The organism is Rhodococcus sp. IEGM 1370, from assembly GCF_033142325.1.
Lineage (GTDB): Bacteria > Actinomycetota > Actinomycetes > Mycobacteriales > Mycobacteriaceae > Rhodococcoides.
The window spans coordinates 115344-230241 of record NZ_JAWLRY010000005.1; the positions used below are offsets into that span (position 1 = coordinate 115344).

Annotated in this window: 78 protein-coding genes, 1 tRNA gene and 1 riboswitch (1 of these 80 running past the window's edge); of the genes, 46 read left to right on the forward strand and 33 right to left on the reverse strand. The window is 65.3% G+C overall.

Annotated features, from left to right (window positions below; translation table 11 throughout):
• The 3 genes from R4P47_RS10205 to R4P47_RS10215 form a co-directional block, all read right to left on the reverse strand.
• Positions 1–917 carry the 5' portion of a glutamate-cysteine ligase family protein gene (locus R4P47_RS10205; RefSeq protein ID WP_317784703.1) on the reverse strand. It extends 580 nt beyond the left edge of the window, so the window shows 917 of its 1497 coding nt (coding positions 1–917); the start codon lies at positions 915–917; the stop codon falls past the left edge of the window.
• 105 nt (positions 918–1022) lie between these two features.
• Positions 1023–2483 (reverse strand): SDR family NAD(P)-dependent oxidoreductase, encoded by a 1461-nt coding sequence (locus R4P47_RS10210; RefSeq protein WP_149405804.1) that lies wholly within the window; start codon positions 2481–2483, stop codon positions 1023–1025.
• Positions 2484–2629: 146 nt separating this feature from the next.
• Positions 2630–2715: transfer RNA gene (locus tag R4P47_RS10215), tRNA-Leu, on the reverse strand.
• 204 nt (positions 2716–2919) lie between these two features.
• Here R4P47_RS10215 and R4P47_RS10220 point away from each other — a divergent pair.
• Together R4P47_RS10220 and R4P47_RS10225 are read left to right on the forward strand one after the other, a co-directional pair.
• Positions 2920–4251, forward strand: a complete 1332-nt coding sequence (locus tag R4P47_RS10220) for a M20/M25/M40 family metallo-hydrolase (RefSeq protein WP_082898618.1) — start codon at positions 2920–2922, stop codon at positions 4249–4251.
• 16 nt (positions 4252–4267) lie between these two features.
• The gene (locus R4P47_RS10225) at positions 4268–4795 is read left to right on the forward strand and encodes a YbhB/YbcL family Raf kinase inhibitor-like protein (protein ID WP_068050809.1); all 528 of its coding nucleotides are present in this window, start codon (positions 4268–4270) and stop codon (positions 4793–4795) included.
• Positions 4796–4840: 45 nt separating this feature from the next.
• Here R4P47_RS10225 and R4P47_RS10230 read toward each other — a convergent pair whose 3' ends face one another.
• From R4P47_RS10230 to R4P47_RS10240, 3 genes are all read right to left on the reverse strand, one after another.
• Complete coding sequence (locus R4P47_RS10230) at positions 4841–5911, reverse strand: quinone-dependent dihydroorotate dehydrogenase (RefSeq protein WP_317784743.1); 1071 nt, start codon at positions 5909–5911, stop codon at positions 4841–4843.
• Between the two features lie 95 nt (positions 5912–6006).
• Positions 6007–6267, reverse strand: a complete 261-nt coding sequence (locus R4P47_RS10235; RefSeq protein WP_149405803.1) for a DUF5703 family protein — start codon at positions 6265–6267, stop codon at positions 6007–6009.
• Between the two features lie 22 nt (positions 6268–6289).
• Positions 6290–7315, reverse strand: coding sequence for a YncE family protein (locus R4P47_RS10240; protein WP_269594125.1), 1026 nt, complete (start codon positions 7313–7315; stop codon positions 6290–6292).
• 160 nt (positions 7316–7475) lie between these two features.
• Between R4P47_RS10240 and R4P47_RS10245 the strand changes: the two genes are divergently transcribed.
• On the forward strand, positions 7476–7841 hold the full coding sequence (locus R4P47_RS10245; protein WP_300521895.1) for a hypothetical protein: 366 nt from the start codon (positions 7476–7478) through the stop codon (positions 7839–7841).
• Here the strand turns inward: R4P47_RS10245 and R4P47_RS10250 are convergent.
• From R4P47_RS10250 to R4P47_RS10265, 4 genes are read right to left on the reverse strand one after another with little or no spacing between them, the layout of a single operon-like run.
• Positions 7816–8670 carry a heme ABC transporter ATP-binding protein gene (locus tag R4P47_RS10250; protein ID WP_411567321.1) on the reverse strand — a complete coding sequence of 285 codons (855 nt, stop codon included), beginning with the start codon at positions 8668–8670 and terminating at the stop codon, positions 7816–7818. The two genes, R4P47_RS10245 and R4P47_RS10250, sit on opposite strands and share 26 nt — an antisense overlap.
• Positions 8661–9728, reverse strand: a complete 1068-nt coding sequence (locus tag R4P47_RS10255; protein WP_317784705.1) for an iron ABC transporter permease — start codon at positions 9726–9728, stop codon at positions 8661–8663. Before R4P47_RS10255 ends, R4P47_RS10250 begins: the two co-directional genes overlap by 10 nt.
• The gene (locus R4P47_RS10260) at positions 9725–10732 is read right to left on the reverse strand and encodes a hemin ABC transporter substrate-binding protein (RefSeq protein WP_317784706.1); all 1008 of its coding nucleotides are present in this window, start codon (positions 10730–10732) and stop codon (positions 9725–9727) included. The genes R4P47_RS10255 and R4P47_RS10260 overlap by 4 nt, the downstream gene beginning before the upstream one ends.
• A gap of 35 nt (positions 10733–10767) precedes the next feature.
• Positions 10768–11700, reverse strand: a complete 933-nt coding sequence (locus tag R4P47_RS10265) for an aldo/keto reductase (protein ID WP_094641830.1) — start codon at positions 11698–11700, stop codon at positions 10768–10770.
• A 211-nt stretch (positions 11701–11911) separates the two neighbouring features.
• Between R4P47_RS10265 and R4P47_RS10270 the strand changes: the two genes are divergently transcribed.
• The 5 genes from R4P47_RS10270 to mshC all read left to right on the forward strand — a co-directional run bounded on the left by R4P47_RS10270 (position 11912) and on the right by mshC (position 16276).
• The gene (locus tag R4P47_RS10270; protein ID WP_094669321.1) at positions 11912–12742 is read left to right on the forward strand and encodes an undecaprenyl-diphosphate phosphatase; all 831 of its coding nucleotides are present in this window, start codon (positions 11912–11914) and stop codon (positions 12740–12742) included.
• Between the two features lie 25 nt (positions 12743–12767).
• Positions 12768–13475: a histidine phosphatase family protein gene (locus tag R4P47_RS10275; protein ID WP_149405798.1), complete on the forward strand. Its 708-nt coding sequence runs from the start codon at positions 12768–12770 to the stop codon at positions 13473–13475.
• Between the two features lie 135 nt (positions 13476–13610).
• Positions 13611–14201, forward strand: a complete 591-nt coding sequence (locus R4P47_RS10280; RefSeq protein WP_068050796.1) for a DUF3090 domain-containing protein — start codon at positions 13611–13613, stop codon at positions 14199–14201.
• 35 nt (positions 14202–14236) lie between these two features.
• The gene (locus R4P47_RS10285; protein ID WP_269594231.1) at positions 14237–15010 is read left to right on the forward strand and encodes an SCO1664 family protein; all 774 of its coding nucleotides are present in this window, start codon (positions 14237–14239) and stop codon (positions 15008–15010) included.
• A 24-nt stretch (positions 15011–15034) separates the two neighbouring features.
• A complete protein-coding gene (gene mshC, locus R4P47_RS10290) occupies positions 15035–16276 on the forward strand; it encodes a cysteine--1-D-myo-inosityl 2-amino-2-deoxy-alpha-D-glucopyranoside ligase (RefSeq protein ID WP_317784707.1) in 1242 nt (413 codons plus the stop codon).
• Here mshC and R4P47_RS10295 read toward each other — a convergent pair.
• The 8 genes from R4P47_RS10295 to R4P47_RS10330 form a co-directional block, all read right to left on the reverse strand.
• Positions 16273–17505 carry a DUF2399 domain-containing protein gene (locus R4P47_RS10295; RefSeq protein ID WP_317784708.1) on the reverse strand — a complete coding sequence of 411 codons (1233 nt, stop codon included), beginning with the start codon at positions 17503–17505 and terminating at the stop codon, positions 16273–16275. The genes mshC and R4P47_RS10295 overlap by 4 nt on opposite strands.
• The gene (locus R4P47_RS10300) at positions 17495–21679 is read right to left on the reverse strand and encodes a TIGR02680 family protein (RefSeq protein ID WP_317784709.1); all 4185 of its coding nucleotides are present in this window, start codon (positions 21677–21679) and stop codon (positions 17495–17497) included. The genes R4P47_RS10295 and R4P47_RS10300 overlap by 11 nt, the downstream gene beginning before the upstream one ends.
• 4 nt (positions 21680–21683) lie before the next feature.
• Positions 21684–23117: a DUF2398 family protein gene (locus R4P47_RS10305; protein ID WP_317784710.1), complete on the reverse strand. Its 1434-nt coding sequence runs from the start codon at positions 23115–23117 to the stop codon at positions 21684–21686.
• Positions 23114–24601 (reverse strand): TIGR02677 family protein, encoded by a 1488-nt coding sequence (locus R4P47_RS10310; RefSeq protein ID WP_411567322.1) that lies wholly within the window; start codon positions 24599–24601, stop codon positions 23114–23116. The genes R4P47_RS10305 and R4P47_RS10310 overlap by 4 nt, the downstream gene beginning before the upstream one ends.
• 82 nt (positions 24602–24683) lie before the next feature.
• Complete coding sequence (locus R4P47_RS10315; protein WP_149405790.1) at positions 24684–24983, reverse strand: Rieske (2Fe-2S) protein; 300 nt, start codon at positions 24981–24983, stop codon at positions 24684–24686.
• Positions 24980–27469, reverse strand: a complete 2490-nt coding sequence (gene nirB / locus R4P47_RS10320) for a nitrite reductase large subunit NirB (protein ID WP_317784712.1) — start codon at positions 27467–27469, stop codon at positions 24980–24982. Before nirB ends, R4P47_RS10315 begins: the two co-directional genes overlap by 4 nt.
• A complete protein-coding gene (locus R4P47_RS10325) occupies positions 27469–27816 on the reverse strand; it encodes a molybdopterin oxidoreductase (RefSeq protein WP_068050787.1) in 348 nt (115 codons plus the stop codon). Before R4P47_RS10325 ends, nirB begins: the two co-directional genes overlap by 1 nt.
• A gap of 100 nt (positions 27817–27916) precedes the next feature.
• On the reverse strand, positions 27917–28819 hold the full coding sequence (locus R4P47_RS10330; RefSeq protein WP_068050790.1) for a PAC2 family protein: 903 nt from the start codon (positions 28817–28819) through the stop codon (positions 27917–27919).
• 173 nt (positions 28820–28992) lie between these two features.
• Between R4P47_RS10330 and metH the strand changes: the two genes are divergently transcribed.
• The 4 genes from metH to hisG are packed head-to-tail and all read left to right on the forward strand — an operon-like array spanning position 28993 to position 34435.
• Positions 28993–32562 (forward strand): methionine synthase, encoded by a 3570-nt coding sequence (gene metH, locus R4P47_RS10335; RefSeq protein WP_317784713.1) that lies wholly within the window; start codon positions 28993–28995, stop codon positions 32560–32562.
• Positions 32555–33223, forward strand: a complete 669-nt coding sequence (locus R4P47_RS10340; protein ID WP_149405786.1) for an HAD family hydrolase — start codon at positions 32555–32557, stop codon at positions 33221–33223. Before metH ends, R4P47_RS10340 begins: the two co-directional genes overlap by 8 nt.
• 49 nt (positions 33224–33272) lie before the next feature.
• Positions 33273–33536: a phosphoribosyl-ATP diphosphatase gene (locus R4P47_RS10345; protein WP_032398466.1), complete on the forward strand. Its 264-nt coding sequence runs from the start codon at positions 33273–33275 to the stop codon at positions 33534–33536.
• Positions 33537–33583: 47 nt separating this feature from the next.
• Positions 33584–34435, forward strand: a complete 852-nt coding sequence (gene hisG / locus R4P47_RS10350; RefSeq protein WP_037190018.1) for an ATP phosphoribosyltransferase — start codon at positions 33584–33586, stop codon at positions 34433–34435.
• Positions 34436–34483: 48 nt separating this feature from the next.
• Here the strand turns inward: hisG and R4P47_RS10355 are convergent, their stop codons facing one another.
• Positions 34484–35296 (reverse strand): thioesterase family protein, encoded by an 813-nt coding sequence (locus R4P47_RS10355; protein WP_317784714.1) that lies wholly within the window; start codon positions 35294–35296, stop codon positions 34484–34486.
• Positions 35293–36195, reverse strand: a complete 903-nt coding sequence (locus R4P47_RS10360; protein WP_411567323.1) for a RecB family exonuclease — start codon at positions 36193–36195, stop codon at positions 35293–35295. Before R4P47_RS10360 ends, R4P47_RS10355 begins: the two co-directional genes overlap by 4 nt.
• A 297-nt stretch (positions 36196–36492) precedes the next feature.
• Between R4P47_RS10360 and R4P47_RS10365 the strand changes: the two genes are divergently transcribed.
• Positions 36493–37359: a tRNA (adenine-N1)-methyltransferase gene (locus R4P47_RS10365; protein ID WP_269594228.1), complete on the forward strand. Its 867-nt coding sequence runs from the start codon at positions 36493–36495 to the stop codon at positions 37357–37359.
• A 34-nt stretch (positions 37360–37393) separates the two neighbouring features.
• Here the strand turns inward: R4P47_RS10365 and R4P47_RS10370 are convergent, their stop codons facing one another.
• The gene (locus R4P47_RS10370) at positions 37394–37879 is read right to left on the reverse strand and encodes a hypothetical protein (protein ID WP_317784745.1); all 486 of its coding nucleotides are present in this window, start codon (positions 37877–37879) and stop codon (positions 37394–37396) included.
• Between the two features lie 185 nt (positions 37880–38064).
• Between R4P47_RS10370 and arc the strand changes: the two genes are divergently transcribed.
• The 5 genes from arc to prcA all read left to right on the forward strand — a co-directional run bounded on the left by arc (position 38065) and on the right by prcA (position 43507).
• On the forward strand, positions 38065–39828 hold the full coding sequence (gene arc / locus R4P47_RS10375) for a proteasome ATPase (protein ID WP_068050781.1): 1764 nt from the start codon (positions 38065–38067) through the stop codon (positions 39826–39828).
• 82 nt (positions 39829–39910) lie between these two features.
• A complete protein-coding gene (gene dop / locus R4P47_RS10380) occupies positions 39911–41410 on the forward strand; it encodes a depupylase/deamidase Dop (RefSeq protein WP_068050780.1) in 1500 nt (499 codons plus the stop codon).
• Between the two features lie 194 nt (positions 41411–41604).
• Positions 41605–41799, forward strand: coding sequence for a ubiquitin-like protein Pup (locus tag R4P47_RS10385; protein WP_008716348.1), 195 nt, complete (start codon positions 41605–41607; stop codon positions 41797–41799).
• Positions 41796–42737: a proteasome subunit beta gene (gene prcB / locus R4P47_RS10390; protein ID WP_068050779.1), complete on the forward strand. Its 942-nt coding sequence runs from the start codon at positions 41796–41798 to the stop codon at positions 42735–42737. The genes R4P47_RS10385 and prcB overlap by 4 nt, the downstream gene beginning before the upstream one ends.
• The gene (gene prcA, locus R4P47_RS10395) at positions 42734–43507 is read left to right on the forward strand and encodes a proteasome subunit alpha (protein WP_068050778.1); all 774 of its coding nucleotides are present in this window, start codon (positions 42734–42736) and stop codon (positions 43505–43507) included. Before prcB ends, prcA begins: the two co-directional genes overlap by 4 nt.
• A 33-nt stretch (positions 43508–43540) precedes the next feature.
• On the opposite strand, the gene R4P47_RS10400 is transcribed toward prcA, so the two are convergent.
• Complete coding sequence (locus tag R4P47_RS10400) at positions 43541–45010, reverse strand: bifunctional phosphatase PAP2/diacylglycerol kinase family protein (protein WP_317784715.1); 1470 nt, start codon at positions 45008–45010, stop codon at positions 43541–43543.
• 98 nt (positions 45011–45108) lie between these two features.
• Between R4P47_RS10400 and pafA the strand changes: the two genes are divergently transcribed.
• The 7 genes from pafA (at position 45109) to R4P47_RS10435 (ending at position 53795) form a co-directional block, all read left to right on the forward strand.
• Positions 45109–46467 (forward strand): Pup--protein ligase, encoded by a 1359-nt coding sequence (gene pafA, locus R4P47_RS10405; RefSeq protein ID WP_170944814.1) that lies wholly within the window; start codon positions 45109–45111, stop codon positions 46465–46467.
• 69 nt (positions 46468–46536) lie between these two features.
• Positions 46537–47529: a YafY family protein gene (locus tag R4P47_RS10410; protein WP_317784716.1), complete on the forward strand. Its 993-nt coding sequence runs from the start codon at positions 46537–46539 to the stop codon at positions 47527–47529.
• Entirely contained in the window at positions 47526–48521 is a 996-nt protein-coding gene (locus R4P47_RS10415) for a helix-turn-helix transcriptional regulator (RefSeq protein WP_269594109.1), read from the forward strand. Before R4P47_RS10410 ends, R4P47_RS10415 begins: the two co-directional genes overlap by 4 nt.
• A gap of 86 nt (positions 48522–48607) precedes the next feature.
• Positions 48608–48874, forward strand: coding sequence for a Sec-independent protein translocase subunit TatA (gene tatA / locus R4P47_RS10420; protein WP_149405778.1), 267 nt, complete (start codon positions 48608–48610; stop codon positions 48872–48874).
• A gap of 111 nt (positions 48875–48985) precedes the next feature.
• Positions 48986–49957 carry a twin-arginine translocase subunit TatC gene (tatC, locus tag R4P47_RS10425; RefSeq protein WP_317784717.1) on the forward strand — a complete coding sequence of 324 codons (972 nt, stop codon included), beginning with the start codon at positions 48986–48988 and terminating at the stop codon, positions 49955–49957.
• Between the two features lie 27 nt (positions 49958–49984).
• Positions 49985–52759 carry a DEAD/DEAH box helicase gene (locus R4P47_RS10430; protein WP_317547291.1) on the forward strand — a complete coding sequence of 925 codons (2775 nt, stop codon included), beginning with the start codon at positions 49985–49987 and terminating at the stop codon, positions 52757–52759.
• Positions 52760–52853: 94 nt separating this feature from the next.
• Complete coding sequence (locus tag R4P47_RS10435) at positions 52854–53795, forward strand: DUF4333 domain-containing protein (RefSeq protein WP_317784718.1); 942 nt, start codon at positions 52854–52856, stop codon at positions 53793–53795.
• A gap of 19 nt (positions 53796–53814) precedes the next feature.
• Here the strand turns inward: R4P47_RS10435 and R4P47_RS10440 are convergent, their stop codons facing one another.
• Positions 53815–54792, reverse strand: coding sequence for a 5'-3' exonuclease (locus R4P47_RS10440; RefSeq protein WP_317784719.1), 978 nt, complete (start codon positions 54790–54792; stop codon positions 53815–53817).
• 27 nt (positions 54793–54819) lie between these two features.
• On the opposite strand from R4P47_RS10440, the gene R4P47_RS10445 reads away from it, so the two are divergent.
• Positions 54820–55962, forward strand: a complete 1143-nt coding sequence (locus tag R4P47_RS10445) for a Xaa-Pro peptidase family protein (RefSeq protein ID WP_317784720.1) — start codon at positions 54820–54822, stop codon at positions 55960–55962.
• A 99-nt stretch (positions 55963–56061) separates the two neighbouring features.
• The gene (locus R4P47_RS10450; RefSeq protein ID WP_317784721.1) at positions 56062–56553 is read left to right on the forward strand and encodes a nucleotidyltransferase family protein; all 492 of its coding nucleotides are present in this window, start codon (positions 56062–56064) and stop codon (positions 56551–56553) included.
• Here the strand turns inward: R4P47_RS10450 and R4P47_RS10455 are convergent.
• Positions 56550–56963 carry a TIGR03618 family F420-dependent PPOX class oxidoreductase gene (locus tag R4P47_RS10455; RefSeq protein ID WP_317533137.1) on the reverse strand — a complete coding sequence of 138 codons (414 nt, stop codon included), beginning with the start codon at positions 56961–56963 and terminating at the stop codon, positions 56550–56552. The genes R4P47_RS10450 and R4P47_RS10455 overlap by 4 nt on opposite strands.
• Before the next feature lie 45 nt (positions 56964–57008).
• Between R4P47_RS10455 and R4P47_RS10460 the strand changes: the two genes are divergently transcribed.
• From R4P47_RS10460 to R4P47_RS10470, 3 genes are read left to right on the forward strand one after another with little or no spacing between them, the layout of a single operon-like run.
• Positions 57009–57767: an SDR family NAD(P)-dependent oxidoreductase gene (locus tag R4P47_RS10460; RefSeq protein ID WP_149405773.1), complete on the forward strand. Its 759-nt coding sequence runs from the start codon at positions 57009–57011 to the stop codon at positions 57765–57767.
• Positions 57767–58996, forward strand: a complete 1230-nt coding sequence (gene cbiE, locus R4P47_RS10465; protein WP_317784746.1) for a precorrin-6y C5,15-methyltransferase (decarboxylating) subunit CbiE — start codon at positions 57767–57769, stop codon at positions 58994–58996. The genes R4P47_RS10460 and cbiE overlap by 1 nt, the downstream gene beginning before the upstream one ends.
• Positions 58975–59724, forward strand: coding sequence for a cobalt-precorrin-6A reductase (locus R4P47_RS10470; RefSeq protein ID WP_411567317.1), 750 nt, complete (start codon positions 58975–58977; stop codon positions 59722–59724). The genes cbiE and R4P47_RS10470 overlap by 22 nt, the downstream gene beginning before the upstream one ends.
• On the opposite strand, the gene cobJ is transcribed toward R4P47_RS10470, so the two are convergent.
• Genes cobJ through cobG form a run of 3 tightly spaced genes read right to left on the reverse strand, consistent with a single transcriptional unit; the run spans position 59721 to position 63022 of the window.
• Entirely contained in the window at positions 59721–61214 is a 1494-nt protein-coding gene (gene cobJ, locus R4P47_RS10475) for a precorrin-3B C(17)-methyltransferase (RefSeq protein WP_317784723.1), read from the reverse strand. The genes R4P47_RS10470 and cobJ overlap by 4 nt on opposite strands.
• Entirely contained in the window at positions 61211–61837 is a 627-nt protein-coding gene (locus R4P47_RS10480; RefSeq protein ID WP_068050694.1) for a precorrin-8X methylmutase, read from the reverse strand. Before R4P47_RS10480 ends, cobJ begins: the two co-directional genes overlap by 4 nt.
• 54 nt (positions 61838–61891) lie before the next feature.
• On the reverse strand, positions 61892–63022 hold the full coding sequence (cobG, locus tag R4P47_RS10485; protein ID WP_317784724.1) for a precorrin-3B synthase: 1131 nt from the start codon (positions 63020–63022) through the stop codon (positions 61892–61894).
• Between the two features lie 82 nt (positions 63023–63104).
• Positions 63105–63180: riboswitch (cobalamin riboswitch) on the forward strand.
• Positions 63181–63269: 89 nt separating this feature from the next.
• On the opposite strand from cobG, the gene cobN reads away from it, so the two are divergent.
• From cobN to R4P47_RS10500, 3 genes are all read left to right on the forward strand, one after another.
• Positions 63270–66875 carry a cobaltochelatase subunit CobN gene (gene cobN / locus R4P47_RS10490; protein WP_317784725.1) on the forward strand — a complete coding sequence of 1202 codons (3606 nt, stop codon included), beginning with the start codon at positions 63270–63272 and terminating at the stop codon, positions 66873–66875.
• 18 nt (positions 66876–66893) lie between these two features.
• A complete protein-coding gene (locus R4P47_RS10495; protein ID WP_149405768.1) occupies positions 66894–67277 on the forward strand; it encodes a PPOX class F420-dependent oxidoreductase in 384 nt (127 codons plus the stop codon).
• 82 nt (positions 67278–67359) lie between these two features.
• Complete coding sequence (locus tag R4P47_RS10500; protein WP_149405767.1) at positions 67360–67785, forward strand: VOC family protein; 426 nt, start codon at positions 67360–67362, stop codon at positions 67783–67785.
• A 12-nt stretch (positions 67786–67797) separates the two neighbouring features.
• Here R4P47_RS10500 and R4P47_RS10505 read toward each other — a convergent pair whose 3' ends face one another.
• The 3 genes from R4P47_RS10505 to R4P47_RS10515 are packed head-to-tail and all read right to left on the reverse strand — an operon-like array spanning position 67798 to position 71467.
• Positions 67798–69165, reverse strand: a complete 1368-nt coding sequence (locus R4P47_RS10505; RefSeq protein ID WP_317784726.1) for a metallopeptidase TldD-related protein — start codon at positions 69163–69165, stop codon at positions 67798–67800.
• Positions 69162–70688, reverse strand: a complete 1527-nt coding sequence (locus tag R4P47_RS10510; RefSeq protein ID WP_317784727.1) for a TldD/PmbA family protein — start codon at positions 70686–70688, stop codon at positions 69162–69164. Before R4P47_RS10510 ends, R4P47_RS10505 begins: the two co-directional genes overlap by 4 nt.
• An 11-nt stretch (positions 70689–70699) precedes the next feature.
• The gene (locus R4P47_RS10515; RefSeq protein ID WP_317784728.1) at positions 70700–71467 is read right to left on the reverse strand and encodes a TSUP family transporter; all 768 of its coding nucleotides are present in this window, start codon (positions 71465–71467) and stop codon (positions 70700–70702) included.
• A gap of 17 nt (positions 71468–71484) precedes the next feature.
• On the opposite strand from R4P47_RS10515, the gene R4P47_RS10520 reads away from it, so the two are divergent.
• From R4P47_RS10520 to R4P47_RS10550, 7 genes are all read left to right on the forward strand, one after another.
• On the forward strand, positions 71485–72642 hold the full coding sequence (locus tag R4P47_RS10520) for a sensor histidine kinase (protein WP_094641788.1): 1158 nt from the start codon (positions 71485–71487) through the stop codon (positions 72640–72642).
• Positions 72643–72658: 16 nt separating this feature from the next.
• The gene (locus R4P47_RS10525) at positions 72659–73315 is read left to right on the forward strand and encodes a response regulator (protein WP_094641786.1); all 657 of its coding nucleotides are present in this window, start codon (positions 72659–72661) and stop codon (positions 73313–73315) included.
• 81 nt (positions 73316–73396) lie between these two features.
• Positions 73397–73921, forward strand: a complete 525-nt coding sequence (locus R4P47_RS10530; RefSeq protein ID WP_094641784.1) for an FxsA family protein — start codon at positions 73397–73399, stop codon at positions 73919–73921.
• Between the two features lie 59 nt (positions 73922–73980).
• Positions 73981–75534: an amidohydrolase gene (locus R4P47_RS10535; protein ID WP_411567324.1), complete on the forward strand. Its 1554-nt coding sequence runs from the start codon at positions 73981–73983 to the stop codon at positions 75532–75534.
• A 58-nt stretch (positions 75535–75592) separates the two neighbouring features.
• Positions 75593–77116, forward strand: a complete 1524-nt coding sequence (lnt, locus tag R4P47_RS10540) for an apolipoprotein N-acyltransferase (RefSeq protein WP_149405761.1) — start codon at positions 75593–75595, stop codon at positions 77114–77116.
• Positions 77117–77774: 658 nt separating this feature from the next.
• Positions 77775–104546, forward strand: a complete 26772-nt coding sequence (locus R4P47_RS10545; RefSeq protein WP_317784730.1) for a non-ribosomal peptide synthase/polyketide synthase — start codon at positions 77775–77777, stop codon at positions 104544–104546.
• 100 nt (positions 104547–104646) lie between these two features.
• The gene (locus tag R4P47_RS10550) at positions 104647–105243 is read left to right on the forward strand and encodes a hypothetical protein (RefSeq protein ID WP_317784731.1); all 597 of its coding nucleotides are present in this window, start codon (positions 104647–104649) and stop codon (positions 105241–105243) included.
• A 55-nt stretch (positions 105244–105298) separates the two neighbouring features.
• Here the strand turns inward: R4P47_RS10550 and pabB are convergent, their stop codons facing one another.
• The 3 genes from pabB to R4P47_RS10565 all read right to left on the reverse strand — a co-directional run bounded on the left by pabB (position 105299) and on the right by R4P47_RS10565 (position 108397).
• Positions 105299–107371 (reverse strand): aminodeoxychorismate synthase component I, encoded by a 2073-nt coding sequence (pabB, locus tag R4P47_RS10555; RefSeq protein WP_317784732.1) that lies wholly within the window; start codon positions 107369–107371, stop codon positions 105299–105301.
• A gap of 10 nt (positions 107372–107381) precedes the next feature.
• On the reverse strand, positions 107382–107777 hold the full coding sequence (locus tag R4P47_RS10560) for a chorismate mutase family protein (RefSeq protein ID WP_082898863.1): 396 nt from the start codon (positions 107775–107777) through the stop codon (positions 107382–107384).
• A gap of 281 nt (positions 107778–108058) precedes the next feature.
• Positions 108059–108397 (reverse strand): RNA polymerase-binding protein RbpA, encoded by a 339-nt coding sequence (locus R4P47_RS10565; protein ID WP_027497120.1) that lies wholly within the window; start codon positions 108395–108397, stop codon positions 108059–108061.
• 192 nt (positions 108398–108589) lie between these two features.
• On the opposite strand from R4P47_RS10565, the gene R4P47_RS10570 reads away from it, so the two are divergent.
• The 6 genes from R4P47_RS10570 (at position 108590) to R4P47_RS10595 (ending at position 114859) form a co-directional block, all read left to right on the forward strand.
• The gene (locus R4P47_RS10570) at positions 108590–108922 is read left to right on the forward strand and encodes a hypothetical protein (RefSeq protein WP_068051195.1); all 333 of its coding nucleotides are present in this window, start codon (positions 108590–108592) and stop codon (positions 108920–108922) included.
• 91 nt (positions 108923–109013) lie between these two features.
• Entirely contained in the window at positions 109014–109469 is a 456-nt protein-coding gene (locus R4P47_RS10575) for a tellurite resistance TerB family protein (RefSeq protein ID WP_032398482.1), read from the forward strand.
• A 212-nt stretch (positions 109470–109681) separates the two neighbouring features.
• Positions 109682–111355, forward strand: a complete 1674-nt coding sequence (locus R4P47_RS10580; protein ID WP_317784733.1) for a cation:proton antiporter family protein — start codon at positions 109682–109684, stop codon at positions 111353–111355.
• Positions 111356–111992: 637 nt separating this feature from the next.
• Entirely contained in the window at positions 111993–113123 is a 1131-nt protein-coding gene (locus tag R4P47_RS10585; RefSeq protein WP_317784734.1) for a site-specific integrase, read from the forward strand.
• Positions 113089–113454 carry a helix-turn-helix domain-containing protein gene (locus R4P47_RS10590; RefSeq protein WP_317784747.1) on the forward strand — a complete coding sequence of 122 codons (366 nt, stop codon included), beginning with the start codon at positions 113089–113091 and terminating at the stop codon, positions 113452–113454. Before R4P47_RS10585 ends, R4P47_RS10590 begins: the two co-directional genes overlap by 35 nt.
• Positions 113455–114163: 709 nt before the next feature.
• A complete protein-coding gene (locus tag R4P47_RS10595) occupies positions 114164–114859 on the forward strand; it encodes a hypothetical protein (RefSeq protein ID WP_317784735.1) in 696 nt (231 codons plus the stop codon).
• Positions 114860–114898 lie beyond the last annotated feature (39 nt).

Sequence of the window (114898 nt, forward strand, 5' to 3'; positions counted from 1 at the left end):
TCGGCCAGCGCAGCCTTGGGATCCTCCTCGCTGCAGACGGGCAGCAACGCAGGGAAGTAGCGCGAATTCTCCTCGAACAGATCGAAGATCGACGTGATCCACCGTTCGCCGAACCACACCCGCGGTCGGACTCCCTGATTCTTGAGCTCCTGTGGCCTGGTGTCGGTGGCCTGCTCGAACAGCGGAATACGGGTCTCGTGCCACAGTGCGCGACCGGCGAAGAACGGCGAGTTGGCGGCGAGTGCCACCTGTACGCCCGAAAGAGCTTGCGCGGCATTCCAATACGACGCGAACTCGTCCGGGGCCACCTGCAGGTGCAGCTGAACCGAGGTGCAGGCCGCCTCGGGGAGGATCGTGTCGGTCACGATGTCGAGGTCCTCGGCGGTAGCGGCACCGGGCAGCCGAACTCCGCCGATCTTCAATTCGATGTCCTCGCCGCGCGCGGCGAAGATCTGTTGATTGAGGAGGTCGTAGCGCGGATTCGCCGAGAGCCACCGATGCTCGAAGTGCTCCTCGTCCAGAGTCGGGAGCATGCCGATCATGGCGAGACGACTACCCGAGGTGCGGGCGCGTTCGTCCGCTGCATTCAGCGATCTGCGCAGGTCCGTCTCCAACTCGGCGATCGAGGCACCGCGCAGTGGCCGAGGGTCGACGTTGATCTCGATGTTGAACTGGCCGAGCTCGGTTTGATAGTCGGGATCGGCGATGGCGTCGAGCACCGCCGCGTTGGCCATCGACGGCTCCATGTCGTCGTCGACGAGATTGAGCTCGATCTCCATGCCGATCTGCGGTTCACCGACGTGGAAGGTCTCGTCGGCCAACATGATCGCCAGGGCATCGAGACAGTCCTGTACCTTCTGGCGAAACTCGTGCCGGTCCTGCCTGGTGAACTTACGGCGCTCGACGTCCTCGCCCATGGTGCCCGCCTATCGGTGCGTGAAGAAGGGCCGTTCGCTCGCGCGCAACGACTTCGGCTTACGAGTATCGCAGCCCACGTTCGCCGACGGGCACGCACGCGAAAATCACCAGGGTGACGGCTGGTAGTCCTTGAGGAACGAGCCGTACAGATCGACTCCGAGTTCGCCCTGCACGATCGGGTCGTACACCCGGGCGGCACCGTCGACCAGGTCGAGTGGAGCGTGGAAACCTTCGTCGGCGAGCCGCATCTTGGTGGGGTGTGGCCGTTCGTCGGTGATCCAGCCGGTGTCGACGGCCGTCATCAGGATTCCGCTCTCGAGCATCTCCTTCGCGCTGGTGCGCGTCAGCATGTTCAGCGCGGCCTTGGCCATGTTGGTGTGGGGGTGGCCCGGCCCCTTGTACGCGCGGCCGAACTGGCCTTCCATGGCCGAGACGTTCACCACGTACTTGCGCCGCGCGTCCGAGGCCTCCATCGCGGTGCGTAGCCGCGAGACCAGGATGAACGGTGCGACGGAGTTGCAGAGCTGCACCTCGAGCAGTTCCACCGGGTCGACCTGCTCGACGGTGTGGATCCAGCTGTTGGTCTCGGCGAGATCGGGTACCAGGCCGCCGGCATCGATGGCGAGTCCGCTCTCGATCCTCTCGGCCGTGACCGAGCCGGCGACCATGGCGAGCGAGGCCACGTCGTCCGCGCTCAGGGCAGCAGTCGATCGGCCGCCGATCGCGGTGGCGGGCAACGAGCTCGCCAGTGACGCGGGGTGCGCATCACTGGTCTTGCCGAACGTGATCCGCTCCGGTCCTGCGCCCTCGGTCAGGGCTGCGGGCAGTGGTTCGGCCTCCGCATCGGCCAGTGCGCTGTAGGAACCGGGGGAGCGTTTGACGGTCTGTGCGGCGTTGTTGATCAGGATGTCCAGAGGTCCCTCGGCCGCGACCGAATCGGCAAGCGCCACAACCTGAGCCGGATCGCGAAGATCGATGCCGACGACGCGCAGACGGTGCAGCCACTGGTCACTGTCGTCCATCGCGGCGAAGCGACGCACGGCGTCGTTGGGAAAGCGAGTGGTGATCGTGGTGTGTGCACCGTCGCGCAGCAGTCGAAGTGCGATGTACATCCCGATCTTCGCCCGACCACCGGTCAGCAACGCCCGCCGGCCGGACAGATCGGTTCGCGCGTTGCGCTTGCCTCGATTGAGCGTCGCGCACTCCGGGCACAGCTGGTGATAGAACGAGTCGACGTGGGTGTAGCGCTGCTTGCAGATGTAGCAGGGACGAGCCTTGATCAACGTGCCTGCGATGTCTCCCTCGGCGCGGGAGGTCAGGGACAGTCCTGCGGTCTCGTCGTCGATTCGGTCCGGGGATCCGGTTGCGGTGGCGGCGACGACGGCACGGTCGGCCGCGTTGACGGCGTTGCGCGCCGCGACGCGTCGAGCACGCTTGAGATCTTTGAACATGGCACCGGATGCGCGCTGCACAGCGATCGAATCCGGATGGTTCTTGTCCAGCTCTGCGGCCTGCTTCAGCACGCGCAGGCACGTCTCGAGATCGGTCGGGTCGATCGCGTCCATCGTCGGTCTCCTAGCATCGGCCCCTTCGAGCCGAACGAAAGCGAGTGCAGAACGAAAAAGACCCCGATTCCGAAGAATCAGGGTCAGTTTCGTCTGTCTCAACTCAGATCTGTGAAAATCTTTGTCTGACTACATCTTTCAGACGGTGTCCGAGGGGGGACTTGAACCCCCACGTCCGTTAATAGGACACTAGCACCTCAAGCTAGCGCGTCTGCCATTCCGCCACTCGGACAAGTGCGACCTCTGCCGCATATTCTTTTGTTGCTTTCACAGCCGGCCGCTGTGTGCTGCGTAAGATTATCCGACGGGTTCCCGATAACCCAAATCCCCACGTCAGTTCATGCTCGAGGCCGTTTCTCATGGTGCCCGGAGCGGATTCTGGTGGTAGGAACGACGTGTGCCCAACGATGTGAGCAATCCCGGAAACACAACCGATATCGACGCCACCGTTGCCCTCGACGAAGTCGTGGATCTCGTCAGTTCCCTCATCCGGTTCGATACCTCGAACACGGGGGAGCTCGACACGACCGTCGGCGAGAAGGAATGCGCCGAGTGGGTGGCGAGCAAGCTCGAAGAGGTGGGCTACGAGACGGAGTACGTCGAGTCCGGTGCCCCAGGTCGAGGCAACGTGTTCGCGTGGCTGCGCGGAGCGGACTCCTCTCGCGGCGCGCTGCTGGTCCACGGACACCTGGATGTCGTACCGGCCGAACCCGCCGACTGGAGCGTGCATCCGTTCTCCGGGGCCGTCGAGGACGGTTACGTGTGGGGCCGAGGCGCGGTGGACATGAAGGACATGGTCGGCATGGCTCTCGCGCTGGCCCGCCAGTTCAAGTCCAACGGAACCGTCCCACCCCGCGACATCCTGTTCGCGTTCCTGGCGGACGAGGAGGCGGGCGGTAAGTACGGATCGCACTGGTTGGTCGACAACCGACCCGATCTGTTCGAGGGCGTCACCGAGGCGGTCGGCGAGGTCGGCGGGTTCTCGCTCACCGTCGCTCGTCCGGACGGCACCGAGAAGCGGCTCTACATGGTCGAGACGGCGGAGAAGAGCCTGGCGTGGATGCGGCTGACGGCCAAGGCCCGCGCCGGACACGGATCCTTCCTGCACGACGACAACGCCGTGACGTACCTCGCCGAGGCAGTGGCCAAACTGGGCAATCACACGTTTCCGCTGGTGCTCACCGAATCGGTCTCGCAATTTCTGCAGGCTGTCTCGGAGGAATCGGGTCTCGATTTCGACCCGACGTCACCGGACATCGACGGCACCCTGCTCAAACTCGGCAGCATCGCCCGCATCGTCGGAGCGACCCTTCGCGACACCGCGAACCCGACGATGCTCTCGGCCGGCTACAAGGCGAACGTGATTCCGCAGACGGCGACGGCAGTGGTGGACTGCCGAGTGCTGCCGGGGCGGCAGGCGGCCTTCGAGAAGGAGGTCGACGAGTTGATCGGCCCGAACGTCGAACGCGAATGGATCACGAAACTCGAACCGTACGAGACCACGTTCGACGGCGATCTCGTCGACGCGATGAACGACGCAGTCCTGGCACACGACCCGAACGGTCGAACCGTTCCCTACATGCTGTCCGGCGGAACCGACGCAAAAGCGTTCGCGCGCATCGGAATTCGCTGCTTCGGCTTCGCTCCGCTGAAGTTGCCACCGGAACTGGATTTCGCGGCGTTGTTTCACGGCATCGACGAACGAGTACCCGTGGAATCGTTGGAGTTCGGTACACAGGTACTCGAACACTTCTTGTTGCACAGCTGATACGAAAGGAACCATCGTGGCGTACAACCCATACGACTCGCTTCCGGACCTACCATCCTTCGAGTTGACGTCCGAGGACGTCGAGGACGGCCAGACATTGGCCGCTCAGCAGGTCAGTGGAATCATGGGAGCCGGTGGGCACGACAACTCTCCGCAGCTGTCCTGGTCCGGATTCCCCGAGGGCACCAAGAGCTTCGCCGTCACCGTCTACGACCCCGACGCGCCGACGGCATCCGGCTTCTGGCACTGGGCAGTGGCGAACATCCCCGTCGAGACGACATCGCTTGTCTCGGGCGCGGGCGACGACGGCGGGACCGGGGTACCGAGCACCGCGGTGACGCTGAAGAACGACGCCGGCCTGTTCCGCTACATCGGTGCTGCTCCACCCGCAGGCCACGGCCCGCACCGCTACTTCATCGTGGTTCACGCGGTGGACGTCGAACGGCTCGAAGTGGACGAGACGGCCACCCCGGCGTACCTCGGCTTCAATCTGTTCTCGCACGCCATCGGTCGTGCGGTCCTCACCGGCATCTACGAGGCCTGAGCTCGAACGTCGGGTGTCGGAACACCGGTTCCGACACCCGACGGTTCAGGGCTTGTTCGCCGAGCCCACCGCATCGGTGATCGTGGCGAAGCCGTGTTCCTCGAGCCGAGTGGCCAGTCCCCGGTGAATGTTCTTGATCCACAGCGGGCCACCGTAGATGAACCCGGTGTAACCCTGCACCAGTGACGCGCCCGCGGTGATGCGTTCCCACGCCTGCGCCTCGGTCTCGATTCCGCCGACGGAAATCAGCGTCAGCCGGGTGCCCACTCGGCGGTAGAGACGTCGCAGCACCTCGAGCGAGCGGTCTGCCAGCGGAGCACCGGACAGGCCACCTGCTCCTGCTGTGGCGACCACGTCGGCGTCGGTGCGCAGCCCGGCGCGGGAGATCGTCGTGTTGGTGGCCACGATTCCGTCGAGACCGAGTTCGACGGCCAGATCGGCCACGGCGTCGATGTCCTCGTCGGACAGGTCCGGGGCGATCTTGACCAATACCGGCACCGTCACCACGGACTGAACCGCCTCGAGGATCGGCCGCAGCGATTCGACGGCCTGAAGGTCACGTAGCCCAGGGGTGTTGGGGGAGCTGACGTTGACGACCACGAAGTCCGCCAACGGGCCCAGAAGCCGGGCGCTGGCCGTGTAGTCCGCGGCGGCATCCACCGGCTCCACGATCTTGGTCTTGCCGATGTTGGCACCGATCGGGATACCCGTGCGCCTGGCGCGGACACGCTGGGCGGCGTGCTCGGCACCGTGGTTGTTGAAGCCCATGCGGTTGACGATGGCGCGGTCCTGAGGCAATCGGAACAGGCGCGGCGTCGGATTGCCCGGCTGGCTCTGCGCTGTCACGGTGCCGATCTCGGCGAAACCGAATCCGATCGGCCCCCACGCGTCGATTCCGTCGGCATTCTTGTCGAAGCCGGCCGCGAGGCCGAGCGGAGCCGGGAAGTCGACGCCGAACACCGTCGAGCGCAGTCGTGGATCGTCGACCACGAACGCCTTCTCGGCCAGGTAGCGGAGCGGCGGCACGACGGCGACGACGCGGAGCACCCGAAACGCCAGGTGATGGATCCTCTCCGGTGGCACGAGGAACATCAGGCGCAACAGAACTCGGTACAGGCGGTCTCCCACGGTCTTCTCTCCGGTCGATCTGGCTCGGTCGAACTCATGCGGTGGTGTCAACGATCGTGCGGTCGAACAGTACTGCGACGGGCTCAGATTCCGGGCTCGGGGATGTGATGCGCGGTCTTCTTGCGTTTGAGCAACACACGCCTGCTGCCATCGGTGTACAGCCGAACCCGCGACAGTTCCCAGCCGCCGAACTCCGCCTGAATCGCCAGCCGCATCGAGGCCGTCACCCGGGTCACGTCCGGCGGCAGCCGCAACGGCACGTACTCCCAATCGTCGGACGCAGACACTTCCCATCCGACGGGCATCTTCGCGCGACCGGGTACCGAACTGTCATGCGCGTTCATATGCCTCCTCCGTCTATACGGTTCAACGACCGGCAGCGGGAATGCGCTGCAGTCCGTCGCCGGTGGCCGATCCCACGTACAGGTCGCCGGTGTCGGCGTCGACAGCAACCGAATTCGGCTGCCGCACAGTGGCCAACCGCCCGGCCTCGACCGGAATTCCGGTATCGAGTGTGTACCCGACCACCTCGTTGGAAGCGGGAAGCGTCACCCACACGACACCGGACTGCTCATCGTAGGCGATCGCCCACGGCTGCGACCCGACCGGAAAGCGTTGCCGCATCAGCAGATCGTGCGAGGTGAAGACGAGCAACTCGGTCCCCGTCGAATCGGTGACCAGCAAGCGGCCGAACTCGTCGCTGGTCATCTCCGCGGCACCTTCGCCTGCGCGCAAGGCCACTCCGAGGGTGCCGTCGTCCAGATTCAGGTCGGTCACCGACGTCTGGCGACGATCGAGAACCGAGACCCCGTTCGGTGTACTGGCCAGAGCATCGGCAGAGGTCACGCTGCCGCCGGAGACCGTGGTGGTGACGTCACCGTTCGTGTCGAGCACGCGGACCGCTCCGGTGTCGTCTCCGACAGCTGTCGTGCCGTCGGGTAGGTCTGCTGCGGACAGCGCGTCGCCGTCGACAGGCAGGGCAGTCCGCTGTCCGTCCACCACGGAGATCCTTGCGACGGAACCGTCCATGGGCACCAACACTGTCGAGTCCCGTCCGGCGACGAGTGCTGCTCCCGTGGCGCCCAGATCGACCACCTGGGTCTGCGCTGCGGCACCGTCGCGGGCCAGGGTCACGGTTGTCGATGCGTCGGTCAGCGCCACGAGGGTGCGGGTGACGGGGTCGAACGTGAGGGCGTCCACGGGCGCGAACGCGCTGACGGTTCCGGCGGGGGTGACAGTGGCTTCGGGGGACTCGGCCGGCGGTCGGGGGTCGACGGAGATGTCGTCGGCGTTCTCGTCGTCGCTGGAACACCCGCCGACCGACAGGACTGTGACGACGGCGAGCGCGGACGCGACTGCCGCTCGAACGGACCGAGCCGACGGTGTTCGCATGAGGCCGAACCTACTTCCTCGAGAAGACGCTGCCTGTGGAGGCGTTGCCACATCTGTACCAGCGTGCAGCGACCTCGGCGAAATCGACCGCGCCGGATCGGTTGTCGTTCGGTCCCGCCCGAACAGGCGGTAGCGTGATCGGGCGAGGTGAGTACACGACATGGGAGTGGACGTGGGAACCGAGGAAACACACTTCGTCGTCGAGGAAGTGAACGCGGGAACGCACCCGAACGGCTTCGGACGCACCGACGACGGTCGGGCGTTCGCGTTTCGTGTGCATCGAAGCACCCTGTACGTGGAGATATACCGCAAAGATGTGCAATCTCCGGTACCGGATCGGTCCGAGGTCGAAGCGGTTGCCGAGCATTCGGTCACCGAGGTCGATCTGACGGACGAGCGCAGCATCGTCGGTGTGGTGCGTGACGCGGTCGCCCATGCGCAGCAGCTGTCCGATGCGTCACAGCGAGACACCACCGCAGTTCGAGCCTTCTTCAACCGGGTCAATTCCGTGCTGGAGGGTTTCTGACACGGTGCGGAACCACCAGTTGTTCGCCCGTCACGGGATGGTCGAACACGTCGACGGGATGTCGGTAGACCCGGGCCAGTCGCTCGGCGGTGAGCACCTCCCGCGGCGGACCGGTTGCGACCAGCTCACCCGAGTCCAGGATCGCGACGCGGTCGGCGTAGGCCGCCGCGAGGCCGAGATCGTGCAGCACGACGACTACGGCGCGGCCGGCGGCAGCGAGTGAGCGCACCACGGCCATGACCGACTCCTGATGTCCCAGGTCGAGTGCGGCAGTGGGCTCGTCCAGCATGATCGTCGCGGTGTCCTGGGCTATGACGCGCGCCAGCGCAACTCTGGCCTGCTCGCCACCGGAGAGCGACGCGAACGGTCGATGAGAGAAGTCCGCTACGTCGCATGCGGACATGGCTGCGGCGACGCGGTCGTCGTCGTTGCGCGCCGCCGACGTAGCGACCCAGGGGGCTCGACCCATTCGAACGATCTGTCCGGCCGTGAACGCGAACCCGACGCTGTGTTGTTGAGGAAGCACCGCTCGCCGCCTGGCCACGTCGACCGTGCGGAGGCGGTTCAGCGGTTTCTCGTCCAGTAGAACCGACCCGGCGCTGGGCTCGGTGTCTCCCGCCATGACCGACAGCAGCGTCGATTTGCCCGCGCCGTTGGGGCCCACCAGCGCCAGTATCTCGCCGGCGACCACCTCGAGGTGGACGTCGGACAACACCGTCGCGTTCCCGCGCCGTGCGGAGACTCCGCGGGCGACGAGGGTCTTCGAACCCGGTTTCGGGATGACCGGGATGTCGTTGCGTGCCGTTCCGATTCGCTTCGTCACGCCCAGCCGCCCTGGCGAGCACGGGTACGGCGGAGCAGCCAGAAGAAGAACGGGGCACCCGCCAGTGAGGTCACCATGCCGAGCGGCAGGTCGACGTTCGCGACGAGGGTGCGGGTGACGAGATCGGCAGCGAGCAGCACGACGGAGCCGGCGAGGGCGCTGGCCGGGATCAGGAGTCGATGGGCGGGACCGAGCACCATCCGCATGGCGTGCGGAACCACCAGCCCCACGAACAGAATGATTCCGGTGAAGGCGACGCCGGACGCGACGAGCAGGGCGACGACGACGATGGCGAACTGTCTGAGGCGTTCGACGTTCACTCCCAGATGGCGTGCGACGTTCTCTCCGAGCGCAAGCAGGTCGAGTCGGCGCGCGATCGCCAGGGATGCTCCGATTCCGAGCAGTGCGAGCGGGCCGACGACGGCCACCGACTGCCAGGTCGCGCCCGCGAGTGACCCCAGTTGCCAGAACACGATCTGATCGCGGGCTGCGGGACTGGCGACGAACGTGAAGAACGCGATGGCACCGCCGGCGAATGCATTGACTGCAACGCCGGTGAGGATGAGCGTCACCACCTCGGTGCGTCCTGCGTTGCGGGCCAGGAAATACACGGCGATCGTGGTGACGAGCCCGCCGACGAATGCTGCGAACGCCACACTCCAGACTCCGGCGAAGCTGCCGCCGAGCACGATGACCGAGCTGGCACCGACGGCAGCGCCCGAGGAGACCCCGACGACACCCGGCTCGGCCAACGGATTGGCGAACACCCCCTGGAGCAGCGCACCCGCGCACCCCAGACACGCGCCGACGACGATTGCCAGAGTCAGGCGCGGGAATCGGACCTGCCACAACGTCACCTCGCCGCTGGGGTGTGCGGGCATTGGGCCGATGTCGAGTCCCACCCGATGCGCGAGGCTGCCCAACACTTCCAGCGGTGTCGTCGGCACCTGCCCCACGACGGCCGAGATCAGGGCCAGACACACCAGTGCCGCGACCAGGGCTCCGAATGTTGCAAGGACCCGCCCTCGGCCCGTGCGCGTTTCGGCGAGTGCGCGGTCGGTCATGACGCCGGGTCGTACACGGCCTTCGACAGTGCGCCCAACACCTTTCCCGTGTTCGGGCCGAAACTCAGGATGGTGCCGTCGTCCATGTCCACCACCCGGCGCTCTCGGCCTGCCGGGGTCTGCGCGATTCCGGGGATCTGCTCGAGCCCCTCGATTCCGCCGATCGATTCCAGGCCCTTGGTCATCATCAGAATGACGTCGGGTGCCGCGGCGATCAACGCCTCGCTGGTGACCGGCACGAATTGTTCGGTCAGACCCGATTCGACACCGGCGTCCCTTGCACCGAGAGCCTCGATCAGTGCATCCGCTCCCGAGCCGGGTCCGGCGAGCATCTTGATCGCCGGACCGCGCATGTACAGGAACGCGATCTTCGGCGGTTCCGAGGACTCGGGTGCGGCGTTCTCCGCTGCCGAGATCTCGGTGTGCGTTCGTTCGGCGAGTGCGGCACCGGCGTCGGGCACACCCAGGGCAGCTGCGACGGCCTCGATCTGAGGGGCGACGCCGGCCAGAGTGCGCGTGGGATCGAAGTACACGAGCGGAATGCCCGCGGCTCGGATCTGATCCTGCACGGCACGTGGACCGATGCTGGTATCGGTCAGTACGACGGTCGGCGACAGCGCCAGAATTCCCTCGGCGCTCAGCGAATGGCCGGTCGGGGTGACGTCGGGCACGTTCTCGGCCGCGGGAAATGCAGCCGAGGTGTCACGACCGACGAGGTTGTCGCCGAGTCCGAGCGCGAAGACGGTCTCGGCCAGCGTGCCGTACTGGTCCGCAGCGACGATGCGGCTGTTGTCCGTCACCGTGACGGGGACGCCGTCGAATCCGGTCACGGTCACGGGTAGTACCTCCGCCGGATCGTCGACGACGGGTTCCGGATTCGGATCGTCGACGACGGCAGTGCGGGGGCCGATGGAGTCCGAGGATGCGGTGCCGGGGGTGTTCGCCGAGCAGGCGACCAGGACTCCGGCGACGAGGAGCACGGCGGCGAGACGGTTGACGGTCACCACGGAAGGTTAGCCTGTCCGATGTTGGTGCGTGATCAGGCGCTGACGTCGTCCAGGGCCGACGCGATCGCTGGCGGCAGCTCGAGTTCCTCGGCCATCAGTGCGCCCATCAACTGCGCGAGGTCCCGCGCTCCCACGATCGCACTGCTCACTCCCGGTCGGTCCCGCGCCCACGCGAGTGCGACCACCAGGGGAGAGGTGGCCAAACCGTCGGCAGCGGTGACGGCCGCGTCGACGACGCCCACGGCGGAATCGGTCAGGTACGCGTGCACGGCCTCGGCGTGCAGCTCGTCGGCCCCGCGGGAGTCCGCGGGTACTCCGCTGCGGTACTTGCCCGTCAGGACGCCGCCTGCCAGGGGTACCGCCGCGAGGATGCCGATGCCGTGGTGGTGCGCGGCGGGAACCAGTTCGTCCTCGATTCCGCGCGCGAGCAGTGAGTACTCGGCCTGAGTGGCCACGATGCGCCCGGTACCGGCTGCGCCCGCTGCCGTCGCCAGTTGCCAACCGAGGTATCCGCGGGCTCCGGTATAGCGAACCCGTCCGCTGGTCACGGCGTAGTCGAGCGTTGCGGCGACCTCGTCGACCGGAGTCATCGGGTCCCAGGTCGCGACCTGCCACAGGTCCAGGTAGTCGGTTCCCAGTTCGCGCAGCGTGGCGTCGAGTTGGCCGAGCAGTCCGCGCCGCGAGCAATCCACGTGATAGCGGCCGTAGCGTGAGCTGAGGCCCGCTGCGCTGCTGATCACCAATTCGTGCCGCGGGACGACGTCGTCGAGCAACTCGGCGAGTACTCGTTGTGCCCGTCCGTCGCCGTACGCCGGAGACGTGTCGACGAGCGTGCCGCCGGCCTCGGCGAACGCCGACAACTGTGCTGCGGCGTCGTCACCGTCGGTTCCGCTACCCCATCCGAGGGTGCCGAGGCCGAGTCTCGAGACTCGAAGTCCGCTGGTGCCGACCGATCTCTGCTTCATATGTGCCGAATGTCCTTTTACGTGTGATCGTCGGTGTCGAACTGCACTGCCGCCAGTGCACAGTAGTGCGCCGCGCCGCTCGGTGCGTACGTGCCGCGCCGGGTACGGTCGTGCCCGTGAATCGCGAATTCAGGGGGCAGGCCGGCGGCCGCGCATCGACAGTGGACAGTCCATCGACGCTCGTCTCGGAGGGTGGCCCCGCATGATCGACATGACGTGGCTGCAGGCGATCATCCTCGGCGCAGTGCAGGGCCTCACCGAATTCCTGCCGATCTCCTCGTCCGGGCACCTGCGCATCGTGTCCAGCGTGTTCTGGAACGAGGACGCGGGCGCGTCCTTCACCGCGGTGACCCAGCTCGGCACCGAAGCCGCTGTGCTGCTGTTCTTCTGGCGCGACATCGTCAGAATCGTCAAGGCCTGGTTCGTCGGACTGAAGCACAAGAACGAACGCGGACTCGACTACCGAATGGGGTGGTACGTGATCATCGCCACCATCCCCATCGGCGTTCTCGGCCTGCTGTTCAAGGATCAGATCCGAACCGGTGCCCGGAACCTCTACCTCATCGCGTTCATGTTGATCGCGTTCGCCGTCGTCATCGCGATCGCGGAGAAGGTCGGCCGCAAGGAACGTCCCATCGAGAAGCTGACCACCCGCGACGGCATCGTCATGGGTCTGGCGCAGTGCCTCGCGTTGATCCCCGGAGTGTCCCGTTCCGGGGCGACGACCAGCGCAGGCCTGTTTCTCGGACTCGAACGAGAAGCGGCTGTGCGTTTCTCGTTCCTGCTCGCCATCCCGGCGGTCACCGCCTCCGGTCTCTTCTCGCTGCCGGACGCCTTCGAGCCGGTCGGCACGGGGCTGGCCGCGTCGGGCCCGCAGCTGCTGGTCGCCACGATCGTCGCCTTCGGTCTCGGCTACGCCTCGATCGCCTGGTTGTTGAAGTTCGTCGCGAACCACTCGCTGTACTGGTTCGTCGGATACCGCATCGTGCTGGGTGTCGTCGTGCTCGGGCTGCTGGCCGGCGGGGTCGTGTCGGCAACGTAGGTTCACCCTCATTAGGCTCGATGCAATGACAGTCATCTTGCTTCGGCACGGCCGCTCGACTTCGAACACCGCAGGCACGCTCGCGGGTCGAAGCGCGGGAGTCGAGCTCGATGATCGGGGGCGTGAGCAGGCGCAGGCGGTGGCGGATCGTCTCGGCGAGCTTCCCGTGGCCGAGATCGTGCGCTCGCCGCTGCTGCGGTGCGAGCAGACAGTGGAGCCGTTGGCCGCCAAGCTCGGGCTCTCGCCGGTGGTCGAGGATCGGTTGGTCGAGGTCGATTACGGACAGTGGACCGGCCGGACGATCAAGGAGTTGCTGGCCGAACCGCTGTGGAAGGTGGTGCAGCAGCACCCGTCGGCTGCGGTGTTCCCGGAGGGCGAGGGCTTGGCGACGGTGCAGCAACGCGCGGTGCAAGCCGTGCGCGAACATGACGCCCGGTTGGCCGCGCAGCACGGCCGCGACGTGCTGTGGGTGGCGTGCTCGCACGGTGACGTCATCAAGTCGGTGCTCTCGGACGCCATGGGGGCCCACCTCGATTCCTTCCAGCGGATAGTCGCCGACCCGGCCTCGATCAGCGTCGTCCGCTACACCTCGACGCGGCCGTTCGTACTACGGACCAACGACACCGGGTCCGATCTGAGTGCGTTCGTGCCGAAGGCCGAGGAGCCCGCCACGCCGGAATCGGTCGATGCGGACTCTTCCGACGCGGTCGTCGGTGGTGGGGCAGGCAGCTAGAGCGCCCTTTCGGCGCTGACACCCCTATCGGTGGCAGGCTGGAGGGCAAGCAATACCGTCCACGGTCGATCCGTGGCCGATAATGAAAGTTCCGAGAATCACTTCGCGGAGCTGTTCGAGTCGTTAGGAGGTGCAATGCCGCGCGCCATACACGTTTTTCGCACCCCTGATCGTTTCGTTGCCGGGACCGTTGGGGAACCGGGCGACCGAACGTTCTTCCTCCAGGCGGTGCACGACGCCCGCGTGGTGTCCGTTGCGCTGGAGAAGCAGCAGGTCCAGGTACTCGCAGACAGGATGGGGCTGCTACTCGAAGAAGTGCACCGCCGGTTCGGAGCGGACGTTCCCGCCGAGGAGGCCGATTCGGTCGACACCAGTCCGTTGCTGACCCCGATCGACACCGAGTTCCGCGTCGGAACGATGGGACTCGGCTGGGATGCCGACGCCAACGCCGTCGTGGTGGAACTTCTCGCCGTCAGCGAAGTCGAGGTGGACGAATCGGTCGTTCTCGACGACACCGACGAGGGCCCGGATGCCGTCCGGGTGTTCCTCACTCCGGTGCAGGCCCGCGAGTTCGCGGTGCGGTCCGAGCGCGTCATCGCGGCCGGCCGTGCGCCGTGCCCGCTGTGCGGACAGCCTTTGGCCCCCGAGGGACACGTCTGCATCAGAACCAACGGCTACCGCCGCGGTGCGACGTTCGGACCGGTGACCGAGGTCGACGAGTCTTGACCGTCGAACTGCCGCCGTTCGAGGGCCGCGAAACCATGGAGACCGGCGACCTGACGATCGTCGGTCGAGTGGTGTCGGCCAGCAACGCCACGCTGGTGTGCGAGGCGGGCGAGGGCGACTCGGCCGTGCGGTGCGTGTACAAACCCGTTCGCGGGGAGGTTCCGCTGTGGGATTTTCCGGACGGCACTCTCGCGGGCCGCGAAGTGGCGTCCTACGAAATCTCCGAGGCCCTGGGTTGGGGAGTCATCCCGCCGACGGTTCTGCGCGACGGGCCGTTCGGTCCCGGCATGGTGCAGAAGTGGATCGACACGCCCGACGATCACGCCGAGGGACGCGTCGACCTCGTCGATATCTGCCGTCCCGATCTCGTACCGGCGGGATGGATTCCGGTACTGCAGGCGTACGACGGCGAGGGCGAGGAAATCGCGCTGATCCACGCCGACGATCCGCGACTGCAGCGGATGGCGGTCCTCGACGTGATCCTCAACAACGCCGATCGCAAGGGCGGGCACGCCCTCGAAGGTCTGGACGGCTACGTGTACGGAGTCGATCACGGTATCTGCCTGCACGCCGAGAACAAGCTGCGCACTGTGCTGTGGGGGTGGGCAGGCCAGGCGGTGGACGACGCGTTGATGACCGACGTCGTGCGGTTCGTCGAGACGTTCGACGCGGTCATCGCACCACGATTGGTCGACAAGATCACCCTGACCGAAACGGTCGCGGTTCTCGATCGGGCGCAGGCGCTGATCGCGCGGCCGGTCATGCCGGAGCCGCGCTCGAGCAGACCCATACCCTGGCCCGCCTTCTGATCGGGCTCGGATAGGCTCGGTTGCATGCATTCTTGGTCGAGCCCGGAGATCCCGACAATTCCAGGACAGGGTCCAGCGCTTCGATTGTTCGATACCGCAGACCGTCAGGTTCGACCCGTCACCCCGGGTTCGACGGCTCGGATGTACGTCTGTGGAATTACCCCGTACGACGCCACCCACCTCGGACACGCAGCGACGTATCTGACGTTCGACCTGATCAACCGACTGTGGCGAGACGCGGGCATGGACGTGCATTACGTCCAGAACGTCACCGATGTCGACGACCCACTGTTCGAGCGCGCCGACCGCGACGGTGAGGACTGGCGCGATCTGGGAGCGCGTGAGATCGAGCTCTTCCGTGCCGACATGGAAGCGCTGCGCGTGCTCCCTCCGCGCGACTACATCGGCGCCGTCGAGTCCGTCGACGAGGTCGTCGAACTGGTGGGCAAGCTCGTCGCGTCCGGTGCCGCGTACGTCGTCGACGATGCCGAGTACCCGGATGTGTACTTCCGTGCCGATGCCACCGAGCAGTTCGGTTACGAGTCCGGCTACGACCGCGCCACGATGGACACGTTCTTCGCCGAACGCGGCGGTGACCCCGATCGGGTCGGTAAGGGGGATCCGCTCGATGCGTTGCTCTGGCGCGCGGTGCGGCCGGGCGAGCCGTCGTGGCCGTCGCCGTGGGGTCCCGGCAGGCCCGGGTGGCACATCGAATGCGCGGCCATCGCCCTCAACCGCATCGGTACCGGCTTCGACATCCAGGGCGGCGGAAGCGATCTCATCTTCCCGCACCACGAATTCTCCGCGGCACACGCCGAGGCGGCCACCGGTGATTCCCGCTTCGCACGCCACTACGTGCACACGGGAATGATCGGCCTCGACGGCGAGAAGATGTCCAAGAGCCGGGGCAATCTGGTGTTCGTCTCCAAGCTCCGCGCCGAGAACGTCGATCCGGCCGCCGTACGACTCGGCCTGCTCGCCGGCCATTACCGGCAGGATCGACCGTGGTCCGACGAGGTCCTCGAACGGGCCCACACGCGGCTCGCACTGTGGCGTCGGGCAGCGGCGCTCGAGAGCGCAGCATCGGCGGACGACGTGATCAACCGGCTCCGACAGCACCTGGCCGACGATCTGGATACGCCGAAGGCACTCGACGCTCTCGACGCGTGGGCGAGCTTCGCAGTCGAACGCGGTGGATCCGATGCCGGCGCACCCGGTGCCTTCGCCGACGCCGTCGACGCGTTGCTCGGAGTTCCGCTGCGTTAGAGCGACGGCCGCAGATCCGTCAACAGATCCGGGATCAGTCGTTCTTCCATGACTGCCCGGCCCGAGTCACGCAGGGCTGCAGCCAGTTCCGGGTCCCACGAACTGTCCGTCGGATGGCCCTTCAGCGGTTCGGAATTTCGTGCGTCGAGCGCATGTCGATAGGAGTCGACGTCCATACGCCACGGCGCCGCGTCGTACCGGGAGAGTGCTCGTTTCACCATGTGCAGTCCGGCCCAGTCGAAGTCGGCACGCCAGCGAATCGTGGTGCCGGGTGCGCGGGAGGCCAGCAGTCGGTGTACCGCTGCGGAGGGTTGGCCGTCCGTGCAGATCAGGCTCGCGCAGTTCGACCCGAGAGTGCGGGCTGCCGCGGCGAGAACCGCCACGTTCTCGCAGACGAACACCGTGGCCGAACTGTTGGTGAGCGTCCCGCGCATGAGCATGTCCACGGTGACGGGGAAGGGGATGCCCTCGTCGGCAGCCTGGTTCAGCCACCCCGCCACGGTATGGGTCTCGTCGACGCGGTAGCCGAGCACCAGCACCCGGCTGGACACCGCGTCGACCGACACACCCGCGGTCTCCCACAACGCCCTGATACCGACCGGATCGACGGGCCGAGGGACGTTCTCGCGCAACGACAATGCATCCAGAACAAGTTTCGGGGCACCGCCGGCCGAGAGTGCCTTGATGTCCCCGCAGGCAAGTTCGGCCAGCTCGGTGAGCGACATCCCGTCCACCGGCAGCTTTGCGAGGACCTTCGTGGCCACCTCGAGCGCGTCGACGGCGACCCGGCCGCCGAGGGTGCCGTCCTGGTTGAGCAACGATGCGATCCAGTGCTCGATCCATTCTCGGTCGGTGCCGCCGCCGAGAACCTCCCTGGCCCGATCGAGTGCATCGGCGCGCACCTGAGCCTTGTCGGCGGCGATCCGCTTCTTGTCCTGCAACGGGGCCTGCGACGTGAGGGTGTCGATCAGTCCGAGGCCACCGTTGAGCGGATGGCTCAGCCACGCGTCGAACCGCTCGAGGTCGAGTCTGGTGCTGCGCGCCCGAGAATGCAGACTGGAGTTGGACCGAGAGATCGCGCTGCACAGACGCCACAGCTCCGGAGCATCGCTCAGATCGACGGTGATGTTGCCGCCGACCCGAAGCCAGTTGGACTCCAACTTCTTTCGTGCCGCATCGAGCAGCGCACCCAATTCCACGCTGCCGCGCCATTCGCTGTTACCGCTCAAACTCCAGCCCACCTTCGGTTCGGGTCGGCACCCGGCGCGTCAGCGGTGACCCGAGTGCCGCGGCGAGGTCCGTACCGTCGTGCTCGGCGAACAGTTCGCCGTTCTCCCACACCAGAAGTGCTGCGCTGACGGTGTTCTCGGCTGTCGAATGCGCCAGGTCGTAGTGCGCGCAGCCGGGGACGTCCCCGTAGGTGATCCACAGGTCGTATCCGGTCATGAACAGGTCGAGATCGAATTGCACACTCAAGCCGAGCAATTCGCTGCGGCCGTTGTCGTCGACACCGGCGAACGCCTCGTCCAGCGCCAGCAGCCGAGGTGAATGTGGATCGGCGGAGGACAGCATCACGTGCGCGGCGGCGAACAATGGCAGGTGCAGCGACACCGACTGCTCACCGCCCGAGAGCGCACTGTGGCGTGCGACGGTGAGACGATCCTCGTTGCCGTCACCGCTGATGAGCGTGAAGGCGAACACGCGCCAGCGGCGATAGTCCAGCGTCGTGGACAGGATCTCGGGGTAGGACCGTTCCGGATGCGCCGCGCGAGCGATTCTGATCTCCGATGCGAAGTGGGCGCGCATTGCGGCCAGATCGTCCTGGTTCAACGCCGAGGCGTCGCGGTCGAGCAGTTTGGACACCGCCCGGGCCCCGTCGTCGAGGTTGTCCGCGAGCACCCAGTGCACACCGATCGTGTTGCCCGACGACATGCGGCGCTGCTTCATCTCCGCAGACATCTGGGCGATCAGCTCGCGTGCGTCGACGGTGCGCTCGTGAATCTGCTGCGCCAGGCCGGTCAGCAGTGCATCTTCGAGTATTCGGCGCTCCTGCTCGGTCAGCAGCAACTCCTGATCGGCCCTCGCCGCACCGATGCGGTCGGCGAAATCTCCGACCGACGAATAGCCCTGCTCGTCCTGAACTCGTACGACGGTCAAACCGTCCGGCGCATCCCACTGCAAACGGTAGTCCTGACCCGATGCGGCGAGTTGCGAGTCGAACTCCTGCAGCGCACTCGTCAGCGCCGTCCGGGTCGACTTCCGGCTCGAGTCACTGACTTTCACCGACGCCGTCGCTGCGTCGAGTGCCGAATGCAGTGCGTGCACGACCGGCGGTAGTACCGGAACCTCGTCGTCGGGACCGTCGGCCTGCTGAACTCGATACAGAATCTGCTCCACGGTCAACCAGGCAGAATCGCTGGCCGGCCAGGCGTACGCCTCGTGGACACCGAGGATGCCGAGCAGGTCCTTGCGAGCGTAGGGCGCCAGCCGCACGGCGTCACCCAGGGTTTCGGTGACGGCACCGCGCAGGCTTTCCAGCGCGGTGTTGCAGGCACCCTCGGCCTTGCCGATCGCTTCGCCGGCTTCCTTGTCCGCTTTGCGCGCGGCCCGCTGCTCGGCGCGGCATTTCTCGATGCGTTCGCGTGCGTTCTCGAGATCGGTGTCGATCTGTTCGGCGGTGGCACCGAGCTTCTCGCTCAGGAGCTCGAGGCGTTGCACCTGCTGTCGGTAGTTCTCTTCGGCTAGCGCCGCTTCCTCGGCGAGCTCCTCGGCCAGGCCGGTCGCCTCTTCGAGCCGGTTGGTTGCTTCGCGGGCGCGTTCTGCTTCGCGCGTGTGATCGCCACGCTTGCGGATGACCACCGAGCCCTGATGCTCGAAATGCCGAATCGCAGCGGCGAGGGCATCGATGTCGCGACCGATGTGGGGGGTGCGGTGAGCCACGGCGACGGTGCGCAGCTGCTTCTCCTTCGCCGACAGGTCTGCGATCGCTTGGTCGAACTCACGGTCCGCCGCGGCAGCACCCTCCGTGGAGGTGCGTAGCGCTCCAGCGGCAGCGGTGACGGCGCGTTGCGCTCTCACGATGGCCGAGACCCGGGGGAGCTGCTTGGCGGCCGCACCCAGTGCCTGCACCGATTCGCGCGCAGATCGTTCGTCGGCCGTGGCGGTCTCCAGCGCGGCCGTTGCGGTATCGATCGCGGCACCGAGCTCGGCGATGCGTTGCTCACGCCGACGAGCCCGCGCCGTCGCACCGATGTACTCGGCATCGGCCTTGGTGTGGCGACCCTGCTGCACACCCTGCCAGTACCGGCCGTCGACGCCCACCGCGACGGAACTGCCCGAGACTGCGCCCTGGTCCTGTTGCAGTGCAACCGAATTCAGCACGTCGAGTATGCGCGATTCCGATACGGCAGTGCCGGGCTCGGGTTCGAGGACGGACGCCAACGTGGTTCCGGTCGGCCGCGAGGCCTCGGGCAGCGGCGACAGATACTGCTCCGAGTTCGAGTCGACGGGGAAATCCGCGATCGGGTGGATCCAGCCGTCGAACAGATTCGCCGCCTGCAGCGCGGATTCGATTCCGGCGGCGTCGGCAGGGGAGACCGAATCCGCGAACCGAACCAGCTGCCACAGTGGCGCTCCCGACAGATCCGCACGCGAGTCGGTCCGCGCGGCGAACGGCGGCGGCGCGTCATCGTGTTCGGCCCGCACCAGGGACAGTTCGTCGCGTAGCGCGTTCAGCTCGGCCGTGCGGGTCGATACGTCCACGCGGGCCTGTGCCTGCCGGGCACGAAGCGCGTCGATACCGTCCGCGGTCTGTTCGGCCAGCACCGATTCCAGGCTCGGGGTGTCGTCGTCGCCGACGTGTGCCAACGCCGCGTCGAGGGCCTCGAACGCGGCGGAGGTGATGCCCGCAGCGGAGTAGAGCGCCGAATTGTTCGACCACCAGGCTCGTAGTCCCGAAGCGAACTGCGCCTTCTCCAGGTCCACGGCCGCTTCGGCCTCGGTGACCGCGGCCGACGCGGCCTCGAGCATCTCTCTGGCCTTCGACGCGGACTTCTCCGCACGAGTGCGTTCCGTCGACGCTTTCTCGACGGTTCCCAGCGCCTCGCGAACCGCCCGCACGTCGCCGTCGCGTTCCTCGGCGTGGCCACGCAGCGCGGTGCCGATCTGGTCGCTGCGGACTGTTCCGGGCAGTGGTGTCCAGACGATGCCCGCGTCCTCGGCTGCAGTTTGCAGTTCCTCCTCGGCGCGGGTGACCCCGGCAACGGAATCCCGGAGTGCGGAATCGGCCCGAGCCGCTTCGGTGGTGCGCTGTTCCAGTTCTACTCGAGCCTTGCGGGCGCGGTCGGCCTGCTGGGCGGTCGAGATCTCCAGCTTCGCAGCGGATTCGACAAGGTCGTCGAGTTGCTGCTTGCCCTCGTAGGCGCTCGAGCGCTGTAGGGTCTCGCGGTCTGCGACGGCCTGATCCAGTGCGCGTTCGGCCTCGTCGAATCGAGTTTCCGCTGCGGCACGTTCGAGCAGACGGCGGTCCTTCAGAGCGGCAGCGGCGAAGTGTGCGGTGGTCGCATGCGTGACCGCCTCGAGCCGGCGCGAGACCTGCTCGACATCCGAACGGGTCTGCACCCGAAGGTATTTGGAGTACACCGAGACGAAGTTCTTGGCGGCGTGATCGGCCTGCGCCAGTCCTTCGAGCGCCCGGCCAACCTCTTCCATGTCGCTGAAGGAGCGCGCTGCTTCGAGCACCAGCTGCTCGTCCAACGGACGCAGGCCGTCGGTCAACGCCTGCGAGAGCCCCTTCGGATCGAGGTTCTTGGCCAACTGCGGACGGCGAAGTGTCAGAATGAGATTGATCAACTGGTCGTAGCGCTGCGCCCCGAGCCCGAACATGCGTGCGTCGATCGCGGCGCGATAGTCCACCGGGCGATCGGTCAATGCGTCGGTGCCCAGCTGTTCACCGAGTTGCTTCTTCGTCAACGGACGGTCGTCGGAACCCAACAGCGAGAAGTCGACGCCCACTCGGCCGTCGGCCACGAAGTACCAGCGGGTCACCTTGTCGTTGTGGCGGCTCGCCCGCATACCGATTCCGACCGTCACCGATTCGGGATCCTCGCGTGACCCGCGGCCGAACTCCATCCACACATACGAGTGTGCGCTTTCCTGCCCGCGGTAGAGAAGATTGGACTTCATCGTCCGCTCTTCTCCGGCGAACGGATTGAGCCGGCGCGGTTCGATACGACCGTCGAGGACGAACGGGAACAGCACTTCGAGAGCCTTGGTCTTGCCGGAACCGTTGGGCCCACGCAACACCAGACGACCGTCGGCGAAGGAGAACTCCTGATCACGGTAGTCCCACAGGTTGACGATCCCTGCTCGCGTCGGCCGGAAACGTGACGAGTGTGCGGTCATCTACTCAAGCCTCTACTTCGGACGGATCGGTGCTGCTTGACTGGTCGGTACTGGGGGACTGTTCGGTACCGAACAGCGAATCCTGCGGGGTCCGATCGCGCACGCTGACCATCACGTCGCGGTAGCGCGCGATCACCGGCAGCACCAGCACGCCGCCGGACACGCTGTGTATCAATCGAAGTCGATGCAGCATCGCGATCGCTCGGAGCCGCAGGCCGTCGCGATCGGTCTGCCACTGCGCGGCGAACGTACGACCGAACCGTTCGACGAGATCGTCGACCACCGAGACCAACCAACTGTCCTCGATCAGCGGATACTGCTTCTTGCCCACCGCATCGTCTAATGTCCCTGCATCGGAACCGAACCCGAATTCTGCGAGATCACCGAAGACTCCACCGTCGGGAATTGCACCGTCCAACTGCTCGATCAGGGCGTCACCGTCGGGAAGGGGGTAGGTCGCCAGCGCGGGTGCATCCGGATCGATCACCCGGTCCGAGATCTCGCCCGCGATCAGCAATGCGACCTGGGCAATGGTTCCGGTGCTGGGGAATCGGTAGTCCGAGAGTCGTCCCGAGGTGTCGATGAGGGCCACTCCCTCGGCGCGACGCTCGGCGACGAGGCCGGTCAGCAACTCGACGTCGGCAACGGTGCGCGACGCGGCGAGGGCCGTGCGGCCGTCCGGGTCGACATCGTCGAAATAGACCACCGGTTGCTCCACCAACGCACGGCGTACCGCACGCAGCGTTTCCTTCGGATCTGCCTCACGCCCGGAATCGGTCTGTCCCGCATCGGATTCCTCGGGGTCGATCGCGGCGTCCGAGCCGGCCAGCAAACCGCGAATCGATCGCAGATGCTGCACGGCGCGGGGCGGCCTGAACATGGCAACGACGACGGGACGGTCGATGTCGTAGAGCGCCTCGCCCGCGGACGGGTTGTTCGCCCAGCCGCTCGCGTCACCGTCGGCCAACGCGATGGCCCCGCGTGTCGCGAGCCACCCGATCGCGTCGACGAACGCGTCTCGGTCGCTTGCCCGGTCGGTTGTCAGCTCGACACCGTCGACCTGACTCGCCTCTGCTGCAACATGATCGGCGAGTTCGGACAGGGTGATCTGGTTGCCCGCCCGGCCGAGTGCCGCCAGCGCCAACGCCAGGTACGCGTACCTGCGGCGGTCGAAGATTCGGTCGGTGGGCGTTCGCGCGGGTTGACTGTCGTCGAGTGCGTCGATCACCGGGAACAGGCGAGCCGTGGTCTCGGTGACCTCGAGGCGATACCCGAACAGCTCGAGCAGATCCTCGCGCAACTCGGTGGCCCATCTGCGCAGCAGTGGCAGCGCGATCCGATCGGGGTACGTCGTGGTCACCAGGTGATTCGACAGCGCAACCCGGGCGGCCCGCTGGTAGGAATCCAGTGCGAGGGTGGAGATCTCGCGAGCTCTCATCGGCGTGCCACCTCGCTGACCTCGAGCGCGAGGCGGTCCAGATGCAGCCGGCCTCTGCTGGTCCGCACGATCGTCGAACGGTCGCTGTCGCTGAGCGTCAGGCGTACGCCGCTGTCCGATCCGGACGAGTCGGTGGTGCGTCCGCTCACGCGTACCCGGGCGGTCAACGCAGCATTCAACAGACTCAACAGCACCTCGGTTTCCTGCTCGTCGAGAATCCGGTCGTGGATTCCGGCGGAGGCAAGCGACTGCGCTGCGGCACTGCGTGATCGCTGCGACTCGAGTTGCTGCTCGCGAAGCCGTCTGATGCCGCCGTCGTTGCGCTGTACCCGTCCCGGAACACCGGGGGTCGGGGTGCGTCCGGTCTCGGCCAGGGTGCGCGAGATCTCGACCGGAGGTGCCTCCCACCACGATCGGGATGTCGGGATGATGTCTGCGTCGGGATGCACCATCGACAGATGCCGCGGTCTGCCGAGGCCGAACACGGCATGGAACAGAGCGTGCGCGCTGTCTTCGGTCGGTGCGGCAGCGAACCAACCGGCCAGGTGGCGCAATTGGCTCTCGCGACTGACGCCGCCCTTGCGGGTCTCGGTGACCCGGCGCAGCAGCGACAGCACGGCGGCGATCGCGCTCATCGTGCCCTCGCGGAGTCGCTCGGACTCGCTGAGTTCGGACTCGGCCGAGACGAACCAGTGCGAGAGGCCGGCCCAGCGATCGGTCCAGTCGGCGCGGCGTTCGGCGACGGTGAGAAAGACTCGTTCGTCGCTGATCGCGGCTCGCTCGACGAGTTCCTCGATTCCGGTGCTCTCGACGAGTGCTATCGCCTCGGCGAGCTTCGGTGCGTAGCGGGTCAGATCGGAGCTGAATTCACGCATGTGCGTCAGCAGGGCGTCCTTGTGGACCAGGAACGACTCCGGCGTGATCTCGGTGGTGCGCACGAGGTCACCGAGCACCAGGTAGAAGTGGGCGGCGCGGGTCGCCATCTCCGACAACGTCGAATCGAGTCGACTGAGCTTGCGGTAGATGCGATCGCCGTCGGCCTGACGGTTCGCCTCGGCCAACTCGTGCATGTCGGCCAGTAGCTCGGGCAGCACCAGCCGCGACAGCGCGGCGTCGTCCAGGCGGGCCCCGAGCACGTCCTCGACCGCTCGGTAGGCCTTGTAGCCGGCTTGGCCGAACTGGTAGACGAAGTGACGGTTGCGGTACTCGGCGAGGGTGGCGGCGCGGGTGCCGTCGTAGCTGCGTTCGAGCAGGCCCCAGGCGTGGAGCTGATCGAGCAGAGGCGCGATGTCGAGGGTGCTCAGTGCTTCGTGGCGCCCGGAGCTGCGTGCGATGAGGTCGGCGACGTCTCCGGAGTGCAGCAGGACGACGTAGTTGGCTCGTGCAGTGTCGAATGCCCGGAGAACAGCCAGGTACTCGGAGCGCTTCTCGGCAACGGCGAACGAGAAGAGACCGAGGCGATCTTCCTCCACGAACGCATTCACGACACCCTGCCGTGCGTCCTCGCCTGATTCGCTCACTGGAACAGGGTAGGGGGTCAGGCTCTCGGTCGTTCAACCGTGCCGGTTACAGCTCCACGGTGACTTTTCCGTCCACCACTGCGGCGGGGTAGGTGCGCACCGAGTCGATGCCGCTGGGGCAGGTGCCGTCGTCGAGCGAGAAGGTGTACTGGTGCAGCGGACACACGACGATGGATCCGTCGATCTGACCGTCTGCCAGCGGTCCGCCCTTGTGCGGGCACACGGCATCCATCGCCCGGACCGAGCCGTCGCGGAGCAGGAACACCGCCACCTGTTTGCCGTCCACCACGTAGGCCCGCCCCTCGCCGGGCGTCAGGTCCTCCACGGCCCCGACAGGCACGCTCATCGGACCGGCACCTGTGGCAGCGGAAGCAGGGGCAGCGATGGGGTGAACTGGGCAGGTGACTTCGGTGCGGCGCGGTCCTGCCACGGGTCGATGTACCCGTCCACCGATGCCTGCATTCGTTCGTCGAGTCCGGCGACGATGCCGTCGCGGTCGTCGATCAGCACGCTCTGCAGTTCTTCGAGACCGACACGCGGAACCCACGCGTACGTTCGCTCGAGCCACTGGGCGTTCTCACGGTAATGCTGAATGAACCTGCCTGCCACGGTCAGAACCTCCTCGGCCCCCGTCACGGTGGCCAGTAGATCGCCCTTGCGGATGTGTGCACCGGCCGCACCCCCGACGTAGATCTCCCATTTGTCCTCACCCACCGAGACGACGCCGAAGTCCTTGCACAGTGCCTCCGAGCAGTTGCGCGGGCAGCCCGCGACCGCGAGCTTTAACTTCGCCGGAGTCTCCAAGCCCTGGAACCGTTCTTCGAGGGCGATGCCCAGTGCTGTCGAGTCGCCGAGGCCGAAGCGACAGAAGTCGCTGCCGACGCAGGTCTTCACCGTGCGCATGCTCTTGCCGTACGCGAACCCGGAGGGCATGTCCAGATCGCCCCACACCTTCGGCAGGTCTTCCTTCTTGATGCCGAGGAGGTCGATACGCTGACCGCCGGTGACCTTGACCAGCGGAACGTGGTACTTGTCCGCGACGTCGGCGATCTTGCGCAACTGATCCGGGGTGGTGACGCCACCCTTCATCTGGGGCACCACCGAGAATGTGCCGTCCCGCTGGATGTTGGCGTGGACTCGGTCGTTGATGAACAGCGCGCCCCGCTCGTCCACCCAGTCCGGGCCCCACACCGTCCGCAGCAACGACGCCAACGGCATCTTGGCCGCGGCATCCTCCGCTCCACCGGTCGCCAACGCGGCGAAGACCGCAGACACCGCCCGGAGATCCTGCGCGCGAATCGCGTCGATCAGCTCCGGCTTGGTCATCGGGATACACGGCACGTACCAGTCTGCGGTCGGGTCGGCCTCGACGGCACCGCCTGCTGCGCACGCGATGATGTCTTTCACCAGTCCCTTGCACGATCCGCACCCCTTGCCCGCCCGGGTCTTCGCGGTCACGTCGCCGAGGTTCTTCGCGCCTGCGTGTACGCAGGCCACGATGGCTCCCTTGGTGACGCCGTTGCAGTTGCACACCTGGACGTCGTCGGCCAGCTCGGCGGCTCCTGTTGCCGCAGAGGGGGTTCCCATGTCGAAGAGCATGCTGATGCGCTCGTCGGGCAACGGCACTTTCTCGTCGAACGCCTGGGTGAGGAAGTTGGCCTTGGAGATGTCGCCCAGCAGGGTGGCACCGACGAGTTTGTTGTTCCGCACGATCACCGACTTGTACGTACCGCTGCGCGGCTCGTAGAACTGGACGAACTCGTCGTCGTCGCGTTCGGGGGCGGTGATCCCCATCGAGGCCACGTCGACACCGGCGACCTTGAGCTTGGTGGTCAGACGCGAACCGTGGTACGCCGCAGTGGGATCGGCTCCGGTGAGCACGTCTGCCAACACGACGGCCTGCTCCCACAGCGGAGCGACGAGGCCGTAGACCTCGCCGCGGTGTTGGCAGCATTCACCGACGGCATAGATGGAACCCTCGTCCTCGCAACGTAATTGGTCGTCGACGACGATTCCGCGTTCGATCACCAGTCCGCCGGCGCGAGCGAAATCGACGCTGGGACGAATGCCCGCGGTGACCACCACCATGTCAGCGGCGAGCGAGGTGCCGTCGTTGAACCCCACGCCGGTGACGACGCCGTCCTCGGAGCGCAACACCGAGGTGGTTCGCTTGGAGGTGTGCACGCCGACGCCGAGTGACTCGATCTTGTTCCGCAGTACGCGGCCGCCACGCTCGTCGAGCTGCTGATTCATCAGGTGACCGGGGGAGTGCACCACGTTCACTTCCAGGCCCTGCGTGCGCAAGCCGTATGCGGCTTCGAGTCCGAGCAGACCGCCGCCGATGACGACGGCGCAGACGTCGTCGCGCGACTGCGCCATCTGCAGCATGCCGTTGGTGTCGGCGATGGTGCGGAAGCCGAACACGCCGCGCGCCAGCCTGCCGTCGGACTCGCGGAGACCGTCCATGTTGGGGAAGAACGTGTTGCTGCCGGTGGCGATGATCAGCACGTCGTAGTCGACGGACCGACCGCTCTCGCAGACGACGGTCTTGGAGAACCGGTCGAGTGAGATCGCGCGGTCTCCGGCGTGCAGCGTGACGCCGTTCTCGCTGTACCAGCTCATCGGGTTGAGGATCAGGTCCTCGTCGTCGACGGTGGCCTCGCCGGACAACACGTGCGAGAGCATGATTCGGTTGTAGTTGCCGTACGGCTCGTCGCCGATCATGGTGATCTCGACCGACGAACTGCCGCCGCGCTTGATGATCTCCTCGACCGCCCTGGCACCGGCCATCCCGTTGCCGACCACCAGCAGCCGCTGCTTGCCCGCGGTCATCAGATCAGCACCAGACCGAAATCGACGACGACCTCTCCGCTGGTTCCGGCAGGGGCGGCGACGACCAATTCGAGCACCGTGTCCGGATCGACGTCCTCGACCACCCGCAGCGGAATGTTCACCCCGCTCTTGGCACCCATCGGGAACATGCGCATCGGGCTGCCGTCGCGCAGCAAGGTGACGACCACCAGCTCGTCGCTCGAATTCCCGCCGCGAAAGTACAGTGGCTGAGCCGTCGTACCCTCGGGGACAACGAAGCTGAGGCTGGGATCGATCAGCTCGGGCTTGTCCAGACCGTGTCCGGTGAACGAGAAGACGCCTTGCAGGAATCGCGGTGTGCTGGCCATACCCACGAGGTTGCGGGGTCGGGGTGACGTCACCGCTGCGGTGACGTTACGTCGGGATCAGAAAGACCTCACCGGCCCGCGGCTCTTCCTGTGCGGTCGGTCAGAGCCCGAAGTTGCCCGGACCGCGTCGCCTCAGGTACTTCTCGAATTCGGCCGCGATGGCGTCGCCGTCGATCTTGGCGATCGCATCGGACATGTCCACCTCGGCGTCGCCGCGTTCCTCGAGGCTGCGAACGTATTCGCTGATCTCCTCGTCTTCCTTCGTCATCTCGGTCACCGCCTCTTCCCATTCCTCGGCCTGGGTGGGCAGTTCGCCGAGCGGTACCTCGATGTCGAGCACGTCCTCGACCCGCTGCAGCAGCGCCACGGTGGCCTTGGGGTTGGGCGGCTGGGAGACGTAGTGCGGGACCGCAGCCCAGAAGGAGACCGCAGGCACCCCGGCCTTGACGCACTCGTCCTGCAGCACACCGGTGATCCCGGTCGGTCCCTCGTAGCGAGTCTGTTCCAGGTTGAACTGTTCGGCCGATTCGGTGCTGTAGGCGGTGCCGGTCACCGGAACGGGTCTGGTGTGGGGAGTGTCCGCCAGCAGTGCGCCCAGGATCACCACGGTCTCGACGCCGAGCTGTTCGACGAATTCGAGGAGGTCGTCGCAGAAACTGCGCCAGCGCATGTTCGGCTCGATGCCGCGTAGCAGCACCACATCGCGCGAGCTGCCGGGAGGCGAACACACCGACAGCCGAGTCGACGGCCACTCGATCTCGCGCGTGACACCGTCCACCTGCCGGACTGTCGGGCGGTTGACCTGGTAGTCGTAGTAGTCCTCCGAGTCCAGTTCGGCCAGCGGACTGGCGTCCCAGATCAGCTCCAGATGCTCGATCGCGCCGCTGGCTGCATCTCCCGCGTCGTTCCAGCCCTCGAAGGCAGCGACCAGGATCGGGGAGCGCAACTCGGGAATGACGTCGTCGAGATCGTCGAGGTCGTCGAGGTCTGTGGCATTGGCCACAGCATCGTGGACGGCCTCGATCAATGCAGCATCCAGAGGCACATCCGATCCGGCACCTGAAATGTCCGTATTTTCGTTTCCGTCGTCGATCGGGGACTGGCCATCGAGGTTTCGGGGACTCACCACGACAGCCTACGACCCGACGTAACTTCGGTGCCCACTACTCTGTAGTGATGCCCGCTCAACACAAGCCCAGTCTGCTCGATGCGATTTCACGTCGTGTTGTCATCGGCGACGGAGCGATGGGCACGATGCTCCAGGACGCCGACCTCACTCTCGACGACTTTCTCGGTCTGGAGGGATGCAACGAAATCCTGAATGCCACCAGGCCGGACGTGCTGCGTGAGATTCACCGCGAGTACTTCGCGGCCGGTGCGGACGCCGTCGAGACCAACACCTTCGGCTGCAATCTGCCCAACCTGGCCGATTACGACATCGAGGACCGCATCCGCGAGTTGGCCGAGAAAGGCACCCGGCTCGCGCGTGAGACCGCCGACGAGATGGGCCCGGGCCGCGACGGGATGGGCCGCTTCGTGTTGGGTTCCATGGGCCCCGGTACCAAGCTCCCCACGCTCGGCCACGCTCCCTTCGCCCGACTGCGCGACGCGTACACCGAAGCCGCCCTCGGCATGATCGACGGCGGTGCCGACGCCATCCTGGTCGAGACCTGCCAGGACTTGCTACAGGTCAAGGCCGCGATCATCGGCAGCCAACACGCGATGGACAAGCTGGGCGTCCGCATCCCGATCATCACCCACGTCACCGTCGAGACGACGGGCGCGATGCTCGTCGGCAGCGAGATCGGTGCCGCACTGACGGCACTCGAACCCCTCGGTATCGACATGATCGGGCTCAACTGTGCGACCGGCCCGGCCGAGATGAGCGAGCACCTGCGCCATCTGTCCAAGCATTCGCGTCTTCCGGTGTCGGTGATGCCCAATGCCGGCCTGCCCACCCTGGGCGCGAAAGGGGCCGAGTACCCACTGACCGCTCCCGAATTGGCCGAGGCCCTGAGCGGTTTCGTCAGCGAGTACGGGTTGGCTCTGGTGGGCGGTTGCTGTGGCACCACGCCCGAGCACATCCGCCAGGTTGCCGACATGGTGCACGGGGCAACGAAACTCGAACGGCAGCCCGCGCCCGAGCCGGGCGTCTCCTCGCTCTACACCGCCGTTCCGTTCGAGCAGGATGCCAGCATCCTGATGATCGGTGAGCGCACCAACTCCAACGGGTCCAAAGCATTTCGCGACGCGATGCTCGCCGAGGATTACGAGAAGTGCCTCGACATCGCCAAGGACCAGACCCGCGACGGCGCGCACATGCTCGACCTCAACGTCGACTACGTCGGCCGCGACGGCGCCGCGGACATGGCCGCGCTGGCCAGCCGACTGGCGACGGCGTCGACCCTGCCGATCATGCTCGACTCCACCGAACCTGCCGTTCTCGAAGCAGGTTTGGAGCACCTCGGTGGCCGCAGCGCGGTCAACTCGGTCAACTACGAGGACGGCGACGGACCCGACTCGCGATTCCAGAAGATCATGCGTCTGGTCAAGGAGCACGGCGCCGCCGTCGTTGCGTTGACCATCGACGAAGAGGGACAGGCGCGGACGGCCGAGTGGAAGGTGCGCGTCGCAGACCGGTTGATCACCGACATCACCGAGAACTGGGGCCTGCGCCACGAGGACATCATCGTCGACACCCTCACCTTCCCGATCTCCACGGGCCAGGAAGAGGTGCGACGCGACGGCATCGAGACCATCGAGGCGATCCGGCAGCTCAAGGAGAAGTACCCGAAGGTGCACACCACCCTCGGGCTGTCGAACATCTCGTTCGGCCTCAATCCCGCTGCACGCCAGGTGCTGAACTCGGTGTTCCTGCACGAGTGCACACAGGCCGGCCTCGACACCGCCATCGTGCACGCGTCGAAGATCCTGCCGATGAACAAGATTCCCGACGAGCAGCGCGAGACGGCCCTCGATCTGGTGTACGACCGCCGCAGCGAGGGCTACGACCCGCTGCAGAAGCTCATGCAGCTCTTCGAGGGGGTCTCCGCGGCGTCGGCGCGTGAATCTCGCGCCGAGGAACTCGGCCGTTTGCCGCTGTTCGAGCGCCTCGAACGACGCATCGTCGACGGCGAACGCAACGGCCTCGACGTCGATCTCGACGCCGCGATGGCCGAGAAGCCGCCGCTGGAAATCATCAACGAGACGTTGCTCTCGGGGATGAAGACCGTGGGCGAGCTGTTCGGCTCCGGTCAGATGCAGCTGCCGTTCGTGCTCGCCTCCGCCGAGGTGATGAAGGCTGCTGTGGCGTATCTCGAACCGCACATGGAAGCGACCGACGACGACGGCAAGGGTCGCATCGTGCTCGGTACCGTCAAGGGCGATGTGCACGACATCGGTAAGAACCTCGTCGACATCATCCTGAGCAACAACGGGTACGAGGTGGTCAATCTCGGTATCAAGCAACCGATTTCGACCATTCTGGAAGCCGCGATCGACAAGCGCGCCGACGTGATCGGCATGTCCGGGCTACTGGTCAAGTCCACCGTTGTCATGAAGGACAACCTCATCGAACTCAACTCGAAGGGTGTCGCCGAGCAATTCCCGGTTCTGTTGGGCGGAGCGGCGCTGACCCGGTCGTATGTCGAGAACGACTTGCAGGACGTCTACGAGGGCGACGTGCACTATGCGCGTGATGCATTCGAGGGCCTTCGCCTGATGGACACCATCATGACCACCAAGCGTGGTGGCGGACCGGCCCCGGACAGCCCCGAGGCACTCGCTGCGAAGGCCAAGACGGCCGAGCGCAAGGAACGCCACGAGCGGTCCAAGCGCATCGCCGAGAAGCGCAAGGCCGCCGAAGCGCCGGTGGTCGTGCCCGAACGTTCCGATGTTGCTGCCGACATCGACATCCCGGTGCCGCCGTTCTGGGGCACGCGCATCGTCAAGGGCGTGTCACTGTCGGAGTACTCGGGGCTGCTCGACGAGCGGGCCCTGTTCCTGGGGCAATGGGGTCTGCGCGGTGCCCGCAAGGGCGAAGGTGCCACGTACGAGGACCTGGTGGAATCGGAAGGCAAACCGCGCCTGCGGTATTGGCTCGATCGACTGAGCACCGACGGCATCCTCGCACACGCGGCATTGGTGTACGGGTACTTCCCGGCGGTCTCGGAGGGCGACGACGTCGTCGTGCTCACCGAACCCGAACCCGATGCGCCCGAACGTTTTCGGTTCACTTTCCCACGGCAGCACCGCGACCGCTTCCTCTGCATATCGGACTTCGTTCGGTCGCGTTCGGCTGCACGGGAATCGGGCAAGGTCGATGTTCTGCCGATGAACCTGGTGACGATGGGCCAGCCCATCGCGGACTTCGCCAACGAGCTGTTCGCCGCCGACTCGTACCGTGACTACCTCGAGGTCCACGGAATCGGCGTTCAGCTCACCGAAGCCCTGGCCGAGTACTGGCACCGCCGGGTACGCGAGGAACTGAAGCTCTCCGACGGCAATTCCGTCGCCTCGGAGGATCCCACCGAGGCCGAGGGCTTCTTCAAACTCGAATATCGCGGTGCGCGTTACTCGTTCGGCTACGGCGCATGCCCCGATCTCGAGGACCGCATCAAGCTCGCCGCACTTCTGGAACCCGAGCGAATCGGCGTGAAGCTCTCCGAGGAACTGCAGCTACACCCCGAACAGTCGACCGATGCGTTCGTACTTCATCACCCGGAGGCCAAGTACTTCAATGTCTAGAACCCACCTGCAGGGTGTCCTGTGGGACATGGACGGCACACTGCTCGACTCGGAGAAGATCTGGGACGTCGCCATCGGTGAGTACTCCCGCTCACTGGGAACGGAACTCAGCGCGGAGGTGCGTGAAAGCACCCTCGGCAACTCGATGTGGGATGCACTGCGGAAGGTCTTGGCGAATGCCGGGGTCGAGGTCACCGACGAGCGCCTGGTCGAGGGCCGCGAGTGGCTGACCACGCGAGTCGGAGACCTGTTCGCCGAGGGGATCCCGTGGCGACCCGGTGCCAAGGATGCTCTTGCGCTCGTGCGCGAGATGGGTCTGTCGACCGGGTTGGTCACCAACACCGAGCGGGGTCTGGTCGAGCGGGCTCTGGACACCCTGGGGCGCGAGTACTTCGACATCACGGTCACCGGCGACGAGGTCGAGGCAGGCAAACCGCACCCGGCCCCGTACCTGCGCGGTGCAGCGTTGCTCGGACTCGACGCAGCCTCGTGCCTTGCGGTCGAGGACTCGCCCACCGGTTCGCTGTCGGCGCACACCGCCGGTTGTCCGGTGCTGGTGGTTCCGTCCGAAATCGCGGTGCCGGCCGCACCGGGGTACACCATCCGCGATGGTCTCGTCGGATTGACCGCCGACGAGGTGCGGCGAGCCTGGGCATCCTGATCTCGACCGATTCGTACCCCCGAGCGACGACGTGAAAGAATATCCATCCGTGAAGACTTTCGATTCGCTGTTCGCCGAGCTCACCGACCGCTCGAAGACCCGCCCCGAGGGTTCGGGCACCGTAGCAGCGTTGGACGCGGGAGTTCATTTCCAGGGCAAGAAGGTCCTCGAAGAAGCCGGTGAAGTGTGGATCGCCGCCGAGCACGAGAGCGACGAGGCACTCGCCGAGGAGATCTCGCAGCTGCTCTACTGGGTCCAGGTGATGATGGTGGGTAGAGGCCTCGAACTCGAGGACGTCTACAAACATCTGTGAGTTCGATCCGCATGTCGCTCACGAACTCGTCGAACAAGGAAAACTCCATGCTGCGCGTAGCCGTACCCAACAAGGGCGCTCTCTCCGAGTCCGCCGCCGAAATTCTCAGTGAAGCCGGCTACCGACGCCGAAGCGATTCCAAGGACCTGACGGTTCTCGATCCGGCGAACGGCGTCGAATTCTTCTTTCTGCGCCCCAAGGACATCGCGATCTACGTCGGATCCGGGCAGCTGGATCTGGGCATCACCGGACGCGACCTGGCTCTCGATTCGGGTGCTGCTGTCGAAGAGCGACTGGCACTCGGATTCGGCCGATCGACCTTCCGCTACGCCGCACCCGCGGGCAAGGAGTGGGCACCCGAGGATCTGGGCGGATTGCGCATCGCGACGTCCTATCCCAACCTGGTGCGCAAGGATCTGGCCGCCAGAGGACTCGAAGCAACGGTCATCCGCCTCGACGGTGCAGTGGAGATCTCCATCCAGCTCGGGGTCGCCGACGCGATCGCCGACGTCGTGGAGTCGGGTCGCTCGCTGCGTCAGAACAACCTCGTGGCATTCGGCGAATCTCTCTGCGATTCCGAGGGCGTCTTGATCGAACGAGCAGGCACCCCGGGCACCGACTCCGCACGCAAGCAACTCATCGCCCGCGTACAGGGCGTCGTCTTCGCGCAGCAGTACCTGATGCTCGATTACGACTGCCCCAAGTCGATCCTCGACGAGGCCGTCAAGATCACTCCTGGAATCGAATCGCCCACCCTGGCGCCGATGGTCGACGACAACTGGGTTGCCGTGCGCGCCATGGTCTCTCGTAAGGTCCACAACAACGTCATGGACCAGCTCGCCGAGCTCGGTGCCAAGGCGATCCTCGCCTCCGACATCAGGTCCTGCCGCGCGTTCTGAATCCGAATTCACGTCGTCACAGCGCTGACGTCTCGATCGGACGAGACGTCAGCTGCGACGTCGAACCAACACCGTCTGAGCGATGCGACCGACAGGTCCTCGTTCGTCGCTGAGGGTGCCCGCGCACATTGCGATTCCGTCCGGCCCGGTGGAGGTCTCGGCGGACACCCCGATCCAATCTCCCTGCGGCACGCGGAACACGTGCACGGTCAGATCGGTGTTCAGGAACGTCCATTCGTCGATCGGGAGCTTGGCTCCGATTCCGTTGGCGATGTCGGCGATCGAGAACAGTCTCTCCAACGGAGTCATCGATTCACCCTGCACCAGAACGGGTCTGGGCCTTGCCCACACCTGGCCCGGCCCCGGCTCGCCGAGTCCGGTGAGAGTCCTGAACTCGACGGCGTCGAGATAACCCGACGACCAGGTGCCACCGAAGGTGTACTCGACACCGTCGCTCACCGGTCGCATCACCGGATCCCCGGAGTGTGCAACGTCGTCGGTCGGCGTGGTGCGCATACGCCATGCGCTGCCGCGGGCCACCGCCCGCGCAGTTCCCGACGTGCCGTCCGCCCAGAGTTCCGCGACGACGAGCTCGATATTGGCACCGGGACGCTCCGTCCATGACCGGATCTCGATGTCCCCGACCGGAACCGGTCCGAGGATGTCGACGGCCACGCGACTGATACGGGTGTCCTCCCTGGCGTCCACTCGCTCGAGCGCCCGGACCAACAGGGCCGACGGCGGAGCGCCGTGTTGCATCGTCGGTGCCCACAGGCTGACGGTGTGCTCGGTAGCGGTGACCCGCTCGTGGCCTTCGCTGCCGACACCGGCGGGAACGAAGAAGGCGTTCGGAACCGTCACAGCTCGGCGCCCGCCGATTCGGCAGCGGCCGTGGGCCAACCCGGATACGCCGGGGGAGTACCACCGAATTCCGGACACAGCGCCTGGTGGTCGCACCACTTGCACAACGCGCCCCGTTTGGCGCGGAAATCGCCGGTCTCGCCCGCAGCCAGAATCGCTTTCCAGATGGCCGAGAGCATGCGCTCGAACCTCCGCAACTCGCCCTCGTCAGGGGTGTAGGTCAGCTCCTGCTTGTCGGAGAGGTACATCAACTTCAGTTGTGCCGGAACGACTCCGCGCATCCGCATGATCATCAACGCGTAGAACTTCATCTGGAACAGCGCCTTGGACTCGGTGAACTCTCGCGGTGCCCGGCCGGTCTTGTAATCGACGACGCGGATCATCCCGTTCGGTGCCACGTCGATCCGATCGATGAATCCGCGCAGCGGCGTACCGTCGTCCAGCACTACCTCCACGCGCTGTTCGCAGGACTCGGGCTCGAATCGAGTGGGGTCTTCGAGCTCGTAGTACCCGGCGACCAGCGCGCGAGCCCGGTCGAGAAACGCCGGTCTTTCGTCCGCCGGAACCAGACTCTCGATGTCGGGTGACCGAGCGACCACTCGCTCCCACGCAGGATCGACGAGTTCTCGCGCAGTGGCCGGAACACGATCCTGTGCGGGCAACGCGTACAGGGCCTCCAATGCGGCATGCACCACAGTTCCCTTCACCTGAGCTTCGGTGGAGACCTCGGGAATCCGGTCGACGGCACGCAGGCGATAGAGGAGTGGGCACTGCTTGAAATCACCTGCGCGCGAAGGCGACAACGCCGGTGTACTGCGGGAGCCGGACGTCGCCGGCGACGTCTGCTCGCTGTCGCCGAGATCGAGTAGAGGCAAGTCGACGGGCGTCGACGCGGAAATACTCACGACTGCGACCCTATGCCGTTGGTCCGACATCTTCGGTCAAGGCCGTAGTCTGGCACGTCGAGTCGTCCCAGGTGCCGGACCGCAACAGGTCGGGCACCGAACAGAGCTACGAAAGCAGGTTCCGCTGTGCCGTCCGGTGATGCTGTGTCCTTCGGTGATTCCGCGTCCGCGTCGACCGACGGGCCCGAGGTCGACGCGATCGTCGATGCCCCGGTCATCGGTGCGGACGAAGTGGTCACCGCAACTGTCGACGAAATCGAACTCGACGAAGCTCTCGCGACCGATGACGACGTGCCGGTCGAGTCGGTACCGACCGGACCCGCCCGCAGCGGACCGTTCCGCGTCGGAGATCGAGTCCAGCTCACCGACGGGAAGGGCCGCCACTACACGGTGGTGCTCGAGGCGGGCAAGGAGTTCCACACCCACCGGGGCGGAATCACGCACGACAAACTGCTCGGTGCCGACGAGGGCAGCGTCGTCACCTCCGTCAACGGCACCCCCTACCTCGCGCTTCGGCCGCTGCTGACCGACTACGTGCTGTCGATGCCGCGCGGCGCGCAGGTCATCTACCCCAAGGACGCAGCCCAGATCGTGCACGAGGGCGACATGTTCCCCGGTGCGCGTGTACTCGAGGCCGGTGCCGGATCGGGCGCTCTGACGTGCTCGCTGCTGCGTGCCGTCGGTACCGCAGGGACGGTCATCTCCTACGAGATTCGCCAGGACCACGCCGACTACGCGATCAAGAACGTCGAGACGTTCTTCGGCGAGCGGCCGGCCAACTGGCACCTGACGGTGGCCGACGTGGACCGGTTCGGTGTCGATCGTCCCGGTGAGCAGGTCGATCGGGTCGTCCTCGACATGCTCGCGCCCTGGGACGCACTGCCTGCCGTATCGAAGGCTCTCGTTCCCGGCGGCGTGCTGCTGGTCTACGTCGCAACGGTGACACAGTTGTCGAAGGTCGTCGAAGCCCTTCGCGCGCAGGAGTGCTGGACCGAACCTCGTTCCTGGGAGTCGATGGTGCGCGGGTGGCACGTCGTCGGACTGGCCGTTCGCCCCGAGCATCGGATGCAGGGACACACGGCATTTCTCGTCAGTGTCCGACGCCTCGCCGAGGGCACCGTCACGCCGAAGCCGCAGCGTCGGTCCGGCAAGGGCTGACGATCCCAGCGGCGTCGCCGAGGATTCCCGGCCTCTAGGCGCAGGGTGCCTGCCCCATGGCGAGAATCTGGCACGTACTGGCATCGGAGAGCTTCCAGTCGCCGTCGATCAGCACCCAGGTCTGCGGGGACGGTGCTGCCGTTCCCCGCGGAGTGGCGATCGCGACGTCGGCGGTGGACGTCTCGCCCTCGACCGTCGGTTCGGCAACCTCGAACGTGATGGCGCCGTAGTTCGCCAGAGCCGCGGTCATCGCTTCGAGGTTGGTCAGGCGTGCCTGCCCGTTCTCGACCGAAGCCGCCTTCGTCGCCGCGTCGACATCCGGTGCCACCAGTTGCAGCAGAGATGCTTCGAGCTCAGCCGAGGTAGGTGCTGCGACAGTGGGTGCATCGGTTGCGGGATCGCTGATTTCGGCGGCCGCCGTCGAATTGTGATCGGTGTGATCGGAATCGTCGGCCGAACTGCAGCCGGCCACCGAAATCATCGCTGCCGCGAGCGCGACACCTGCCGAGAAAATGCGCATCTTCACTGGTGAAGCCCCTGATTCCATGGTCGGTCCGCTGCTTGGTCAGGTGAGGCTAACATGAACTCGACCGACGCTCGGGTGCGGTCGAGACACACTGCTTCTCCGTCCCGATCGTGGTGTCGGTCCGCACATTCGGGCCGGTGCCGGTAGCGTTGATAGATCGTCACTGGGAGGAGTCGCTCATGAGCTCAACAGACAATCCGGATGTGGCCGCGGCCAGAGCCGAACTGGACGCCGTGCGAGCCGAAGCTGCTTCACTGCGCCGTCAACTGGGGGAGTCCCCCGAACAGGTACGCGAACTCGAAGGACGCGTCGATTCTCTGTCGCTGCGCAACGCGAAGCTGATGGACACCCTGAAAGAGGCCAGGCAACAGCTCATCGCACTTCGCGAGGAAGTGGACCGCCTCGGCCAACCGCCGAGCGGCTACGGCGTTCTGCTGAGCGTCTTCGACGACGGCACGGTGGACGTGTTCACCTCCGGACGCAAGATGAGGCTGACGTGTTCACCCAACATCGAGGCGGACTCACTGGCACCGGGTCAGACGGTGCGCCTGAACGAAGCGCTGACCATCGTCGAGGCCTGCACCTTCGACCAGGTCGGCGAAATCAGCACTCTGCGTGAGCTTCTGGGCGACGGATCCCGAGCACTCGTCGTCGGTCACGCCGACGAGGAGCGAGTGGTGTGGCTGGCCAAGCCGTTGATCGACATGGTCAACGACGAGGGCCCCATCGACCCGGACGAACCGTCCCGCAAACTCCGTCCCGGCGACTCCCTGCTCGTCGACACCAAGGCCGGCTACGCCTTCGAGCGTGTCCCCAAGGCCGAGGTCGAGGACCTGGTCCTCGAAGAGGTGCCGGACGTCGGATACGAGGACATCGGTGGTCTCGGTCGGCAGATCGAGCAGATTCGCGACGCCGTCGAACTCCCGTTCCTGCACAAGGATCTGTTTCGCGAGTACTCCCTGCGTCCGCCCAAGGGCGTGCTGCTCTACGGCCCTCCCGGCTGCGGAAAGACGTTGATCGCCAAGGCGGTTGCCAACTCGTTGGCCAAGAAGATCGCCGAGGCCCGCGGCCAGGACGCCAAGGAAGCGAAGTCGTTCTTCCTCAACATCAAGGGCCCCGAGCTGCTCAACAAGTTCGTCGGCGAGACCGAGCGTCACATCCGCATGATCTTCCAGCGTGCACGGGAGAAGGCGTCCGAGGGCACCCCGGTCATCGTGTTCTTCGACGAGATGGACTCGATCTTCCGCACCCGTGGTTCGGGCGTCTCGTCCGACGTCGAGACGACGGTGGTCCCGCAGCTGCTCGCCGAGATCGACGGCGTGGAGGGCTTGGAGAACGTCATCGTGATCGGTGCCTCCAACCGTGAGGACATGATCGACCCCGCGATCCTGCGGCCCGGTCGCCTGGACGTGAAGATCAAGATCGAGCGGCCCGACGCCGAATCGGCACAGGACATCTTCTCCAAGTACCTGACCGACTCGCTGCCGGTCAACGCCGACGATGTCGCAGAGTTCGGCGGAGATCGCGCTGCCTGCATCCGAGGGATGATCGACCGCGTCGTCGAGCGCATGTACGCCGAAAGCGACGACAACCGCTTCCTCGAGGTGACGTATGCCAACGGAGACAAGGAAGTTCTGTACTTCAAGGACTTCAACTCCGGTGCCATGATCCAGAACATCGTCGACCGCGCCAAGAAGTACGCCATCAAGTCGGTACTCGAGACCGGCAACGGCGGGCTGCGCATTCAACACCTCTTCGACTCCATCGTCGACGAGTTCGCCGAGAACGAGGACCTACCGAACACCACGAATCCGGACGACTGGGCTCGAATCTCCGGCAAGAAGGGCGAGCGGATCGTCTACATCCGCACGCTGGTCACCGGAAAGAACGCCAGCGCGAGCCGGGCGATCGACACCGAGGCCAACACCGGCCAGTACCTGTAGCTTCGTCGAACACCACTTTCGGGGCGCGTCCGCACAGGGCGCGCCCCGAATGCGGTCTGTAGCCGACGTCTAGGCTCGACATATGCAGCGCATCATCGGTATCGAGGTCGAGTACGGCATTTCTTCGCCCACCGAACCCACCGCCAACCCGATCCTGACATCGACCCAGGCAGTGCTCGCCTACGCGGCAGCCGCCGGGGTACCCCGGGCCAAGCGCACACGCTGGGACTACGAGGTCGAGTCGCCGCTGCGTGATGCCCGCGGATTCGACCTCGGGCGCTTCAGCGGCCCGGCACCGGTGATCGACGCCGACGAGATCGGCGCGGCCAACATGATTCTCACCAACGGGGCTCGTCTGTACGTCGACCACGCGCACCCGGAGTACTCCGCCCCGGAGGTCCGCGATCCGTTGGACGCAGTGATCTGGGACAAGGCCGGCGAGCGCGTCATGGAGGCCGCCGCTCGTCACGCCTCCAGTGTGCCCGGTGCCCCGCGCCTGCAGCTCTACAAGAACAACGTCGACGGTAAGGGCGCGTCGTACGGCACCCACGAGAACTACCTGATGTCGCGCGAGACGCCGTTCTCGGCGGTCATCGCCGGTCTGTCTCCGTTCTTCGCCTCCAGGCAGGTCATCACCGGATCGGGACGCGTCGGAATCGGCCAGTCCGGTGACGAAGCGGGCTTCCAACTCTCGCAGCGGGCGGATTACATCGAGGTGGAGGTGGGCCTCGAGACCACCCTGAAGCGCGGCATCATCAACACGCGCGACGAACCACACGCGGACGCGGACAAGTACCGCCGCCTGCATTGCATCATCGGCGACGCCAATCTCGCCGAGATGTCGACCTACCTCAAGGTCGGCACCACCGCGCTCGTGCTCGATCTCATCGAAGCAGGGGTCGATCTGTCCGATCTGCAGCTGGCCAGGCCGGTGACCGCAGTACATCAGATCAGCCACGATCCGACGCTGCGTAAGGCCGTCGCGCTCGCCGACGGCCGCGAGCTGACCGGGCTTGCGCTGCAGCGGATCTACCACCAGCGTGCTGCGAAGTTCGTGGCCGCCGAGGGCAGCGACGACGCGCGCGCTCTGGATGTGCTCGACAAGTGGGCGATGGTCCTCGACCTTCTCGAACGGGATCCGATGGAGTGCGCCCATCTGTTGGACTGGCCCGCGAAATTGCGCCTGCTCGAAGGGTTCCGCCAGCGGGAGGGGCTCGGGTGGTCGGCTCCTCGGCTGCATCTGGTGGACCTGCAGTATTCCGATGTTCGCCTGGACAAAGGCCTGTACAACCGGCTGGTTGCTCGTGGGTCGATGGATCGACTGGTCACCGAGCAGCAGGTGCTCGATGCCGTCGGCACGCCGCCGGATGATACGAGGGCGTACTTCCGCGGTGAGTGCCTGCGCAAGTTCGGTGCCGACATCGCCGCCGCGAGCTGGGACTCGGTCATCTTCGATCTCGGCGGCGACTCCCTTGTCCGCATCCCGACCCTCGAGCCGCTTCGAGGCACGAAATCGCACGTCGGTGCGCTGCTCGAGTCGGTCGACAGTGCCGCCGAACTCGTCGATCAGCTCACCAACTGACGCGCCCGAAGACCGGTACCGACTATTCGCGGTGTCTTGCCGACCGACGGAGTCGGTCTGTCGGTAGGGTAAAGGTCCGTGCACTTTCGGCGGAACGTTCGGTTGCACTTGCACATCCACGACGGTGCACCTCGGATCGACCGGTGAGAGTGCAGTAGATCTGTTTTCTCGATATACGGAGGAGGTCGGCGACTATGGCACAGGAGCAGACACGGCGCTCTGGCGGCGGCGACGACGATGAGGTTCCAGGCGACACCGGAGCCGGTGGTCAGGAACGACGCGAGAAGCTGGCCGAGGAGACCGACGACCTTCTCGACGAGATCGACGACGTGCTCGAGGAAAACGCCGAGGACTTCGTGCGCGCCTACGTTCAGAAGGGCGGCCAGTGACGGTGGATCGTTCGGACCCACGGTCGGCCGGCGACGGAACGGCGATTCCGTTCGGGTCGAGCAGCTCGTCGTTCTCCGATTATCTTCGTCAGCACGCCCCCCATCTGTTGCCCGAGAGCGGAATCGCAGCGGACCTGGCGTCCCACACCGCGAACGGCGGGTCGGACAAGTCCGGTATCGCCCCGCACGGGACGACGATCGTCGCGCTGACCTACGCGGGCGGCGTTCTGATCGCGGGTGACCGGCGAGCCACGCAGGGCAATCTGATCGCCAATCGCGACATGCAGAAGGTTTACGTCACCGACGACTACTCCGCAGCGGGTATCGCCGGAACTGCGGGCATCGCGATCGAACTGGTGCGGCTCTTCGCCGTCGAACTCGAGCACTACGAGAAGATCGAGGGCGTGCCGCTCACGTTCAACGGCAAGGCCAACAAGCTGTCGTCGATGGTCCGAAGCAATCTCGGTGCCGCGATGCAAGGGCTCGCCGCGGTCCCGCTGTTGGTCGGATTCGACATCGACATCTCGGATCCGGATCGTGCCGGACGAATTGTGTCCTACGACGTGGTCGGCGGGCGATACGAGGAGCGTTCGGGCTACCACGCGGTGGGATCGGGCTCGCTGTTCGCCAAGTCCGCGCTCAAGAAGCTCTATCGCCCCGGAATGACCGAGGAGGAGGCGATTCGCGCAGCGGTGGAATCGCTGTACGACGCCGCCGACGACGACTCGGCCACCGGTGGTCCTGACGTCACCCGCGGGATCTACCCGACGGCTGTCGCCATCACCAGCGTCGGTGCGGACGATGTTGCGCACGACAGGATTTCGGCTGCGGCTCGGTCCGTCCTCGCGGAGCGGACCGAGAGCGCCGCACATTCCGGCGGTGCCGAGCATCACACCCGGGCCGGTCAGCAAGTGAGCGAAGGGGGTAGCGCACCATGACGATGCCGTACTACGCATCTGCCGAACAGATCATGCGCGATCGTTCGGAGTTGGCGCGCAAGGGAATCGGCCGCGGCCGCAGCGTCATCGTGCTGACGTACGCGGACGGGGTGCTCTTCGTGGCCGAGAACCGTTCGACCGCGTTGCACAAGGTGAGCGAACTGTACGACCGGATCGGCTTCGCGGCCGTGGGCAAGTACAACGAGTTCGAGAACCTGCGCAAGGCCGGAATACAGCACGCCGACATCAAGGGATACACCTACGATCGGCGTGACGTGACCGGCCGTTCGCTCGCCAAGACGTACGCCCAAGCACTCGGCACGATCTTCACCGAGCAGCTCAAGCCGTACGAGGTCGAGATCTGTGTCGCGGAGGTCTCGCATCAGGACGAGCCGATCGCGACCCAGCTCTACCGCATCACCTACGACGGATCCATCGTCGACGAGCAGGATTTCGTCGTCATGGGCGGAACGACCGAGCCGATCGTGGCTGCGCTCAAGGACACGTACCGGTCCGGACTCGACCTGGCCGACGCGGTCCGTGTCGCCGTCGACGCACTCACGGCAGGTCCGGCGACGCCGCCTGCGGCGGGCGGTGAGCCGGAGAAGAAGGTTCTCGAGGTGTCGGCGCTCGAGGTTGCGGTGCTGGACCAGGGTCGGCCGAGGCGAGCGTTCCGACGCATTGCCGGAGCTGCGCTGGAAGACATGTTGCCGACGCCGTCTGCGGCGGCCGAGGCAGTGACCGATACCGAAGCGGCACCGCCCTCCTGATCGGTGGCCCCGATTTTCCCACGGTCTCGCGCTCTATCGCTTCCGATAGAGCGCGAGACCGTTCTTGTCGCTGGTGAACTCGAACCACGTTCCGTCGTCCACCACTTCGCCGTCGGCCGCCAGCGCAACCGGGGCGCCCTCCACCTCGACGGTCAGTTTCTTCACCGCTCGACGGACGTAGGCGGGTGACGAGCCGAGGGTGCCGGTCAACGTTGCCCACAGCAGTCTGGTTCTCGATGCCTTCGGCTCCGACGGTAGAAACCTGACATCGAGGGTTCCGGTGTGAATGCTGCTGCGAGACATGGGAACTTGATCTGCCGGTACGTAGTTGCCGTTGCCCACGAACAGCATCCAGACCGAATGCCTGGTGCCGTCGAGCCCGATGTTCAGTGGTTCCGCAGCCGCCAGCACCCTCGTCATCGCAATGGCGGCGGCCGGCCATTTGCCGATTCGGCGCTGCAACTTCTGACGCAGCCGCACAGAGTCGGGGTAGCCACCGAAGGTAGCGGTGTTGACGAACGACACGCTACGGCCGTCGACGGACACCTCGGCGATGTCGACCAGTTCTGCGGTGCCTGCTTCCACGGCGGCAGCGGTGTCCTCCACGACGGTCAGCCCGGTGTCGCGAGCGAAGTGGTTGAGGGTGCCGCCCGGAAATGCTGCGAGCGGCAATCCGTTGCGTACCGCCGACGCGGCGACGCTGACCACAGTTCCGTCGCCGCCGCAGACACTGAGCGCACGCGGGGAGGTGCTTCGAATTCGCTGCTCGAGTTGCTCGTTGAAGTCCCGGTCGGGATCAGGTACGAACAGATCTGCCTCGGGAAGTGCTCGACGGATCGAGTCGGGCACGGCTTCCGAGTCGTCGCCCGAACCCGGATTGACGAGCACCAGCAGACCCCGGCCGCCCGGCAGCGGTTCGACGTCGACCGGCGAGCCCAGATCGGCGGGCTTGCCCGACCGCACGGCCCACCAGCGACGGGTGGACAACGCGATGGCCGAGCCGAGAGCGGCACCGGCGATGACGTCTGTCGGCCAGTGCACCCCGACGTGGACCCGCGAGTAACACACCGCAGCCGCAACGGGTGCCAGCAGCACACCCGCTACCGGGGATTCGATCGCCACCGCCGTGACGAACGCAGCCGCGGACGCCGAATGACCGGACGGGAACGACGACGACACCGGTGGAGCCAGCACCTGACGCAGAACGGGAACCGACTCGGAGTCCGGACGAGTTCGCGGAAACAACGGTTTGAGCAGGCCGTTCGCCACCGAGCTCGCACCCGCCAGAGCGACGAGACCCCGAACGCCCCCGCGTCGGGCCGGGCCACCCGCAGCGACGAGAAGCGCAGCCGCGCCGAGCCACAGACGACCGTGATCGGCGGCGTTGCTCAGCGCGCGCAGGCCGCCGTCCGCTCGGCTCTGCCGCAGAGCAGCACTTCGTGCCACCAGGGACAGATCCCACGCGTGAACGGCCGTCGAGATCGAGGTGCGCGTGGAAGTCATGACGCCCAGCCTAGGCACGCGCGACAGCATCCTCACCGACGGACGACATCGGGGCGCTCCGACACATCGTTTCGAGGGTTGCGTTGTAGTGTCGAAGTGTGCAGCGACGAATTATGGGCATCGAGACAGAGTTCGGTGTCACATGTACTTTCCACGGACATCGACGCCTGAGTCCGGACGAAGTGGCTCGCTATCTGTTCCGTCGAGTCGTCTCGTGGGGTCGCAGCTCGAATGTGTTCCTTCGCAACGGTGCCCGCCTGTACCTCGATGTGGGCTCGCACCCCGAGTACGCCACCGCCGAGTGCGACAGTCTGCTGCAGTTGGTCACCCACGACCGCGCCGGCGAACGGGTACTGGAAGATCTGCTGATCGATGCCGAGCAGCGCCTGGCGGAGGAGGGCATCGGCGGCGATATCTACCTGTTCAAGAACAACACCGACTCGGCCGGCAACTCCTACGGCTGCCACGAGAACTTCCTGGTTCAGCGGGCGGGGGAGTTCTCCCGAATCTCGGACGTTCTGCTGCCGTTCCTGGTCACGCGTCAGTTGATCTGCGGCGCAGGCAAGGTACTGCAGACGCCGAAGGCGGCGACGTTCTGCCTGTCGCAGCGCGCCGAGCACATCTGGGAGGGCGTCTCCTCGGCCACCACCCGTTCGCGGCCGATCATCAACACTCGCGACGAGCCGCATGCCGACGCCGAGAAGTACCGCCGGCTGCACGTCATCGTGGGCGACTCGAACATGGCCGAGACTTCGACGATGCTCAAGGTGGGAACGGCAGCCCTCGTTCTGGAAATGATCGAAGCGGGAGTGTCCTTCCGAGATTTCGCACTGGACAATCCGATTCGCGCCATTCGTGAGGTCAGCCACGATCTCACCGGACGCCGTCCCGTTCGACTCGCCGGGGGACGACAGGCCAGCGCCCTCGACATTCAGCGCGAGTACTACGCGCGAGCCGTCGAGCATCTCAAGACGCGGGAGCCGAACACTCAGGTGGAGCAGGTCGTCGATCTGTGGGGACGCACGCTAGACGCCATCGAGACACAGGATTTCGCGAAGGTCGACACCGAGATCGACTGGGTCATCAAGCGCAAGCTGTTCCAGCGTTACCAGGACCGGTACTCGATGGAGCTGTCCGATCCCAAGATCGCTCAGTTGGACCTGGCGTACCACGACATCAAGCGCGGCCGGGGGGTCTTCGACCTGTTGCAGCGCAAGGGTCTTGCGAAGAGAGTCACCGAGGACGAACAGATCGACGAGGCCGTCGATCTACCGCCTCAGACCACCCGAGCCAAGCTGCGCGGAGAATTCATCACGGCCGCCCAGGAGGCAGGTCGCGACTTCACGGTCGACTGGGTGCACCTCAAGCTCAACGATCAGGCTCAGCGAACCGTGCTCTGCAAGGACCCGTTCCGCTCGGTCGACGAGCGGGTCGAGCGGTTGATCGCGTCGATGTAGCCAGGTGGACCTCCGGTAGCTCGGGTCGCTACCGCTCGGTCCTCCGATGAGCAACTAGGCTCGACTGTCGTGGCCACCACCAAAGTCGAACGCCTGATGAACCTGGTCATCTGTCTGTTGTCGACACGTCAGTTTCTGACCGCGGAGTGGATCCGCGAGAGCGTTGCCGGTTACGACGACTCCACCAGCCACGAGGCATTCAGCCGGATGTTCGAGCGGGACAAGAACGAATTGCGTGACCTCGGAGTCCCGTTGGAGACCGGCACTGCCACCAGGTTCGGGGGCGTCGAGGGCTATCGCATCAACCGCGACGCATACGAACTGCCCGACATCGACCTCACCAGCGCGGAGTCGGCCGCCGTCGCGGTCGCCGTCAAACTGTGGGAATCACCGGAGCTCACCTCCGCGGCGCAGAGCGCGCTGCTCAAACTTCGAGCGGCAGGAATTCAGGTCGACCAGAACGAGTCCGCTGCGGCGGTGACCGCGGTTCCCGCACGCACCCGAGGCTCGGAACCTGCGCTGGGTGCCTTGCTGGCCGCGATCGACGACGGTAGATCGGTACGTTTCCAACACCGACCCTCGCTGACCGAGCCGTTCACCACCAGAACCGTCCAGCCGTGGGGTGTCGTGACGTTTCGCGGCCGCTGGTATCTGGTGGGACACGACGTGGATCGCAACGACACCCGCACGTTCCGCCTCTCCCGAATCGGCGACGACGTCAAACCGTTCGGCGCCGCGCAGAGCGTGCGCAAGCCCGACGGCATCGACCTGCAGGACATCGTCCGCCGAGTGGCGGGCACGTCCTCGGTGGCGGGCACGGCCCGGGTATGGCTGCACGACGGCAAGGCGCTGGAATTACGCAGGATGGGGACGGTGGTGGGTGTGCAGAGTCTCGGTGCCCGCAGCGGCACCGTCGTGGAGGTTCCCGTGCGGTCCTGGGACTGGATCTCGCGGTTGATAGCAGGTCACGGCGCGGATGCGGTGGTACTCGAACCCGCCGAACTGCGCGCCGACGTGATCTCGACACTGCGGACAGCGGCCGATGTGGAGAACGAGCGATGAGCGCGCGACTGTCGGTTCGGCTGGCCAGGTTGCTCAACATGGTGCCGTTCTTCATGGCCAATCCCGGGTTGAGCGCTGAGGAGGCCGCCCGGGAGCTGGGGGTGTCGACGGCGACGCTGATGGCCGATCTCAATCAGCTCTGGATGTGCGGTCTACCCGGCTACGGCCCGGGTGATCTCATCGATCTGTCGTTCTCCGAGGAGAGCATCGACGTGACGTTCTCGGCCGGCATCGATCGACCGCTGCGCCTGACGTCGACCGAGGCGACGGCCCTGTTGGTTGCGCTTCGATCTCTGACGTCGATGCCAGGGATGGTCGACCCGTCCGCTGCTCAGCGCGCCATCGCGAAGATCGAGACCGCGGCAGGATCGGCGGCGGCCAACGTGCCACTCTCGTCCGATCACGACGGCACGGATACGGAGGAGGGGCCGGTCCCTGCCACCGTCCGATCCGCATTGCGGCACCGGCACGCTCTGGAACTGACCTACTACTCCGCGTCGCGGGACGTCCTGACCGAGCGGACCGTGGACCCGATCAGGACGGTGGTCGTCGACGACAACAGCTATGTCCAGGCGTGGTGCCGAAGCGCCGAGGGTGTTCGGCTGTTCCGGTTCGACCGCATCGACTCGGCCACCGAACTCGACGAACCGGCCGCGCCGCCGGAATCGGTGCAGGACGAGGACGCCTTCGAAATCTTCAACGACGATCCCTCGCTGTCACAGGCGCGGCTGAAGGTCTCACCTGCATTCACCTGGATCCTGGACTACTACCCGATGACACAGGTCGCGGCGGATGCGGACGGGTCGATCGTGGTCACGATGCGATTCGCCACGCTGCAGTGGATGACACGGTTGACGTTGGGCTTCGGCGGCGGAGTCACGGTACTGGCACCTGAATCCTTGGTGAACTCCGTCCGCGACCGAGCACGTTCGGCCCTGGACGCGTACGCAGAGTTCGACGCCACCAGCGCGGACGGTCCCGTCGCCACATGAACACCGGGCAAACCCGGACCCGCCGCTGCCGAAGTCGGCACCCGTGGTCGGGTACGCTCGATTCATCTGATCTGTAGGAGGTTCACATGGGATTCACCAGTCCCTGGCACTGGGCCATCGTTGCGGTGGTCGTCATCATTCTGTTCGGTTCCAAGAAGCTGCCCGAGGCTGCTCGCGGACTCGGCCGGTCGTTGCGCATCTTCAAGAGCGAGGTGAAGGAGATGCAGAACGACGGCAAGTCCGACGCCGACACCGCTCCCGCTCAGCAGCCCGTCGCTCCCGCTCAGCTGCCCTCGCCCGCCCCGGTCGCGCAGCCGAACACCGAGACCCAGCACGACGCGAAGTCTGCCTGAGCGCACGGCCGCTCAGCACACCTTCGGTGCCAGTTCGGCACCGAAGGTTCACTGCTGTCGGTGACGGCTTCTCGCTGTCGTCCGACCGAAGAAGGCTGACCGTAGAACACCATGCGCATTCCGTTCGATCCGCGGCGAAGCAAGCGCCGAATCAATCCCGACGGCACCATGTCGTTGGTCGATCATCTGTACGAGCTGCGAACCCGGCTCCTGTGTTCGCTGGTAGCAGTCGCAGTGACGACTGCCTTCGGGTTCTTCTGGTACTCGCACACCATCTTCGGCGTCGAGAGCCTCGGCGACCTCCTACGGGGTCCCTACTGCACGCTCGACCCGAGTCTGCGTGCGAATCTGAGCAACGACGATCAGTGTCGTCTGCTCGCGACCGGACCGTTCGACCAGTTCCTGCTGCGGTTCAAGGTCGCGTTCACCGCCGGTGTCGTACTGGCCTGCCCCATCTGGCTGTATCAGATCTGGGCTTTCATCACCCCGGGCCTGTACGCCAACGAACGGCGACATGCGGTCTCGTTCGTCTCCGGAGCGGCTGCGCTGTTCGTCGCCGGAGCCGTCCTGGCCTACTTCGTGGTCGCCAAAGGCCTGCACTTCCTGCTCTCCATCGGCGACAACGTGCAGATCACCGCGCTGAGCGGTGATCAGTACTTCGGATTCCTGATCAACCTCCTCATCATCTTCGGCGTCAGCTTCGAGATTCCGTTGCTGGTCGTTGCCTTGAATTTCGTCGGCGTACTCACCTACGAGCGACTCAAGGCGTGGCGTCGAGGTCTCATCTTCGGATTGTTCGTCTTCGCGGCCATCGCGACTCCTGGCCAGGACCCGTTCTCCATGCTGGCCTTGGCCTTGGCGTTGACGGTGCTCTTCGAGATGGCAGTGCAGATTGCGCGAATTCACGACAAGCGTAAGTTGCGCAAGAGAAGAGACGAATGGGGTGATGTGTCAGATGACGAAGCAACGCGCATCGACGGCGCAAGTTCGATCGAATCACCGGATGCTGTCGCTCCGAGACCGCCGTCCAGCGGTCTCGGTACTGCGACCCGAGTACAGGCGCAGTACGACGACACGATCTGACATCGACCGGCCCGTAGGGTCGAAAGCATGACCGAGACGGTTCTCGATACGGGGACGAGCCCCCGACCCACCCAGCTGCAACGATTCTCCGCCGAGCTCGGCTTTCCCCTCGACCGGTTCCAGGTGGATGCCTGCACAGCCCTGGAGAACGGTCACGGGGTACTGGTCTGTGCCCCCACCGGTGCGGGCAAGACGGTCATCGGCGAATTCGCGGTGCACCTGGCGCTCGCCGCGGGACGTAAGTGCTTCTACACCACCCCGATCAAGGCGCTGAGCAACCAGAAGTTCGCGGAGCTGACCGCACGGTACGGGCGCGACACGGTCGGGCTGCTGACCGGAGATTCGTCGATCAACCCCGACGCGCCCATCGTCATCATGACGACCGAAGTGCTGCGCAACATGCTGTACGCATCCTCGGATGCATTGCGAGGACTCTCGCACGTCGTCATGGACGAGGTGCATTATCTCGCCGACCGTTTCCGTGGGGCGGTGTGGGAAGAAGTCATCCTGCACCTGTCCGACGACGTTCGACTGGTCAGCCTGTCGGCAACGGTGAGCAACGCCGAGGAGTTCGGTGCCTGGATGAGCACGGTTCGCGGTGACACCGCGGTCGTGGTGGACGAGAACCGTCCGGTGCCCCTGTCGCAGCACATCATGGTCGGCCGCCGACTGTTCGATCTGTTCGACACGCGAGCCCAGTCGGCCGACGGCAGTCAGAAGATCGTCGTCGATCGTGAACTCGTCCGACACGTCAAACAACGCCAGTCCCTCGACTCGATGGACCGCTGGCACGCGCCGCACAGCAGGGGCCGCGGCGGACGTTCGGGTGGCGGAGGTCGCGGTGGCGGTCAGGGCAGCGGCGCCAACAACAGACCACTGGCCAGACCCGATGTGATCGCCAAACTCGACGAAGAGGGTTTGCTCCCGGCCATCACATTCATCTTCAGCCGTGCCGGCTGCGACGGCGCGCTGACCCAGTGCATGCGTTCGCGGCTGGTGTTGACCACGCCCGAGCAGGCCGAGGAGATCCGGTACATCGTCGAGAAACACACCTCGGAGCTGCCGCGCGAGGACCTCGAAGTTCTGGGCTTCTGGGAGTGGCGCGACGCACTGGAACGGGGATTCGCCGCCCACCACGCCGGGATGCTGCCGGTCTTCCGGCACACCGTCGAGGAGTTGTTCGTCAAGGGTCTCGTCCGAGCGGTGTTCGCCACGGAGACCTTGGCTCTCGGGATCAACATGCCGGCCCGAACCGTCGTGCTGGAGAAGTTGGTCAAGTTCAACGGTGAGACACACGCCGAATTGACGCCGGGGGAGTACACCCAGCTGACCGGCCGGGCCGGACGCCGCGGCATCGACGTCGAAGGGCATGCCGTCGTGCTGTGGCAGCCCGGCACGGAGCCGACCGAGGTCGCGGGCCTGGCGTCGACGCGTACGTTCCCGCTGCGCAGTTCGTTCGCGCCGGCATACAACATGTCGATCAACCTCATCGAACAGTTCGGTGCGGCCGATTCGCGTCTGCTGCTCGAACGGTCCTTCGCGCAGTTCCAGGCGGACCGCTCCGTCGTCGGGATGGTTCGCGGTATCGAGAAGAACATGCAGACGTTGGAGGCACTCGGTGCACGCCTCGGTGGCCCCGAGGGCGAGTACTTCGAGTATGCGCGGCTGCGCGAGCGATTGAAGGATCGGGAGAAGACCCTCGAACGCCAGAGCAGGTCCGATCGGCGGGACAAGGCCGTCGATTCGCTGCGTGCCCTGCGCCGCGGCGACGTGATCTCGGTGCCGACCGGTCGCCGCAGCGGCCTTGCCGTGGTTCTCGAGCCCGATGACGACCGGGCCGATCCGCGTCCGCTGGTGCTGACCGAGGACAAGTGGGCCGGCCGGCTCTCGGCAGCGGACTTCCCATCGCCCGCAACGTCTCTGGGAACGATGCGACTGCCGCGGTTCGTCGACCACCGCACCGCGAAGACCCGACGCGATCTCGCGGCCGCCCTGGTCACCCGCGGAATTTCGCAACCGTCGGACCGTATCCGACGCAAGTCGACGGCAGCGGACGACAAGGAGCTCGCCACCCTTCGGCGAGCAATCCGCTCGCATCCGGTGCACGCTCGTCCCGACCGCGACGAGCTCGGTCGCACCGGTGAACGCTACAACCGGTTGGCGCGAGAGACCGAAACGATGCGCCAGAAGGTGTCGGCCACGACGAACTCCCTCGCCCGAACGTTCGACCGCATCCTGGCTTTGCTCGCCGACCGCGGTTACGTGACGGCAGGCAAGGATCCGAAGGTCACCGAGGACGGCGCCAGGCTGAGCCGAATCTATTCCGAGTCCGATCTGCTGGTTGCCGAATGCTTGCGCGGTGGCCTGTGGCAGGGGCTTTCTCCGGCAGAGTTGGCGGCTGTGGTCTCGGCGGTGGTCTACGAGTCCAGATCGGAGGGTGACATCACCCCGCACGGACCGACGGGTCCGATTCGGCACGCGCTGACCGAGACCGTCCGGGTGTGGCACGAGCTGCGGTCCGACGAGGTGCGACACAAGCTGCCGCCGACGAGAGAACCCGACATGGGCTTCGTGAAGGCGATCTACAAGTGGGCGTCGAACCATTCTTTGGTCGATGCGCTCGTCACCGCGGGTGACAACGGCAAAGCACTCTCGGGTGGAGACTTCGTGCGCTGGTGTCGGCAGGTGATCGACCTGTTGGACCAGGTTCGGCTCGCGGCCCCGGAGCCGGAACTGTCGCGAACTGCGGCGCGCGCGATCGCGGCCTTGCGCCGCGGCGTGGTCGCCGTAGATGCCGCATGACAGCACCGAATCGGACTGCCGGGTCGGTACAGCGGAGAGTCGTACGGGCGGGTTACTGTACCCCCGACGAATCCGAATTTTCAGTGGAGGCGAGATGAGCGGCCCTTACGGTCCGACCGATCCGGACAACAGCTGGTCGCGCACGCCCGATGAGCAGGACGGTGCCGCGAACGACACACCGGACACGCAGCCTGCTCCTTCCGCCGAGTCACAGACTCCGACGCCGTCGGCGTGGGGTCAGTACGGACAGCCGCAGGCCACGCCGCACGGCGAACCCGGTCAGAGCTACGGGCAGAACCCGCAACAACCCGGCGGCCAGTACCCGCAGGGGCAATATCCTCAGGGTCAGTACCCACAGGGTCAGTACCCACAGGGTCAGTACCCACAGGGGCAATATCCTCAGGGCCAGTACCCCCAGGGCCAGTACCCCCAAGGTCAGTACCCACCTGCCGCCTATCCGCAGGGGCAGTACCCCTCGGCCCCGAATGCACAGGGCGGCTACCCCCAGGGACAGAACCCCACCGCGCACTACCCCGCCGGTCAGCAGTACGGCGCGCCTGCATCGGGCGATGCGGCGTACCAGAATCCTTACGCACCACAGCAATTCGGTGGTGGGCAATACGGGCCGGGTCCGTACGGCCAGCAACCACAGCAGCCATGGAGTCCCAACCAGCAGTATCCGAACCAGCAGTATCCGAACCAGCAGGGGCCAGGGCAGGCCGGGGCTCGATCGAAGAAGCCCCTGATCATCGCGGGTGCCGTGGTAGCAGTGCTCGCCGTGATCGCTGTGGTGTCGTTCTTCGCTTTCGGTCGAACGACCACCCTCGATACTGCGGCGGCCGAGGAGGGTGTTCGCACGGTCGTCACCGAGTCCTACGGTGCGTCCGACGTCTCCGGTGTGTCCTGTCCCCAGGACATCGAGGTCGTGGCCCAGACCAGTGTCGAGTGCACCCTGACCGTCGACGGTGCGTTCAAGACCGTGACTCTGACCTTCCTCGACGACGACGCCAACTACGAAGTCTCCCTGCCCGAGTAGACCCGCTCAGGTCACACGATCAGGTCGTCGACGCCGTGGCCGCCATCGCAGCGACGAGGCGGGCCACGGCGTTCTCGATGCCGAGAGTCTCGGCGAGCGAGTTCAGCGTATCGACGTCGGCGGGCTCGGCGGGAATCTCGTCGGACTTCGACAGGACGACATCGGCGTCGGTGACGACTCGGACAACCGGTAGCGCCGCGTCCAGGTAGTCGTTCGCATTGGCCAGCTTCGCCCGGATGCCCTTGGCCATGTCCGACGACGGGTCGAGTGCAGCAGCGCGCAACGCTTCCACGGATTCGTACTGCAGCATCAGCGTCGACGCTGTCTTCTCCCCGATGCCCTTCACTCCGGGCAGACCGTCCGAGGCATCGCCGCGCAGCAAGGCGAGTTCCGCGTACGCCGCACCCGCACGATGGAGCGGCACCCCGTAACGCTCGGACACCACTGCGGGATCGAACAGTTCGGCCTTCGCCAGGCCGCGTCCCACGTACAGAACGCGCACCTCGTTCGGCTCGTCGGCGGCAACTTGAAGCAGGTCTCTGTCTCCGCTGACCACGACCACGGGGTCCTGACGCTCGCGCGCGGCCAGGGTTCCCAGTACGTCGTCGGCTTCCAGACCGTCTGCGCCTGCGGTCGCGATCCCCAACGCGGCGAGCACATCCATGATCATGTCCACCTGTGGTGTCAGTGTCTCCGGCACCTCTTCGCTCTCGGCGACCTCCGGCGCGGCCTCGGCAACACGATGCGCCTTGTAGGACGGCACGAGGTCGACGCGGAACTGTGGCCGCCAGTCCAGATCGAGACACACTGCAAGTCGGCCGGGTTCGGTGCGCGCAATCAACGCCGAGATCATGTCGAGGAAGCCGCGAACGGCATTGACGGGTCGCCCGTCGGGGGCCGTAATCGACTCGGGCAGTGCGTAGTAGGCCCTGAACCACAGGCTCGCGCCGTCAAGGAGCAGCAGCGGCGACTTTCCGGGGGCGGTCATGGGGCTCATCTTGCCGTACGGCACTAGCCTGGAGGTATGAGTGTCGATTCTTCGGTCAGTTCCTCACGTTTCTCCAGCGATGTCTACGCGTCCAGACTCGCCCGCGCGGCTCGCCTGACGTCGGATGCAGGCCTGGATGCCCTGCTGATCACCCCGGGGCCGGATCTGCAGTACCTGATCGGGTCGAAGGCCAGCTCGTTCGAGCGGCTCATCGCGCTGGTCGTTCCGGCGGACGGCAGCACCCCCACGGTCGTCGTTCCGCGGCTCGAGCTCGCCGCACTGGGCGATTCCGCAGCGCAGGAACTGTCTCTGACTCTCGTCGACTGGGTCGACGGTGTGGATCCGTACGCACTGGTGGCAGCAGCAGTTCCCGGCGGAACGAGAACAGCCGTTGCCGACGCCATGCCCGCCCTGCATTTCGTGCCGCTTGCGGGTGTCTTCGGCACGGTCCCGGTTCTGGCCACCGACGTGCTTCGCGAACTCCGAATGGTCAAGGATGCGGCCGAGATCGACGCGTTGCGGCGAGCCGGATATGCCATCGACCGCGTGCACGCCCGGATGGGCGAATGGCTTCGGGTGGGCCGAACGGAAGCGCAGATCGCCGCGGACATCGCTGCCGCGATCGTCGAAGAAGGCCACACTGCACCGGAATTCATCATCGTCGGTTCCGGGCCGCACGGTGCCGATCCACACCACGAGGTATCCGATCGAGTCGTCGAGGCAGGAGACATCGTGGTGATCGACATCGGCGGACCCTTCGCACCGGGATACAACTCCGACTCGACCCGCACATACAGTCTCGGCGAACCGTCGGCGGAGATCGCCGAGCAGTACGCGGTACTCGAGCGGGCGCAGCAGGCGGCTGTCGACGCGGTGGTGCCCGGTGTCACGGCGCAGTCCATCGACGCGGCCGCCCGCGACGTCCTGGTCGACGCCGGTCTCGGCGAGGCGTTTCTGCACCGCACCGGTCACGGGATCGGCCTGTCGGTACACGAGGAGCCGTACATCGTTGCGGGCAACGACATCACGCTGACCGAGGGGATGGCGTTCAGCATCGAGCCGGGAATCTATTTCCGCGGGCAGTGGGGTGCACGCATCGAAGACATTGTCGTGGTCACCGCAGACGGGTGCGAGTCGGTCAACCTCAGGCCTCACGCTCTGGCCGTCCTGCCGGTGTGACGCGTCCGGGCGAGGACGAGTTCGTCTCGGTCGTCAGGTCCAATCCGGCTGTCGCCGAAATACTGAGGCGCGCGCCGCAACTCGGGCTTCCCGGGTGGTATGACGGCAGGTGGCCTCTTCCAGACGGTCTGGAACCACCTGGACGGCCGGGACCTGTGTGCCGGCATCCGGGACTACGACTTCTTCTACTTCGACGACTCCGACCTGTCCTACGACGCGGAGAACGAGGTCATCGAGCGCGCGGCCTCGGTGTTCGACGACCTCGGGGTGGACGTCGAAGTGCGCAACGAGGCGCGCGTACACCTGTGGTACGAAAAACATTTCGGCACTCCGATCGCGCCGTACCGAAGTACCGAGGATGCGATCGATCACTTCGTGTCCACCACGTGCTGCTTCGGCATCACCACCGACCATGGCGGAACCGATGTCGTGTACGCACCGCACGGATTCGACGATCTCTTCGGGGGAATCGTGCGGCCGAACCCGCGCCTGCCGATGCGACACGTGTACGAGGCCAAGGCTGCCCGATGGACGACGGAGTGGCCGGACCTCGCGGTTCTGCCGTGGCCGACGGAGCCGGCGACGCGCTAGCGGTTCAGCAGGGAACGGCTACCCAATACACGCTGCACCTGTATCTCGATGACGACTCGGGTCGGGTTCTCTCTGGGTACGCGGTAGCGCTGCGCATAGCGGTTCTCCGCATCGACGACCGATTCACGGTCGTCTCGGACCGACGCGGGCCCTTCCAACGTCAGCCAGCGGGCGCCGTCGATCTGAGTGACAGCGGCGTAGGCACCGCGACCGGCGTTGATCGCCTTCTGTGACACGTCGTTGGTGATGACCCGAGCACACCGGGCCTCGGCGTCGTAGGTGAAGCCGACGGCGACGACGTGCGGGGTTCCGTCGGGTCGCAGTGTCGTCAGAGTGGCGAGGTGCCGCTCGGCAAGGAACTCGAATGCGTCGTCGGCGAGGGCAGTCGCGTCTGCGGGGATGGCGGCCATGCCCCGACTGTAGTGAATGCGATTTCATCGGCAAGACTGGTCGTCGTGAGCAGACGAGCAGAACCCGCGGCCGGAACGCTGTTGCTGTTGGGCGGGCGCAGCGAGATCGGACTCGAGGTCGCCACCCGACTCGCTTCGGGGCGAACCGTCGTACTGGCAGCTCGGCGCAGTACCGACCTCGATGCTCAGCAACGACGAGTGGAGCAGGCAGGCGCGGACGCCGTTCACACCGTCGAGTTCGACGCGAACGAGATGGACACTCACGCCGAGCTTCTGAGCCGGGTGGCCGAGCGATACGGCCCGATCGGGATCGTGGTGCTGGCGTTCGGGATCCTCGGGGATCAAGCGCGCGCCGAGGACGACGCGCAGCACGCTCTCGACGTCATCACCACCGACTTCCTGGCTCAGGTCTCGGTGCTGACGCACGCATCGAAGATCCTCCGAGCACAGGGGAGTGGCGACCTGGTCGTGTTCTCGTCGGTCGCGGGGGTTCGAGTGCGACGCGCCAACTACGTGTACGGATCCGCGAAGGCCGGTCTCGACGGCTTCGCCAGCGGACTGAGCGACGCACTGCACGGCAGCGGAGTGCATCTCCTGCTCGTTCGTCCCGGATTCGTTATCGGTTCGATGACCGAGGGGATGACCCCGGCACCCATGTCGAGTACGCCGGATCAGGTGGCCGACGGCGTCGTCGCTGCGCTGCGCACGCGTCGGGCCACCGTGTGGATCCCCGGCACGCTGCGACCGGTGTTCTTCGCCATGCGTCTACTGCCGCAGTGGCTCTGGCGCAGGATGCCGCGCTGATGGTGGCACCCGTGCCCACTCCGATCGTGGTCGTAGGAGTCGGTGCGGACGGCTGGGACGGACTGCCTCTCGCGTCGCGCAGGGCCGTCGAGCAAGCAGATGTGGTGTTCGGCTCCGCGCGCCAGGTCGCTGGAGTACAGGAGCACTGCAGCGAGACCAGGACATGGCCCAGTCCGTTGGTGCCGAATCTGCGGCCGATGATCGACGCCTGCACGGGTTCTCGCGTGTGCGTGCTGGCCAGCGGGGATCCGATGTTCCACGGCATCGGAGTGACGTTGGCGCGGGAGTTCGGTGCCGAGCGCTTGCGGGTGTACCCGGCCCCGTCTTCGGTGTCGTTGGCATGCGCTCGCTTGGGCTGGGCGCTCCACCACACCACGACGGTGTCGGTGGTGAACAGCCCGGCCGAGACGGTGTTGCCCGAGTTGGCCGACGGTCGTCGGATACTGGTGTTGAGCCGGGGCAGCAGCACTCCCGGTGAGATCGCGGTGATGTTGTCCGCCAACGGTTTCGGCGCGAGCGAGATGACGGTCCTCGAGCAGCTCGGCGGACCGGCCGAGCGCGTCGCCCGCGGGATCGCCGGAGAGTCGACGTTCGAAGGCGTCGATCCACTCAATGTCGTTGCACTGCTGTGCGTCCGGGATCCCGACGCTGCCCGCCACACCCGCATTCCCGGCCTGGCCGATTCCGCGTACACCGGAGACGGTCAGATGACCAAGCGGGAGGTTCGAGCACTGACGCTCAGCGCGTTGGCACCGGCACCCGGCGAGCTGTTGTGGGACATCGGGGGCGGATCGGGAACCATTGCCATCGAATGGATGCGGACCGACGAATCCTGTCGCGCAGTGACGTTCGAGAGTTCGCAGGTGCGCCGTGAGCAGATCGAGAGCAATGCACGGCTTCTGGGAGTTCCGAGCCTCGTGGTGCACGGCGGCGCCCCGGAGAGTTTCGCGGCGGTCTCGGACGCAGACGCTGTTCCCGACGCAGTGTTCATCGGTGGCGGGTTGACCGGTACCGACATGCTCGAGGCCTGCTGGGAGGCGGTGCGGAACGGTGGACGGTTGGTCGCGAATTCGGTGACAGCCGAATCGGATTCGTTGTTGCTGACCGCCGCGGCGAAGTACGGCGGCGAGCTCCGCAGGTTTCAGATCTATCGCGGCGAACCGCTGGGCACGTTCACGACGTGGAGACCGCAGCTGCCGGTCACGCAATGGAGTGTGACCAAACGGTGAAGGTCCTGATTCTCGGTGGTACGACGGAGTCGAGGGCACTCGCGGCCGCTCTGGACACGGTGCAGGGGATCGAGACGATCACCTCACTGGCCGGCCGGGTCGCCGAGCCGATATTGCCCGTCGGCGAGACTCGAATCGGCGGATTCGGAGGTCCGGATGCCCTTGCAGTGTGGCTGCGAGACAACGCAATCGACGTAGTGGTGGACGCGACGCACCCGTTCGCCTCCACCATCGCCGCACACGCTGAGCAGGCCACTCGGGCAACCTCGGTTGCACTCCTGGTGCTGACGCGGCCACCGTGGACCGCGGGCGAGGGTGATCGATGGACCTCGGTTGCCTCACTGCCCGACGCGGCGTCGGCGATCACCCCCGGCAGCCGGGTGTTCCTCACGACAGGCAGGCAGGGTGTTCACCATTTCGCGAGTGTCGATCACTCGTGGTTTCTGGTCCGGGCGATCGACCCTCCAACCGGTGCGGTGCCGCCGCACATAACGCTGCAACTGAGCCGTGGCCCCTTCGACGTCGACCACGAGTCGATGATGCTGGCAGAGAACCGAATAGACCTGCTGATCACCAAGAACAGCGGCGGCGACATGACGCGAGCCAAGCTCGATGCCGCCCGAGCGGCATCGATTCCGGTTCTCATGGTCGACCGTCCCACGCGAACCGGCTCGGCACCGACGGTGTTCGACGTCGCAGCCGCCGTCGACCGGTTGACGGATCGCTAAGAACTGCCTGCCGACGGATAACGCCTGGAGGTGAACACCTTCGGCCCGCTTCCCGTCTCGACCACCGTCGTCATCGACGATCCGATGATGAGCAGGCATCGCATGTCGATCGACTCCGGGTCGAGTTCGCCCAGCGCCACGGTGCGAACGGATTCCTGCGGGCTGCCCACCGCGCGTCCGATGATCACGGGGGTCTGTGGGGAACGATGCTCGAGCAGAATCTCTTTCGTTGCGGCAACCTGCCAGGTCCGCGACTTCGACGCGGGGTTGTAGATCGCGATCGCCATATCGGCTCCGGCGACCGCCGAGAGCCGCGCTGCGACGACGTTCCAGGGCTTGAGGCGGTCGGACAGAGAGATGACGGCGTAGTCGTGTCCGAGTGGTGCGCCCACCCGACTGGCGACGGCGTTGGCTGCCGTCATCCCGGGCACCACCCGCACCGGGACCGAGCTCCACTGCTTCTCGGCCGCGACCTCGATGACCGCGGTTGCCATCGCGAACACACCGGGATCGCCCGAGGAGACCACGGCGACGCGGCGGCCCTGTTTGGCGAGATCGAGAGCGAACGCCGCACGTTCCGACTCGACCTTGTTGTCGCTCGCGTGCCGGATCTGACCGGGGCGCTGCGGTACCCGATCGATGTAGGTGACATAGCCGACCAGATCGGTGGCGGCGGCGAGTTCGGCGCGCACTTCGTCCGTCGTCCATGCGTCGTCCCCGGGTCCGAGGCCGACGACCACCACTTCACCGGCGCAAGTACGTGTTTCGGTTCGATTCGAGGGACTCGGTACCACGATCATCGAGAAGTAGGGAACGTTGTCTGCGTCGACGGCGTCGAGCACCCGCTGCTCGGGTGTGCTGGCCCGTTCCACGTAGCGCGCTTCACTCAGCCGACCGGAACGTTCCAGGGCCTCGAGCACCGTCGGGTAGGTCCGGCCCAGTTTCATGATGACGGCCGCGTCGGTGCCGCGCAGTCGCCGAGTGAGCTCGTCTGCCGGGAGCGTGCCGGGCAACACGGTGAACACCTCGTCGCGCTCCACGAGCGGGGTGGCCAACGCAGCCGACGCGGCACTGACCGAGGTCACGCCCGGCACGATCTCGACCTCGAAGCGGTCGGCCAACCGCTTGTGCATGTGCATGTAGGAGCTGTAGAACAGCGGATCACCCTCGGCGAGAAGCACTACGGAGCGTCCCGCGTCCAGATGGGCCGCCAGCCGCGACGCGGCGGACTCGTAGAACTCGTCGATCGCACCCTGATATCCACCGGGGTGCGCCGTGGTCTCGGTGGTCACCGGATAGACCAGATGTTCCTCCAGTTGCCCGTCCCGCATGTACCCGGCTGCCAGGCCGCGCGAGATGCTGCGACCGTGCTGTGCACTGTGGAAGGCAACCACATCGGCCTCGGCGATCACGCGAGCGGCCTTGACGGTCAACAACTCCGGATCGCCGGGACCGACTCCGACTCCCCACAGTTTTCCGGTACCGGTCATTCTTGTTCGCTCGCAATGGCATTGACGGCGGCGACGGTGATGGGGCTGCCACCACGCCTACCGCGGACCACCAGGTACTCGACGCCGAGGCCCGCGGCGATCAGATCTTCCTTCGACTCCGCCGCCCCGATGAATCCGACCGGGCCGCCGACGATCGCTGCGGGTTTCGGTGCCCCTGCCTCCAGCATCTCCATCAGGTGGAACAGCGCGGTCGGAGCGTTTCCGATGGCGACGACGGCACCGCCGAGCTTGTCGCCCCACAACTCCAGGGCGGCAGCGGTTCTCGTGGTGTTCATACTTCGAGCCAAATCCGGTACCCGAGGATCGGACAGGGTGCACAGCACCTCGTTGTCGGCCGGAAGACGGCGACGAGTGATGCCGGCGGCGACCATGTTGGCGTCGCACAGAATCGGCGCGCCCGAGTTCAGTGCCGCGCGAGCGGAGGTCACGACTGCTGGGGTGTAGCCGATGGTCTCGGTCAGATCGATCTCTCCGACCGCGTGAATCATGCGCACGACGACCTGTGCGACGTCCGGTGCGAATCGAGACAGATCTGCTTCGGCTCGGATGGTCGCGAACGATTGTCGGTAGATCTCCGCGCCGTCGCGGACGTAGTCGTGCATGCGTGTCACGATAGGGGAGAGGGGCCCCTCAGCCGGAAGCCGGTCTGGGTCCCCTCACTCGACGCGGTAGCCGATTCCCGTTGCGATGACGTCGGTCACCTCGCCCTTGGGTCGTCCGCAACGCCGTTCGCACCCGGACCAGTGTTGCCGTTCGTCGCGCGGGGTCATCCGGGCATCGACCGCGGCGGAGAGGTCGGCTCGTACGTCGGCCAACGACTTCTGGCACCCCGGCGATCCGGTACATGCGCTCACTCGAATCCACGGCGATGCCGCGTCGAAGATCAGTCCCATCGGGGCGAGCACGCGGACGACCTGTTCGGCCGGTTCCTCGTCCAGATCACACACGATCAGCGATCGCCACGGGGTCATGATCAGCGGGCGGTCGATCGCCGCGAGGAACTCCGCGAGCCGCGCCCCGAGAACACCGTTGGCCAGTCCCGCCGCCAGCGCCACCAGGCCGTCGTCCTGATCGAGCCAACCGATCGGTGGCACCTCCACGGGTGCGGGCATCGGCAGGACAGGGCCGGCCGCGAGACCGAGTCGGTCGAGGATCCGGGCCGGGCCGTCGTCCATTTCGGCTACCCGCCACTGGGACTGCCGAAGTTCCACGAAGGCGCCCGCGCAGTTCAGCAGCATCGACACGACACTGTCGCGGTCCACGCGCACGCCACTGTCCCGGCCTGCCAACAGCAGTGCGTACGACCCGTCGGACTGAGCGTAGGCGCCGAAATCCGGTTCGAGTCCGCACAGGTCGCCCCGACCGTCGTCGAGCGCGAACAGCGTCCTACCCGGCAGGTGTGCCAGATCGGGTCGTGCACACAGGCCCTCGTCCAGCGCACCGACCAGCGCGCGCACGTCGGTGAGACCTCCCGCCCGGCCCGAGAGGGGAGACGCGAGGATATTGCGTACACGCTCGTGCGTCGAGGACGGAAGCAGCCCGGCGTCGGCCAACCTGCTCGCCAAGTCGTCCGGGTCCGACACCGCCCGCACCTGCATATTGCCCCGCGAGGTCAACTCCAACGTGCCGTCGCCCAGCTCGGCAGCGGCCTGCGCCAAGACCTGCATCTGCCCCGGCAACACGACGCCACCCGGCAGCCGGATTCGTGCCAGCGGCCCGTCCGCCGCCAGATGGGTCGTCAGTGCTCCTGGGCAGCCGTCGGGCACCGACCTCTCTGGCGAACTCATGGTCACCAGGCTACAAGCGCAACGGGTGGACCGATTCCCCGCTCGCCCCGGTAGCATTCGATGTCCACGGCTCCGGCCGAGAGGAAACCGGCGAGAATCCGGTACGGTCGCGCCACTGTGACGGCCTTCGATCCTTCGGGTCGGGGCTGGAGTCAGACCCTCTCGCCGACGAGTCGAAGAGCAGTTTCCACCGATCATTCGAACCACCGAAGTCAGGGGCGCGAAACCCCCGAGGAGGGCGTTACCCGTGTTCTTGTTGCTGTCCACATCGGACACCGATCTGCTCAGCGCCCGTGCGAGCGGAGCCGACTTCACCTGGGGCAACCCTTCCCGGTTGCTCGCCGCGGACATTCCGGCGATGGCCGAGTCGGCCGAGTTGATCATCGTGCGCATCCTGGGGTCGAGGCGATCGTGGGAGTCGGGCATCGACGCGGTTCTGGCCACCGGACTGCCGGTCGTCGTGCTCGGCGGTGAACAGGCACCCGACGCCGATCTGATGGAGATCTCGACGGTGCCTGCCAACGTCGCGGCGCAGGCACACAACTATCTGGCCGAGGGCGGATCGGACAATCTTCGTCAGCTGTACAACTTTCTCTCCGACACGGTGCTGCTGACCGGGCACGGTTTCGATGCACCACGGCACCTGCCTACCTGGGGCCACCTCGAACGAGTCTCCGCTCCGCAGTCCGCGGGGCCGACGGTCGCGATCCTGTACTACCGCGCCCAGCATCTGGCCGGAAACACCACGTACATCGATGCTCTCGCCACGGCTGTGGAGAACGCCGGGGCCACCGCGCTTCCGATCTACTGCGCCTCCCTGCGCACCGCGGAAGCCGATCTGCTCGAGACCCTGAAGTCGGCGGACGCCCTGATCGTGACCGTGCTCGCGGCCGGTGGCACCAAACCTGCCGGCGCGTCTGCCGGCGGCGACGACGAGGCCTGGGACGTCGCCGAGCTCGCCGCGCTCGATGTGCCGATTCTGCAAGGACTGTGCCTGACGAGTTCTCGCGCGACGTGGGCCGAGAACGACGACGGACTCTCCCCTCTGGACGTCGCCACGCAGGTCGCCGTTCCGGAGTTCGACGGTCGCCTCATCACGGTCCCGTTCTCGTTCAAGGAGATCGACGACGATGGCTTGACCACGTACGTCCCGGACCACGAGCGGGCCGCTCGAGTAGCAGGCATCGCAGTACGGCACGCGCGGCTGCGGCACATTAATGCCGCCGATCGCCGTATCGCCCTGATGTTCTCGGCCTATCCCACCAAGCATGCGCGGATCGGTAACGCCGTCGGCCTCGACACTCCGGCCAGCGCGATCGCGTTGATGTCCGAAATGCGCACCGCCGGCTACGACCTGGGTCCGCTCGACGGCCCGGATTCGGTGCCTGGTCTGGCTGCCCGCGACGGTGACGCCCTCATCCATGCGCTGATCGCCCGCGGCGGCCAGGATCCCAACTGGCTCACCGATGCCCAGCTCGAGGGCAATCCCATTCGTATCTCGGCCGCGCAGTACGGCCGGTGGTTCGAGAAGCTTCCCGCGGATCTGCGCGACGGCGTCGTCGAGCACTGGGGCCCGGCACCGGGTGATCTCTACGTTGATCGATCTGCCGATCCGGACGGTGAGATCGTCATCGCTGCAATGCAATTCGGCAACGTGGTGATCATGGTGCAACCGCCGCGCGGATTCGGCGAGAAGCCGGTTGCGATCTATCACGACCCGGACCTGCCGCCGAGCCATCACTATCTGGCGGCCTACCGGTGGATCTCGGCCACGCAGGCCGACGGCGGCTTCGGCGCGGACGCCATGGTGCACCTGGGTAAGCACGGCAACCTGGAATGGCTTCCGGGCAAGACACTCGGTATGTCCGCTTCCTGCGGAACCGATGCGGCTCTGGGAGATCTGCCGTTGATCTACCCGTTCCTCGTCAACGATCCGGGGGAGGGCACTCAGGCCAAGCGTCGAGCGCACGCCACCCTAGTCGATCACCTGATTCCGCCGATGGCGCGCGCGGAGAGCTACGGCGACATCTCCCGCCTCGAGCAACTTCTCGACGAGCACGCGAACATCTCGGCACTCGACCCGGCCAAGCTGCCCGCCATCCGCCAGCAGATCTGGACCCTGATGACGGCGGCGCAGATGCACAAGGACCTCGGGCTCGAGGAGCGCCCCGACGAAGAAGTGTTCGACGACATGCTGCTCAACGTCGACGGGTGGCTGTGCGAGATCAAGGACGTACAGATCCGCGACGGACTGCACATCCTGGGCCAGGAACCCGTCGGAGACGCCGAGGTCGAACTGGTGCTCGCGATGCTCCGAGCTCGGCAGATGTGGGGTGGAGAGCAGACGGTTCCCGGTCTGCGAGAAGCACTGGGGCTCAGCGAGGGCGGCGACGAGGACCGTACCCGCGTCGACAGCATCGAGGCCGTGGCCCACGGGTTGGTCGCGGCGATGCAGGCAGCGCAGTGGGATCCCGCAGCTGCCGCACGGGTCGCGGGCGAGCACGGCGGCGTGGTCACTCAGATTCTCGAGTTCGCCGCAGCCGAGGTCGTTCCGCGTCTGCGCGGGACCTCACGCGAGATCGCCCAGGTACTGCACGCTCTCGACGGCGGGTTCATCGCGGCCGGGCCGAGCGGTTCCCCGCTGCGCGGGCTGATCAACGTTCTCCCCACCGGCCGCAATTTCTACTCCGTCGACCCGAAGGCCGTGCCCTCGAAGTTGGCCTGGGAGACCGGGCAGGCGATGGCGGAATCACTTCTCGCTCGCTACCGCCAGGATCACGGCGAGTGGCCGAAATCCGTCGGACTGTCGGTGTGGGGAACCTCGGCCATGCGCACCTCCGGCGACGACATCGCAGAAGTGTTCGCCTTGCTGGGGGTCTCGCCGGTGTGGGACGAGGCATCGCGCAGGGTGACGCGGCTCGAGGTGATCGACCTCGTCGAGCTCGGCCGTCCCCGCATCGACGTGACGGTCCGGATCAGCGGCTTCTTCCGCGACGCGTTTCCCCACGTTCTCGCGTTGCTCGACGATGCGGTCCGGATGGTCGCCGCGTTGGACGAGCCGGCCGAGCAGAACTACGTGCGAGCGCATGCGCAGGCCGATCTGGCCGAGCACGGCGACGAACGACGTTCCACGACGCGCATTTTCGGATCGAAGCCGGGCACCTACGGTGCCGGGTTGCTCCAGCTGATCGACAGCAAGACCTGGCGCAGCGACGACGACCTGGCGCAGGTCTACACCACCTGGGGTGGCTTCGCGTACGGCCGCGGTCTCGACGGCGTTCCGGCCTCGGACGACATGCGCACCGCCTACAAGCGCATTGCCGTCGCCGCCAAGAACACCGACACGCGTGAGCACGACATCGCCGATTCCGACGACTACTTCCAGTACCACGGCGGCATGGTCGCGACCGTGCGCGCGTTGACCGGAAAGTCGCCCGAGGCGTACATCGGTGACAGCACACGGCCGGAATCGGTTCGTACGCGGACACTGTCGGAGGAAACCGCACGAGTCTTCCGCGCCCGGGTGGTGAACCCCAAGTGGCTCGACGCCATGCGCAGGCACGGCTACAAGGGCGCGTTCGAGATGGCGGCGACCGTGGACTACCTGTTCGGCTACGACGCGACGACCGACGTGGTTCAGGACTGGATGTACGAGAAGCTGGCCGAGACGTACGTGCTCGACGAGCAGAACAAGAAGTTCATGCAACAGTCCAATCCGTGGGCCCTGCACGGTATCGCGGAGCGACTGCTCGAGGCCGCGGAGCGAAAGATGTGGGCCGAGCCGAACAAGCAGGTTCTCGACGGCTTGCGCCAGGTGTATCTGGAAACCGAGGGCGAGCTCGAAGGGGAGTAGCGACGTACTCTGAGCGGTATGGCTGCCACCTTCGAAGACATTGCCAAGGGCAAGTACGTACTGCTGACGACGTTCAAGAAGGACGGCACCGGGGTACCGACCCCGCTGTGGGGTGCCCTCGACGGTGATCGGCTGCTGGTCTGGACGGTATCCGATTCGTGGAAGGTCAAACGGATTCGCCGCAACTCCGCAGTCACCCTGGCACCGTGCGACATGCGCGGCAATCCTCAGGGCGAGGCGATCGACGCCACCGCCGAGATCCTCGATGCCGACGGAACCGAGAAGGCCCGGGCAGCGATCGCTTCGAAGTACGGAATTCTCGGGTGGCTCACCGTCAAGGGCAGTGTGCTGCGCCGGGGCAAGAGCGGTTCCGTCGGACTGGCGATCACCGCCGCCAGGTAGCGAAAGTCGGCACCATCGCTCGTATGCGCAGTTCCGAATGCTTCGTGAGGCAGCTTCCCCTGCTGCCGGAATGGAGCACCACGTGCCTATCGCAGTGACCGATTACAACCATGTTCGCCTCACCGTCAGTGACATCGACCGGTCCCGGTCGTTCTACGACTCGGTGTTCGGCTTCGACGTCGCCTACGCCTGGGATCCCGACGCGGACGAAGAGACCAAGAAGGCCCTGTGGTTCCTCTTCGGCGGCGTCATCTACAAATTCGGCGGCGGGCTGCTCGGGCTGCGCCCGGTCGCACCGAAAGACGACACCTTCGGCGAGGACCGGTGCGGACTGGATCACCTCAGCTTCACCGTCGACACCCGAGCCGCACTCGAGGATGCCGTCAAGACGCTCGACGAGTTGGGCATTGCGCACGAAGGCATCAAGGACGCGGGCCCCGGCATGTCCATCGTGGAGTTCCGAGATCCCGACAACATCGCCCTCGAGCTGACCGGTCCCGACAAGTAGGTCCGACCGGCCCTACTGTGCCGCGCTGACCGACGACATGTGAAAGTCGGGAACGCGTAGCGGTGGCATAGCCGTGCGAGTGAACCAGTCCTTCCACTCGCGCGGCAGTGTCGCCTCGGTTGCGCCCGCCTCGGTGACGCGTCGCAGCAGATCCAGCGGGCTCTCGTTGAAGCGAAAGTTGTTCACCGCACCGGTGATTCGACCGTTCTCGATGGCATAGACGCCGTCTCTGGTCAGCCCGGTCAGCAACAGCGAGGTCGGATCGACCTCACGGATGTACCAGAGTGTCGTCAGGAGCAACCCGCGTTCGGTGTCGGCAACCATCTTGTCCAGACCGACGTCCGTTCCGCCCGTCAGAACGAGGTTCTCGCCCGGGACCGCGACGGGAGCTCCGAACTTCTGCGCCGTTGCACGTGGGTAGGCCAGGGCGGAGACCGATCCGTCGCGGATCCAGTCGACGCGCTCGATGTCCATGCCGTTGTCGAACACCGACACCGAATCACTCGACGACCCGGCCACCACGAACGGTGCGTACTCGAGTCCGGATGCGTGTGGATCGGAGTACAGGGTGAGCGGCAGGTCGGTGAGTTTCTCACCGACTCGCGTTCCACCTGCCCGCGAGAGTGCGGTGCGACCCTCCTGCGCTCCGCGGCCTTCCATGGTCCACATCAGGTAGATCATCAGGTCGGCCACCGCCGACGGGGGCAGCACAGTCTGATAGCGACCGGCGGGCCGTTCGACGGTGTTTCGGGCCCAGCCGAGCCGGGTGGACAGCTCCGCCAACATCGTCTCGGCCGACACGTTCTGGAAGTCGGTGGTTCCGGTCCCCACCCAGGCGCTCGCCCCGGATCGCTTTCCGTTGATCTCGACCGATCCGGTGGGCTGTGTGAAAGTACGACGCACCCCGGTCGAGGTTCCGAGCCAGACGTTGTCGACGGTGTGCTGCGCGAATCCGTACAGCGCGTCCTCACCATCGAATCCGACGTTCAATTCCGTTGCCAGCGAGCCGAACACGTCGATCGACGTATGTTGTGCTCGGCGGTCCCAGTCGTGCGGGTCCGAGACCGACGCGCGAGGCAGCAAGGGCATCGCGTCCTCGGCGGGCTCTGCCGATCGCGCCGCCGCCTCGCTCGCCCGAACCACTGCCTCGATGTCCTCCGGATCGACACTCGTCGACGACACGGTGCCGACTCGAACGACGTCGGCCTCTCGCACGATCGAGATCACTTCCCAGCGCCTGGAGGTGGCAATTCCGTTGGTGGTCATGGAGTTTCCGGCCCACCGCAGTGTTGCATCGCTGGAGTCGGTGACGATCACGATGGTGTCGTCGACACTCGCGCAGGCGAGTGCACGTTCGATCACGAGCTGCGGCGCGATCATCGACCTGCTTCCGATCGGGTGTTGAGGACGTTGACGCCGCGGAACAACGCGACGGGGCACCCGTGGCTGACGGCGGCCACCTGCCCGGGTTGGGCCTTGCCGCAGTTGAATGCGCCGCCGAGTCGCCACGTGGACGGTCCGCCGAGCAGTTCCATCGAGCCCCAGAATTCGGTGGTCGTCGCCTGGTACGCCACGTCACGCACCTGGCCGTCGAGCACGCCGTTGCGGATTCGGTAGAAGCGTTGGCCGGTGAACTGAAAGTTGTAGCGTTGCATGTCGATCGACCAGGATTTGTCTCCGACGACGTAGATGCCGTCCTCCACCTCGCCGATGACGTCGGCGGTGGATCGATCGACATCGGGGTCGGGCTGCAGCGATACGTTCGCCATCCGCTGGATCGGAACATGATGCGGAGAATCGGCGTACGAACATCCGTTGGACCGCTCGAGACCGAGTTTGGGGGCGAACACTCGATCGAGTTGGTAGCCGACCAGTGTGCCGTCGCGGACCAGGTCCCATCTCTGCGACGCCACTCCGTCGTCGTCCCAACCGATGCTGGCCAGGCCGTTGATCTCGGTCCGGTCGGCGGTGACGTGCATGATGGGCGATCCGTAGCGCAGCGTCCCCAACTGGTCCGGGGTCGCGAACGACGTGCCGGCGTAGGCGGCCTCGTAGCCGATGGCGCGATCGTATTCCGTTGCGTGCCCGATCGACTCGTGAATGGTGAGCCACAAATTGGTCGGATCGATCACCAGATCCGTCGAGCCTGCCACGACAGAGGGCGCCTTCACCTTCTCGGCCAACCAGTCCGGGATCCGGGCCAGCTCGTCGGCCCAGTCCCACGTGCTGTGCTCACCCAGGTATTCCCAGCCTCGTCCGACGGGTGGAGCGAGGGTGCGCATGGTCTCGAACGCACCGGCAGATCGATCCACCGTGGTGGCCTCGAATTGTGGATGCAGTCGCACCCGCTGCTGAGTGATGCTGCTGCCGGCCAGATCCGCGTAGAACGACTGCTCCTTGACCTGCAGAACCGAGGCGGTCACGTGATCGACGCCGTCCGACGCCGCCAGCCGGGAGGAGTACTCCGCCAGCAGTGCCACCTTCTCGGTGGTGGGTACCTCGAACGGATCGATGTCGTACTCCGACACCCACGTCGCGTTCGAGTACACCGGCTCGGCGGCGAGTTCGACGCGTTCGCGATTGAGTGCCCGTAGTGCGGTGGCCACCTCGACTGCTTTGCGCGCTGTCTCGGCCGCTGCGTCGGTACCGAGTTCGGCGTGCGATGCGAAACCCCAGGTGCCGTCGACCACGACCCGCACGGCGAGGCCGATCTCCCCGGCGTCGATTGCCGATTGAACCGAGCCGTCGCGCAGCGAGATCGACTGAGTCGTCAAGCGCTGCACGCGAACATCGGCATGCGTTGCCCCGGCGGATCGAGCCGTGCTCAGGGCGGCGTCCGCGAGGGCCTGCAGGGGCAGAGCCAGGAAGTCGGCGTCGACCGACCGATCCGATTGTCTCGTCACGTCTGAAGACGCTAGCCGAATTGTTGCCAGCCGAGTCGAACGACCATCCCCACGACCACGACCAGCAGGACGATTCTCACGAATCCGGCACCGCGGGCGACCGCCGTTCTTGACCCGAGGACGGCACCGAACACGTTGCACACCGCCATGACTGCTCCGAGTTGCCAGTAGACGCTGCCGGTGACGGCGAAGAAGGCGAGGGCACCGACATTGGACCCGACGTTGATCACCTTGGCCATCGCGGCGCTGCGCACGAACTCGGTGCCGAGCATCGTGGCGAAGACGATGATGAGGAACGTTCCGGTGCCGGGCCCGAGAATGCCGTCGTAGAAGCCGATTCCGGCGGCTGCACAACCGATGACGATCAGAACCTTGCGATGGGTCGGCGGCGACGGCGCCGCGGTCAGGCCGATGGTCGGACGGCAGGTGACCAGTACTGCCACACCCACGAGAACCACCATGATGATCGGGACGAACAGCTCGCGATCGATCAACGACACCGCAGCAGCGCCGGCCGCCGAGGTCACGGCGGCGAGGACGCCGGCCGGAACGAGCACCGCCCAATTCAGCGAAACCTTCCGTGCGAAGGTCACGACGGCGGCGACGGTACCGAATACGGCAGTCGCCTTGTTCGTCGCCAGCGCTGCCTGCTGCGTCAGCTGAGGTGCCACGAGAAGAATCGCCGGCAACAGGATGAGGCCACCTCCGCCCACCACTGCGTCGACCCAACCGGCGGCCGTGGCCGCGACCATCAGCAATCCCCAGTCGGCGGCAGTCATACGGCAAACTCAATCACATGCGTCGATTCAGTCTGTGGCTCCGTGGGCAGCCGTTCGTGGCCGATGCCCTGCTGGCCGTCGGGCTGTTCGTCGTCGACATTCTGGTGTTCGTCAGCTCGGTCGACGGTCTGAACGGGCCGTTGTTCCTGGTCTTCTCGGTCGTGCTGACGATTCCCGTCGCGTGGCGGCGGCGTCTGCCCCGCACGATCGCAGCACTGACTCTCGTCACCACGCTCAGCTCCGACATAGCGGGCAGCCTGGTGGGCGATGCGTACAACGGTCACCCGGCAGCGCTCGCCCTGCCGATCATGCTCTACACGCTGGTCGCGTACGTCGGTCGAGTTCAGGGCGGCGTCTATGCCGCCGCACTCGCCGTGTACACCGCCGCGAACCTGCTTCTGTTCGCCCAACCGGTGTTCACGACGCTGCTGTTCAGCGCGCTGATGTACGCCCTGTCGTGGGTTGCGGCGGAATTTCTCGGTGCCCGCCGGGCGTACGACGAAGCGACTCAGGCCCGGCTCGTCGTGGCCGAGTACGACAGGGACCGACGCGCCGAAGAGGCCGTGCTCACCGAGCGCACTCGCATTGCACGCGAACTGCACGACGTCATCGCCCACAGCGTCAGTGTCATGGTGGTGCAGGCCGACGGTGCCTCGTACGCCATCAGGCGCAATCCCGATCGCGCAGAGCAGGCCGTGGCCAACATCTCCGCAACGGGCCGTTCGGCATTGGCCGAGCTGCGTCGAACGGTCGCGTTGCTGCGAACCTCGCCCGACTCGGACGACATGCCCCAGTACGGCACCGCCGGTCTGGCCCGTGTCGTGGAGATGATGGGTCGCGCCGGATTGAACGTCGAGCTCGAACAGACCGGAAACCTGGACGACATCAGTCCGGCGATCAGCCTGGGAGTGCACCGGTTGGTGCAGGAATCGCTGACCAACGTCCTCCGCCACGCCGGTCATGCGCCACGCGCTGTGGTCAAGGTGGTTCGCGGAGAAGATGCGGTCACCGTCGAGATCTCCGACAACGGCTCCGGCGCACCACCGTCCGAGGACGGTGGTGGACACGGACTTCTCGGAATGCGCGAGCGAGTAGCGGTGCTTCGAGGCACCCTGCACGCCGGGCGGACGCCGCACGGCAATTGGCTCGTGCGGGCAACGCTGCCGATCGAGTGAGGGCTAGGTTGGGTCGGTGCCGATCACCGTTGTCGTCGTGGACGACCAGGAACTCATGCGCATGGGATTGAACATGGTGCTCGAGGCGCAGGACGACATCGAGGTGGTGGGGGAGGCCTCGGACGGGGCGGGTGCCGTCGAGGCCGTCGCCAGACTGGCACCGGCGGTAGTGCTGATGGACGTCCGCATGCCCGGCATCGACGGCGTCGCCGCCACCCGCAGCATCACCGAATCGGGTTCGGACGCCAAGGTTCTGGTGATGACGACCTTCGATCTCGACGAACACGTCCTCGGGGCACTCCGGGCAGGGGCCAGTGGATTCCTGCTCAAGGACACTCCACCCGAGGACCTGGTCTCCGCGATTCGCAGCGTGGCCGCAGGCGATGCCGTCGTCTCGCCGAAGGTCACCAAGCGTTTGCTGTCGAGGTTCGTCGAGCAGTCCGTGTCGACCACCGATGCCGCCGTTCTCGATGCTCTCACCGGACGCGAGCGCGAGGTGCTGGTGCACTTGGCTACCGGCTTGTCCAACGCCGAGATTGCGGCCGCCCTGCATCTGTCCGAGGCGACGATCAAGACTCACATCGGCCGAATCCTGACGAAGTTGGACGTCCGCGATCGAGTCCAGGCCGTCGTCGTGGCGTACGAAACCGGCCTCGTCCGGCCGGGTTCCTGAGAATCTGCCGACAAACACGGCAAGTCGGGAGCTATTTCGATGCCCCGCGCGTTGTACCGGTGAAGCGAAGAAAGGACCGTCATGCTCGCTCTGTTCGTACTCTATGTCGTGGTCGAGGTCGCAGCGCTGGTCGCCGTAGGAAGCGCGCTCGGTGTGCTCTGGACCGTCGTGCTGCTGATCGGTGGATCGCTGGTGGGGTCACTCCTCGTGCGATCGCAGGGCAGACGTGTGTTGGACGGTCTGCAGCGGGCATCGCGAGGCGAGCGATCGGCCGGCGGTGCCGTGGCCGACGGCGCTCTCTTCGCCGCAGGGTCGGTCGCGATGTTCGTGCCCGGCCTGGTGACCACGGTGATCGGGTTGCTGCTGTTGATCCCGCCGACCAGGTGGCTACTGCGCCCAGCGGTGATGTGGGCCGCCGCGCGCTGGTTGCCACAGGTCGCTACCGCCACCCGGCGCATGCGCCCCACCGTCATCGACGGTGAGATCCTCGACGACAGCACGCGAGCACCGAATGCATCCGGTTCTGCGCCGATACTCGAGGGACAGGTGATCGAGGCCGACCGCTTCGATCCCGCAGCCGGGGATTTCCGGAAGCCACACCGGTAGGGGCAGACTGGTCGTTCGTGACCACCGAATTGTTCTGCGGCGGACGGATCTACAGTCCGATGGCCTCCGACGCCACCGCCATGGCCGTGACCGATGGAATCGTCAGCTGGATCGGTGAGGACCGCACCGGGAGAGCGCTCCATCCAGGAGTCCGCATCACCGACTTGGCGGGCTCCTTCGTGGCACCGGCGTTCGTCGACACTCACGTGCACGTCACCGATCTGGGTCTGTCGCTGATCGGACTCGATCTGTCCGGCTGCACTTCGCTCGAACACTGCATGCGGGTGCTCGCCGAACACGCATCATCGTCCTCGGACGCACTGATCTGGGGACACGGCTGGGACGAAACCGGGTGGCCCGAACATCGTGCACCGTCCCCAGCCGACCTCGATGCGGCAGCTCCTGGTCGTCCGGTGTACCTCACTCGCATCGATTCGCATTCGGCCGCCGTCTCGACGCCGTTGCGCGTCGCCGCGACCGGTATCGAATCCGTCACCGGCTTCTCGGAGCAGTCCCCACTCACCGCTGCCGCGCACCACCTCGCGCGGCAGACAGCGCGGTCGATGATCACGCCCGACACCCGAAATCGGGCACGAACGGCTGCGCTCGACAGTGCTGCGGCGCAGGGAATCGTCGCAGTCCACGAATGTGCCGGTCCGATCGTGTCGGGTATCGACGACTTCCGCGAACTGATGGTCACCGAACACGGGGTGGAGGTTCGCGGATACTGGGGCGAGCTGGTCGAGACGGCCGAGCAGGCGCGGCAGCTGCTCGGCGACACCGGTGCCCACGGACTGGCCGGCGACATCTTCGTCGACGGCTCGCTGGGGTCGCGGACCGCGTGGCTGTCGTCGCCCTACGCCGACGGCTCCGGATCGGGTGTCCCGTACGAGGACGTCGATGCGATCGCCGCACACATCTCGGCGTGCACGACCGCCGGGATACAGGCGGGTTTCCACGTCATCGGCGACGCGGCTGTGTCGGCTGCCGTCACAGCGTTCGAGCGGGTGGTGGCCGAGCTCGGAACTCCTGCCGTCGCCGCGTGCGGGCATCGGCTCGAACATCTGGCGATGGTCGCACCCGAACAGGCCGACAAATTGGCCTCGTGGGGCGTCATAGCCAGCCTGCAACCGATGTTCGATGCCCTGTGGGGTGGTTCGGACGGGCTGTACTCGGCGCGACTCGGCGCAGATCGTGCGTCGGCGCTCCATCCGTTCGCGCGCCTGGCGTCGGCGGGGGTGGCGCTCGCATTCGGTTCGGATGCGCCGGTCACCCGACTCGATCCGTGGGCGACGATCAGAGCCGCGGTCAACCACCGCACGCCGGGCAGTGCCATCTCGCCTCGGGCCGCTTTCTCTGCCGGTACCCGCGGAGCGTGGCGTGCGGGCGGAGTCCGAGACGGATTGGCGGGAACGTTGGTGCCGGGAGCGCCCGCGTCCTTCGCGGTGTGGGAGGTCGACGAACTCGTCGTCCGAGCGCCCAAGGACAGCGTGCAACGCTGGTCGACGGACCCCCGTGCGGGGGTATCTCCGTTGCCGGGTCTCGACCCGTCGTCCACGAGCCCACAGTGCTCGATGACCGTCCATCGTGGGCAGGTCATCCATGAGAACTGAGTCCACCTCGGGTGTCGGGGCCGGGGCCTCGTCGGCGGGGCGACTACGACGAGCCTCGATGTCCACTGCACTCTCCGTTGCCGGTGGTGCCCTGATATTTGCGAGCTTTCCTCCGCGAACCCTGTGGTTTCTGGCACCGCTCGGAATCGCGCTGCTGGCCCTCGTCCTGACCGGCTTCGGCGGCCGAAGTCCGTTGTCGCTGAAAGCGGGATTCGGCTACGGCTGTGCCGCCGGACTCGGATTCTTCGTTCCACTGCTCCCGTGGATCGGTGTCTACGTGGGACCGATGCCCTGGCTGGCGCTCGCCGCCGCCGAGTCCGTCTTCGTCGGCTTGTTCGGAGTGCTCGGTGTGGTCGCAGCACGGAGTGCCTGGTGGCCCGTGTCGATGGCATTGGCCTGGAGCCTGACCGAGTGGCTTCGGTCCAGTGTTCCCTTCGGCGGTTTCCCGTGGGGCCGGTTGGCGTTCGGACAACCCGAGGGCTGGCTGCTTCCCTTGGCGAGCATCGGGGGTGCACCGTTGCTCGGTTTCGGTGTGGCACTGACCGGAACCGGAACGGCCGCGCTGCTGGTCGCGGGCACTCGGCGCGACGGAGTGCGTTCGTTCCTCGGGCCGGTCGCCGCCACGACGGTCGCGTCCATAGCGGCCGTGGCGCTGCTACCCACGCTGCACAGCAACGACGCACCGGAAGGCGACGAACGGACCGTGACGATCGCAGCCGTCCAGGGAAGCGTTCCGCGTCTGGGTCTGGACTTCAACGCCCAGCGGCGAGCGGTGCTGGACAATCACGTCCGTGAAACGATGAGTTTGGCCGCCGACGTCGAGGCAGGCATGCAACCTGCCCCGGATCTCGTCGTGTGGCCCGAGAATGCCTCCGACATAGATCCATTGAGAAATGCCGACGCTGCAACTCTCATCACGCAGGCGTCCGTGGCTGTGGGGGCTCCGATTCTCGTCGGGACCGTACTCGTCAATGCCGATGGCACGAACACGAATTCGGTGATTGCGTGGAACGGTACGGACGGGCCCGGTGAGCGGCACGACAAGAAGATAATTCAACCGTTCGGCGAATACTTGCCATTCCGAAGTTTTTTTCGATTGTTCTCGGAATATGCCGACCGAGCGGGTTATTTCGTTCCCGGTAACGGAAACGGAGTTGTCCGCGCCGGGGGAATAGCAGCCGGAATAGCGACCTGCTACGAAGTCGCATTCGATCGCGCCCTCGAGGAATCGGTCCGATCGGGCGCGGAGTTCATTGCAATTCCAACCAACAACGCGACCTTCGGCGACACCGAAATGACCTACCAACAACTCGCGATGTCCAGGGTGCGCGCCGTCGAGCACGGCAGAACTGTCGTGGTGGCCGCCACGAGTGGTGTGAGCGCGATCGTGGCGCCGGACGGAGAGGTTCTGCAGGATTCGCCGCTGTTCACTCCCGACGTGCTGGTTTCCAGTGTTGTACTGCGACAATCCCTCACCGTCGCGACACGAATCGGCTTCGGATCGGAACTGGTGCTGTGTCTGGCGGCAGTCGGAGCCCTCGGCGCGACGCTCGTGGTCGGGCGCCGCCGCTCCGCCTCCTGAAACAATCGTCGAGTCGGTAAACGGTGGGTCGATCACAACGACAGGTCCGATACGGGTCGGACAATGCTGTGCGACGCGGCGTGGGCAGTCATTCGTTCGACCGAATAGCGCCTGTTCGGGTAGCACTCGGGGTCACTTCTGTAACAGGCTGGAGTCGGCGATCGATGGTTCTTATGATTACCGCACAAAAGAATCCTGCCGATGTTGTATCTTTGTAAGCCGCTGGGATGCTCGACGCGGAATTTCGGGTCGGCTTTCGGCGGTTGGCCGACGGTCTCGCGTGTGCATGTGAGTGCAGCACGAACGCCGACGTGGTCGAACGTGTCGTACGCCTGGTGGGGAGGGGAGTTCATGTCGGACAGGACGTCGAATTCGAGAGTCACCACGCACTCGGTTCGCGAACTCGAGGTTGGTTCTCTTCGGTAGAACCGTACCCTTTCCCTGTTTCAATCCAGTGGGCCGTGCGCGACGAATCGATACGACGGCATATCACCACCGAACGTGTGTGAATCGACACGAACGCAGACCAGAACGGAAGCCAGAATTGCTCAATCGCGCGCACAGGCCGCCGCGGCTCGACAGTCCGAACCGAACCGAGGTCTCCGGGTCCACCGACCCGATGTCGGCCATCGTGACCGTGCCGTCGAAGGGCAAGTGAATGCGCGCAGCAATTTCCGGTGGATCTCAGACGCCCCCGACAGGCCCCGGCTTCGAGAACGGTTTCCCGCTGTCGTCCGCTCAGCGTGGCATGTGGTTCGCTCAGCAGCTTGCCCCTGACGTCCCGGTCTGTATCGCACAATATGTCGACCTTCGCGGCAACCTCGACATCGGCGTTCTGCAAGAGGCCTCGGCTCAGGCCGGACACGAGTTCCAGTCCGCTTATCTCCGACTGGCCGAGGTGGACGGCGAACCCGTACAGCTGGTCGATCACTCCATCGACCAGTCGGTGCACTACCTCGATCTGCGTGATGCCGAGGACCCGATGGCGTCGGCGCTGAGGTGGATCGACGAGAACTACGTCAAGCCCGTCGACATGGAACGCGATCCCCTCGTCGACAGTTGGATCATTCAGGTCGAGGACGATCGCAACCTCTGGTACAGCAAGATTCACCACGTCGCACTCGACGGCTACGGTGCCATGACTCTCGTCAACCGAACCGCCGCGCTGTACACGGCGGCCGTCGAACACGTCGAGCCTGCCCCCAACAAGGCGGCCGAGCTTCGCCGACTCTACGAGCTCGATCAGGAATACCGGACGTCGTCGCGCTTCGAGTCCGACAAGGCGTACTGGACTGCTCGCGCCGCGGACATCCAGGACGGAGCTTCTCTGTCCAACACGGCCGGTCGCACGATCGCTGCCAGCAAGTTGCGCAGCGTCGCTCTCCCCGAGGACGTCGTCGCCGAGCTCGAGGCGTCCGACGCGACCAAGGGTGGAACCGCGGCTGCGGTGTTCATCGCCGCTTTCGGCTGCTACCTCTCGCGAATGACCGGGCGAGAAGACGTCTCGGTCAACATCCCGGTGTCCGCGCGCACCACCGCGTTGCTTCGCCGATCCGGTGGAATGCTCGTCAACGTCGCCCCCATTTCGATCCACGTGCCCCAGGACGCGACCGTCGGCGAGCTGGTTCAGCAGGTGCAGCTCGAACTGATGGGAGCGCTGCGGCACCAGCGCTTCAGCATCGAGGACATTCGGCGCGAGCTGGCGGCCTCGGGTAGTGACAAGCAGCTGTCCGGCCCGATGGTCAACATGATGCTGTTCCATCAGCAGATCGAACTCGGGTCGATCGTCGGCGAGTTCAACATCGTGACCTCGGGTCCGGTCGAGGACCTCCTGGTCAACGTTTATCAAAGCGGATCTCCGGCCCGGACGTTCGTCGATTTCAGGGCCAACCCCAACCGGTACGACGACGACGACCTCACCGCGCACCACTCGAGCTTCGTCGACATGGTGGAAGCCTTCATCGCGGCCGGACCCGAGACCGCAGTTCTGGACGTCCATCCGGTCAGCGCACGCGAGGGCCAGCGCCGGCGGCGCGCTGCAGCCCAGCTCGTTTACTGGACCGACCGGCTCGCCGACGCCCCCGATCTCCTCGATCTTCCGACCGACCGCTCGCGCGCCTCGCACATCGGACACGTTCGCGCATCCCACGAGGTGACGATCGGATCCGAAACGTGGTCCGGAGTGACTCGATTGGCGGCGGAACGGTCCACGACACCGTTCGTGGTCCTCGAATCTGCTCTCGCCGTGCTGCTTTCGCGGCTGGCGAACACCGACGACCTGGTGATAGCCGTACCCGCGGGTCACGGAAACACCGTCGCGCTACGTAGCCGTCCCGACGTTCGGCAGTCGTTCACCGAATTCGTCGATGCGTCCGCAGCCGACTTCGATGCGGCGATGGCACACGGTGACACGTCGTTCGACGACGTCGTTCAGGCCTTGAATCTGCCTCGAACGGAATCGCACAGCCCTCTCGCTCAGGTTGCGCTCCGGTTCGGTCCGTCCGCACTGCCGCGTGACGGAGTCGGCATGGATCTGGTCGTCACCGTCGACGAGTCCGATTCTGTCACCGTCGTTTTCGATTACGCCACAGAACTGTTCGATGCCGCGAGCACGGCTCAACTCGCCCGTCGCCTCGTCCGCGTTCTCGACACATCGACCAACGAGCCCGATATGCCGATAGGCGATGTGGAACTGCTGTCCACCGCCGAGCGCGCGCGCCTGGCTCCGGTTCGTGGTCCGCGGTCTGTGGTGGGTGTGGTGTTGCCGGAGTTGTTGGCTGGTGCGGTGGGTGTTGCTGGTGTCGGTGGTGTTGCGGTGGTGTCGGGGTCGCGGTCTGTTTCGTATGGTGAGTTGGATGCGGCGTCGTCGCGGTTGGCGCGGATGTTGATGTCGTGTGGGGTGGGTCCGGGGTCGTTCGTGGCGTTGGCGTTGTCGCGGTCGGTGGAGTCTGTGGTGGCGGTGTGGGCGGTGGCGAAGGCCGGTGGTGCGTTCTTGCCGGTGGATCCGAATTATCCGGTGGATCGGATCGAGCACATGTTGGTCGATTCGGGTGCTGTGGTGGGTGTGACGTTGGGTGCGGATGTGGGTGCGCTCTCGGGTGTGGGTGGGGTGTCGTGGGTGGTGCTCGATGATCCGGATGTGGTGGCGGATCTGGCGTTTCGGTCGTCTGCTCCGGTGTTGGATGTGGAGCGTTCGGGTGTGTTGCGGCTCGATGATGCGGCGTATCTGATTTACACGTCGGGGTCGACGGGTGTGCCCAAGGGTGTGGTGGTCACTCATCGTGGTGTGGGGAACTTGGCTGCCGAGGAGCGGGTTCGGTTCGGTGTGGGTCCGTCGTCGCGGGTGTTGGCGTTCGCGTCGCCGAGTTTCGATGCGTCGATTCTCGAGTTCGTGTTGGCGTTCTCGGGTGGGGCGACGATGGTGATTGCTCCGCCGTTGGTGTTCGGTGGGGTGGAGTTGGCGTCGTTGCTCGCCGAGGAGCGGGTTTCGCATGCGTTCGTCACGCCTGCGGCGTTGGCGTCGGTGGATCCGGTGGGGTTGGAGTCGGTCGAGGTGGTGGTGACCGGTGGTGATGTGTGTGCGCCGGAGTTGGTGGCGCGGTGGGCGCCGGGTCGGCGGATGTTCAATGCGTACGGTCCGACGGAGGCGACGATTTTCTCGTCGATCTCGTCGGCGTTGGTGGTAGGGGAGTCGGTCGATATCGGTTCGCCGACGATCGGTTTCGCTGAGGTGGTGTTGGATTCGCGGTTGAATCCGGTGCCCGTCGGTGTGGTGGGTGAGTTGTATCTGGCGGGTCCGGCGTTGGCTCGTGGGTATCACGCGCGGTTGGGTTTGACGGCGGAGCGGTTCGTGGCCGATCCGTTCGGTGCTGCGGGTTCGCGGATGTATCGCACCGGTGATGTGGTGCGGTGGAATGCCTCGGGTGCGTTGGAGTATGTGGGGCGTAGCGATTTTCAGGTGAAGGTGCGTGGTTTCCGGATCGAGTTGGGTGAGATCGATTCGGTGTTGGCTGCGGTGTCGGGTGTCGATTTCGTGGTCACCATCGGGCGTGAGAGTGCTGCCGGCAGTACGGTGTTGGTCTCGTATGTGTTGCCGGTGGCCGGTACGGTCGTCGAGGTCGATGCGTTGCGTGAGCATGCCGGTTCGATGCTGCCTGCGCACATGGTGCCCTCTGCGTTCGTGATGTTGGAGTCCATTCCTCTGACTCCGGCAGGCAAACTCGACCGCACCGCACTCCCCGAACCCGAACTCGGTTCACAGGGTGCATTCGAGGCCGCGGAAACGGAATACGAGGCCGCGGTGGCGTCCGTGTTCTGCGACGTTCTCGAGGTCGATCGGGTCGGTGTCACGGACAGCTTCTTCGATCTCGGCGGAAACTCCCTCGTGGCCACGCGTTTGATCGCACGGGTCAATTCGGCTCTCGGAACCGATCTGAAGGTGCTGGATCTGTTCGAGGCATCGACGGTTCGGACTCTGGCGGAACGTGCCGAAGCCAAGGGCGCGTCGCTGCATCGCCGCCCGGCGCTCGTCCCCGTCGACCGGCCCGATTCCATCCCGCTGTCTCTCGCGCAGCAGCGGATGTGGTTCATCAACCAGTTCGATGTGTCCTCGCCCGCGTACAACATTCCGCTCACCGTGCGCCTGACCGGTCGTCTGGACGTGAGTGCGATGGCTGCTGCCGTCGGCGACGTCCTGTCCAGGCACGAGTCGCTCCGCACGGTGTTCCCGACTGTGGGCGATCTGCCGAACCAGGTCATCGCACCCGTCGAGGACGTCACCGGATCGAAGCTCCCCCTCGACGTGGTGGACGTCGACGCCGGTTCGGTCGATGAGCTCGTCCGTGCTGCTGCGACAACAGGATTCGACGTCACGGTCGATTTTCCGTTCCGCGCGGTGCTGTACCGGACCGGCCCAAAGAGCTTCGTGCTCTCCATCGTCGTCCACCACATTGCGGCCGACGGTGCGTCGATGGCACCGCTGGCCCGAGACGTGATGGTCGCCTACGGCGCCCGCTCCGCCGGTTCGGTTCCGGCGTGGGAGCCACTCACCGTTCAGTACGCGGACTTCGCACTGTGGCAGCACGCCGTTCTCGGCGACGAGAGCGACTCCACGTCGGTGGCGTCGCGGCAGATCGAGTTCTGGCAGACGGCTCTGGCAGACCTGCCGGACGTGCTGCCGATGCCACTCGATCGCCCGCGGCCCACCCGGCAGTCGATGCGTGGCAGCGTCACCCCGTTCACGATTCCCGCCGATGTCGCCGCTCGGTTGAGTTCGGTTGCTGCCGAACACGACTCGACGCTGTTCATGGTCGTACATTCCGCGCTTGCATTGCTGCTCGCGCGGCTGAGCGGCACTCAGGACATCGCTGTCGGCACTCCGATCGCGGGTCGCGGCGACGCGGCCCTCGACGACCTCGTGGGCATGTTCGTCGGGACCCTCGTGCTGCGAACGCAGGTAGAGCCTCGAGCGACCTTCGCCGAACTGCTCGCCGACACTCGTCGCTCCGACCTCGCCGCCTTCGACAACACCGACATCCCGTTCGAGCGACTGGTCGACGTACTCGATCCGGTCAGGTCGACCGACCACTCGCCGCTGTTCCAGGTTCTCCTCGAGTTCCAGAACAATGCAGCTGTCACGTTGGAGCTACCCGATCTCACCGTCGATTTCGAGGAGATCAGCACCGACACAGCCAAATTCGATCTGCAGCTGCGCGTGGATCAGGAGCCCGTGGATCCGTCCGGGGCACTGTCGGCCTCGTTCACCTACGCCACAGATCTGTTCGATCCCGAAACCATCGACCGGTTCGTCGATCGCTTCCTGCGGATCGTGTCGACCATCGGGGCGTCGACGGACGTACGCACCGGTGACATAGACATCCTGTCCGCCGCAGAGCGGGAACTCGTCCTGTTCGAGTGGAACGACACCGCACGGCTGATCGAACCTCCGGTCCACCAGCACATCCCGGCCGGCGACGTCGACATGACGCTCAGCAGTCTGTTCGACCGACAGGTGCAGCGCAGCCCGTACTCGACCGCGTTGGTGTTCGAGGACGAGCACATCACCTATCTCGAACTGGACGAACGTGCGAATCAGCTCGCGCGACATCTGATCTCGCTCGGCGTGACGACCGAATCGCACGTCGGCCTCGCGATCCGACGGTCGATCGACCTGCTCGTCGGCATGTACGCGATCGTCAAGGCCGGTGGTGCCTATGTGCCGATCGACCCGGACCATCCGGTCGAGCGTTCGTCCTACGTCCTCTCCAGCGCCCAGCCTGTGTGCATCCTCACCACGAGCCGCGACTGGATCAACATCCCGGTCGCAACTCCGGTCCTCGCCGTCGATCTGCTCGACGTGTCCGATCGCGACCACACCTCTGTCACCGATTCGGATCGACTGGGAAGACTGCACGGCTCCAACACCGCGTACGTCATCTACACCTCCGGTTCGACCGGTCGACCCAAGGGTGTTGCAGTCACGCACTCGGCCATCGTGAATCGGTTGCTGTGGATGCAGCACGAGTATCACCTCGAGCCTGCGGACACCGTTCTGCAGAAGACACCGGCCACGTTCGACGTCTCGGTGTGGGAATTCTTCTGGCCCCTGCAGGTCGGTGCCAAGCTCGTCGTGGCCGAACCCGACGGACACCGCGATCCGGTCTACCTGTCCCGCATCATCGCGGACGAGCACATCACCACCGCGCACTTCGTGCCGTCCATGCTCGCGGTGTTCGCGGCAGGTGGACGAGCTGCGGAATGTGTCTCGCTCCGACTCGTCTTCTGCAGTGGCGAGGCACTTCCGCCTGCCACCGCGGCACAGTTCGCGCAGTTCTCCAACGCAGAACTGCACAACCTCTACGGCCCGACCGAAGCGGCCGTCGACGTCAGCTACTACCACGTGACCGGCCGCGACGCCGTCTCGATCCCCATCGGCGCACCGGTGTGGAACACACGCTTGTACGTGCTCGACGCCTCGTTGCGACCGGCTCCCATCGGTGCTCCCGGCGAGCTGTATCTCGCCGGCGTGCAACTCGCTCGTGGGTACGTCGGTCGCGGCGACCTCACAGCGGATCGCTTCGTCGCGGATCCGTTCGGCGAGCCCGGCGAGAGGCTCTATCGCACAGGCGATCTGGTGCGCTGGCGCGCCGACGGCGAACTCGAGTACATCGGCCGAACGGACTTCCAGGTCAAGCTGCGCGGCCTGCGCATCGAACTACCCGAGATCGAATCGGTTCTCCTTCGATCCGAGTCGGTCGCACAGGCGGTCGCGTTGGTGCACAAGGACCCGAACACCGGTGAGACCCTCGTGGCCTACGTGGTCGGTGCACCCGGCTCCGCCGTCGACCCCGCACAGCTGACGGCCGAAGCCTCGCGCCGCCTGCCGGGGTACATGGTGCCCTCACACGTGGTGGTACTGGACTCGCTGCCGGTCAACGCCAGCGGCAAACTCGATCGCAAGGCATTGCCTGCGCCGGAATTCACCGTCGCCGCGTCGGAGTTCTTCGGCCCGGAGAACCCGGTAGAAGAGATCGTCGCCGGTGTCTTCGGTGATCTACTCGGTATCGCTCAGGTCAGTGTCACGTCGAGTTTCTTCGAGATCGGTGGCAACTCGCTGATCGCGATGCGTTTGGTCGCGCGCGTCAACGCGGCCCTCGGAACGGACATCGGCATCAGGGATCTGTTCGACGCCCCCACGGTGCGAGCGTTGTCGGCAGGCATCGACATCGGCGAGCACGACGCTGCGGCTGCCCCTCGACTGGTTCCGCAGGAGCGCCCGGATGTGGTGCCGCTGTCGCTCGCGCAGCAGCGAATGTGGTTCATCAATCAGTACGACACCGAGTCGGCTGCCTACAACGTCGCATTCGCCATGCGCCTGAGTGGTGTGCTCGATGTCGACGCGATGCACTCGGCCATCGGTGACGTGTTGAGCCGGCACGAGTCGCTGCGCACGATGTTCCCGCTGACCGACGACATTCCCGCGCAGTCCATCCTCGACGTGGCATCGGCACTGCCGGATCTGACGCCGATTCACGCGAACGACGAGCGTCACGTTCTCGAGTTGATCGCCGACGTCGCCGGCTCGGGTTTCGACGTCGTGGCGGATGTTCCGCTGCGGGTCCGACTGGTTCGGGTTCGCGAGAACGAGCACGTGCTCGTGATGGTGGTGCACCACATCTCCTCCGACGGGTTCTCCAGCGCTCCGCTGGCCCGTGACTTGATGGTGTCCTACAGCGCCCGCGCCGCAGGACACGCACCGAGCCAGGAACCGTTGCCGGTGCAGTACGCCGATTACGCGCTGTGGCAGCGCCGGTTCCTCGGTGCGGAGTCCGATCCCGAGTCGATGATGGCCAGGCAGCTCGCCTACTGGGTCGACACACTGTCCGGCAGCCCCGAGGTCCTGGCGTTGCCGACCGATCGCCCGCGTCCCGCGGTCGCATCCCTGCGTGGCGACAGCGTCTCCTTCGAGATCGACGCCGCAATCCATGCTCGTCTTGCTGCTGTTGCCGCCGAGCACAATTCCAGCGCGTTCATGATCGTGCACGCGGCTCTGGCCGTCCTTCTGGCCCGACTCTCGGGCACCGAGGACATCTCGGTCGGAACGCCGATCTCGGGCCGAGGAGACGCCGCACTCGACGAGCTCGTCGGCATGTTCGTCAACACCCTCGTTCTGCGCACCCAGGTGCCCGGCTCGACACGGTTCGAGGACCTGCTCTCGGAGGTTCGCTCGGTCGACCTGGCCGCGTTCACTCATTCGGATGTCCCGTTCGAGCGAGTGGTCGATGCGGTCGATCCCGCGAGGTCGACTGCCCATGCGCCGCTGTTCCAGGTGATGCTCGAGTTCCAGCAGACCGACCGACCGACGGTGACGTTGCCCGGACTGTCGATCGAGAGCATCGAGCTACCCAACGACATTTCCAACTTCGACCTGCAGTTGACGGTCTCGGAAGAATTCGACAGTTCCGGCGCACCGGTCGGCATGGAAGCCGGATTCCGCTACGCCACAGAACTGTTCGATGCAGACACCGTCCGGGTTCTCGCCGATCGCCTCGTACGGATCCTCGACGCCGTGACAGCAACGCCGTCCATCCGAGTCGGTGACATCGAGATTCTGTCTGCCAACGAGTACGACTCGCTGGCTCCGGTTCGTGGTCCGCGGTCTGTGGTGGGTGTGGTGTTGCCGGAGTTGTTGGCTGGTGCGGTGGGTGTTGCTGGTGTCGGTGGTGTTGCGGTGGTGTCGGGGTCGCGGTCTGTTTCGTATGGTGAGTTGGATGCGGCGTCGTCGCGGTTGGCGCGGATGTTGATGTCGTGTGGGGTGGGTCCGGGGTCGTTCGTGGCGTTGGCGTTGTCGCGGTCGGTGGAGTCTGTGGTGGCGGTGTGGGCGGTGGCGAAGGCCGGTGGTGCGTTCTTGCCGGTGGATCCGAATTATCCGGTGGATCGGATCGAGCACATGTTGGTCGATTCGGGTGCTGTGGTGGGTGTGACGTTGGGTGCGGATGTGGGTGCGCTCTCGGGTGTGGGTGGGGTGTCGTGGGTGGTGCTCGATGATCCGGATGTGGTGGCGGATCTGGCGTTTCGGTCGTCTGCTCCGGTGTTGGATGTGGAGCGTTCGGGTGTGTTGCGGCTCGATGATGCGGCGTATCTGATTTACACGTCGGGGTCGACGGGTGTGCCCAAGGGTGTGGTGGTCACTCATCGTGGTGTGGGGAACTTGGCTGCCGAGGAGCGGGTTCGGTTCGGTGTGGGTCCGTCGTCGCGGGTGTTGGCGTTCGCGTCGCCGAGTTTCGATGCGTCGATTCTCGAGTTCGTGTTGGCGTTCTCGGGTGGGGCGACGATGGTGATTGCTCCGCCGTTGGTGTTCGGTGGGGTGGAGTTGGCGTCGTTGCTCGCCGAGGAGCGGGTTTCGCATGCGTTCGTCACGCCTGCGGCGTTGGCGTCGGTGGATCCGGTGGGGTTGGAGTCGGTCGAGGTGGTGGTGACCGGTGGTGATGTGTGTGCGCCGGAGTTGGTGGCGCGGTGGGCGCCGGGTCGGCGGATGTTCAATGCGTACGGTCCGACGGAGGCGACGATTTTCTCGTCGATCTCGTCGGCGTTGGTGGTAGGGGAGTCGGTCGATATCGGTTCGCCGACGATCGGTTTCGCTGAGGTGGTGTTGGATTCGCGGTTGAATCCGGTGCCCGTCGGTGTGGTGGGTGAGTTGTATCTGGCGGGTCCGGCGTTGGCTCGTGGGTATCACGCGCGGTTGGGTTTGACGGCGGAGCGGTTCGTGGCCGATCCGTTCGGTGCTGCGGGTTCGCGGATGTATCGCACCGGTGATGTGGTGCGGTGGAATGCCTCGGGTGCGTTGGAGTATGTGGGGCGTAGCGATTTTCAGGTGAAGGTGCGTGGTTTCCGGATCGAGTTGGGTGAGATCGATTCGGTGTTGGCTGCGGTGTCGGGTGTCGATTTCGTGGTCACCATCGGGCGTGAGAGTGCTGCCGGCAGTACGGTGTTGGTCTCGTATGTGTTGCCGGTGGCCGGTACGGTCGTCGAGGTCGATGCGTTGCGTGAGCATGCCGGTTCGATGCTGCCTGCGCACATGGTGCCCTCTGCGTTCGTGATGTTGGAGTCCATTCCTCTGACTCCGGCAGGCAAACTCGACCGCACCGCACTCCCCGAACCCGATTGGTCCGCTCAGGTCACGTCCGGTCGCGACGCGGACAATGCGGTCGAGAAGACGTTGGCCGGACTGTTCGCCGAGGTGCTTCGACTCGACCGTGTCGGCGTCGACGATTCGTTCTTCGCTCTCGGCGGCGACAGCATCATGTCGATTCAGTTGGTCTCGCGCGCCAAGGCGGCCGGACTGTCTCTGTCGCCACGAGATGTCTTCGAGCACAAGACGGTTGCGGCGCTCGCCGAGGTGGTCGCGTCCTCGGACGGCACCGCACCTCTCGTACTGGAAGAGTTGCCCGGCGGCGGCGTGGGCGATGTACCTCTGACTCCGATCGTGGCGTGGATGCTCGATCGGACGGACGTTCTCGACAAGCACACGCAGACGGCGGTTCTCACACTTCCGGTCGACATCGAACTCGATGTGCTCGAAGCCACCGTCCAGACGGTCCTCGATCACCACGACATGCTTCGCGGTGTCCTGCACCGGGGTGAGCACCCCGCGATGGAGGTTCTTCCCGTCGGATCGGTCTCGGCGAACTCGGTCGTGCACCGCGTGACCTCGACAACCGTTCGGGGGCAGGAGTTCTCGGAGCAGGCAAACGCCGAGGCAGAAGCAGCAGTCGGCCGGCTGGCACCCGATGCCGGTGTCATGATCCAGATGGTGTGGTTCGACGCCGGCTCCGAGGGGAGCCGTCTGCTCGTCGTCGCCCACCACCTGGTCGTCGACGGCGTGTCCTGGAGAATCCTGGTTCCCGACCTCGCGTCGGCGTGGGCCCAGATCATCGGCGGAAGCACTCCCGAGCTGGCTCCGGTCGGCACCTCCATGCGTCGTTGGTCGCACGGTTTGCGTGAGGTCACCGCCACCCGCGGGGACGAACTGGCGATCTGGCGCGACGTTCTGGCACAACCGGATCCACTCATCGGATCGCGAGCACTCGATCGCGAGATCGACGTGTACCGAACAGTGGCCAAGGTCGAGTTGACGCTGTCCACCGACGTCACCGAGGGGCTACTGACGGCACTGCCCGACGCGTTCCACGGCAGCGTCAACGACGGCCTGCTCGCGGCTCTCGCCCTCGCTACGGCGGTGTGGCGACGTGGTCGGGGAGTGGTCGTCGACGACGCTCTCATCTCGCTCGAGGGTCACGGCCGCGAGGACCACGTGGTGCCCGGTGCAGATCTCGGCCGGACCGTCGGTTGGTTCACCACGATCTACCCGCTCAGGCTGACCCTCGCCGATCTGGATCTGGACGACGCACTCGCAGGCGGCGTCGACGCAGCGCGTCTGATCAAGTCGGTCAAGGAGCAGCTGCTGGCCGTTCCGGACCACGGTATCGGCTACGGCATGCTCCGCTACCTGGACGAGGACGGTGCCGCTGCACTGCGTGACTTCCCGGCTCCCCAGATCAGTTTCAATTATCTCGGGCGCTACAGCACCGATGTTCCCGACGAGCTTCGCGGACACGGCTGGCTTCCGGTCGACGACTCCGGTGTCGGCGATTCGCAGGACGAGGATCTGCCGGTCGCAGCCGTTCTCGACATCAATGCCGTCACCACCGCAACGCCGACCGGCCCGCGGCTCGAGGCGACGTTCGCTTTCCCCACCGGTGTGCTCGACGCGGACGAGGTCACCGAGCTGGCGGAGCTGTGGCGTCAGGCCCTGACCTCGCTGACGCAGCTGGCCCAGCGACCGGGGGCCGGTGGCTTCACGCCCTCCGACCTCGATCTGGTGCGGCTCGATCAGAGTTCCATCGACGACCTCGAACGGGTCTATCCCACGCTGGACGACATCTGGTCCATGACGCCGCTGCAGGCCGGATTGCTCTTCCACGCCGAGCTGTCGGATCAGTCCGTCGACGCCTACATCGTCCAACTGGTGCTGGAGTTGCGCGGAAGCGTCGACGAGGCGCGGTTCCGGCGTGCTGCTCGGGGGCTGCTGCGTCGACACGCGAACCTGCGGACCGCTTTCGTGCACAACAGCGACGGCGAGTCGATTCAGATCGTCCACCACGACGTGGATGCCCCCTGGTCGTCGATCGACCTGACCGGACTGGATCCGGAGGATCGAGCCCTCGAGCTCGATCGCATCGAACACGAGGACCGTGCCACTCGATTCAACATGGCACAGGCACCTCTGTTGCGCTTCATGCTCATCACCGTGGCACCGGGCGAGTGGCGCCTGGTGATGACCAACCACCACATCCTGCTCGACGGCTGGTCAACGCCGCTGTTGCTCAAGGACCTGCTGACGCTCTACGTGGTCGACGGTGACGAGACCGTGCTCCCACGAGTTCCGGCCTACCGCGACTACCTGTCGTGGCTGGCCAAGCGTGATCGCTCGTCGGCTCTCGAAGCGTGGACGAACGCTCTCGCCGGTTTGTCCGAGCCGACGCTGTTGACGCCGGTCGAGAGCCGACGCCAGGAATCGACGTTGGCGGGCCGCTCGTTGGTCTCACTCGATGTGGACCAGACGAACCGCTTGCGCAGCGTCGCTCGCGCCCGTGGCGTGACGATCAACTCCATGGTCCAGGCGTCCTGGGCGCTGGTTCTCGGCACTCTGACCGGACGCTCCGACGTCGTGTTCGGTGCCACCGTGTCCGGACGCCCGCCGGAGGTCTCCGACATCGAGTCGATGGTCGGGTTGTTCATCAACACTCTGCCGGTCCGGATCGTGCTCGATCCGTCGGAGACACTCGGTGAGTACCTCGAACGGGTGCAGTCCGAACAGGCCGCGCTACTCGATCACCACTACCTCGGCCTCACCGACATTCAGCGAGCAGTCGGACCGGCCGTCTCCTTCGACACCCTGACGGTGTTCGAGTCGTACCCGATGGACCGCGCGGGGTTGTCGGCGGAAACCGACCTCGCCGGAATGCGGGTGCACGACGTACACGACGGAAGCGACACGGCGCAGTATCCTCTGACCTTGGTCGCCATGGTCGACGACCGGCTGCACATCGAGGCGAAGTACCTGCCGGAGTTGTTCGAGCACAGCGTCGTTGCGGCGACGGTCGACAGAATCGTGCGGGTTCTCGAGGCCATCGCAACCGACACCGGTCGACGCGTCGGATCGCTGTCGTTGCTGTCCGAGGACGAATTGCGCCGGGTGGCACCGGTTCGTGGACCGGCGTCGTCGGATGCTCGACTGCTTCCCGATATCTTCACCGACGCTGCCGCAGTCGACCCGCAGGGTACCGCTCTGTGGAGCGAGGGCCGCACCGTGGACTATGCCGAACTCGACGCGCAATCGTCTGCTCTCGCAAGAACTTTGATCGCTCGCGGTGCCGGCCCGGAAACCGTCGTTGCACTGGCTCTGCCACGGTCCGTCGAATCCGTACTCGGCATCTGGGCAGTCGCCAAGACCGGGGCGGCATTCCTGCCGATCGATCCGAGCTACCCGCGCGATCGCGTCGAACACATGCTCGTCGACTCGAACGCGTCGATCGGTCTTACCCTGTCCGAACACGAGGCCGCGGTCTCCGGTCTCGGCTCTGCTCGGTGGACCGTGCTCGACCACGACGACACGCGCACCGAACTCGCCGGTCACTCGACCGCCCCGGTCCGCGACGGCGACCGAATTCGCCCGATGCACATCGATCAGCTCGCGTACCTGATCTACACCTCGGGCTCGACGGGTGTTCCCAAGGGCGTCACCGTCACCCACCGCGGGCTGGCGAATCTGGCCGAGGAGGAGCGGACTCGCTTCGAGGTGACCCCGGGTGCTCGGGTTCTCGCGTTCGCGTCCCCGAGCTTCGATGCCTCCATCCTGGAACTGCTGATGGTGTTCTCCGGTGCCGCGACCATGGTCATCGCGCCGACCTCCGTCTACGGCGGCACCGAGTTGGCCGAACTGCTTGCAGCACAGCACGTCACGCACGCGTTCGTCACGCCCGCCGCGCTGGCATCGGTGGATCCGGACGGCCTGACCGAGTTGGCCGTGGTGGCCACCGGTGGCGACGTGTGTCCGCCCGAGCTCGTGGCTCGCTGGGCACCGGGCCGTCGGATGTTCAACGCCTACGGTCCCACCGAGGCGACGATCTTCTCGTCCATCAGTGATCGACTCGACGTCGACTCCGCCATCGACATCGGTTCGCCGACAATCGGTTTCAGCGAGGTGGTCCTCGACGCACGACTGCATCCCGTTCCGGTCGGGGTCGTGGGTGAGCTCTATCTCGCCGGGCCTGCACTGGCTCGTGGCTACCATTGCCGATTCGGTCTGACCGCAGACCGTTTCGTCGCGAATCCGTTCGGCGAGAGCGGCGCCAGGATGTACCGCACCGGTGACGTGGTGCGGTGGACCGAGTCGGGAACGCTCGAGTACGTCGGACGCAGCGATTTCCAGGTCAAGGTGCGCGGCTTCCGCATCGAACTGGGCGAGATCGACGCCGTCCTGACCGACCATCCGATGGTCGAGTTCGCCACCACCGTGGGTGTCGACGGTCCGACGGGCAACACCATTCTGATTGCCTACGTCCTCCCGAGGTCCGGCGAGCAGGTCGATGCAGCAGCTCTGCGCACTCATGTCTCGAGTTCGCTACCGACCCACATGATCCCGACGGCCTTCGTCGCACTGGAGTCGATTCCGCTGACACCGGCAGGCAAGTTGGACCGCAATGCCCTGCCTGCACCCGATCTCCATCTCGGGGGCGACTCGCGTGCACCGCGGAACGACACCGAGCAGGTCATCGCCGATATCTTCGGCGAGGTACTGGGGATCGACGGCGTCGGAATCGATTCGAGCTTCTTCGATCTGGGTGGCGACTCGCTCAGTGCCACCAGACTCACTGCGCGCGTCAACTCCGCCCTCGGCACCACGATCAGCGTCCGCGCATTGTTCGAGGCTCCCACCGTCGAGTCACTTACGGTGCGAGTGCTCAGCAACCCGGTCGGTACCCTTCGCCGTCCCGCACTCGTGGCGAAGCCGCGACCGGATTCGATTCCGTTGTCGCTTGCGCAGCAACGAATGTGGTTCATCAATCAGTTCGACGTGACCTCGGCGGCGTACAACATCCCGCTTGCGGTGAGACTGACGGGTCGACTCGACATCGCCGCGATGAGCGCGGCCGTCGGGGACGTTCTGGAACGTCACGAGTCGCTGCGCACGGTGTTCCCCACCCGCGAGGATCGTCCTGAGCAGAAGATCCTCGACGTGCAGGCGGCGAGAACCGAACTCGCCGTCGTCGATCTGGACGCCACCGAGGTCGTTGCGGCCATCTCGGCCGCTGCCGCAACAGGATTCGATGTCTCGACCGATCTACCGTTCCGCGCGGTCCTGTACCGGATCGCACCGGACGAGTTCGTGCTCTCGATCGTCGTGCATCACATTGCTGCCGACGGCGCATCCATGGCACCCCTGGCGCGAGATGTCATGGTCGCCTACGGCTCTCGCGCGGCTGCCGGCGCGCCGATGTGGACACCGCTCGACGTTCAGTACGCGGACTTCGCACTCTGGCAACGCACCGTGCTCGGCGACGAGTCCGATCCCGCGTCCCTCGCCGCGCAGCAGTTGGACTTCTGGAAGACCGCCCTGGCGGATCTTCCCGATGTTCTGCCGCTACCGCTCGATCACCCGCGGCCCACTCGGCAGTCCATGCGCGGCAACAGTGTTCGGTTCGAGATCGACCGCACCACTCATGCCGGGCTGGTCGACCTCGCGCGTGCCAACGAGGCGACCGTCTTCATGGCCGTCCACGCGGCGTGGTCGATCCTGATGGCGCGCATCAGCGGCACCGAGGACATCGCTGTCGGAACGCCGATCGCCGGACGAGGTGACGCCGCACTCGACGATCTGGTCGGCATGTTCGTCGGCACCCTGGTTCTGCGCACGGAGGTGGCACCGCAGCTTTCGTTCACCGATCTGCTTCGGGCCACGCGTACAGCCGATCTCGCGGCGTTCGAGAACACCGATGTGCCGTTCGAGCGGTTGGTCGACGTTCTCGACCCCGCTCGTTCGACCGACCGCTCGCCGTTGTTCCAGGTGCTTCTCGAGTTCCAGAACAACACGTCCGCGACGCTCGAACTGCCGGACCTCACGGTCGAAGCCGTCGACATCGATGCTCACATCGCGAAGTTCGACCTGCAACTGACCGTCGCCGAGGAGTTCGACGAGGCCGGTGCACCGGCCGGGATGACCGCCGCGATCACCTACGCGACCGACTTGTTCGAGGAATCGTCCGTCGAGGAGTTCTCGGCACGTTTCGGTGCCGTGCTCGCCTCCGTGACGAGCGATCCCGAGCGCGCAGTCGGCGATATCGATCTGCTCCTGCCGGGTGAGCTCGACGCCATGACGCATGACTGGAACCACGCTGGCCGGGTGGCATCCGATGCGACGCTGGCCGATCGATTCGCAGCTGCCGCCGCGCGATTCCCCGATTCGCGCGCCGTCGTCTTCGGAGATCACACGCTGACCTACGCCGAGCTCGACGACCGCTCCAGCCGCCTCGCACGGCTTCTCGTACAGCGCGGTGTGACCTCGGAATCGCTGGTAGCGGTCGCGATGCCTCGCAACGAGGAGCTGATCGTCGCGCTGCTCGCGGTGATCAAGTCCGGTGGCGGCTACCTTCCGATCGACGTGTCCTACCCAGCGGACCGGCTGGCGTTCATGCTCGAAGACGCCTCGCCTGTCTGCGTGATCTCCACTGTTGCCGACAGTGCGGCGGTGCCCGCCTCGGATCTCGATGTCCTCGAGATCGATTCGCCCGAGCTGATCGCGGAGCTGGCCGGCGTGTCGGGTGCCCCGCTGACCGACGCGGACCGTTCGGGTGGCACCAGCGCCGATTCCATCGCGTACGTCATCTACACCTCGGGCAGTACCGGTCGTCCCAAGGGCGTGCAGATCGCGCACCGCAACGTGGCGACGCTGTTCGCGAACACCGCTGATCTCTTCGATTTCGACGATCGTGACGTCTGGACGATGTTCCACTCGTACGCGTTCGATTTCTCGGTGTGGGAGCTGTGGGGCCCGCTGCTGCACGGGGGAACGCTCGTCGTCGTCGACTACTACACGGCACGCTCTCCGGAGCTGTTCCGCGAGTTGCTGGTTCGCGAGCAGGTCACGGTGCTCAACCAGACACCGACGGCGTTCTACCAGTTCGCGGAAGCCGATCGTGTGGCCACCGGAAACCTCGCCGGCACCACGGACTCCGATCTCTCGCTGCGCTACGTGATCTTCGGCGGCGAGGCACTCGATCTCGGGCAGTTGGCTCGCTGGTACGCCCGGCACGACGAGTCCGCCCCGACTCTGGTCAACATGTACGGCATTACCGAGACAACAGTCCACGTGAGCCACCTGGCCTTGACCGAGCAGTTCGCGGCATCGGCCTCGGCCAGCGTCATCGGTCAGGCCATCCCCGCACTGCGCGTCGCCGTTCTCGACACGCGTCTCAATCCGGTACCACCCGGCGTCACCGGTGAAATGTACGTCTCCGGGGCACAGCTCTCTCGCGGATACCTCGGCCGGGCCGGCCTGTCGGCCACCCGTTTCGTGGCAGATCCGGCCGGAGAAGCCGGTGCCCGGATGTACCGCACCGGCGACACCGCACGGTGGAATCGTGACGGCGCGCTCGAGTACCTGGGCCGCAGCGACATGCAGGTGCAGCTGCACGGCTTCCGTATCGAACTCGGCGAGATCGAAAGCGCGCTGTTGGCGTTCGACGGCGTCGCGGCGTCCGTGGTCTCGGTTCGAGACGACGGATTCGGTGATCGACTGATCGGATACGTCGTCGCCGAGGCGGGCCGAACACTCGACCACTCCGCCGTTCTCGAATTCGTCGGACACTCACTGACGTCGTACATGGTTCCGGCCGCTTTGATCGTGCTGGACGAGCTGCCGCTCACCGCCAACGGAAAGCTGGACCGCCGGGCATTGCCGGCTCCGGACTTCTCCGCCAATGTCACCGAGAGCCGCTTGCCGGCAACCGAAGTCGAGTCCATCCTCGCCGGATTGTTCGCCGACGTCCTCGGCCTCGACACCGTCGGCGTCGACGACTCGTTCTTCGCGCTCGGCGGCGACAGCATCATGTCCATCCAGCTGGTCTCACGCGCCAAGGCGGCCGGTCTGGTCCTGGCTCCGCGCGACATCTTCGAGCGCAAGACCGTCGCGGCATTGGCCGAGGTCGTGGTCCTCGGAGGCGACGTCGTCGTACTGGAAGAACTCGACGGTGGGGGAGTCGGCCCGCTGCCCCTCACTCCGGTCGTGCGTTGGATGTTGGAGCGCAGCACCGACTTCGGGCGCTACACCCAGACGGCACTGCTTCAGCTCCCGGTCGGTATCGAGAGCGTCACGCTCGAGCGCACCGTGCAGGCCGTGCTCGATCGTCACGACATGCTGCGATCGCGACTGTTCCAGGACACGGACGGAATCTGGCACCAGGAAGTAGCTCCGATCGGCACTGTGTCCGCCGCGTCGGTGATCCACGCGGTCTCGGTCGATTCCGTGGACGGTCCCGAATTCTCCTCTTGTGCCGCAACGGAACTCGACGCTGCAGCAGATCGACTGGTCCCCGCCGACGGGGTCATGGTGCAGATGGTGTGGTTCCAGGCCCCGAACGGGTCCGGCCGACTGCTCGTCGTCGCACATCACCTCGTGATCGACGGCGTGTCGTGGCGCATCCTCGTCCCGGATCTGGCGACGGCCTGGAGCCAGATCGTCGCGGGCGACACGCCTGCGCTGGCACCGATCGGCACATCGATGCGACGGTGGTCCACCGGTTTGACCGAGGTCACCGCGGGCCGCGCCGACGAAATCGGCCTGTGGCAGCGCATTCTGAACGGTGACGATCCGACGATCGGTTCGCGACCACTGGACAAGCGCGTCGATGTAGACGCGACCGTGCAGCGCATCCGTACATCGCTCCCGGTCCAGGTGACCGAGCGACTGCTGACAGCGGTGCCGAATGCCTTCCGCGGCAGCGTCAACGACGGTCTCCTGGCCGGGCTGGCCTTGGCACTGACGGCGTGGCGTCGCGAACGGGGAGCCACTGTCCGCAGTGCGTTGATCACGCTCGAAGGTCATGGCCGTGAAGACGCCGTGGTGCCCGGAGCCGATCTCGGCAGAACCGTCGGCTGGTTCACCACGATCTTCCCGGTCCGACTCGACCTCGGCTACCTGGACATCGCCGACGCGTTGTCCGGTGGCGACTCCGCCGGAGCCCTGATCAAGGCCGTGAAGGAGCAGCTGCTCGAGATCCCCGATCACGGAATCGGCTACGGCATGCTGCGGTACCTGGACTCCGACGGGACCGAAGCACTGTCCGGTTACGCCGCCCCGCAGGTCAGCTTCAACTACCTCGGGCGCTTCTCGACCGGATCGTCCGAGGGCATGGAAGACGTGGGCTGGATTCCTGTGGCCGACGCCGAACTGGGCGACGCACAGAACCCGGACATGCCGGTACCGGCCGCGCTGGACATCAACGCCGTCACCACCTCGACACCCGACGGGCCCCAGCTCGACGCCACCTTCGCGTTCCCGGCCGGCATCCTGGATGCGGACGAGGTCGATCGGTTGATCGAACTGTGGACGCAGGCACTGACCGCGATCACCGAGCACGCCTCGACCGAGGGTGCGGGCGGCTTCACCCCGTCCGACCTCGAGCTCGTGGACATCGATCAGCGTTCCATCGAGGTGCTCGAGAAGCAGTTCCCCGATCTCGACGATGTGTGGTCGATGTCGCCGCTGCAGGCCGGACTGCTCTTCCACGCCCGTCTCGCAGGCGAGGTCGGCAGCGACAGTGCGGGAGTCGACGCCTACATGGTGCAGCTCGGTCTCGAGCTGCGCGGCGTCGTCGATGCCGAGCGGATGCATTCCGCCGTGAACAAGCTCGTCTCTCGTCATCCGAACTTGCGAGCAGCGTTCGTGCACAACAGCACCGGCGAATCTCTGCAGATCGTGCAGAGTTCGGTCACGGTTCCGTGGTCCGAGGTCGATCTCCGCGGCGAGGCCGATGTCGATGCGGCCCTGGAAGCGGTCCTCGCGGCCGATCGCGGCGTGCGATTCGAGATGGACTCGGCACCGCTGCTGCGGTTCACGCTGATCACCCTCGCCGACGATCACTGGCGACTGTTGCTGACCAACCACCACATCCTGCTCGACGGCTGGTCGACGCCGCTGGTGGTCAAGGAACTGATCACCCTCTACGTCACCGAGTCCGACGATTCGATGCTGCCGCGAGTTCCCGCGTATCGGGACTACCTCGCGTGGATGCGGCAACGCGACGTCGCCATCTCCACCGCGCAGTGGGTCAGTGCGATGGCCGGCGTCGAGGAGCCGACACTGCTCGTCACCGGTGACCGGGGTCGTCAGTTGTCCACTGTCTCCAGCGAGACCGAGCGGTCGTTGTCGATCGAGACCACAGCGGCGTTGCGCGATTTCGCGGCGCGCCGCGGGTCCACTCTGAACACCCTCGTTCAGACCGCGTGGGGCATAGTGCTCGCCACTCTGACCGGTCGCGGGGACGTCGTCTTCGGTGCCACGGTGTCGGGTCGTCCGCCCGAGGTTCCGGGCATCGAAGGCATGATCGGGCTCTTCATCAACACGCTTCCCGTTCGGGTGACGCTCGATCGGGCCGAGACACTCGGCGCTCTGGTCGATCGCGTGCAGGCCGAACAGGCAGCGCTGCTTGACCACCATTACCTCGGTCTGACCGACATTCAGCGCGCGGCCGGAGCCGGCGTCGCGTTCGACACGCTGACGGTGTTCGAGTCCTACCCGGTCGATCGCGCCGGAGCCTCTGCTGCAACGGATTTCGCAGGTATGCAGGTGACGGACATCCTCGGCACCGACGCGGCGCACTATCCGCTGACACTGGTGTCTTCGGTCGACGAGCGCCTGAACCTCAAGGCCAAGTATCTGCCCGAACTCTTCGAGCTAGAAGACGTGCACGCCATCGTCGATCGGGTCGAGCGGGTGCTCGACGCAGTGCTGGCCGACGAGCAGCAGCCACTGGCTCGGCTGCGATTGTTGGCCGACACCGAATTCGCTTCTCTGGCTCCGGTATTCGGCCTCGAAGGCCGATCGACTCGACTGCTACCGGAGATCTTCTCCGACGCAGCTGCCGTAGACCCGGACGCCATCGCGGTGCGCAGCGTCGACGGCGAGTTGACGTACCGAGAGCTGGATCGACAGTCGAACCGGCTCGCTCGCATACTGATCGGCCGCGGTGTCCGCACCGAGACGTTCGTCGCTCTCGGGATCGCACGATCCATCGAGTCGGTGTTGACCGTCTGGGCCGTCGCGAAGTCCGGTGCTGCCTTCGTACCGGTCGATCCGAACTACCCGGCCGATCGCATCGAGCACATGCTGGCCGACTCCGGAGCAACCTTCGGTGTCACCACCCGCACTCACCTCGACGACCTGCCGTCGACCGTGCCGTGGATCGTCCTGGACGACCTCGCCACCGACGGTCCGAACGCGGTGAGCGACGAGCCCGTCGCCGACGACGAACGCCATGGTCGCGTCACCCTCGCGAGTGCGGCGTACACGATCTACACGTCGGGTTCGACGGGTGTACCGAAGGGGGTCGTGGTCACCCACTCCGGCCTCGACAACTTCGCGACCGAGCAGCGCGAGCGCTATCGAGTCACGAAAGACTCACGCACGCTTCATGTTTCATCACCCAGCTTCGACGCGTCCGTACTCGAGTACCTGCTCGCGTTCGGCGTCGGTGCCACGATGGTGATCGTTCCACCCACGGTGTACGGCGGAGCCGAGCTGGCGTCGTTGCTGGCCGAGGAATCGGTCACTCACGGCTTCATCACCCCGTCCGCCCTCGCCTCGGTCGATCCGACCGGTCTCGACACGTTCGCCGACGTCGTGGTCGGCGGCGAGGCCGTTCCGTCCGAGTTGGTCACCAAGTGGGCTCCCGGTCGCAACCTGTTCAACGGGTACGGACCGACCGAGGCCACGATCATGTCCAACATCAGTGCACCGATGGTCGCCGGCGAGCCGGTGTCGATCGGTGGGCCGGTGCGGGGTGTCTACGAGGTGGTTCTCGACTCGCGACTGCAGCCGGTTCCCGTCGGGGTCACGGGTGAGCTGTATCTCGCAGGTGTCGGCCTGGCCCGCGGCTACCACGACCGGATGGGGCTGACGGCCGAACGATTCGTCGCCGACCCGTTCGGTGCTCCCGGTGCCCGCATGTACCGCACCGGAGATGTGGTGCGCTGGTCGCCGGATCTGACCATCGAATACGTCGGTCGCAGCGACTCGCAGGTCAAGGTCCGCGGCTTCCGCATCGAACTCGGCGAGATCGACGCCGCCCTCTCGGCACATCCCGCGGTGGATTTCGCAGCCACCTTCGGAACTCCCGGGCCGACCGGTGCCACTGTTCTCGTGGCGTACGTGCGCCTGACGGGGGAAAACCCGGCACACGCGGTCGACACCTTCGACACGGCGGTTCTGCGTGACCATCTCGCCGCCGCGCTGCCGTCGCACATGGTGCCCAGCGCCATCGTCGTGCTCGAGTCGATTCCGCTCACTCCGGTGGGCAAGCTCGATCGCGCCGCACTGCCCGTACCCGAGTTCGGCTCGGCCACCTCGTACCGAGAGCCGAGCACGCCGGCCGAGCTGACGGTCGCGGCGGTCTTCGCCGAGATTCTCGAGGTGGATCGAGTCGGTGCCGACGACGGATTCTTCGAGCTCGGTGGTGACTCGCTCAGCGCAACGCGGGTGATCGCTCGCGTCAACGCCGAGTTCGGTACCTCCATCGGTGTCCGCACGATCTTCGAGACCCCGACGGTATCGGGACTGGCGAGCGCAGTCGGCACTGCCGACACTCGCGCGCAGCGCCCGGCGCTCGTTGCGGCGGCGCGCCCGGAGCACATCCCGCTCTCGCTCGCTCAGCAGCGGATGTGGTTCATCAACCAGTTCGACACCTCGTCGGCCGCGTACAACGTGCCGCTGGTCGTCAAACTGACCGGGCGGCTCGACACCGCTGCTCTGGCTGCCGCGGTGGTCGATGTTCTGGGACGCCACGAATCTCTGCGCACGACCTTCCCCGACGGTCCGGAATTCCCGGTGCAGCTCGTGCACCCGGCTGCCGAGGTCGCGCCTGCGGTCGAATCCGAACGGATCGATGCCGCTGTTCTGACCGATCGCGTCGCTCAGTTGGCCGGTCGAGGATTCGACGTCACCACCGAGATCCCGGTGCACGTCGAGCTGTTCGAGGTGCTCGATGCAGGCGTCGACGCGTCCGAGGATCCCGTCTTCGTACTCGCCATGGTGGTGCACCACATCGCCGCCGACGGCGCGTCGATGGCACCTCTCGCTCGCGACGTCGTGCTCGCGTACTCGGCGCGCAGCGCAGGCAAGGCACCGAACTGGCAGCCGCTGCCCGTCCAGTACGCCGACTACACGATCTGGCAGCGTTCGCTGCTCGGAGACGAGCAGGACCCGTCGAGCGTGGCAGCGGCCCAGCTCGAGCACTGGTCCACCGCGCTCGCAGGTCTTCCCGACCTGCTGCCGTTGCCGACGGACCGACCGAGGCCGACCACTCAGGACTTCCGCGGTGGCCGAGTTCGCTTCACCGTCGACGCCGACATCCATCGGACGCTCGTCGACATCACTCGCGAACAGAACGTCAGCATGTTCATGGTGCTGCACGCGGCGTTCGCGGTCGTTCTGGCTCGTTTGAGCGGCACCGACGACATCGCGATCACCACCCCGGTGGCCGGGCGCGGAGACGCGGCTCTCGACGACCTCGTGGGTATGTTCGTCAACACGCTCGTGCTGCGCAGCCGAGTCGACGAGTCCGCGACGTTCGACGATCTGCTGAACCAGGTCAAGGCACACGATCTCGACGCGTTCGATCACACCGAAATGCCCTTCGAGAGAATCGTCGAGGTTCTCAATCCCACCCGGTCGACGGCATACGCTCCGCTGTCACAGGTCGCGCTGGCGTTCCAGAACAACGAGAAGGCCTCGCTCGAGCTCCCGGACCTCCGCGTCGAAGGCTTCGACTTCGACGTTCCGGTAGCCAAGCAGGATCTTCAGCTGCTGCTGTCCGAGACCTTCGACGAGGCGGGACGTCCGTCCGGCTTCGAGGCCGCATTCGACTACGCCACATCGCTGTTCGACGCGGCCAGCGTCGAGGCCATCGCGGCGCGACTGATTCGAGTTCTCGATGCCGTCGGACGCGACCGGCACGCGGTGGTCGGAGACATCGAAATTCTGGGTGCCGACGAGCAGCGCGCGTTGGTGCCGGCGCGAGGAAACCCGGACGCGGCAGTCCGGACGTGGCCGCAGTTGCTCGCGGCGGCGGTCGCGCTCGACCCGTACGCAGTCGCCGTCACCTACCGAGGCATCAGCCTTTCCTACGCCGATCTGGACAGCTGGTCCAACCGAATCGCTCGAATGCTGATCGACTACGGCGTCGGACCGGAGACGTTCGTCGCGTTGGCGTTGCCTCGATCGATCGAGTCGGTGCTGTCGGTGTGGGCCGTGGCCAAGACCGGTGCCGCATTCCTGCCCGTCGATCCGAACTATCCGGCGGACCGAATCGCGCACATGCTCGAAGATTCGCATGCCGCAATGGGTCTGACCGACATCGACAGCAGGGGATCGCTGCCCGACACCGTCCCGTGGCTGGTTCTGGACGATCCGGAAATTTCCGCGGAGTTGTCTCGCTACCCGGCGGATGCGGTGACCGACGTCGAACGTACGGCGACCCTGCACATCGACCACCCCGCCTACCTGATCTACACCTCGGGTTCGACCGGTCGCCCGAAGGGCGTTGCAGTTCGGCACCGTGGCTTGGCCAACCTCCAGGCCGAGGTGCTCGAGCGATTCCGCCCCACTCGGGATTCGCGTGTTTCGCACATCGCATCACCGAGTTTCGACGCATCCATCTACGAGCTGACGATGGCGTTCGGCGTCGGTGCCACCGTCGTGATCGTGCCGCCGGGAGTCTTCGGCGGCGGCGACTTGGCCGACCTGCTCGAATCCGAACACGTCACGCATGCATTCCTGACGCCCGCGGCGCTGTCGTCGATCGACGAGACACGTCTGGGCAACGTTCGGGTCCTCGCCGTCGGAGGTGAGGCCTGTACTCCGGAGTTGGTGGCGAAATGGGCACCGGGCCGCCAGATGTTCAACGGCTACGGTCCGACCGAGACCACCATCCAGGCGAGTGTCGGTGGACCGTTGGTGCCCGGTGGCACAGTGGACGTCGGCAGGCCTGGAACCGGATTCCGGTTCCAGGTGCTCGACGCACGACTGCGGCCGGTTCCGGCCGGAGTGTCGGGCGAGCTCTACATCGCCGGTCCCGGTACCGCCCGTGGATACCTCGGTCGTTTCGGGCTGACATCCGAGCGTTTCGTCGCCGATCCGTTCGGCACTCCTGGCGACCGGATGTATCGAACCGGTGACGTCGTGCGATGGGGAAGTGCCGGGGCCGTCGAGTTCGTCGGACGCAGTGACTTCCAGGTCAAGGTGCGCGGTTTCCGCATCGAACTCGGCGAGATCGACTCCGCCCTCACCGAGAACGACCAGGTCGGATTCGCCGCCACGATCGGGCACACGGCGGCGTCGGGTGACACCGTCCTCGTGTCCTACGTTCTCGCGGCCGACGGCGAATCGGTCGACACCGAAGCACTTCGAGACCGAGTCGCCAAAGTGCTTCCGCGTCATATGGTTCCGTCGGCGATCATCGAGCTGGACGACATTCCGCTGACGCCTGTGGGCAAGCTCGATCGGCGGGCCCTGCCGGTTCCGGAGCTGACGACGTCGACAACTCCGTACCGGGCACCGGCCACCGACGTGGAAGCTGCGATCGCCGATGCGTTCGCGCAGGTTCTCGGAGTCGATCGGGTCGGCATGGACGACAATTTCTTCGAGCTGGGCGGGACGTCGCTGGTGGCCACGAAGATCGTGCCTGCCATCGAGAACGCCATCGGAGTGCGGGTCCCGCTGCAAGCGCTGTTCGTCGATCCGACACCGGCAGGGTTGGCAGCGCGGGTCGCCGCGGATGCCGACGCCGGGGGCGCGGATCTCGATTCGGTGTTCGGGGTCGTGATTCCGCTGCGCGGCAGCGGGTCCAAGGCACCGTTGTTCTGCGTTCACCCGGGAATCGGGTTGTCGTGGGGCTACGCCGGTCTCGTCTCGCATCTGAGCGACGACCGTCCCGTGTACGGCCTACAGCTGCCGAGCATCGTCGAAGGGTCGACGTTCGGGTCCATTCGCGATCTCGCGCACCGCTACGCCGACGAGATTCGCGCTGTCCAGCCGGTGGGTCCGTACCACCTGCTCGGGTGGTCGCTCGGCGGCTCGCTCGCTCATGCGATAGCGGTGGAACTGCGCAGCACCGGCAGCGATGTTCGCACCCTCGCACTGTTGGACAGCTACGTCGACGGCCACGACGGCGAAGCGGTCGAGGGAGCGTTGAGCGTCGAGAACCTGCTTGCGGGATTGGGGCTCGATCTGACGGCTCAGCCCTCGACCGAGCCGTTGACCTACGAACGGGGCGTCGAACTACTCGACGAGTCGTTGGGACAGACGACCGGCGTTTCCGCCGATCATCTGCGACGTATCAATGCGGGATTCGAGAACTCGACTCGAATAATGGCCGAGTTCATCCCGGACGTGTTCGACGGAGATGTTTTGTTCTTCTCCGCAACGAAGGGTGCGAGCGACGGAATTGTTCGATCTCCGCAGGAATGGCGGCCGTATGTGACAGGAGATATCGTCATCCACGATGTCGACGTTTTCCACAACGAGATGACCAATGCAGATGCAGCCACTGTGATCGGGCCGGTCGTCGATTCTCATCTCGGGAATACACCTGAATAACAATTGATGTGTTCTTCACATCGCAGGGCACATCTACGAATACCATCGGCACTCGAGACGAATGCCGTCGAATACGAATCACTACCACCAGGGGACAGAAGTGAAACTGATCAGAACAGCAACGGTAGCGGTGGCGTTGACCGCTGCGGTGGCCACCGGAGCAGGCCATGCTGTGGCAGACCCGTCGTCGGACCCGGTGAACTACGAGACTTCGGTCAACCCGGACGGCACGGTCACCACCATCCTCGATGCCGGGCTGTTCCGGGTCGACGCCACGAACGAGAACGTGTCCGTCATCGACCAGGCCGGTGCCACGCTCGCAACTGTTCCGCTGGAATACACCATCAACGGCACCGTCTACTCGATCGCACCGCTGATCGGTGCCGAGGGTCGCGAACTGACGTTGACTCCGCAGACGGTTCCCGTCGCCGAGGTCGCAGGTCCGCGGACCAAGCAGCAGGCATTCGACAACATGGTCAACCAGCTCGCAATCGGCTGGAACAACGGTGGCGGTGTCGGCACGGCGATCGGCGCAGGCCTCGGTTTCGCCATCGGCTGTGTGTCGATCTTCCCGAACTTCATCTCCGGGTGCATCATCGGAACCGTCATCGGTACGGTTGCCGGCGCGGTCATCGGTACGTCCAACGGAAACCCGCAGGCTCAGCCTGCCGTGTTCGAGTACTTCACCACTCCGTAAGGCAGAACGGCCTCGAGCCGACGGAGGTCCGAACAGCGGGTGGAGCGCGTGCGCTCTACCCGCTGTTCGCTGTCCGCCCGGTCAACGCCCGGCGCATCGACACAGCCTTGACCATCGTCTCCTCGAACTCCTCGTCGGGATCCGACAGTGCCACGATTGCACCACCCACTCCGTACGTCACTTCGTGTTCGGTGGCCACGATCGTGCGAATGACGATCGAGAAGTCTGCGGTGCCGGTGATCGAGAAGTAACCGATGGCACCCGAGTACACCCCTCGCGGTCCGTCCTCGAGCTTGTCGATGATCGCCATCGTGCGGATCTTCGGCGCTCCTGTCATCGATCCACCGGGAAACGCGGCACGGATACAGTCCGCCGCGGATGCGTCCTCGCGCAGGCGGCCACGCACGGTCGAGACCAATTGGTGCACGGGAGCGTAGGTTTCGACATCGAACAGCTTCGGTACGTGAACCGACCCCGGCACGCAGACCTGGGCGAGGTCGTTGCGCACCAGATCCACGATCATCAGATTCTCGGCCTTGTCCTTCTCGTTCGCGACGAGATCAGCCTTGAGCGCGTTGTCTTCTTCCGCAGTGGCTCCGCGGGGACGCGTCCCCTTGATCGGCTTGGACTCGACTACGCGGTCGGCGTCGATGCGCAAGAAGCGTTCCGGAGACGCACTCAACACCGACAGCTCGGGAAACTTCAGCAGCGCACTGTACGGAGTGGGGTTGATTTCACGCATGTACGAATAGGTGGCGGTTGCGTCGATGGAACCGGCTACGGTCGCCGTGTTGGTCAAACAGACCTCGTACGTCTCACCGGAGCGAATCTCGGCGAGGCACTGGGAGATCAGATCGAGGTAGTGGGCACGGTCGTGGCGTAGACGGGGCTCGAGCGATCGATCGGCTCCGAGCAGAGGAGTGCCCGACGCTGGCGCACCCGCACGGTCGTTCGGGACGGCCTTTCGCGACAAGCCACGCAGGGTCTCGGTGACAGAGTCGAACCACTGCGCCAACACAGGATCCCCGGGGGTGGTGGCCAACCCCATCAGATACAGGGTGCCGGCTTCGTGGTCGAACACCAGCGCGCGATCTGCGAAGACCATCGACGCGTCGGGAGTCGAGGCCGTGTGAACCAGTTGGCCACCGGTATCGGCCTTGAGTTCGTATCCCAGATACCCCACGTAGCCGAGTCCGAAAGCAAACGGTAGGTCGTGTCGAGGGGGAGTGGACCGCTCTCGTAATCGCTCGTCTATGTAGTCGAAGAATGTCGAGTGGATGCGCTCGGTCGTACCGTCGGCACCTTGCACGGTCACCGTGGTCTCGGCAACCGAGTAGGTCACGTACTCCGCGTGGGGACCCGAGCAGTCGCCCATGACGGTGAATCTGCAGTCCGGTTCGAGAGCCGCGCTGCCGTCCAGCCAGAAACTCTTCGAGCCGTCCGCGAAAAGAGCCTCGAATACCTGCTCGGAGTCGAAAGCCTCGTCGAGCGAACGTGTTTCGATGGTGAAGATCGAATCCTGAGTCCGTGCGGCGCTCGATGCAGCCGATTGAGCCAGTGTCAGATCGCGGAAGTTGGCGAGTAGTTCGCGGCCGTATTCGGTACTGATCGACTCGGGATGGAACTGAACGCCCCACATGGGCTTGCTCCGGTGCCGCACGGCCATGACCAGTCCGTCGGGCGTCCATGCGACTTCCTCGAAGTCGGCAGGGGTGCGGGTCACCACGAGCGAGTGGTACCGCACCACCGAGTAGGGCGAGGGGATTCCGGCGAACAGGTCCACGCCGGAATGAGTGATGTCGGTGATCCTGCCGTGCATCGGCGCGGGCGCGAGATCGACACTGCCCCCGAACAGATGGCACAGACCCTGATGCCCGAGGCACACGCCGAGTATCGGTAGACCGGACTCGAGTATCACGCGAGAACTGATCCCGAAGTCCTGCTCCACATCGGGCCGTCCTGGACCGGGTGAAATCACGACGTTGTCGAAAGCCTCGAAATTCAAGGACGTCCACTCGACGTCGTTCTTGACCACCGTCGGCGGCCGTCCGTTCACCTCGGTGAGAAGGCTGTACAGGTTGTAGGTGAACGAGTCGTAATTGTCCACCAGGAGCGTATGAATCGTCATCGGCGTGCTTCTACCGTTTCCTGTCGAGGCCCGGCCCGGGCGTCGGAGAATCGATGATCGAATCCTCGACGCGACATGCCTCTGCAATCATCGTTCGGTACAGATCTTCGAGAAAGTCGGGGGACATCCCATTCGCCGACGCGAATTCTCTCGCTCGCTCTGTCACCAATCCGACACGGCCTGGTTGCATCATGGGAATGGCGTGTTCTCGTTTTACGTGTGCAACACGTACACACACATCGATGCGGTCTCGAATTGCAGCGCGCAGAACTTCGTCGATTCCGTCCAACTCGCGCCTCAACTCCGCAAGCTTCTGCTCGCCGACTGCGCGATGACCTTCCGATTCCGCTTCGGAGGCCGCCGTGCGCAAAGCATCGGTCGAGCGCTGATCAGAATCCTGGCTCACGAGTTATTGCCCCCTGATTTTTTCGAGTGCGATGCCGCTGTTTATCGGTATTCTCCGACAACTGTTACGGCGACCGTTCACGAATCGTCCACTTGTGTGACAACCGATACTCGATGATGGCACCTCGGACAGCCACCTCGCCACTCGATCGTATTGGAATACCTGGTCAGGCGACAATGAATGCAACAAAGGTCCGCGAAAACATCCGACAAGTTCGATATACATAAAAAAACTGCACCGCCGGATTGTTTCCAATCAGGCGGTGCAGTGAACGGCGACCATCATGCGCCGCGGCGCTTGACCTTCAGCAGATCCAAACGCTCTTTGAGAAGTTCTTCGAGCTCGTCCACGGAACGACGCTCGAGCAGCATGTCCCAGTGGGTACGGGGAGGCTTGACTTTCTTGGCCTCCGGCGCGGTTCCCTCGATCAGCGACCCTTCCAGACCGTTGCGGCAAGCCCAGGTGCCGGGAATCTCGGCATCGTCGGCGAACGGTACGTCGAACTCTTCGCCGTTGTCGCACCGGTAGCGCGCAACGCGGCGGGGTGCCAGGTCGTGATCACGGTCGGTCTCGTAGCTGACCGCTCCCAGCCGGCTACCTCGAAGTACACGATCTGCCATGGTGAAGTCCTCTCCATCGATAGTAGGTACGTGCGTCGAAGCCATCCGTTGACATCGAACTACACCGTCTACCCACTGATCTACAACGTCGCCGCGCGTCGGTTCGTTCCCGGGCCGATGAGTCCCGGTGCGATCCCATCGGCGCAGCTTATCGGGCGATCTTACCTCGCGACCGCAGTAGGCTGAACGACCATGTCCGCCAGAACCCGCCGCGACCAGACATGCGCCTGGTGCGGGCGTCCGGTCGCCGACACAGGAACCGGCCGTAAGCGGCGGTACTGTCGTCAATCGTGCCGTCAGCGAGCCTACGAGCAGCGCAGCGCGACGAAAGGGACGTCGATTCCCGACGACGCCGTCGTGCTGACAGCGGAGGAGGTGTCGGCCGTAGCAGACAGAGCGTTCGAGGTTCGGTGTGCCGCCGAGGACGTCAGCACCGCGGTGGCGGAAGGTGCCGACGCTGCGGAACTGCACCGACTGTGCGCCGAGCTGTTGGCCAAAGCTCACGACGCAGAGCGACTGCGCTGAACTGCGGTTCCTTACCCGTTCACCGACTCCATGGACAATGGTCGTACCGCCCGCGCGACTGCGCAGGCGGTACGACCTAGTGAGGAGCTCCATGGCGTTCTGGGATCAACTCAAATCCAAGGCACAGGAATTGAACGGCCAGCTGCAGACCAAGACCAGCCAGTTCAAGAACAAGGAATTCGCCAACGGCAGCATGGCCATGTGTGCCCTGATCGCGGCGGCGGACGGCACCATCGATCCTGCCGAGCGCCAGAAGACGGCATCTCTGATCGCCGGCAACGAGGCTCTGAGAGTGTTCGAGCCCGACGAGCTTCGGCAGAAGTTCGACTGGTACTGCGACAAGCTGCAGGGAGATTTCGACTTCGGGAAGGTCGAGGCGACAGCCACGATCGGCAAGCTGAAGTCGAAGCCCGACCAGGCACGGGCCGTCATCCAGATCGGCATCATCATCGGCGGCGCGGACGGCCACTTCGACGATCACGAGAAGGCTGCCGTGCGCAATGCGTGCTTCGCAGTCGGAATCGATCCGGCCGAGTTCGAGCTCTGAGTCCTTCCGTACGGAAGGACCGCGGTAGTCGATCGTGCTGACGGCGATCGACGAAGTCATCAGGCGACTTCGTCGATCGCCGTTCTCGTCGGCAGTCGTCCGCTGTGAAATGTGGCGTATGCCGGGATACTAGGGGCACTCCGACGGCATGTGCCGACGTCGAACGATCCGTTGGAGATCCGGTTGCAGCCCCACCAGCAAAGGGACCGTGCATGACAGTTGCCGCGATCTACCTCGTCATCGCCTTCGGTCTGGGCGGACTTGCCATGGTGGTACGGCTACCTCCCTTGGTCGGGTTTCTCGCTGCCGGTTTCGTCATCAATGCGCTCGATGTCGGTGAGGTGCCCCAGCTCGAGCTGATCGCCGACCTGGGTGTGACGCTGCTGTTGTTCGCTATCGGTCTCAAGCTCGACGTTCGTATTCTTCTGCGCCGGGAGGTGTGGCTGACGACGTCGGTGCATCTGGTGGCGAGCATCGTGGTCGGTACCACCGTGCTGTGGCTCGCCGCCGTCGCCGGGTTGGCCATGCTGTCAGGCCAGAGCCTGACGACGATAGCGTTGCTCGCCTTCGCGATGTCGTTCTCGAGCACAGTGTTCGTGGTCAAGGTTCTGGAAGAGCGAGGGGAGTCGCACGCCCTCTACGGACGGGTGGCGATCGGCGTCCTGGTCATGCAGGACATCGTTGCCGTGGTTTTTCTCACCATAACCAGCGGCTCGCTGCCGAGCCCATGGGCGGTGACGCTCGTACTGCTGTGGCCGGTGACGCGGATCCTTCGGAGGATCTGGAGCGGACTCGGCCACGGCGAAATGCAGTCACTGTTCGGCATCGTGATGGCGCTGGTCCCGGGTTACGCCTTGTTCTCCGCCCTGGGTCTCAAGGGGGACCTGGGCGCACTGGTCATCGGCGTATTGCTGGCATCGCATCCGGCCTCGTCCGAACTGTCACGATCGCTGTTCCACATCAAGGAACTGCTCCTGGTGGGCTTTTTCGTCTCGATCGGTTTGTCCGGGCTGCCGGACCTACCCAGTCTCGGTGTCGCCCTCCTCATGGTGCTTCTGCTGCCACTCAAATCCGTCTTGTACCTGGCGCTGTTCGCCCTGATGAAGTTGCGGTATCGGACCGCGCTCCTGGCCGGACTGAGCCTGATGAACTATTCCGAATTCGGCTTGATCGTCGTGTCGGTAGGAGTGACGACCGGCCTACTCGCACCGGCCTGGCTGGTCGAGATGTCGATCGCCGTGGCTTTGAGTTTCGTCGCGTCGGCTCTGGTGAACGGCCGTGGCCACCTGATGGTCGAGAAGATCGCGACACGTCTACCCGAGCAGGACGAGTTGAGCCTGCATCCCGAGGAACGCTCCGGCGATGCCGGCGACGCCGAGGTGGTCGTGATCGGAATGGGGCGTGTCGGGTTCGCGGCATATCAGCGGCTCACCGATCACTACGGCCTCGATGCCGTAGGCGTCGACTACGACGGGCCTCGCATTCGTCGCCTGGCCGATCAGGGATTACGAGTCATCGAAGGGGACGCAACCGATCTCGATTTCTGGCATCAACTACGGCATTCCGAGTCGGTACGCATTGCCGTGCTCGCGATGCCGCGTCACGGTGCCAATGTCACAGCACTCGCCTGTCTGCGCGAATCCGGATTCAGTGGAACAGTTGCGGCAGTGGCCCGCTACGACGACGAAGTGCAGTGGGCCAAGGAGCACGGCGTGGACATCGCGTTCAATGTCTATGCAGGTGCGGGGTTGGAATTGGCGGATCAGGTCGCCACGACATCGCCCGATCCCGTCGGCAACGAAAGCGACTCCGACCTCGGTACCTCACAGTCCGAAAAGATCCCTCGGCCGACCACGAAACCGGTACCGCTCGACGAGCATCCCTGACCGATTCGCGTGGGATATTCGAGGGCCATGGGAGAGACACCGAATCGGCGACTGGACCGCGGCCTGCTCGTCCCAGCTCCACCCTTCCGAATCGTCACAGTGACGATTCGGAAGGGTGGAGCTGGGCGAGGGGAATGCAAGAGAGTGGCGCAAGCTCGATCGGAATCGCACATTTCATCCGGATCCACACATTTCAGTCAACAGTCGCGAGGAGCTGCCCGTTGGACAACAGCGTCGAGTGTCCGCCGCAGCGTTCGAGTGGGACGTGCACACAGCGTTCGACGCTGAAGCGCCGTCAATGCGTCGGCCACAGGAACCGAACCGCCGCAGCGTCCATCGACACCCCCTGAACTGCGGCTCCGTTTTGCCGATAATCAACATTATGTCAACTAGTAGATTGGTTATCAGCACTTGGCGCGAATATCTCTGCTTCGTGTAACTGCCCCCGTGCTTCGCCGATACTCGCCTGAGCTGCATCGATACCATCGGCATGCACATCCCAGGTCCACATCTAGGCGTCGCTCCGATGAGACAGTGTCACGACAAGCAGCCCGGTCTGAGCAGGCGTTATGGCAGCTATCGTTGCAGTTTGCGCTCTTCAAGTGCAGAATATGCAGACAGACGAAAGGGTGCTGACGTGGACCGACGTGAAGTTGGTGGTCGATTGATCTACCTTCCGGCCGATAGTTCCGCATCCTCCGAAGCCTTCCTCGACGATGTCCTCGTCGGCTGGCGACGCGCGCAGATCACCCAGAATTTCCGTGCAAGTACCGCCGACCGCCGAATCAAACTGATCCATCGCATGGTCGACTTCGTGGGATCCCCACCGTGGCAATGGTCCCCGCACGATGCCGACGAGTTCTTCGCTCATCTGCGTGGGGTACGCAATCTCTCTCACGCCACGATTCGGGCTTATCAGTCCGACGTCCGACTGTTCTTGGAGTACGCGACCAACCCCGTCTACGAGTGGAACGAGAACTGCGGGCGGCTGTTCGGGACCGTGTTCTCGCAGGTGATCACCGAATTCAACCGAGCCACTCATGTGCAGACCAACGACACCCAGGACAAGCGGCGCCCGTTCACCAAGGCGGAGCTACAGCAGTTCTTCGACCTCGCCGATCTCGAACCGGAACGAATCCTCAACTCGGGACGCAAAGGCGCACTTGCTGCGTGGCGCGATGCGGTGGCGTTCAAGGTCTTGTACGGATGGGGCCTGCGGGCCGGCGAAGGGCGACAGCTGCAACTGGTCGACTGCTCACGAAACGCCCGTGCCCCTGGTTTCGGTGAATGGGGACTGCTACGTATCAGGCACGGAAAAGCGATGCGCGGTTCACCCGCCAAACAACGCACAGTCCTGACCGTATTCGACTGGGCTGCAGAGGCACTCGAACACTGGGTCAACTACGGCCTACCCCGTTACGGACAGCCGCTCGCCGACCTGTTCCCCACCGACCGCGGAGGTGTTGTCGCCGGCAGAGACCTGTGGAAGCGGATGCGAAACCTGGTGGACGAGCTCGGCTTCCCGCCGGGCTTGGACCTGCACTCGCTCCGACGCGCGTATGCAACTCATCTACAGACCGAGTACAGATACGACTTGAGCTTCGTGCAAATGCAGCTCGGCCACGAACACGCAGCAACGACCTCCATCTATACGATCGCCTCCCCCGACTACCGGGCACGCCATCTGGAACAAGTGTTGTCGAACACGCTGCGTCGCAGCGTCGGTGAACGAGATGGTGCGAGAGGAAAGGCAGACGATGAAACGTGAAATACAGTATCGCTGGCGTGTGCGTGAACACATGGCACGCGTTGGAATGAAGAACAGTCGTGACCTCGTGGAACCGTTGCGGGACAGAGGAATTACCCTGTCCGAATCACAGATCTACAGGATCGTCGGACAGGAACCCGAACGCATCGCGTTCAGTGTTCTCGTTGCCCTCTGCGACATCTTCGGCATCGAAGCCGGCGACCTCGTGACCTACACCGCGACAGACGCGAACCGTCGACGAGACAAGCGTGCAGTGAACTCGCCAACGGACGTTCCTCTCCTTGACGCATACAGACCAGTCAGGGCGCGAATCACCGACGACGATGCCTGACCGTCCCAGAGGCCGACCGCGTACGGTCGGCGGATCGAAGGTGTGCGATCGCTGCACTATCGCTGTTTCCCGGCACCGAGTCCGATGGCCCACCGAATCACTCTGCGGTGCGTGCTTCACCGCTGCAGTGCGCACCTACGGCCGCTGCGCACTGTGCGGCATCGAACGAATGACACCCGGGCTATCACCCGCCCGGCAGTCGATCTGCCGGGAATGCGCAGGCATCACCACTGCCCTCGACTGCACGAACTGCGGCCGCGAGGCCGAGCGCCTACGTGGTGGACATTGCGCACGATGCGTCGTCACCGCAGACCTCACCGCGGCTCTACGACCGCACGATCCCCCAGACCTCCGACTCAAACGGCTCGTCGCAGAACTGGCGAAGGTGTCACGTCCGGAGAGCATCGTTACCTGGATGCGAGGCAAATCGGCTGCCGAGCTGCTGCAGAAGATCGGTGACCGTGAGCTGATGCTCTCGCACAGTGCCTTCGACGAGCTACCCCCTGGCCGACACGTCGAACACCTTCGAGAAATGCTGGTGGACCTTCACATCCTGCCCGACCGCGGTAATCCTCGACTCGCCCGGTTCCAGACGTGGCTCGAGAACCGGCTCGACACACTCGCAGACCGACCAGATGTTCGCACCGCTCTCGAACAATTTGCCCGATGGCATCACCTTCGCCGCATCCACGGAAACCGAATCCGCAACATGGACAACGCAACTCGAACCGCGAAGCAAGAGATCACCGAAGCCGGGAAGTTCCTGATCTGGCTGAGCGAGAACCATCACGTCACTGTCGACGCACTGACTCAGGCCCACGTCGACGAGTACTTCTCCACTGGGACCACCACCCGAATGGCAGCACGCAACTTTCTCCAATGGCGAGCCAAAACAGGGATCGGCAAGCGCTACCACCTGAAATACCGCGAGGCTCGGCAAACACCACTCGCCTCATCCCACGAACGCTTTACACTGATTCGAACAGTCCTCGAGTCGGAGGCAGTGGTGCTCAACAACCGGATCGCTGCACTGATGCTTCTTCTGTATGCGCTGCCGGTCCGCCGGATCGCCGAAATGCGCACGGAGCAAGTAGAAGTCACACCAACGGGAATCAGCCTCCACCTCGGTGAACATCCTGCGCCAGTGCCCGAACCGCTACTCCCCCTCTTCCATGAATACTTGACCTCACGCGCCAACCAGCGCACCACCAACAATCAATCCCCGTGGCTGTTCCCAGGAACACGGGCCGGGCATCACATCACCGAGCAGACCCTTCTGAATACACTCAGACAGGTCTTCGGCATCAAAATCCTCGCGATTCGCAACGCAGCGCTGCACGACCTGACCAAAGAACTCGACGCCGCAATGAATCACCCCGGCAAGTCCAGAGACTTTCTAGTTTGAGAACTCCGCGATGCGCTGAGTTCCGTGTTCACCGTAGTA

What these genes read in the sequence shown, in the direction of transcription:
- R4P47_RS10210 (WP_149405804.1), bottom strand. Translation starts at nt 2,483, where the DNA reads ATGGACGCGATCGACCCGACCGATCTCGAGACGTGCCTGCGCGTGCTG.
- R4P47_RS10235 (WP_149405803.1), bottom strand. Translation starts at nt 6,267, where the DNA reads ATGAACGCGCATGACAGTTCGGTACCCGGTCGCGCGAAGATGCCCGTC.
- R4P47_RS10240 (WP_269594125.1), bottom strand. Translation starts at nt 7,315, where the DNA reads ATGCGAACACCGTCGGCTCGGTCCGTTCGAGCGGCAGTCGCGTCCGCG.
- R4P47_RS10245 (WP_300521895.1), top strand. Translation starts at nt 7,476, where the DNA reads ATGGGAGTGGACGTGGGAACCGAGGAAACACACTTCGTCGTCGAGGAA.
- R4P47_RS10255 (WP_317784705.1), bottom strand. Translation starts at nt 9,728, where the DNA reads ATGACCGACCGCGCACTCGCCGAAACGCGCACGGGCCGAGGGCGGGTC.
- R4P47_RS10265 (WP_094641830.1), bottom strand. Translation starts at nt 11,700, where the DNA reads ATGAAGCAGAGATCGGTCGGCACCAGCGGACTTCGAGTCTCGAGACTC.
- R4P47_RS10270 (WP_094669321.1), top strand. Translation starts at nt 11,912, where the DNA reads ATGACGTGGCTGCAGGCGATCATCCTCGGCGCAGTGCAGGGCCTCACC.
- R4P47_RS10275 (WP_149405798.1), top strand. Translation starts at nt 12,768, where the DNA reads ATGACAGTCATCTTGCTTCGGCACGGCCGCTCGACTTCGAACACCGCA.
- R4P47_RS10280 (WP_068050796.1), top strand. Translation starts at nt 13,611, where the DNA reads ATGCCGCGCGCCATACACGTTTTTCGCACCCCTGATCGTTTCGTTGCC.
- R4P47_RS10285 (WP_269594231.1), top strand. Translation starts at nt 14,237, where the DNA reads ATGGAGACCGGCGACCTGACGATCGTCGGTCGAGTGGTGTCGGCCAGC.
- mshC (WP_317784707.1), top strand. Translation starts at nt 15,035, where the DNA reads ATGCATTCTTGGTCGAGCCCGGAGATCCCGACAATTCCAGGACAGGGT.
- R4P47_RS10300 (WP_317784709.1), bottom strand. Translation starts at nt 21,679, where the DNA reads ATGACCGCACACTCGTCACGTTTCCGGCCGACGCGAGCAGGGATCGTC.
- R4P47_RS10305 (WP_317784710.1), bottom strand. Translation starts at nt 23,117, where the DNA reads ATGAGAGCTCGCGAGATCTCCACCCTCGCACTGGATTCCTACCAGCGG.
- R4P47_RS10315 (WP_149405790.1), bottom strand. Translation starts at nt 24,983, where the DNA reads ATGAGCGTGCCTGTCGGGGCCGTGGAGGACCTGACGCCCGGCGAGGGG.
- nirB (WP_317784712.1), bottom strand. Translation starts at nt 27,469, where the DNA reads ATGACCGCGGGCAAGCAGCGGCTGCTGGTGGTCGGCAACGGGATGGCC.
- R4P47_RS10325 (WP_068050787.1), bottom strand. Translation starts at nt 27,816, where the DNA reads ATGGCCAGCACACCGCGATTCCTGCAAGGCGTCTTCTCGTTCACCGGA.
- metH (WP_317784713.1), top strand. Translation starts at nt 28,993, where the DNA reads ATGCCCGCTCAACACAAGCCCAGTCTGCTCGATGCGATTTCACGTCGT.
- R4P47_RS10340 (WP_149405786.1), top strand. Translation starts at nt 32,555, where the DNA reads ATGTCTAGAACCCACCTGCAGGGTGTCCTGTGGGACATGGACGGCACA.
- hisG (WP_037190018.1), top strand. Translation starts at nt 33,584, where the DNA reads ATGCTGCGCGTAGCCGTACCCAACAAGGGCGCTCTCTCCGAGTCCGCC.
- R4P47_RS10370 (WP_317784745.1), bottom strand. Translation starts at nt 37,879, where the DNA reads ATGCGCATTTTCTCGGCAGGTGTCGCGCTCGCGGCAGCGATGATTTCG.
- arc (WP_068050781.1), top strand. Translation starts at nt 38,065, where the DNA reads ATGAGCTCAACAGACAATCCGGATGTGGCCGCGGCCAGAGCCGAACTG.
- dop (WP_068050780.1), top strand. Translation starts at nt 39,911, where the DNA reads ATGCAGCGCATCATCGGTATCGAGGTCGAGTACGGCATTTCTTCGCCC.
- R4P47_RS10385 (WP_008716348.1), top strand. Translation starts at nt 41,605, where the DNA reads ATGGCACAGGAGCAGACACGGCGCTCTGGCGGCGGCGACGACGATGAG.
- prcA (WP_068050778.1), top strand. Translation starts at nt 42,734, where the DNA reads ATGACGATGCCGTACTACGCATCTGCCGAACAGATCATGCGCGATCGT.
- R4P47_RS10400 (WP_317784715.1), bottom strand. Translation starts at nt 45,010, where the DNA reads ATGACTTCCACGCGCACCTCGATCTCGACGGCCGTTCACGCGTGGGAT.
- R4P47_RS10415 (WP_269594109.1), top strand. Translation starts at nt 47,526, where the DNA reads ATGAGCGCGCGACTGTCGGTTCGGCTGGCCAGGTTGCTCAACATGGTG.
- tatA (WP_149405778.1), top strand. Translation starts at nt 48,608, where the DNA reads ATGGGATTCACCAGTCCCTGGCACTGGGCCATCGTTGCGGTGGTCGTC.
- tatC (WP_317784717.1), top strand. Translation starts at nt 48,986, where the DNA reads ATGCGCATTCCGTTCGATCCGCGGCGAAGCAAGCGCCGAATCAATCCC.
- R4P47_RS10430 (WP_317547291.1), top strand. Translation starts at nt 49,985, where the DNA reads ATGACCGAGACGGTTCTCGATACGGGGACGAGCCCCCGACCCACCCAG.
- R4P47_RS10435 (WP_317784718.1), top strand. Translation starts at nt 52,854, where the DNA reads ATGAGCGGCCCTTACGGTCCGACCGATCCGGACAACAGCTGGTCGCGC.
- R4P47_RS10440 (WP_317784719.1), bottom strand. Translation starts at nt 54,792, where the DNA reads ATGAGCCCCATGACCGCCCCCGGAAAGTCGCCGCTGCTGCTCCTTGAC.
- R4P47_RS10445 (WP_317784720.1), top strand. Translation starts at nt 54,820, where the DNA reads ATGAGTGTCGATTCTTCGGTCAGTTCCTCACGTTTCTCCAGCGATGTC.
- R4P47_RS10450 (WP_317784721.1), top strand. Translation starts at nt 56,062, where the DNA reads ATGACGGCAGGTGGCCTCTTCCAGACGGTCTGGAACCACCTGGACGGC.
- R4P47_RS10455 (WP_317533137.1), bottom strand. Translation starts at nt 56,963, where the DNA reads ATGGCCGCCATCCCCGCAGACGCGACTGCCCTCGCCGACGACGCATTC.
- cbiE (WP_317784746.1), top strand. Translation starts at nt 57,767, where the DNA reads ATGGTGGCACCCGTGCCCACTCCGATCGTGGTCGTAGGAGTCGGTGCG.
- R4P47_RS10470 (WP_411567317.1), top strand. Translation starts at nt 58,975, where the DNA reads ATGGAGTGTGACCAAACGGTGAAGGTCCTGATTCTCGGTGGTACGACG.
- cobJ (WP_317784723.1), bottom strand. Translation starts at nt 61,214, where the DNA reads ATGACCGGTACCGGAAAACTGTGGGGAGTCGGAGTCGGTCCCGGCGAT.
- R4P47_RS10480 (WP_068050694.1), bottom strand. Translation starts at nt 61,837, where the DNA reads ATGCACGACTACGTCCGCGACGGCGCGGAGATCTACCGACAATCGTTC.
- cobG (WP_317784724.1), bottom strand. Translation starts at nt 63,022, where the DNA reads ATGAGTTCGCCAGAGAGGTCGGTGCCCGACGGCTGCCCAGGAGCACTG.
- R4P47_RS10495 (WP_149405768.1), top strand. Translation starts at nt 66,894, where the DNA reads ATGGCTGCCACCTTCGAAGACATTGCCAAGGGCAAGTACGTACTGCTG.
- R4P47_RS10505 (WP_317784726.1), bottom strand. Translation starts at nt 69,165, where the DNA reads ATGATCGCGCCGCAGCTCGTGATCGAACGTGCACTCGCCTGCGCGAGT.
- R4P47_RS10515 (WP_317784728.1), bottom strand. Translation starts at nt 71,467, where the DNA reads ATGACTGCCGCCGACTGGGGATTGCTGATGGTCGCGGCCACGGCCGCC.
- R4P47_RS10520 (WP_094641788.1), top strand. Translation starts at nt 71,485, where the DNA reads ATGCGTCGATTCAGTCTGTGGCTCCGTGGGCAGCCGTTCGTGGCCGAT.
- R4P47_RS10530 (WP_094641784.1), top strand. Translation starts at nt 73,397, where the DNA reads ATGCTCGCTCTGTTCGTACTCTATGTCGTGGTCGAGGTCGCAGCGCTG.
- R4P47_RS10535 (WP_411567324.1), top strand. Translation starts at nt 73,981, where the DNA reads ATGGCCTCCGACGCCACCGCCATGGCCGTGACCGATGGAATCGTCAGC.
- lnt (WP_149405761.1), top strand. Translation starts at nt 75,593, where the DNA reads ATGTCCACTGCACTCTCCGTTGCCGGTGGTGCCCTGATATTTGCGAGC.
- R4P47_RS10545 (WP_317784730.1), top strand. Translation starts at nt 77,775, where the DNA reads ATGCGCGCAGCAATTTCCGGTGGATCTCAGACGCCCCCGACAGGCCCC.
- pabB (WP_317784732.1), bottom strand. Translation starts at nt 107,371, where the DNA reads ATGACGATTCATACGCTCCTGGTGGACAATTACGACTCGTTCACCTAC.
- R4P47_RS10565 (WP_027497120.1), bottom strand. Translation starts at nt 108,397, where the DNA reads ATGGCAGATCGTGTACTTCGAGGTAGCCGGCTGGGAGCGGTCAGCTAC.
- R4P47_RS10570 (WP_068051195.1), top strand. Translation starts at nt 108,590, where the DNA reads ATGTCCGCCAGAACCCGCCGCGACCAGACATGCGCCTGGTGCGGGCGT.
- R4P47_RS10575 (WP_032398482.1), top strand. Translation starts at nt 109,014, where the DNA reads ATGGCGTTCTGGGATCAACTCAAATCCAAGGCACAGGAATTGAACGGC.
- R4P47_RS10580 (WP_317784733.1), top strand. Translation starts at nt 109,682, where the DNA reads ATGACAGTTGCCGCGATCTACCTCGTCATCGCCTTCGGTCTGGGCGGA.
- R4P47_RS10590 (WP_317784747.1), top strand. Translation starts at nt 113,089, where the DNA reads ATGGTGCGAGAGGAAAGGCAGACGATGAAACGTGAAATACAGTATCGC.
- R4P47_RS10595 (WP_317784735.1), top strand. Translation starts at nt 114,164, where the DNA reads ATGGACAACGCAACTCGAACCGCGAAGCAAGAGATCACCGAAGCCGGG.